Source organism: Chromobacterium sp. HL1 (genome assembly GCF_057418835.1).
The window spans coordinates 1,226,766-1,342,108 of the sequence record NZ_CP162399.1; the positions used below are offsets into that span (position 1 = coordinate 1,226,766).

Annotated in this window: 91 protein-coding genes (2 of these 91 cut by a window edge); 54 read left to right on the top strand and 37 right to left on the bottom strand. The window is 65.4% G+C overall.

All coding sequences use genetic code 11. The annotated features are described in order from the left end of the window. The 7 genes from AB1Z25_RS05840 to AB1Z25_RS05870 form a co-directional block, all read right to left on the bottom strand. On the bottom strand, positions 1-605 hold the 5' portion of the coding sequence (locus AB1Z25_RS05840; protein ID WP_486636790.1) for a hypothetical protein. The gene continues 70 nt to the left of window position 1, outside the view; the window shows 605 of its 675 coding nt (coding positions 1-605); it begins with the start codon at positions 603-605; its stop codon lies beyond the left edge, outside the window. A gap of 133 nt (positions 606-738) precedes the next feature. Then, complete coding sequence (locus tag AB1Z25_RS05845) at positions 739-2,334, bottom strand: 5-guanidino-2-oxopentanoate decarboxylase (protein ID WP_486636791.1); 1,596 nt, start codon at positions 2,332-2,334, stop codon at positions 739-741. Next, positions 2,331-3,533, bottom strand: coding sequence for a pyridoxal phosphate-dependent aminotransferase (locus tag AB1Z25_RS05850; protein WP_486636792.1), 1,203 nt, complete (start codon positions 3,531-3,533; stop codon positions 2,331-2,333). The genes AB1Z25_RS05845 and AB1Z25_RS05850 overlap by 4 nt, the downstream gene beginning before the upstream one ends. A gap of 175 nt (positions 3,534-3,708) precedes the next feature. Next, the gene (locus AB1Z25_RS05855) at positions 3,709-4,404 is read right to left on the bottom strand and encodes an ABC transporter permease (protein ID WP_486636793.1); all 696 of its coding nucleotides are present in this window, start codon (positions 4,402-4,404) and stop codon (positions 3,709-3,711) included. 13 nt (positions 4,405-4,417) lie between these two features. Next, positions 4,418-5,131 (bottom strand): ABC transporter permease, encoded by a 714-nt coding sequence (locus AB1Z25_RS05860; RefSeq protein WP_205465673.1) that lies wholly within the window; start codon positions 5,129-5,131, stop codon positions 4,418-4,420. Between the two features lie 40 nt (positions 5,132-5,171). Beyond that, complete coding sequence (locus AB1Z25_RS05865; protein WP_486636794.1) at positions 5,172-5,942, bottom strand: transporter substrate-binding domain-containing protein; 771 nt, start codon at positions 5,940-5,942, stop codon at positions 5,172-5,174. A gap of 18 nt (positions 5,943-5,960) precedes the next feature. After that, positions 5,961-6,752 carry an ABC transporter ATP-binding protein gene (locus tag AB1Z25_RS05870; protein ID WP_486636795.1) on the bottom strand — a complete coding sequence of 264 codons (792 nt, stop codon included), beginning with the start codon at positions 6,750-6,752 and terminating at the stop codon, positions 5,961-5,963. A gap of 490 nt (positions 6,753-7,242) precedes the next feature. Here AB1Z25_RS05870 and AB1Z25_RS05875 point away from each other — a divergent pair, with 490 nt between their 5' ends. The 3 genes from AB1Z25_RS05875 to AB1Z25_RS05885 all read left to right on the top strand — a co-directional run bounded on the left by AB1Z25_RS05875 (position 7,243) and on the right by AB1Z25_RS05885 (position 9,547). Then, on the top strand, positions 7,243-8,661 hold the full coding sequence (locus AB1Z25_RS05875) for a sigma-54 interaction domain-containing protein (RefSeq protein ID WP_253315337.1): 1,419 nt from the start codon (positions 7,243-7,245) through the stop codon (positions 8,659-8,661). Positions 8,662-8,944: 283 nt separating this feature from the next. Then, on the top strand, positions 8,945-9,127 hold the full coding sequence (locus AB1Z25_RS05880; protein WP_107799898.1) for a type II toxin-antitoxin system HicA family toxin: 183 nt from the start codon (positions 8,945-8,947) through the stop codon (positions 9,125-9,127). A gap of 9 nt (positions 9,128-9,136) precedes the next feature. Further along, entirely contained in the window at positions 9,137-9,547 is a 411-nt protein-coding gene (locus AB1Z25_RS05885) for a type II toxin-antitoxin system HicB family antitoxin (protein WP_107799897.1), read from the top strand. 171 nt (positions 9,548-9,718) lie between these two features. Here AB1Z25_RS05885 and AB1Z25_RS05890 read toward each other — a convergent pair whose 3' ends face one another. Continuing rightward, positions 9,719-10,657, bottom strand: coding sequence for a PDR/VanB family oxidoreductase (locus AB1Z25_RS05890; RefSeq protein WP_486636796.1), 939 nt, complete (start codon positions 10,655-10,657; stop codon positions 9,719-9,721). Between the two features lie 15 nt (positions 10,658-10,672). Continuing rightward, complete coding sequence (locus tag AB1Z25_RS05895) at positions 10,673-11,818, bottom strand: aromatic ring-hydroxylating oxygenase subunit alpha (protein ID WP_486636797.1); 1,146 nt, start codon at positions 11,816-11,818, stop codon at positions 10,673-10,675. Positions 11,819-12,139: 321 nt separating this feature from the next. Here AB1Z25_RS05895 and AB1Z25_RS05900 point away from each other — a divergent pair, with 321 nt between their 5' ends. The 6 genes from AB1Z25_RS05900 (at position 12,140) to AB1Z25_RS05925 (ending at position 20,736) form a co-directional block, all read left to right on the top strand. Next, positions 12,140-13,081, top strand: coding sequence for a GlxA family transcriptional regulator (locus tag AB1Z25_RS05900; RefSeq protein ID WP_486636798.1), 942 nt, complete (start codon positions 12,140-12,142; stop codon positions 13,079-13,081). A 195-nt stretch (positions 13,082-13,276) separates the two neighbouring features. Beyond that, positions 13,277-14,803 carry a fumarate hydratase gene (locus AB1Z25_RS05905; RefSeq protein ID WP_486636799.1) on the top strand — a complete coding sequence of 509 codons (1,527 nt, stop codon included), beginning with the start codon at positions 13,277-13,279 and terminating at the stop codon, positions 14,801-14,803. A 283-nt stretch (positions 14,804-15,086) separates the two neighbouring features. Next, positions 15,087-16,805, top strand: a complete 1,719-nt coding sequence (locus tag AB1Z25_RS05910) for a LytS/YhcK type 5TM receptor domain-containing protein (RefSeq protein WP_486636800.1) — start codon at positions 15,087-15,089, stop codon at positions 16,803-16,805. Continuing rightward, positions 16,802-17,536, top strand: a complete 735-nt coding sequence (gene btsR / locus AB1Z25_RS05915; protein WP_227107435.1) for a two-component system response regulator BtsR — start codon at positions 16,802-16,804, stop codon at positions 17,534-17,536. The genes AB1Z25_RS05910 and btsR overlap by 4 nt, the downstream gene beginning before the upstream one ends. A 71-nt stretch (positions 17,537-17,607) precedes the next feature. Next, on the top strand, positions 17,608-18,384 hold the full coding sequence (locus AB1Z25_RS05920; RefSeq protein ID WP_146176666.1) for a type 2 periplasmic-binding domain-containing protein: 777 nt from the start codon (positions 17,608-17,610) through the stop codon (positions 18,382-18,384). A 543-nt stretch (positions 18,385-18,927) separates the two neighbouring features. Further along, the gene (locus tag AB1Z25_RS05925) at positions 18,928-20,736 is read left to right on the top strand and encodes a carbon starvation CstA family protein (protein ID WP_486636801.1); all 1,809 of its coding nucleotides are present in this window, start codon (positions 18,928-18,930) and stop codon (positions 20,734-20,736) included. Positions 20,737-20,978: 242 nt separating this feature from the next. On the opposite strand, the gene AB1Z25_RS05930 is transcribed toward AB1Z25_RS05925, so the two are convergent. The 5 genes from AB1Z25_RS05930 to zigA form a co-directional block, all read right to left on the bottom strand. After that, positions 20,979-22,967, bottom strand: a complete 1,989-nt coding sequence (locus AB1Z25_RS05930) for an exotoxin A binding domain-containing protein (protein ID WP_486636802.1) — start codon at positions 22,965-22,967, stop codon at positions 20,979-20,981. Positions 22,968-24,544: 1,577 nt separating this feature from the next. Beyond that, entirely contained in the window at positions 24,545-25,882 is a 1,338-nt protein-coding gene (locus tag AB1Z25_RS05935; RefSeq protein WP_486636803.1) for a dihydroorotase, read from the bottom strand. Then, a complete protein-coding gene (locus AB1Z25_RS05940) occupies positions 25,883-26,443 on the bottom strand; it encodes an LbetaH domain-containing protein (RefSeq protein WP_486636804.1) in 561 nt (186 codons plus the stop codon). It abuts the gene before it with no gap. Between the two features lie 151 nt (positions 26,444-26,594). After that, on the bottom strand, positions 26,595-27,479 hold the full coding sequence (folE2, locus tag AB1Z25_RS05945; protein WP_486636805.1) for a GTP cyclohydrolase FolE2: 885 nt from the start codon (positions 27,477-27,479) through the stop codon (positions 26,595-26,597). Continuing rightward, positions 27,476-28,717: a zinc metallochaperone GTPase ZigA gene (gene zigA, locus AB1Z25_RS05950; protein WP_486636806.1), complete on the bottom strand. Its 1,242-nt coding sequence runs from the start codon at positions 28,715-28,717 to the stop codon at positions 27,476-27,478. The genes folE2 and zigA overlap by 4 nt, the downstream gene beginning before the upstream one ends. Before the next feature lie 310 nt (positions 28,718-29,027). Between zigA and AB1Z25_RS05955 the strand changes: the two genes are divergently transcribed. The 9 genes from AB1Z25_RS05955 to AB1Z25_RS05995 all read left to right on the top strand — a co-directional run bounded on the left by AB1Z25_RS05955 (position 29,028) and on the right by AB1Z25_RS05995 (position 42,187). Further along, positions 29,028-32,729 (top strand): nitrate reductase subunit alpha, encoded by a 3,702-nt coding sequence (locus AB1Z25_RS05955; RefSeq protein ID WP_486636807.1) that lies wholly within the window; start codon positions 29,028-29,030, stop codon positions 32,727-32,729. Continuing rightward, entirely contained in the window at positions 32,726-34,276 is a 1,551-nt protein-coding gene (narH, locus tag AB1Z25_RS05960; protein ID WP_107798999.1) for a nitrate reductase subunit beta, read from the top strand. Before AB1Z25_RS05955 ends, narH begins: the two co-directional genes overlap by 4 nt. Before the next feature lie 11 nt (positions 34,277-34,287). Beyond that, the gene (gene narJ, locus AB1Z25_RS05965) at positions 34,288-34,929 is read left to right on the top strand and encodes a nitrate reductase molybdenum cofactor assembly chaperone (RefSeq protein ID WP_235089547.1); all 642 of its coding nucleotides are present in this window, start codon (positions 34,288-34,290) and stop codon (positions 34,927-34,929) included. 22 nt (positions 34,930-34,951) lie between these two features. Then, the gene (narI, locus tag AB1Z25_RS05970) at positions 34,952-35,638 is read left to right on the top strand and encodes a respiratory nitrate reductase subunit gamma (RefSeq protein WP_107799001.1); all 687 of its coding nucleotides are present in this window, start codon (positions 34,952-34,954) and stop codon (positions 35,636-35,638) included. A gap of 204 nt (positions 35,639-35,842) precedes the next feature. Next, positions 35,843-36,169: a glycine zipper domain-containing protein gene (locus AB1Z25_RS05975; RefSeq protein ID WP_107799002.1), complete on the top strand. Its 327-nt coding sequence runs from the start codon at positions 35,843-35,845 to the stop codon at positions 36,167-36,169. Between the two features lie 143 nt (positions 36,170-36,312). Beyond that, complete coding sequence (locus tag AB1Z25_RS05980; RefSeq protein ID WP_235089545.1) at positions 36,313-38,292, top strand: methyl-accepting chemotaxis protein; 1,980 nt, start codon at positions 36,313-36,315, stop codon at positions 38,290-38,292. A gap of 237 nt (positions 38,293-38,529) precedes the next feature. After that, positions 38,530-39,504, top strand: coding sequence for a GTP 3',8-cyclase MoaA (gene moaA, locus AB1Z25_RS05985; RefSeq protein ID WP_235089544.1), 975 nt, complete (start codon positions 38,530-38,532; stop codon positions 39,502-39,504). 10 nt (positions 39,505-39,514) lie between these two features. Beyond that, on the top strand, positions 39,515-41,449 hold the full coding sequence (locus AB1Z25_RS05990; RefSeq protein WP_107799005.1) for a type IV pili methyl-accepting chemotaxis transducer N-terminal domain-containing protein: 1,935 nt from the start codon (positions 39,515-39,517) through the stop codon (positions 41,447-41,449). 69 nt (positions 41,450-41,518) lie between these two features. Beyond that, complete coding sequence (locus tag AB1Z25_RS05995) at positions 41,519-42,187, top strand: response regulator (protein WP_107801745.1); 669 nt, start codon at positions 41,519-41,521, stop codon at positions 42,185-42,187. A gap of 52 nt (positions 42,188-42,239) precedes the next feature. On the opposite strand, the gene kdpE is transcribed toward AB1Z25_RS05995, so the two are convergent. The 7 genes from kdpE to AB1Z25_RS06030 all read right to left on the bottom strand — a co-directional run bounded on the left by kdpE (position 42,240) and on the right by AB1Z25_RS06030 (position 50,996). Further along, positions 42,240-42,941: a two-component system response regulator KdpE gene (kdpE, locus tag AB1Z25_RS06000; protein WP_319792925.1), complete on the bottom strand. Its 702-nt coding sequence runs from the start codon at positions 42,939-42,941 to the stop codon at positions 42,240-42,242. 14 nt (positions 42,942-42,955) lie between these two features. After that, positions 42,956-45,646, bottom strand: coding sequence for a DUF4118 domain-containing protein (locus AB1Z25_RS06005; RefSeq protein WP_486636808.1), 2,691 nt, complete (start codon positions 45,644-45,646; stop codon positions 42,956-42,958). A 54-nt stretch (positions 45,647-45,700) separates the two neighbouring features. Beyond that, entirely contained in the window at positions 45,701-46,273 is a 573-nt protein-coding gene (kdpC, locus tag AB1Z25_RS06010) for a potassium-transporting ATPase subunit KdpC (RefSeq protein WP_253315319.1), read from the bottom strand. A 20-nt stretch (positions 46,274-46,293) separates the two neighbouring features. Beyond that, positions 46,294-48,414 carry a potassium-transporting ATPase subunit KdpB gene (gene kdpB / locus AB1Z25_RS06015; protein WP_486636809.1) on the bottom strand — a complete coding sequence of 707 codons (2,121 nt, stop codon included), beginning with the start codon at positions 48,412-48,414 and terminating at the stop codon, positions 46,294-46,296. Positions 48,415-48,436: 22 nt separating this feature from the next. Next, on the bottom strand, positions 48,437-50,260 hold the full coding sequence (gene kdpA / locus AB1Z25_RS06020) for a potassium-transporting ATPase subunit KdpA (protein WP_253315318.1): 1,824 nt from the start codon (positions 50,258-50,260) through the stop codon (positions 48,437-48,439). A 2-nt stretch (positions 50,261-50,262) separates the two neighbouring features. Further along, complete coding sequence (gene kdpF / locus AB1Z25_RS06025; protein WP_019103745.1) at positions 50,263-50,352, bottom strand: K(+)-transporting ATPase subunit F; 90 nt, start codon at positions 50,350-50,352, stop codon at positions 50,263-50,265. A 452-nt stretch (positions 50,353-50,804) separates the two neighbouring features. After that, on the bottom strand, positions 50,805-50,996 hold the full coding sequence (locus tag AB1Z25_RS06030) for a hypothetical protein (protein ID WP_146176613.1): 192 nt from the start codon (positions 50,994-50,996) through the stop codon (positions 50,805-50,807). 307 nt (positions 50,997-51,303) lie between these two features. Here AB1Z25_RS06030 and AB1Z25_RS06035 point away from each other — a divergent pair, with 307 nt between their 5' ends. Beyond that, complete coding sequence (locus tag AB1Z25_RS06035) at positions 51,304-52,074, top strand: sulfite exporter TauE/SafE family protein (protein WP_227107460.1); 771 nt, start codon at positions 51,304-51,306, stop codon at positions 52,072-52,074. Between the two features lie 408 nt (positions 52,075-52,482). On the opposite strand, the gene alaS is transcribed toward AB1Z25_RS06035, so the two are convergent. The 4 genes from alaS to recA all read right to left on the bottom strand — a co-directional run bounded on the left by alaS (position 52,483) and on the right by recA (position 57,170). Beyond that, positions 52,483-55,116, bottom strand: a complete 2,634-nt coding sequence (gene alaS / locus AB1Z25_RS06040) for an alanine--tRNA ligase (protein WP_107799010.1) — start codon at positions 55,114-55,116, stop codon at positions 52,483-52,485. Positions 55,117-55,192: 76 nt separating this feature from the next. Further along, positions 55,193-55,651: an SRPBCC domain-containing protein gene (locus AB1Z25_RS06045; protein WP_107799011.1), complete on the bottom strand. Its 459-nt coding sequence runs from the start codon at positions 55,649-55,651 to the stop codon at positions 55,193-55,195. A gap of 2 nt (positions 55,652-55,653) precedes the next feature. Next, the gene (gene recX / locus AB1Z25_RS06050) at positions 55,654-56,109 is read right to left on the bottom strand and encodes a recombination regulator RecX (RefSeq protein ID WP_486636810.1); all 456 of its coding nucleotides are present in this window, start codon (positions 56,107-56,109) and stop codon (positions 55,654-55,656) included. An 8-nt stretch (positions 56,110-56,117) separates the two neighbouring features. Next, the gene (gene recA / locus AB1Z25_RS06055) at positions 56,118-57,170 is read right to left on the bottom strand and encodes a recombinase RecA (protein WP_043591738.1); all 1,053 of its coding nucleotides are present in this window, start codon (positions 57,168-57,170) and stop codon (positions 56,118-56,120) included. A gap of 310 nt (positions 57,171-57,480) precedes the next feature. Between recA and hrcA the strand changes: the two genes are divergently transcribed. From hrcA to recR, 6 genes are all read left to right on the top strand, one after another. Continuing rightward, positions 57,481-58,503 carry a heat-inducible transcriptional repressor HrcA gene (gene hrcA / locus AB1Z25_RS06060; RefSeq protein WP_107799013.1) on the top strand — a complete coding sequence of 341 codons (1,023 nt, stop codon included), beginning with the start codon at positions 57,481-57,483 and terminating at the stop codon, positions 58,501-58,503. A 130-nt stretch (positions 58,504-58,633) separates the two neighbouring features. Next, positions 58,634-59,644, top strand: coding sequence for a lytic murein transglycosylase B (gene mltB, locus AB1Z25_RS06065; RefSeq protein WP_486636811.1), 1,011 nt, complete (start codon positions 58,634-58,636; stop codon positions 59,642-59,644). Between the two features lie 73 nt (positions 59,645-59,717). Next, on the top strand, positions 59,718-61,607 hold the full coding sequence (dnaX, locus tag AB1Z25_RS06070; protein ID WP_486636812.1) for a DNA polymerase III subunit gamma/tau: 1,890 nt from the start codon (positions 59,718-59,720) through the stop codon (positions 61,605-61,607). A 7-nt stretch (positions 61,608-61,614) separates the two neighbouring features. After that, the gene (locus tag AB1Z25_RS06075) at positions 61,615-61,953 is read left to right on the top strand and encodes a YbaB/EbfC family nucleoid-associated protein (RefSeq protein WP_081547734.1); all 339 of its coding nucleotides are present in this window, start codon (positions 61,615-61,617) and stop codon (positions 61,951-61,953) included. A 70-nt stretch (positions 61,954-62,023) separates the two neighbouring features. After that, positions 62,024-62,479: a hypothetical protein gene (locus tag AB1Z25_RS06080; protein ID WP_146176614.1), complete on the top strand. Its 456-nt coding sequence runs from the start codon at positions 62,024-62,026 to the stop codon at positions 62,477-62,479. A gap of 5 nt (positions 62,480-62,484) precedes the next feature. Further along, positions 62,485-63,087 (top strand): recombination mediator RecR, encoded by a 603-nt coding sequence (recR, locus tag AB1Z25_RS06085; protein ID WP_048412399.1) that lies wholly within the window; start codon positions 62,485-62,487, stop codon positions 63,085-63,087. Positions 63,088-63,344: 257 nt separating this feature from the next. On the opposite strand, the gene hcnC is transcribed toward recR, so the two are convergent. From hcnC to AB1Z25_RS06105, 4 genes are all read right to left on the bottom strand, one after another. Then, the gene (gene hcnC / locus AB1Z25_RS06090; RefSeq protein WP_107799018.1) at positions 63,345-64,616 is read right to left on the bottom strand and encodes a cyanide-forming glycine dehydrogenase subunit HcnC; all 1,272 of its coding nucleotides are present in this window, start codon (positions 64,614-64,616) and stop codon (positions 63,345-63,347) included. A 2-nt stretch (positions 64,617-64,618) separates the two neighbouring features. Continuing rightward, positions 64,619-66,016 carry an FAD/NAD(P)-dependent oxidoreductase gene (locus tag AB1Z25_RS06095; protein WP_107799019.1) on the bottom strand — a complete coding sequence of 466 codons (1,398 nt, stop codon included), beginning with the start codon at positions 66,014-66,016 and terminating at the stop codon, positions 64,619-64,621. After that, on the bottom strand, positions 66,013-66,291 hold the full coding sequence (locus AB1Z25_RS06100) for a (2Fe-2S)-binding protein (RefSeq protein WP_304529379.1): 279 nt from the start codon (positions 66,289-66,291) through the stop codon (positions 66,013-66,015). The genes AB1Z25_RS06095 and AB1Z25_RS06100 overlap by 4 nt, the downstream gene beginning before the upstream one ends. Positions 66,292-66,840: 549 nt before the next feature. Beyond that, positions 66,841-67,536 (bottom strand): GntR family transcriptional regulator, encoded by a 696-nt coding sequence (locus AB1Z25_RS06105; RefSeq protein ID WP_107799021.1) that lies wholly within the window; start codon positions 67,534-67,536, stop codon positions 66,841-66,843. A gap of 353 nt (positions 67,537-67,889) precedes the next feature. Between AB1Z25_RS06105 and AB1Z25_RS06110 the strand changes: the two genes are divergently transcribed. The 8 genes from AB1Z25_RS06110 to uhpC all read left to right on the top strand — a co-directional run bounded on the left by AB1Z25_RS06110 (position 67,890) and on the right by uhpC (position 77,621). Continuing rightward, the gene (locus tag AB1Z25_RS06110) at positions 67,890-68,891 is read left to right on the top strand and encodes a 4-hydroxyproline epimerase (RefSeq protein WP_486636813.1); all 1,002 of its coding nucleotides are present in this window, start codon (positions 67,890-67,892) and stop codon (positions 68,889-68,891) included. A 1-nt stretch (position 68,892) separates the two neighbouring features. Continuing rightward, positions 68,893-70,137 (top strand): NAD(P)/FAD-dependent oxidoreductase, encoded by a 1,245-nt coding sequence (locus AB1Z25_RS06115; protein WP_235089533.1) that lies wholly within the window; start codon positions 68,893-68,895, stop codon positions 70,135-70,137. Between the two features lie 211 nt (positions 70,138-70,348). Beyond that, the gene (gene nhaC / locus AB1Z25_RS06120; protein WP_107799024.1) at positions 70,349-71,758 is read left to right on the top strand and encodes a Na+/H+ antiporter NhaC; all 1,410 of its coding nucleotides are present in this window, start codon (positions 70,349-70,351) and stop codon (positions 71,756-71,758) included. Positions 71,759-71,801: 43 nt separating this feature from the next. Continuing rightward, positions 71,802-72,677, top strand: coding sequence for a 4-hydroxy-tetrahydrodipicolinate synthase (gene dapA, locus AB1Z25_RS06125; protein WP_107799025.1), 876 nt, complete (start codon positions 71,802-71,804; stop codon positions 72,675-72,677). 12 nt (positions 72,678-72,689) lie between these two features. After that, positions 72,690-74,171: an aldehyde dehydrogenase gene (locus AB1Z25_RS06130; RefSeq protein WP_235089532.1), complete on the top strand. Its 1,482-nt coding sequence runs from the start codon at positions 72,690-72,692 to the stop codon at positions 74,169-74,171. Between the two features lie 73 nt (positions 74,172-74,244). Continuing rightward, positions 74,245-75,378, top strand: coding sequence for a branched-chain amino acid ABC transporter substrate-binding protein (locus AB1Z25_RS06135; RefSeq protein WP_486636814.1), 1,134 nt, complete (start codon positions 74,245-74,247; stop codon positions 75,376-75,378). Between the two features lie 20 nt (positions 75,379-75,398). Next, the gene (locus AB1Z25_RS06140; RefSeq protein ID WP_486636815.1) at positions 75,399-76,199 is read left to right on the top strand and encodes an inositol monophosphatase family protein; all 801 of its coding nucleotides are present in this window, start codon (positions 75,399-75,401) and stop codon (positions 76,197-76,199) included. Between the two features lie 72 nt (positions 76,200-76,271). Then, positions 76,272-77,621, top strand: coding sequence for an MFS transporter family glucose-6-phosphate receptor UhpC (gene uhpC, locus AB1Z25_RS06145; protein ID WP_107799029.1), 1,350 nt, complete (start codon positions 76,272-76,274; stop codon positions 77,619-77,621). A gap of 3 nt (positions 77,622-77,624) precedes the next feature. Here uhpC and AB1Z25_RS06150 read toward each other — a convergent pair whose 3' ends face one another. From AB1Z25_RS06150 to AB1Z25_RS06180, 7 genes are all read right to left on the bottom strand, one after another. Continuing rightward, a complete protein-coding gene (locus AB1Z25_RS06150; RefSeq protein WP_158274263.1) occupies positions 77,625-79,019 on the bottom strand; it encodes an aminotransferase-like domain-containing protein in 1,395 nt (464 codons plus the stop codon). 113 nt (positions 79,020-79,132) lie between these two features. Next, entirely contained in the window at positions 79,133-80,494 is a 1,362-nt protein-coding gene (ccoG, locus tag AB1Z25_RS06155; RefSeq protein ID WP_107799031.1) for a cytochrome c oxidase accessory protein CcoG, read from the bottom strand. 288 nt (positions 80,495-80,782) lie between these two features. Then, a complete protein-coding gene (locus AB1Z25_RS06160; protein ID WP_019103674.1) occupies positions 80,783-81,412 on the bottom strand; it encodes a MarC family protein in 630 nt (209 codons plus the stop codon). A 143-nt stretch (positions 81,413-81,555) separates the two neighbouring features. Continuing rightward, positions 81,556-82,689, bottom strand: coding sequence for a succinyl-diaminopimelate desuccinylase (gene dapE, locus AB1Z25_RS06165; protein ID WP_107799032.1), 1,134 nt, complete (start codon positions 82,687-82,689; stop codon positions 81,556-81,558). Beyond that, positions 82,686-83,036 carry an arsenate reductase gene (locus AB1Z25_RS06170; RefSeq protein WP_107799033.1) on the bottom strand — a complete coding sequence of 117 codons (351 nt, stop codon included), beginning with the start codon at positions 83,034-83,036 and terminating at the stop codon, positions 82,686-82,688. The genes dapE and AB1Z25_RS06170 overlap by 4 nt, the downstream gene beginning before the upstream one ends. Positions 83,037-83,044: 8 nt before the next feature. Beyond that, positions 83,045-84,172, bottom strand: a complete 1,128-nt coding sequence (locus AB1Z25_RS06175) for a PilT/PilU family type 4a pilus ATPase (protein ID WP_486636816.1) — start codon at positions 84,170-84,172, stop codon at positions 83,045-83,047. Positions 84,173-84,303: 131 nt separating this feature from the next. Then, entirely contained in the window at positions 84,304-85,986 is a 1,683-nt protein-coding gene (locus AB1Z25_RS06180; protein ID WP_486636817.1) for a long-chain-fatty-acid--CoA ligase, read from the bottom strand. A gap of 313 nt (positions 85,987-86,299) precedes the next feature. Here AB1Z25_RS06180 and rimP point away from each other — a divergent pair, with 313 nt between their 5' ends. The 8 genes from rimP to AB1Z25_RS06220 all read left to right on the top strand — a co-directional run bounded on the left by rimP (position 86,300) and on the right by AB1Z25_RS06220 (position 96,132). Continuing rightward, a complete protein-coding gene (rimP, locus tag AB1Z25_RS06185) occupies positions 86,300-86,725 on the top strand; it encodes a ribosome maturation factor RimP (protein WP_048409119.1) in 426 nt (141 codons plus the stop codon). Between the two features lie 51 nt (positions 86,726-86,776). Next, a complete protein-coding gene (gene nusA / locus AB1Z25_RS06190) occupies positions 86,777-88,255 on the top strand; it encodes a transcription termination factor NusA (RefSeq protein ID WP_107799036.1) in 1,479 nt (492 codons plus the stop codon). 39 nt (positions 88,256-88,294) lie between these two features. Beyond that, on the top strand, positions 88,295-91,228 hold the full coding sequence (gene infB / locus AB1Z25_RS06195; RefSeq protein ID WP_486636818.1) for a translation initiation factor IF-2: 2,934 nt from the start codon (positions 88,295-88,297) through the stop codon (positions 91,226-91,228). 210 nt (positions 91,229-91,438) lie between these two features. Then, positions 91,439-91,858 (top strand): 30S ribosome-binding factor RbfA, encoded by a 420-nt coding sequence (gene rbfA / locus AB1Z25_RS06200; protein WP_107800119.1) that lies wholly within the window; start codon positions 91,439-91,441, stop codon positions 91,856-91,858. Next, positions 91,855-92,778, top strand: a complete 924-nt coding sequence (gene truB / locus AB1Z25_RS06205; RefSeq protein ID WP_235089520.1) for a tRNA pseudouridine(55) synthase TruB — start codon at positions 91,855-91,857, stop codon at positions 92,776-92,778. The genes rbfA and truB overlap by 4 nt, the downstream gene beginning before the upstream one ends. A gap of 121 nt (positions 92,779-92,899) precedes the next feature. After that, positions 92,900-93,169, top strand: coding sequence for a 30S ribosomal protein S15 (gene rpsO / locus AB1Z25_RS06210; RefSeq protein ID WP_019104449.1), 270 nt, complete (start codon positions 92,900-92,902; stop codon positions 93,167-93,169). A 193-nt stretch (positions 93,170-93,362) separates the two neighbouring features. Next, complete coding sequence (gene pnp, locus AB1Z25_RS06215; RefSeq protein ID WP_107800117.1) at positions 93,363-95,507, top strand: polyribonucleotide nucleotidyltransferase; 2,145 nt, start codon at positions 93,363-93,365, stop codon at positions 95,505-95,507. An 85-nt stretch (positions 95,508-95,592) separates the two neighbouring features. Further along, positions 95,593-96,132, top strand: a complete 540-nt coding sequence (locus AB1Z25_RS06220; protein ID WP_227107494.1) for an STM3941 family protein — start codon at positions 95,593-95,595, stop codon at positions 96,130-96,132. 187 nt (positions 96,133-96,319) lie between these two features. Here AB1Z25_RS06220 and AB1Z25_RS06225 read toward each other — a convergent pair whose 3' ends face one another. Then, complete coding sequence (locus tag AB1Z25_RS06225; RefSeq protein WP_486636819.1) at positions 96,320-96,997, bottom strand: DUF3313 domain-containing protein; 678 nt, start codon at positions 96,995-96,997, stop codon at positions 96,320-96,322. 282 nt (positions 96,998-97,279) lie between these two features. Between AB1Z25_RS06225 and AB1Z25_RS06230 the strand changes: the two genes are divergently transcribed. The 13 genes from AB1Z25_RS06230 to AB1Z25_RS06290 all read left to right on the top strand — a co-directional run. Beyond that, complete coding sequence (locus tag AB1Z25_RS06230; protein ID WP_486636820.1) at positions 97,280-99,901, top strand: family 20 glycosylhydrolase; 2,622 nt, start codon at positions 97,280-97,282, stop codon at positions 99,899-99,901. A 382-nt stretch (positions 99,902-100,283) separates the two neighbouring features. Continuing rightward, positions 100,284-101,498 carry an aspartate aminotransferase family protein gene (locus AB1Z25_RS06235; protein ID WP_227107499.1) on the top strand — a complete coding sequence of 405 codons (1,215 nt, stop codon included), beginning with the start codon at positions 100,284-100,286 and terminating at the stop codon, positions 101,496-101,498. A 159-nt stretch (positions 101,499-101,657) separates the two neighbouring features. Beyond that, a complete protein-coding gene (gene aruF / locus AB1Z25_RS06240) occupies positions 101,658-102,689 on the top strand; it encodes an arginine/ornithine succinyltransferase subunit alpha (RefSeq protein ID WP_486636821.1) in 1,032 nt (343 codons plus the stop codon). After that, a complete protein-coding gene (astA, locus tag AB1Z25_RS06245; protein ID WP_486636822.1) occupies positions 102,686-103,720 on the top strand; it encodes an arginine N-succinyltransferase in 1,035 nt (344 codons plus the stop codon). The genes aruF and astA overlap by 4 nt, the downstream gene beginning before the upstream one ends. Next, positions 103,720-105,180 carry a succinylglutamate-semialdehyde dehydrogenase gene (astD, locus tag AB1Z25_RS06250; RefSeq protein WP_253315267.1) on the top strand — a complete coding sequence of 487 codons (1,461 nt, stop codon included), beginning with the start codon at positions 103,720-103,722 and terminating at the stop codon, positions 105,178-105,180. Before astA ends, astD begins: the two co-directional genes overlap by 1 nt. A gap of 215 nt (positions 105,181-105,395) precedes the next feature. Beyond that, positions 105,396-106,742 carry an N-succinylarginine dihydrolase gene (astB, locus tag AB1Z25_RS06255; protein ID WP_486636823.1) on the top strand — a complete coding sequence of 449 codons (1,347 nt, stop codon included), beginning with the start codon at positions 105,396-105,398 and terminating at the stop codon, positions 106,740-106,742. Positions 106,743-107,342: 600 nt separating this feature from the next. Next, a complete protein-coding gene (locus AB1Z25_RS06260; protein WP_486636824.1) occupies positions 107,343-108,653 on the top strand; it encodes a lysine N(6)-hydroxylase/L-ornithine N(5)-oxygenase family protein in 1,311 nt (436 codons plus the stop codon). Then, positions 108,650-109,702: an NAD(P)/FAD-dependent oxidoreductase gene (locus AB1Z25_RS06265; protein WP_486636825.1), complete on the top strand. Its 1,053-nt coding sequence runs from the start codon at positions 108,650-108,652 to the stop codon at positions 109,700-109,702. The genes AB1Z25_RS06260 and AB1Z25_RS06265 overlap by 4 nt, the downstream gene beginning before the upstream one ends. A 6-nt stretch (positions 109,703-109,708) precedes the next feature. Further along, a complete protein-coding gene (locus AB1Z25_RS06270) occupies positions 109,709-111,727 on the top strand; it encodes a class I tRNA ligase family protein (RefSeq protein ID WP_486636826.1) in 2,019 nt (672 codons plus the stop codon). Next, a complete protein-coding gene (locus tag AB1Z25_RS06275; RefSeq protein ID WP_486636827.1) occupies positions 111,724-113,346 on the top strand; it encodes an AMP-binding protein in 1,623 nt (540 codons plus the stop codon). The genes AB1Z25_RS06270 and AB1Z25_RS06275 overlap by 4 nt, the downstream gene beginning before the upstream one ends. Positions 113,347-113,382: 36 nt before the next feature. Continuing rightward, complete coding sequence (locus AB1Z25_RS06280) at positions 113,383-113,988, top strand: GNAT family N-acetyltransferase (protein ID WP_486636828.1); 606 nt, start codon at positions 113,383-113,385, stop codon at positions 113,986-113,988. Between the two features lie 35 nt (positions 113,989-114,023). Next, complete coding sequence (locus AB1Z25_RS06285) at positions 114,024-114,752, top strand: alpha/beta hydrolase (protein WP_486636829.1); 729 nt, start codon at positions 114,024-114,026, stop codon at positions 114,750-114,752. A 132-nt stretch (positions 114,753-114,884) separates the two neighbouring features. Continuing rightward, positions 114,885-115,343, top strand: the start of a protein-coding gene (locus AB1Z25_RS06290; protein ID WP_107800102.1) for a cupin-like domain-containing protein. Its footprint extends 513 nt past the window's final position; 459 of the gene's 972 nt are visible here — the first part of the coding sequence; it begins with the start codon at positions 114,885-114,887; its stop codon lies beyond the right edge, outside the window.

A 115,343-nucleotide genomic window follows, 5' to 3' on the forward strand; every position in this document is an offset into this window, starting at 1 on the left:
AGGCGGGCGAGGATGGCGCCGCGGCTGCGGCCCAGTTGCTTGGCGATGGCTTGGCTGTCCGGTTGGGCCGGGCTGTGCCATAGGGTTTTCAGTTGCTGGTCGTCGGCCACAGTCCAGACTGCGCCTTGCTTGTCTGCGGTGGGCGGCGCTGCGGGTTTGGCCGGTGGCGTTTCCATGGCGGCGGGCACGTCCCAGAGCGGCGGCAGGTCCAGCGCTTGCATGCGAGTGTTGTCGGCCTGCATCGCCGCTTGTTGGTGCTCGTACAACCCTAGGTGGACCAAGCGGGAGACGATGGCCAGCGGGCTGCGGCCCAGTTTTTCCGATAGTTGGCGCACTGGCGCGGGGGAGGCTTCCCACAGCAGGGCTAAGCGGTTGTCTTCGGCGATGGTCCAGCGCTGGCCCTGGCGCGCGCCGCCGGGGGCTGGCGGAGGCTCGGGCGCGGTGGGCGGGTCCGCGGCGTGTTGTTTGGCGACGCGCTTGAGTTGCTCGTAATACTGCGCGCGCGCCTTGTCCAGCGCCGGGTCCTTGGGGGTGCCCAACGGGTCGCGCCGGCCGGCCGGGTCTAGGCCCAGGACCAGTTGTTCGACAATTTCGAGTTCTCTCATAGGGATGCCCGGAGCCGGTCTCGCATTGCTTGCGGGGCGGGTGCCGCCGTGGATAAGCCATGTTATCGCCGCGGCCGGGATCTATGCAAATTGAGTTTTCGGCGCGCGGCCCGGGGCCGGGCCGGCGAGCGCTTTAAGCTTCAATTTCTATCAGGGTGGGGTTGGCGGCGGCGGCGGCCTGTTCCAGCGCCTGGCGCAGCAGCGGTTCCGGGGTGCCCAGCGCCAGGGTTTCGGCGCGCCAGCCGTAGGCGCGGGCCAGCGCCGGGAAGTCCGGGGTGTAGAGGTCCACGCCCAGCGGTTCCATATCGGCGGCGCGCATCGCGCTTTTGATTTCGCCGTAGCCGCGGTTGTTGAGCAGCAGCACGATCAGGCGGGCGCGGGTTTCCATTGCAGTGCCCATTTCCGCCAGGGTGAACTGGAAGCCGCCGTCGCCGGCCAGGCACAGCACCGGCCGGTCCGGTTCGGCCAGCGCGGCGCCGATGGCGGCGGGCAGGCCGTAACCCAGCGCGCCGAAGCCCACGGAGGCGTTGAACCAGCTGTTGCCGCGCGGCGCGCAAAAGCCCAGGTTGCCGGCGTAGACCAGGCGGGTGGAGTCTCCTACCCAGCGCGCTTGCGGCAGGATGTCGCGCACGCGGTGCAGCCAGGCCAGGTCGGCGGCGTTTTCCGGTTCCATTTCGGCGGCGGCCAGGCGGCGGGCGGCGTCGGCGCGCTCTTCGCCCTGGCGGGCGGCGTCGGTCAGTTGCAGCGTCAGCAGTTGCAGGGTTTCTTTGGCGTCGCCCAATAGCGGCAGGTCGGCCCCGCGGCCGCGGCAGAGTTGTTCCGGGTCGATGTCGACGCGGATCAGCGCGCCGGGCAGGCGGAAGCCGCCGTCCACATACATGTCGAAATCGGTGGGCCCCAGTTCGCAGCCCACGGCCAGCACCACGTCGCTGGCGGCGATCAGGCGGCGCGCGGCCGGCAGCGAGGGGCTGCAGGACAGGGCCAGCGGGTGGCCGTCCGGCAGCGCGCCGCGCGCGTTGATGGTCATCAGGGCCGGCGCGTCCAGCATTTCCGCCAGCCGGGTCAGTTGCGGCGCGGCCTGGCGCGCGCCGCCGCCTATCAGCAGCAGCGGCCGTTCCGCGTTGGACAGCAGGCGGGCGGCGCGGTCGATGGCGGCGGGGGCGGCCGGCCCGCGCAGCAGCCGCATCGCCGGCGCTTGCGGCGGCGGCAGGCCGTCGGCGGGCGCGGCCATCAGGTCCAGCGGGATTTCAATGTGCACCGGGCGCGGGCGGCCGCCGTCGAACACGGCGAAGGCGCGCGCCAGCACTTGCGGTAGTTCCGCCGCCGCGGTCAGGGTGTGGCTGAAGGCGGCGATCTGGCTGGCCAACGCGTGCTGGTCCGGCAGTTCGTGCAGGTGGCCGTCGCCGGAGCCCAGCTTGCCGCGCGCGTTGACGCCGGAGATCACCAGCAGCGGGATGGAGTCGGCGTAGGCCTGGCCCATGGCGGTGGCGATATTGGTGAGGCCGGGGCCGGTGATGACGAAGCAGACGCCGGGTTTGCCGCTGACGCGGGCGTAGCCGTCGGCCATGAAGCCCAGGCTTTGTTCGTGGCGGGCGGCGATGTGGCGGATGCCGCTGCCGGCCAGGCCGCGGTAGAGCTCGATGGTGTGGACGCCGGGAATGCCGAACACGGTGTCGACGCCGTAAGCCGCCAGCCAGGCGGTGAGGTAGCTGCCCAGGGTGGCGCTCATGCGGATTCCTTTTGTCTTGGCGCGGCGGCGCGCAGTTGGCCGGCGAAGCGGGCGATGCGGCGGCAGGCTTCGGCCAGGCGTTCGTCGTCCACCACCAGGCCCAGGCGGATGAAGCCGGCGGCGGTGGGGCCGAAGGCGGCGGCGTCCAGCACGGAGACGCCGGTGGCTTCAAACAGTTTCCAGGCGAAATCTCCGGCTTCCAGGCCGCAGCCGCGCACGTCCAGCAGCAGGAACATGCCGGCTTCCGGCAGCGGGCAGTGCAGGCCGTCCACGCCGCTGAGCAGGCTGTGGGCCAGGTCGCGCCGCCGCTGGTACAGCGCGCGGACGGGTTCGACGAAGGTGTCGTAGTCTTGCAGCGCCAGCAGCGCGGCTTGCTGGATGAAGCCGGGGATGCCGTAGAGCATGCACAGGGCCAGCGTGCCCATGTGCTGGATCAGCGGGCGCGGGCCGGCGGCCCAGCCCAGCCGCCAGCCGGCCATGGCGTGGGATTTGGACAGGCTGCCCAGGGTCAGCGTGCGCTCGGCCATGCCGGGCAGGGCGGCGATGCTGTGGTGCGGGGCCTCGAAACTGAGGCCGGCGTAGACTTCGTCGGCCACCACCCATAGGTCGTGGCGGCGGGCCAGCGCGGCCACCGCGGCCAGTTCGTCCGGGCGCAGCGCCGCGCCGGTGGGGTTGCAGGGGGTGGCGAGGAAGATCGCGCGGCTGCGCGGGCTGACGGCGGCTTCCAGCGCGGCCAGGTCCAGATGGAAGCCGTCCGCGGGTTTGACCGGCACCGGCACCAGCGCGGCGCCGCTGGCGCGGATGCTGGCTTCGTAGGTCAGGTACATCGGTTCCGGCACCAGCACTTCGTCGCCGGCCTGGCATAGGCAGAGCGCGGCGGAGAACAGGCCGTTTTGCGCGCCGGCCACCACGATGACGTTGTCGGCGTCCATGTCCAGGCCGGTGGCGGCGGCGTGGCGGCGGGCGATGGCGGCGCGCAGGTCGGCGCGGCCGTCCACCGGGCTGTAGTGGGTGTCGCCGTCGCGCAGCGCGGCCACCGCGCGCTCGATGATGGGGGCCGGGGTGGCGAACTCCGGATCGCCCACGCTGAGGATGATCACGTCCTCGCCGCGGGCGGCGGCTTGCTGCGCCGCCAGGTGGATGTTCCAGGCATCGACGCGTTCGCCGGCGATGCGTTCGACCAGGGGGGAAAAGCGCATGGGGGTCTCCGTAATAATGGTGTAGGGCGGTGTCAGAACCTATTTACGATCTGCTGCGCTTCAGCGATACGGCGTTGAAAACCACTTCGAAATGCTCATGTACCATCCGTACATTCCGCTTTCTCAGCGGTTTTCGCCTTGTCTCGCTCTTGCTCGCTAGATCGTAAACACGTTCTCAGAAGGCGGTGCGGACCGGCAGTCTCTTTTCCAGCCTTAGGAAAACGCGTTCTATCAGCCAGGCCAGCGTGAAATAGATCAGCGCCACGGTCAGCAGCGGTTCGTAGGTGCGCAGGGTTTGCGCGCGCACCAGGTTGGCCGCGCCCAGCACGTCCATCACCGCCACGGTGGAGGCCAGCGCGGTGGATTTGAGCAGCAGCACGGTTTCGCCGGCCAAGGACGGCAGCAGGATCAGCAGCGCGCGCGGCAGCCAGATGCGTCGCGCCGCGGTCAGCCGCGACATGCCCAGCGCGCGGGCGGCTTCCAGTTCGCCCTTGGGCACGGCGGCCAGGCCGCCGCGCACCACTTCGCCCACATAGCCGGCCACGCTTAGCGCCAGCGCCAGTGCCACGTACCAGAAGCCTTCGCGCAGATAAGGCCACAGCAGGCTGTCGCGCAGCGCCGGAAAGCCGGCGAACAAGCTGCCCAGGCCGTAATAGAGCACGTAGATCTGCACCAGCAGCGGGGTGCCGCGGATCAGGTTGGTGAAGGACAGGCTGAGCCAGGCGAGGAAGGGCTGGCGGGACAGCCGGGCAAAGCCCACCGCCACCGCCAGCGCGAAGCCCAGGCCGCCGGAGAGCAGCAGCAATTGCACGGTGACGGCGACGCCGCGCCAGAGCATGGGGCCGTAGTCTTGCAGCCATTGGAAGTTCATGCGGGTCTCCCGTTCACAGCGCCGGCTGCCAGCGGCGGAAGCGGCGTTCAATCAGGCTGAAGCCGGCGTTGGACAGCAGGGTCATCAATAGGTAGATGGCGGCCACGGTCAGATAGAACAGCAGGTACTGGCGGGTGGAGCCGGCGGCCTGCTTGGTGGTGAACAGCAGTTCGCTGTAGCCCACCACGCTGATCAGCGCGCTGTCCTTGATCAGCACCAGCCACAGATTGGCCAGGCCGGCCAGCGCGTAGGGCATCATCTCCGGCAGGATCACGCGGCGGGCGGTCAGCCAGCGGCCGCAGCCGAAGGCGCGCGCGGCCTCGATGTGGCCGTGCGGTATCGCCTGCACCGCGCCGCGCATGATTTCCGCCGCGTAAGCCCCTTGCACGATGCCCAGCACCACGATGGCGGCGGCGAAGCCGTTCACCTCCACCTGCGGCTGGCCCAGCAGCGCCGCCAGCGCGTTGATGGCGTCGCCGCCGGCGTAGTAGAGCAGCAGGATGAGCAGCAGCTCCGGCAGCGAGCGGCACACGCTGGTGTAGGCGTTGGCCAGCCGCTTGAGCAGCGGGTGGCCGCCCAGTTTGACGAGAGCGGTGGCCAGGCCGATGAGCAGGCCCAGCGCGAAAGCGCCCAGCGAGATTTCCAGCGTGACCACGGCGCCTTGCAGCAGGGCGGGGCCCCAGTCGCGGACTACGGCGTCGTAGGCTTGTTGCAGTGCATCCAGCATATAGGCTCTCCCTGGGGCGGCTCAGGCGGGCGGGTCGCTGTCACTTGGCGTCCGGCGAGATGTTGACCTTGAAGTATTTCTTCTGGATGGCGTCGAAGCTGCCGTCGGCGCGCAGTTGCAGGATGGCCTGGTCGAACTGCTGCTTGAGCGCGACGTCGGCCTTGCGCAGGCCGGCGCCGATGCCGGGGCCGAACAGCGGGTCCTTGGGCGCCAGGCCTTTGGATTCCAGCCCGGAACCGTCCTTGCCGCCAAGGAAATCGCTGGCGGCCAGCGCGTCCAGCAGCATCAGGTCCACGCGGCCGGCGACGAGGTCGGCGTTCAGTTCGTCCTGGGTGTTGTAGTAACGGATGACGGAGCCGGCGCCGTAGTATTTCTTCAGGAAGTTGGCGTTGGTGGTGGCGGATTGCACGCCCAGGGTCTTGCCCTTGAGGCCGGCCGGGCTGAGGACGGCTTTCTGGCCCTTGGGGCCGACGAACTCGGAGGCGGTGTAGTAATAAGGCAGGCTGAAGGCGATGACTTTTTCCCGTTCCGGGGTGATGGACATGGAGTTGAAGATCACGTCTATCTTCTTGCTGTTGAGCGCGGGGATGATGCCGTCCCAGGACACTTCGGCGATCTGACAGTTTTGCTTGAGGCGCTGGCACAGCTTGCGCACCAGCTCCACTTCAAAGCCGCTCCATTGGCCGTTGCTCTGCTTGATGGTGAACGGCGGGTAGGGTTCGGCGGCGATGCCGATGCGCAGCGGGTTGGCGGCCGCGGCGGTACAGAACAGGACGGCGAAGGCGGCGATGAGGGCGCGGAATCGGTTCATGGGGTTTCTCCCTGGGTGTCAGGCGTTGACAAACTGGCGGCAGCGTTCGCTGCGCGGCGCGGCGAAAACCTGTTCCGGCGGGCCGGCTTCCTCGATGCGGCCCTGATGCAGGAACAGCACTTTGCTGGACACTTCGCGGGCGAAGGCCATTTCATGGGTGACCAGCAGCATGGTGCAGCCTTCATCGGCCAGCTGGCGTATCACCCGCAGCACTTCGCCCACCCGTTCCGGGTCCAGCGCGGAGGTGGGTTCGTCGAACAGCATCACCTCCGGCCGGGTGGCCAGCGCGCGGGCAATAGCCACCCGCTGTTGCTGGCCGCCGGACAAAAAGGCCGGATAGGCCTGGCGCTTGTCCGCCATGCCCACTTTTTCCAGCAGCGCCTCGGCCAGCGCCACCGCTTCGGCGCGCGGCTGGCGCAGGACGCGCACCGGCACCTCGATCAGGTTTTCCAGCACCGTCATGTGCGGCCATAGATTGAAGTTCTGGAACACCATGCCCAGCCGCGAGCGCAGCCGGTCCACCTGGCGCGGGTCGGCCGGCGCGCGCCGGCCGCGTTTGTCGGTGCGCAGGGCGATTTCCTCGCCGGCGATCAGCACTCGGCCGTCGTCCGGGACTTCCAGCAGGTTGAGACAGCGCAGCAAGGTGCTCTTGCCGGAGCCGCTGGCGCCGATCAGCGACACCACCTCGCCGGCGGAGGCGGCGAAGGAGACGCCGTCCAGCACGACTTGGCCGTCGAAGCGCTTGCGCAGGTTTTCCACCGCGACGATGGGCGCGGGGGGAGGGTGGATGGCGGGGGTGGGGTGATGCATGGGGCTCTCCTCCTTGCGGCTGTGGCAGCCTGCTGTAGTTGTGTGCCGCGCCGGAGAGTGGCTAACAAATTCCTGATGCTGCGTTGCGCCGACTTGCCGTACTCAAGTACTGCCTGCGTCGGCGCGCCTTGCCTCAGACGTGAAACTGATTTTGTTAGCCGCTCTTAGCGCGACAGTGTAGGCGTGGCAACATCCATGCCAGCGGGTCTGTTTTTTAATTGCATGAATTTAAAAGGGTTTTGCGCTTGCTCGCGGCGACAAAAACCGTCAATACTGCAACTATTCATAAAAGCGCCGAATTCTTGGCGCCCGTGCTTGAAGCAGCTAAGAACCTGTTTACGATCTCGCGAGCTAAGGGGAGACAAGGCGTTGCGGCTGAGAAAGCGGAATGTACAGGTGGTACATGAGCATTCTGAAGCCGTACTCATCGTGTAACGCGTCCACAACGCGCAGCAGATCGAAAACAGGTTCTTAAGGGGAAGGGGGAGACATGGATGCAGACCTGAACCAGGGCATTGCGCTGTTTGGCGATTTCTTCGACGCGATCGGCCTGTCGGTGGCCATCATCGACCAGGACGGGCGCTACGCCTATTACAACCAGGAGTGCTCGCAGCTGGACGAATACACCGCGGAGCAGGCGCTGGGGGCCTATCTGCTGGAGCTGTACCCGGAACTGGACGAGAACAGCAGCACGCTGTTGCAGGCGCTGCGGCAGGGCCGAAGCTACCGCAATCATTACCAGCGCTACCGCAATCCCAGGGGCAAGGCGGTGCATCAGGTGCACACCACGCTGCCGCTGAAGCGCGCTGACGGCCGCATCGTCGGCGCGGTGGAGCTGTCCCGCGATCTGACCGTGGTCAGCCCGCTGCATCAGGCGCTGGTGGATTTGCAGCAGAACGTGGAGGAGGGGGCCGACGGCGGGCTGATGGGCATCATCACCGACGACGCGGCGATGAAGCAGCTGATCCACCAGGCCCGGCGGCTGGCGCGCGCCGATGTGCAGGTGTTGATCCACGGTGAAACCGGCACCGGCAAGGAGTTGTTCGCCCGGCTGCTGCATCAGGAGGGGCCGCGCGCCGAGCGCCCCTTCGTGGTGCTCAATTGCGCGGCATTGCCGGAGCCGCTGTTTGAAAGCACCTTGTTCGGCACCGTGCGCGGCGCCTTCACCGGGGCCGAGGACCGGCGCGGGGTGCTGGAGTCCGCCCATGGCGGCACCCTGTTTCTGGACGAGATCAACTCGCTGCCGTTGTCCATCCAGGGCAAGCTGCTGCGCGCCTTGCAGGAGGGCACGTTCAGCCGGGTGGGCTCCGGCGCGGAGGTGCGCGTGGACGTGCGGGTGGTGGCGGCCAGCAACGAGTCGCCGCAGCGGATGCTGGACGAGCGCAAGATCCGGCCGGACTTGCTGTACCGGCTGAACGTGGGCTGTCTGGCGGTGCCGCCGCTGCGCGAGCGGCTGCGGGATATTCCGCTGCTGGCGCAGGCTTTCTTGCGCAAGCACGGCAAGGTCACCGGCCACCGCGTGCAGCGCATCAGCCATGCGGTGATGGAGCGCATGCTGCGCTATTACTGGCCGGGCAATGTGCGCATGCTGGAGAACGTGCTGCTGCGCAGCCTGATCCTGTGCGAGGGCGGGGACGAACTGGACTTCCTGTTGTTGGAGGAAGAGGGCGAGACGGCGCAGCGGCGCGCGGAGGAACGCCGGCCGTCGGCCCCGGCCGCGCCGCCGCCGGACGGCGAGGGCACGCTGGAGCAGCGGATGGCGCGCTATGAGCGCCGGCTATTGGTGGATTGCCTGGAGGGCTGCGCCAATCTGACCGAGGCGGCGCGCCGGCTGGGCCTGCCGCGCGCCACCTTGCAGTACAAGTTGAAGAAGCACGGGATACAGCTGGCGCGCACGGTGCTGGGGTGAGCGGGGCGGGGCATGGCGTCCCTCGTAGCTGAGTCGCTGATTGGGAGCCAGAGCGCTGGGCTGTCTGCTCAATAACCCCAGGGTTATTGACTGGCCTGTTGTAGAAGCTACAATAAGCTCTGTCCGATAGTCTGCTCAAATGTCGTGCGCGCAAGGGCGCGACAAGGTGAAAACAAAAGCAGAATGTAGAAATGCCATATGAGCATTCTGAACCTGTTCTCACCGTACCGTGTTCACGAAGCGCAGCAGATCGTAAACAGACTCTAAGCGCAGGGGCGACACCGTGACCAGCAAAGAAGTCATCAGCATGATAGAGGCCGACGGCTGGTATCTGGTTGCCGCCAAGGGCAGCCATCAACAGTTCAAACACCCGATCAAGACCGGCCGGGTGACGGTGCCTCACCCCAAGAAGGACATACCGATAGGCACGCTGAACAGCATCAAGAAACAAGCGGGTCTCCAGTAAGGAACCATTATGTACTACCCGATTGCAGTTGAACCCGGTGACGACCAACATGCCTACGGCGTCATCGTGCCGGATCTGCCCGGCTGCTTCTCCGCCGGGGACACTCTGGATGAGGCCATCCGGAACGCCCGAGAAGCCATTGAGCTACATCTGGAAGGGCTGGTGGACGACCTAGACGTTATCCCTCTGGCCAGCAGCGCGCAGGCTCATGTCGGTAAACCCGAGTTTGCCGGCCATCTCTGGGCGCTGGTGGATGTGGACATCACCCGCTATCTGGGTAAAGCGACCAAGATCAATGTCACGTTGCCGGCCAACCTTCTGCACCGTATCGATGAATATGTCGCTTCCCACCCGGAATACGATAGCCGCAGCGGTTTCCTGGCCAAGACCGCGCTAGAAAAGCTGTTGTGTCGGCCGTAAAAGCGGTTAATTTTACTGTTTGAGCATGGATGTGCCGCGGAGCGCACTCAGCCTAGGCCCGCTAACAAAACCGCGCAGCGTACCTGAGTCAAGGCGCGCCGACGCAGGCAGTACAAGTCGTACGACCAGGAGGCGCAACGCAGGATCAGGGGTTTTGTTAGCGGGCCTTAGTTACAAATCCAGCACCAGCGGCCCGCTCCCCGCCGCCCGCGACACGCAGATCATGATGCGCTCCCGACGCTCCGCCTCGTTCAGGTATTGGTCGCGGTGTTCGGCGTCGCCGGCCAGCAGCCTGGTTTCGCAGCTGCCGCAATAGCCTTCCCGGCATAGACAGTCCGGCCGCAGCGAGCTCTGCCGTTCTATCGCCGCCAGGATGGATTCGTCGGCGTCCACCCGCAGCCGCAGGCCGGAGCGGGCCAGTTCCACCTCGAAGCCGGCGCTCTCGGCCGCCGTGTCGGCGCTGAAGCGCTCATAGTGCAGCCGGCCGGCCGGCAAGCGCCGCGCGCAGGCGTCCGCCGTCGCCGCGATCAGCCGTTCCGGCCCGCAGACATACACCTGGCTGTCCGCCGGCGCGGCGGCGATCAGCGCGTCCAGATCCAGCCTGCGGCCGGCCCGGCTCTCGTACAGGCGGATTCTGGCGTCGCCGCGCTCGCTGCGCTCGGCCAGCTGGGCGGCGAAGGCGGCGCCGGCGGCGTCGCGGAAGGCGTAATGCAGCTGGTAGTTCGCGTCAGCGCCCAGCGCCGCCATATGGGCGATGAAGGGGGTGATGCCGATGCCGCCGGCGATGAACAGCCGCGGGCCGGGCACGGCGGCCAGCGGGAAACGGTTGGCCGGCGCTTGCACCCGCAGGCGGCTGCCCGGCGCCAGCGCGTGCAGATAACGCGAGCCGCCGCGCGAATCCGGCTCGTGTTTGACCGCGATGCGGTAGACCCCGCCGCCGGGGTCCAGCAAGGAGTAGGCCGCCGGCCGGCCCGGCGGCGGCATGTCCACCACGATGTGGCTGCCGGACGGGCAGGGGGGGGCCGGGCCGTCCAGCGGCCGCAGGGTGAAGGCCTTGACGCCGGCGGCCACTTCTTCGATGGCGCAGACTTCGGTGACGATGGCGGACATGCGCGGCGCTCCGGTTCAGCCGCGGTAGGCGGCGGCCACCATCTGGTGGAAATGGGCAATGCCGTGCTCGCTGATGCCGCTGCGCTGGCTGTCCGCCATGATGCGGCCCTGGCCGCGGTAGCCGCGCGATTGCAGCCCGCGTTGCACGCTTTCCACCAGCCGCAGGTCTTCGGGGCGGAATTCGTCGCGCGCCCAGCTGACGAAGCGGCGCTGTTCCTCGCTCAAATCCTGGTTGAGGAAGAGGATTTCGTAATGCTGGACGGTGACGCCGGCGGATTCCGGAAATTCGTAAATCACCGTCATCGCCGCGTCGCCGGGGACCACATTGAACATCACGCCGGGCCACAGCCAGTAGCCGTTGAAAGCCTGGTTGGCGGCCTCGCCATCAAAAGCGTAGCTGCTGTCGCTGGATTGGGCGGCGCCGCGCTGCAAGGTCCAGCGGCCGTGAAGGCTGTGGGTGTAGCCGTCGGTGGTCACCGATTGCGAAAAGCTGGGGTGGGCCGGCGCGCAGTGGTAGCACTCCATGTAGTTGTCGACGATGACTTTCCAGTTGGCCGGCGTGGTGGTGACCACGCGCTCGGCCACCTTCAAGTCCGCCACTCGCGGACACACTTGCATGAAGTGCTCGCGCAGGCCGGCGTATTCGACGTCGATGTCCGGCGCGTCCGGGTCCATGTTGACGAAGACGAAGCCGCAGTATTCGGCCACTCGCAACGGGCTCAGATGGCTGCCGGCCTGGTCGAAGTCCGCCACCTGCTCGCAGTTGCGCGCGTGCGCCAGTTGGCCGTCCAGCTTGAAGGCCCAGGCGTGGTAGGGACAGGTGATCACATTCCTGGCTTGGCCGCTGCCGCTGAGCAGCTCATGGCCGCGGTGCGGGCAGACGTTGTAGAAGGCGCGCAGCTCGCCGTCGCGGTCGCGCAGCAGCAGGATGTTCTCGCCTATCACCCGGCGGGTGACGTAATCGTTGGGCCGCGCCAGCTCGCTGCCGTGGCACAGGCAGAGCCAGGATTTGGCGAAGATCTGTTCTTTTTCGTACTGGAACACCTCGTCGGCGGTGTAGCAGCGCGCCGGCAGGGTGTGGGCGCGCTCGATGTCGCTGCAGAAGTCGGCGGGCAGGCGCGGCGCGGCGGGCGGGGGCTGGATGACGGCGTGCTGTTGCATGGCGGGGCTCCTTTAAAAGCCTTGAGTGGGGGGACGGCTGTTGATGATTTAACGGTGTGCCGGCGGCGGCGGAGCGGATGGCCGCGACGCTTACTTTTCATTGCGCGACAATTTGCATTGGCGCGAACCGGGCGCTCGCGCTTATGCTGGGCCTTGGAACGTGTTTACGATCTCGCGAGCTAAGGCGAGACAAGGCGTTGCGGCTGAGAAAGCGGAATGTGCAAGTGGTGCATGAGCATTTCGAAGACGCCCTCACCGTGCCACGTCTCACAACGCGCAGCAGATCGTAAACAGGTTCTTAGACTGGGAGGGGAGAGCGCGGTGGACGAATACCATTTCCTGTTGTTGCCGGAGTTTTCCTTCATCGGCTTCGCCGCGCTGATGGAGCCCTTCCGCATCGCCAACCGTTTTCAGCCCGGCGCCAGCCGCTGGCGGCTCTTGTCCATGGACGGCGAGGCGGTGGCAGCCAGCAACGGCATCGCGCTGATGGTGGACGGCGCGCTGGCGGAGGCCGGGCCGTGCACCTGTCTGTTCGTGGTCAGCAGTTTCCATCCGCTGCGGCATTACACGCCGGAGCTGGGCGCGGCGCTGCGGCGGCTGGAGCGCGGGGGCATGACCCTGGGGGCGATAGACACCGGCTGTTTCATCCTGGCCGAGGCCGGCCTGCTGCGCGGCGAGACGGTGACGCTGCATTGGGAGGCGATTCCGGCCTTCCGGGAACGCTATCCGCAGGTGACCGCCAGCCAGGAGCTGTTCCTGACCGAGCGGCGGCCCACCTCCGCCGGCGCGGCGGCCGGGCTGGATCTGGCGCTGGCCTTGCTGGCGTGCCGTCACGGCCGCGAGCTGGCGCTGGCGGTGTCCGAGCAATTGGTGCAGGGGCAGATGCGCAGCCCGTCCGAGCACCAGCGCCTGCAGGTGGCCAGCCGCTACCAGGTGCACAACAAGAAGCTGGCGCAGGCGATACGGCTGATGGAGGCGCAACTGGAGGAGCCGTGGCCGCCGGAGGAGCTGGCCGCGCGTTGCGGCACCACCCGCCGCCAGCTGGAACGCTTGTTCCGCGCGCATCTCAAGGCCTCGCCGGCGGAGTTCTACCGCGCGCTGAGGCTGGATCGCGCCCGCTGGCTGCTGCGCCAGACCGAACTGAGCGTGGTGGAAATCAGCGTGGTTTGCGGCTTTGAGTCGCCGTCTTATTTTTCCCGCGCCTATCGCAAGCGTTTCGACCGCAGTCCGAGGGAGGATCGCGAGGACCGTAGCGGCGCTTGAGAAGCTGCTCTCAGCGGTTTTCGCCTTGTCCCGCGCTTGCTCGCGGGGCTTTGGACCGGTCCGGAGCGGGGGGCATTGGCTGGCCGCGGACGGTTTTATCGGGTACTGTTGAGGGTTTGGATTGGCGCGGGCGGCGCGCCTCCATAAAATAACAGGGCAAACCCCAAAATCGCCCTACGCTGGAGAAACCCGAAAATGGCCATCATCCGTCAGGAAGACTTCGTGCAAAGCATTGCCGACGCCTTCCAGTTCATCAGCTATTACCATCCCAAAGACTATATCGACGCGCTGCACCAGGCGTATCTGAAGGAAGAGAGCCCGGCGGCCAAGGACGCCATGGCCCAGATCCTGATCAACAGCCGCATGTGCGCGGAAGGCAAGCGCCCGATCTGTCAGGATACCGGCATCGCCGTGGTGTTCCTGAAAGTGGGCATGAAGGTGCAGTGGGACGCCGAATTGTCGGTGCAGGAGATGGTGAACGAAGGCGTGCGTCGCGCGTACCTGAACCCGGACAACAAGCTGCGCGCCTCGGTGCTGCTGGATCCGGCCGGCAAGCGCCAGAACAGCAAGGACAATACCCCGGCGGTGGTGCATTTCGAGATCGTCGAAGGCGACGGCGTGGAAGTGACCTGTGCGGCCAAGGGCGGCGGCTCGGAGAACAAATCCAAGTTCTACGCGCTGAATCCGTCCGACTCCATCGTGGACTGGGTGCTGAAGACCCTGCCCACCATGGGCGCCGGCTGGTGTCCGCCGGGCATTCTCGGCATCGGCATCGGCGGCACGCCGGAAAAGGCGATGCTGCTGGCCAAGGAAAGCCTGATGAGCCATGTGGACATCCAGGATTTGAAAGCTAAGGCCGACAGCGGCGCGGAACTGAGCCGCGTGGAGCAACTGCGCCTGGAACTGTTTGAAAAGGTCAACGCGCTGGGCATCGGCGCCCAGGGCCTGGGCGGCCTGACCACGGTCTTGGACGTGAAGATTCTGGATTACCCCACCCACGCGGCCAGCCTGCCGGTGGCGATGATCCCCAACTGCGCGGCCACCCGCCACGTGCACTTCCACCTGGACGGCAGCGGCCCGGCTTCGCTGGAAGCGCCGCGCCTGGAAGACTGGCCGGACATCACCTACGACAACTCCAACGGCAAGCGCGTCAACCTGGACGCCATCACCCCGGAAGAGGTGCAAAGCTGGCAGCCGGGCGACGTGCTGCTGCTCAACGGCAAGATCCTCACCGGCCGCGACGCCGCGCACAAGCGCATGGTGGACATGCTGAACAAGGGCGAGAAGCTGCCGGTGGACTTCACCAACCGCTTCATCTACTACGTGGGCCCGGTGGATCCGGTGCGCGACGAAGTGGTGGGCCCGGCCGGCCCCACCACCGCCACCCGCATGGACAAGTTCACCCGCCAGATGCTGGAGCAGACCGGCCTCTTGGGCATGATCGGCAAGGCCGAGCGCGGTCCCACCGCGATCGAGGCGATCAAGGACAACAAGGCGGTCTATCTGATGGCCGTAGGCGGTTCCGCCTATCTGGTGTCCAAGGCGATCAAGGCGTCCAAAGTGGTGGCCTTCGAAGACCTGGGCATGGAAGCCATTTACGAGTTCGAGGTCAAGGACATGCCGGTGACGGTGGCGGTGGATTCCTGTGGATCCAGCGTGCACAACACCGGCCCGGCCGAGTGGCGCGTGAAGATTGGCAAGATTCCGGTCATCCCCGTCTGAGAACCTGCCTACGATCTGCTGCGCATCGTGGAGCGTTACACGGTGAGTACGACTTCGAAATGCTTTGTACCGTGTGTACACTCCGCTTTCTCAGCCGCAACGCCTTGTCTCGCCTTAGCTCGCGAGATCGTAAACACGTTCTGAGTCCGCATGAAAGAAACGGTCGCCTTCGGCGGCCGTTTTTGTTTGCGTCGGCGGCGCCTGAAAACGGTTTGATCCAGACCAAGGTCGGGCGGCGAACCGTCGCCTATGCTCGGCGGCACACCCTTATTGTGCTGCCCGCATGTTGACCGAGTTCTCATTGATCCTGACCTTGTTGCAGCAGATGTGCGTTTACCTGGTGATCGCCTATCTCTTGTCCAAGACGCCGTTGTTCATTCCGCTGACCCAGGTCACCATCCGCCTGCCGCACAAGCTGGTGTGCTATCTGGTGTTCTCGGTGTTCTGCGTGATGGGCACTTATTTCGGCTTGCACATCGACGATTCCATCGCCAATACCCGCGCCACCGGCGCGGTGCTGGGCGGCATGTTGGGCGGGCCGTGGGTGGGGCTGGCGGTGGGTTTCACCGGCGGCCTGCATCGATATTCGCTGGGCGGCGTCACCGCCGGCGCCTGCATGGCGTCCACCATGGCCGAAGGCCTGCTGGGCGGGCTGGTGCACCGTTATTTCGTGCGGCGCGGCCAACTGGGGCGGGTATTCGACCCGCTGGCGGTGGCCGCGGTGGCCTTGCTGGCGGAGTGCATGCAGATGCTGATCCTGCTGGCGGCGGTCAAGCCCTTCGCCGCCGCCTGGCATCTGGTGCGCAGCATCGCCTTGCCGATGATGATCGCCAACACCCTGGGCGCGGCCATGTTCATGCGCATCCTGCTGGACCGGCGTGCGCTGGCGGAGAAGTATTCCTCCGCCTTCTCCTCCAAGGCGCTGCAGATTGCCGCCCGCGCCGAAGGCGTGCTGCGCCACGGCTTTGACCGCGACAACTGCATGACCATGGCGCGCATTTTGTATGAGGAGTTGGGCGTGGGCGCGGTGGCGCTGACCGACCGCGAGCGGCTGCTGGCCTTCATCGGCGCTGGCGCCGACCACCATCTGGCGGGCACGCCCATCACCTCGCCGCTGACCCAGCGCGCCATCGCCGCCAACCAGGTGGTGTACGCCGACGGCAACGAGACGCCTTACCGTTGCTCCATCAGCCCGGCTTGCAAGCTGGGCTCCTCGCTGGTGATCCCCTTGCGCGGCGAGGACGAACGGGTGATCGGCACCATCAAGCTGTACGAGACGCGCAACAAGCTGTTTTCCGGCATCAACCTGACCCTGGGCGAGGGCATTGCCCGGCTGCTGTCCAACCAGATCCTGCAAGGCAAGTACGAGCAGCAGAAACAGCTGCTGGCCCAGACCGAGATCAAGCTGCTGCACGCCCAGGTCAACCCGCATTTCCTGTTCAACGCGCTCAATACCCTGTCCGCGGTGATACGCCGCAACCCGGAGCATGCGCGCCAGCTGGTGCAATACCTGTCCACCTTTTTCCGCAAGAACCTGAAGCGCTCCAGCGAGATGGCCACGCTGGGCGACGAGATCGACCACGTCAGCGCCTATCTGCGCATCGAGGAGGCCCGCTTCGCCGGCCGGCTGCAGGTGGAGATAGCCGCGCCGGAGGCGGCGCGCCGGGCCGAGCTGCCGGCGTTTTCCCTGCAGCCGCTGGTGGAAAACGCGATCAAGCACGGCACCTCCCAACTGCTGGAGCCGGGGCGCATCCGCATCTCCGCCCGTTGCGACGCGCAAGGCCTGCGGGTGACGGTGGAGGACAACGCCGGGCTCTACCACAAGCCGGAACAGAGCGACGGCCTGGGCATGTCGCTGGTGGACCGCCGCATCCGCGCCCGTTACGGCGAGGCCTACGGGGTGGCGGTGGATTGCGCGCCTGAGCTTTACACCCGGGTCAGCCTGCTGCTGCCCTGTCGTTGCCCGCAGGCGGACGCGCGCCGCGCCGGAGCGGCGGCGTGAGCGCGGCCGGCCTGCCCAGCGCGCTGCTGGTGGACGACGAGCCGCTGGCGCGCGACGAATTGCGCCAGCTGCTGCAGGCCGCCGGCGGACTGGACATCGTCGGCGAGTGCGGCAACGCGGTGGAGGCCATCGCCTTCATCCATCGCCGCAAGCCGGACGTGGTGTTCCTGGACATCCAGATGCCGCGCATCAGCGGCCTGGAAATGCTGGCGATGCTGGACCCGGAGGCCATGCCGCAAGTGGTGTTCGTCACCGCCTACGACGCCTACGCGCTGCAGGCCTTTGAAGAACACGCCTGCGACTACCTGCTGAAGCCGGTGGACCCGGCGCGCTTGGCCAAGACCCTGGCGCGGCTGCGCCAGCGCGCCGCGTCGCCGCCGGCGGCGGTATGCGCCTTGGCGCCGCTCAGCCTGATTCCCTGCCAGGGCGTCAACCGCATCGTGCTGTGCCGCTTGGAGGAGGTGGCCTATGTCTGCTCCCGGCTCAGCGGCGTTTACGTGGTGGACGCCGCCGGCGTGGAGCGCTTCACCGAGCTGACGCTGCGCACGCTGGAAGAGCGCAGCGATCTGTTCCGCTGCCATCGGCAATACCTGGTGCGCTTGTCGGCGATCCGGGAAATCCTGTTCGGCGACAACGGCGTCGCCACCATCCATACGCTGGACGGCCACAGCCTGCCGGTCAGCCGCCGCTATCTGAAGCCCTTGAAGGACGCGCTGGGCATCGCGAGCTAGCGGCCGCCCGTCCAAATGCGCCGCGCATCCCCCTCCGCTGTGCTAAACCTCAGTCCAGGGGGAGACATTCGATGACAAAACAAATGCTGCTGTGCGCGGCCTGGGCGCTGGGCTGCGCGCCCGGCCTGCTTCATGCCTGCAACGGCACGGCAACCCAGGACAGCTCGCCGGACATCAATCGGCCGGATCTGCACGGCATCGCCGTGTTTCTGCCGCAATTGCTGGAGAACAACCAGAACAGCCCGTTCGCCGAACTGCTGCAAGTGGTGGCCAGACATTACAAGGAAGGCAAGATCAGTTTCAGCATAGAGCCGGTCAAGCGCGTCTATCTGGACGCCAGCGACAAGAACGCGGACTTCCGCTTTCCCATCATGAAGGTGAGGGAGGGCGCGGACGACGCCACGCCCTATCAGTTCACCAAGGAGATGCTGGGCAAGGTGACCTTCGTGCTCTACACCCACAAGACCAAGCCGCTGGACAAAGAGGACGTGCTGCGCATGGCCAATCTGGCCAAATACAATATCGAGGCGCCGCCGGTGAACTGGGGCTTTCCCAGCAAGAGCGTGGTCAATCTGGAGCTATCGCTGAAAAAGCTGAATCTGGGCCGGGTGGACGGGGTGCTGTGGGCGCAGGAGGAGGCGGATTATCTGGTGCGCAAGTTCAAGCTGAACAATATCCGCCGCGCCCGTTTCGACGACTACCCGGACGTGCTCTTCCTCAATTGCAACCGCCGCGGCGATTTCGTCCATCAGGCGCTGAACCGGGCCATCCGCGCCGCGCGCGCCAGCGGCGAACTGCAAAAAGCCTACGCCAAGGTGCATAAGCCCTATCAGGATTGGCAGCCCTGATAAGCTGTTCAAAGTCTGCTGCGCGTCGGCGATACGGCGTTAAAACCGCCTTCGAAATGCTCATGTACCATCTGTACATTCCGCTTCCTCAGCCGGTTTCGCCTTGTCTCGCCCTAGCTCGCGAGACTTTGAACAGGCCCTGAGGGCCGTTTACGATCTGCTGCGCGTCGGCGATACGGCGTTAAAACCGCCTTCGAAATGCTCATGTACCATCCGTACATTCCGCTTCCTCAGCCGGTTGCGCCTTGTCTCGCCCTAGCTCGCGAGACTTTGAACAGGCCCTGAGGGCCTGTTTACGATCTGCTGCGCGTCGGCGATACGGCGTTAAAACCGGCTTCGAAATGCTCATGTACCACGCGTACATTCCGTTTACTCAGCCGGTTTCGCCTTGTTCCGCTCAAGATCGTCAGCACATTCCGGGAACCGCTCGCCCCGCTCTGGCCGCCGCTGGCGACGCCATGCGGCCGCTGAGCTGCTTTCCGCCCCACGGAGACCGCGCCCGCGCGTAAGTTCCGGGTGAGACTATCACCGGAGCTGATAAAAATGGATCACGCATTGACCTTCGTGATCGCCACCCTTTGCATACTTGCCATCTGCTACCGCCTGTACGGGGTGTTCTTCACGCGCAAGGTATTGGGTGTCGATGATAGCGCCGTGACCCCGGCGCATGAGTTAAAGGACGGCAAGGATTATGTGCCCACCAGCAAGTGGGTGGCGTTTGGCGGCCACTTCGCCGCCATCGCGGCGGCCGGTCCGCTGGTGGGACCGGTGCTGGCCGCCCAGTACGGCTATCTGCCCAGCATGCTGTGGCTGTTGATAGGCTGTGTGATCGGCGGCGCGGTGCACGACACCGTGGTGTTGTTCGCCTCGATGAAGCATCACGGCAAATCGCTGTCGGAAGTGGCTAAGACCGAGCTGGGCCCCTGGGCCGGCTGGTGCACCGGCCTGGCCATGCTGTTCATCATCACCATCACCATGGCCGGCCTGTCCATGGTGGTGGTGCACGCGCTGGAGCGCAATCCCTGGGGCGCGTTCGCGGTGAGCATGACCATTCCCATCGCCATCGCCGTCGGCCTGTGGGAGCGCGTCACCGGCAATATGAAGAACGCCAGCTATGTCGGCGTCGCCGCCATCATGGCCTGTGTGTTCGCCGGCCCCTACATCCAGGGCACCGCGCTGGGCGAGCTGCTGACGCTGAAGGCGTCCACCGTGTCCCTGCTGCTGCCCGTCTACGCCTTCTTCGCCACCGCGTTGCCGGTGTGGATGCTGCTGACCCCGCGCGCTTGTCTGTCCAGCTTCATGAAGATAGGCGTGTTCGGTCTGTTGGTGGTGGGCGTGGTGTTCATCAACCCGCAAATCCAGTTCCCGGCCGTTACCCAGTTCATCCACGGCGGCGGCCCGGTGCTGGCCGGCCCGGTATGGCCGTTCATCTCCATCACCATCGCCTGCGGCGCCATTTCCGGCTTCCACGCCTTCATCGGCTCCGGCACCACGCCCAAGCAGATAGACCGCTGGAGCGACATCCTGCCGGTGGGTTTCGGCGCGATGCTGGCCGAATGCGTGGTGGGGGTGATGGCCTTGATCGCCGCCACCGCCTTGCACCCGGCGGATTACTTCGCCATCAACTCCGCGCCGGACACCTTCGCCAAGCTGGGCATGCAGGTGGTGAACCTGCCGCAGCTGTCCCAGGAGATCGGCCTGGACCTGTACGGCCGCACCGGCGGCGCGGTGACGCTGGCGGTGGGCATGGCGGACATCTTCACCCGCATTCCCTGGTTCCATAATCTGGCGTCCTATTTCTTCCAGTTCATGGTGATGTTCGAAGCGGTGTTCATCCTCACCGCCATTGATTCCGGCACCCGCGTCGCCCGTTATCTGATCCAGGATTTCGTCGGCGACGCCTGGGCGCCGCTCAAGCGCACTGACTGGATGCCCGGCGCTATCGGCGCTTCGGTGGTGGCCTGCCTGCTGTGGGGCTATCTGCTGAACTCCGGCGACATCAACTCCGTGTGGGCCTTGTTTGGCGTGTCCAATCAGCTGATGGCGTCCATCGGCCTGATCATCGGCGCCACCATCATCCTGCGGCTGTCGCACAATCGCGCCTACATGATGACCTGCCTGCTGCCGCTGGCTTATCTCTACGTCACCGTCAATTACGCCGGTTACTGGATGATCAAGCACGTTTACCTGAACCCGGCGGCCAAGGGCTACAACCTGTTCAACGCCGCCATCTCTATCGCCATGCTGGCGCTGGGCCTGGTGATCCTGCTCTCCGCCTGCCGCAAGTGGATGGAGCTGCTGGCGCGGCCAGCGCCGGATGCGCGGCGCGAACTGGCCGCCACGGAGGCTTGAGCCGCTTGATTAAAATTGGGGTAAGACTTGGCCCGCTGGAAACAGCGGGCTTTTTTTGCGTCAGGGCCGTGAGAGTCTGTTTAGGTTCTTGCGAGCAAGAGCGAGACAAGGTGTTGCGGCTGAAGAAGCGGAATGTACATAGGGTACAGGAGCATTCTGAAGCGGTACTCACCGTGTAACGCTCCACGACGCACAGCAGATCGTAAACAGGCCCTGAGAGCTTTCCCAGGGCCTGATGGTGGTCAGCGCTTGGTGACGTAGTCAGGCAGGCCGCTGATCTTCTTCTCGTAGTCCGGCACATTGATGGGCCGCACGCTGTTGTTGCCCTGAATCATCGACGGAATCGCTACCGCGTGTTCCGCCAGATCCCAGCCCAGAATGGTTTCATCCGCTTCGCCGGGGTCTTGCGGCCCGGTGATCGACTCATAGCCCAAGAGGCTGTTCAAGGTGACGTTGCGGCCGAGCAAGCGGCTGATCTCTCTGAGCGCCGCGGCCTCGTCGCTGAGCGGCTGGCTGGTGCGGAACAGGCGGGAGAGGGCGGTTCTGGGCACGTAGACGCGCATCATGATGCCGGTGGCGCCGGAGTCGTTGTCCAGCGCGTAGCCGTAGGCGACGTTCGGATCGCCGGCGATATAGAGGCCGCGCCAGATCGGCTGCAGATCCTGGGAACGGCGGGTGATGCCGGCGGTGACGATGCTTGTGGCGGCGGCGCGGGAGCCGCCGTGATAGCCGGCGAAGACATAGCCCTGGTCCAGCAGCTGCTGATGGGTGGCCAGCAGGCGCTCCTGGCTCCAGTTGCTGGTGGTGCCGTTGGCGAGGAATTCCACCGGCTCGCCCGGCGCGAAGAAGCTTGAGCCGGGGTGGTACTCGCGGTTGACGTGGGCGCCGTCGGCGTTGGCGGCGGCGCAAGGCTCGCTGTCGGCCGGGCAAGTCAGGGACAGCACGTCCGCTCTTTGCGCGTCGTCGGCGCTGGCGCCGGCGTGGTTGGCGCGATAGGCGTTCAAGCGCGCTTCCGCCTCGGCCAGGCCTTCGCGGGCCAGTTCCGGCGTTTCGCGCACCGCGGTGCCCAATTGCTCCAGCGCCTCCGGATCTTGCGCGCCGCTGACCGGGCGGGAATGGATCAAGTCATCGACCACCTGGCGGAAACGGTCGAAGGACAGCCGGGTGGCGATGTACAGCCCGACGATGTTTTCCACCCGGAAGCCGCAAGCGGACAGCTCTTCCCATCCTCTGGGCTGGCGGCTGCGGGCCAGGGATTCCAGCGGGATGCCGCAGACGCGGTGGGCGGACAGCGCGCCCAAGGCGTTTTCCTTGCTGAAGTGCACCCGGTGCTGGATGGGCGCTTTGGCCAGCGGTTTGAATTCATTGATCTGCGGCTTGCCGGCCACCACCTGGTACAGCTTGCCTTCCCAGGTCTTGTTCAACTGGCAGCGGTTTTGGGTGACGTAGTTGTAGATGGCGTCCAGCGGGTCCAGCCAGCACAGCAGGACGCCGCTATGCCATTCGCTCCAGCGCTTTTGCCGGTTGTGCTGCGTGGGCGCGGCGGTGTAGCCCACGCCCGGCCAAGACAGGATGATGTCGTTTCTTGGATTGGCGGAGCTGAACGCCAGCTTGGCCTTGTCCGGCCAGCGCGGCAGCGCGGCGTTGTCCAGGTCCACGCTGTACAGCGGCGAGTGATCGACGATCTTCTTATTGCTGTCCATGTCCATGATGAACAGCTTGATGCTGGTGGGCGCGTCTTTGCCGATGGGCACCACCCAATTCAGCGTGAACCATTCGGTGCGGCGCTTATGGGTGAATGTCTTGACCTTGCCGTCCGGGGCTGCCAGTTCAATGGTCAAAGTGCCCGGCGCGTGGCCGGTGCTTTGGCCGTCGTTGATCCGGACCTTGGCGAAGTTGTCGATCTTGATGGTGGCGCTATTATTGGCCGCGGCGATGAGACGGTCTTGCACGAACATCGAGTAATACAGCACGCCTTCGTCCGGCGACGGGGTGATTTGCAGCGGCAATGAGGTGCTGATGAATTTACCCGGTTCCGCCGGCGAGAGAATGCAGTTGTCCGCGCATTGCTTGAAGATTTCGAAATCGGTCTTGATGACGGAACTGGCGGCCTGCTTGAAACTGGCGGTCTGTACCGATCCGGTGGAAAAGGGGCTGGCTTCGTCGGTCTCGCACGCGGACAATAAGGGAATCAGGCCCGCGGCAAGGGCAAGGCTTTTATACAATCGCATATGGCGCTCCTAAGTGATGGAATGAAGCGAGCGAGCCATTGTTGTGATCATTTTTGTAAATGATTGAATTTTATATTTACAGTATTCCGGTGTTTGTTTTTTAAGGTCAATGGTAAATAATTACAGACCTATGTCATTGATTTTAATTGTTAAATTGCTTTATAGGAAAGTATTAAATAAAGATGGTTTTGTAAGGACTTTATTGTTGTTTCTATTTATATGATGTATAGATATTTAAATGTGGGTGGCATTTTATTGGCCGCGGGTTTTTATTGAGGGGAGGAGGCGGAATGGCGATGCGGTTTCAATTAGACCGCCTTGGCTTGACGTATTTGGCCGTTTAGCCAACCCTTTTCGCCATGCTATCGCGCGGCATGGTCGGTATCGGCATAAGTGTTAATGGCGGGCGCTGGCGGGGAGCCCTCACGGGCTGCCGGTTCCGATATGCCGGTCTGTCAACCCTGTCAGGCGTCTGCCGCCTCCATTCTGCGTTGTCTTGAGGTATCCGGCTGGCTTGCCAACCGATTCTGTCAGCCGTCGTGTGGCATCGTTCATGTCGGAGCACGAGTCAATGGCGGGCGCTGGCGGGGAGCCCTCGCGGGCTGCCGGTTCCAAGATGCCGGTCTGCTAACCCTGCCAGACGCCTGCCGCCCTTGTTTGAGGGGCCAAGATGGTGCCGGTGCGACAAATGCCCGAGACGGTCAGGCCGTGGGCCGCGCCGCCTTGACTTATCCTCCCCGCTCGCCAACAATCCCCGCGTGCCGTCGCAATCTCGGCACAAGTGGGTTTAGCAGCTCCTAAAAGCATATCGGCAGACAATGCCGCCTCCGCGCGGCATTGTCTGTGTCGGCGCACGCGTACATGGCAGGCGCTGGCGGGGAGCCCCCCGTGGGCTGCCGGTTCCGATATGCCGGTCTGCTAACCCTGTCAGGTGCCTGCCGCTTCCGTTTAGCAGCGGGAAGCAGGTGTAACCCATATCGGAGACGTCATCATGATTGATTCGAATCGCGTTCCGCGAACCTTGTTTTCCCCCGACCCTGACCAGATGAGCGTTGCTTATCGTCGCGCTTAAGACCCGCTAACAAAACCCCTGATCCTGCGTTGCGCCTCCTTGTCGTACGACTTGTACTGCCTGCGTCGGCGCGCCTTGGCTCAGGTTCTCTGCGAGGTTTTGTGAGCGGCGCTAAGCGCGGAGTCTCTTGCTGCGCCCCTCCGGCCTGTATGTCGCCGCGCCGCATGGCAAGACGGTGGCGGCGCCTTGGCCGGAGTATGCGGGCGTCTCAATAGCGCGCTGGCAGGGCATGGCAAGGCTAAGCGGCGGGTGATCCCCGCCGGGGAAAGCTTGAGCCGTCGTTTGGCGACAAACGGCGGCTTTTTGCGTTTTTGGCGTCGGTTGATGTCCTGCTCGTACATAGGATAGGGTTGTCGGCTTTTTCCGCGTGGGTATCGCTGCGCTCCACCCACCCTACCCAGGGGACGCAGCGTGAGGCGTCAGTCCGTAGGGTGGGTGGAGCCACCGGCGATACCCACCGGCAGCGGCTTCGGGAACCCGCGGACAGCAGGTCTTGAACCGGCCCTCAACGCACAAACCGCAGCGGCAGGCCCTGGCAGTCCGGCTGGATGCGGCCCTGGAACCAAGCCAATTGACCGGAAACGATGGTGGCGCTGACCGCGTGGCGGAAGGCCAGATGCGGGAAGGGGGTCCAGCCGCAATGAGCCAGCAGGGCATCGCGGCAGACCGGACGCGGCGCGGGCAGGCGCTGCACCAGCGTCAGATCGGCCCAATAGCCTTCGCGCAGATAGCCGCGTTCGGCGATGGCGAAGCGGGTGGCCACCGCGTGGCTAGTCTTGTCCACCAGTTGCGGCAGCGTCAGTTCGCCGTCGGCCACCAGTTCCAGCAGCGCCGGCAGCGCGTGCTGGACCAGCGGCAGGCCGGCCGGCGCCTGGGTGTAGGGCTGCTGTTTTTCCTCCCAGGCGTGCGGCGCGTGATCGGTGCCGATCAGGTCGATGCGGCCGTCGCGCAGCGCCTGGCGCAGCGCGTCGCGGTCGGCGCGGCTTTTGATCGCCGGATTGCATTTGATCAGGTGGCCCAGGCGGGCGTAGTCGCCGTCGTCCAGCAGCAAGTGGTGGACGCAGGCTTCGGCGGTGATGTGCTTGCCAGCGACGGGGCCGGGAGGGAACAGCTCCAGTTCGCGTGCGCTGCTGAGGTGCAGCACGTGCAGCTGGCTGCCGTGGCGTTGCGCCAGCTCCACCGCCAGCCGGGTGGATTGGTAGCAGGCTTCGGCGTCGCGGATCAGCGGGTGCTGGTTCGGCGGGATGTCGTCGCCGAAGCGCAGCCGCCAGGCGGCTTCGCGCTCGCGGATGCGCGGCGTGTGTTCGCAGTGGGTGAGGATGGGCAGCGGGCAAGCGGCGAACAGCCGTTCCAGCGCGGCTGGGTCGTCCAGCAGCAGGTCGCCGGTGCTGGCGCCCATGAACACTTTGACGCCGGCGGCGCGGTTGGGCGGCAGCGCGGCGATCAGCGCCAGATTGTGGCGGGTGGCGCCCAGGTGGAAGCTGTAATTGGCCACGGAGTGGGCGGCGGCGCGGCTTTCCTTGTCCGCCAGCGCGTCCAGGCAGGTGGTGGCCGGCCGGGTATTGGGCATGTCCATGAAGCTGGTGACGCCGCCGGCCACCGCGGCGCGGGATTCGCTGGCGATGCTGCCCTTGTGCGGCGCGCCGGGTTCGCGGAAGTGGACTTGGTCGTCGATCATGCCGGGCAGCAGCCATTGGCCGGCGGCGTCGATGTCGATGTCGCCGGGGCGGCCGGGCAGGCTGGCATCGATGCGGCGGATGCGGCCGTTGCCGACGCGCAGGTCGGCTTCCCACTCGCGGCCGTCGCTGACCAGGCGGGCGTTGCGGATCAGGATGTCGCTCATTCAGAACTCGTTTTGCAGCGCTTTGTAGCCGCGCACCAGTTCGCTGTTGGCGCGCAGCACGTCTTCGGAGAATTCGGCGGCGGACACGCTGGCCTTGGGCAGGCGCGCGGTGTCGCTGGCCGCGCCTATGCGTTCGGTGGAGGCCACGTAGCAGCCGGCCGGCAGTTCGCAGCCGTCCACCACCGCGTTGTGGCGCACCACGCAGCCGTCGCCGACGCGGCAGTTGAACAGCACGCTGTTGAAGCCGACGAAGACGCGTTCGCCCACGGCGCAGGGGCCGTGGATGATGGAGCGGTGGGCGATGGAGGTGTGCGCGCCGATGGCGACGGCGGCGCCGGCCTTGGAGTGGATGACCACGCCGTCCTGGATATTGGAGTGGGGGCCGATGACGATGGCTTCCATCTCGCCGTTGGCGTCCACTTCGTCGGCGCGGATCACCGCGTAGGGGCCGATGAAGACATGGTCGTGGATGATGACCTTGCCGCAGAGGATGGCGGTCTTGTCGACGTAGGCGGATTCGGCGATCACCGGCAGGTGGCCGGAGGGGTTCTTGCGTATCAAGCGCTGCTCCCTGAGAGTGTGTTCACGATCTGCTGCGCTGCGGCGATACGGCGTTGAGAACATCTTCGAAATGCTCATGTACCGTATGTACATTTCGCTTTCTCCGCTGTTCTCGCCTTGTCTCGCTCTTGCTCGCGAGATCGTGGATTGCTTATGAGAGTTGGCTGGTCGCCACCGCGTCGTGCGGGTGCAGGCTTTCCTGGTGGCGCACGTCGACCCGGCTCAGGCCGTGGCCGGCCAGCGCCGCTTGCAGCCGGCGCGCGGCGTCTTCCACATACATCAGATTGGCGCCGTTGAGGGCGGCGAAAGCTTGTTCGTCGGCGCGCTTGACCGCGGTTTGCACCGGGGTGGCCAGCGCTTGTTCGGCCAGGTCTATGCGCATCGCCAGCTCCCAGCCGGCGGCGTCGGCGGGGATGTCGAAGCGCAGCCGCGCCTGGCTGCGCTGGCTGTGCGGGGTGGCCAGGGTGGCGTGTTCCAGCAGCCAGTCGTAGACCGCGTCCGGCGTGGCCGCGCGCTCCTGTTGGCGGAAGGCGTCGGCGATCAGCCTGCGCGCCAGCGCGGCGGAGCAGGGGCAGGTGGAGGAGTAGGCGATTTCCACCTCGGCCCACAGCCGGCAGCCGTCGCCGTCGAGTTCGGCGCCCAGCGCGGCGGGGTAGGCCTTCCAGCCGGACAGGCCCGGCGTGGCCAGCGCCGGGCGCTGGCACAGCAGTTCGAAGCGGAATTCCGCGCGGGCGGCGTCGCTGCCGCAGTCGGCGTGGCTGTCCGCCATCGCCCGCAGCAGCCGGCTTAGGGCGTCCGGGCTGAGCGGCGCGGCGTCGGCGTGGGCTTGCAGCAGCCGGTAGAGCCGGGACATGTGGATGCCCTTGATCGCCGGCCGGGGCAGGTTGACTTGCACGCTGGCGCGGGCGGCGACGCAGCCGTGGGCGGCGTCCGCCAGCCGCAGCGGCAGCGCGATGCCGTCCATGCCCACCCAGTTCAAGGGCAGCAGCGCGGCGGCGGCGCCGCTGCGCGCGATATCGGGCAGCGGGGCGTTCATGCGGCGTCCTCGGCAAGGGTGTCCAGCGGCGGGAAGGGGTCCGGCAGCAGCGCCCAGGCGGCCGGGCCGGCGGCCATTTCGGCCTCGTCCAGCAGGCAGTCGTCCAATTGCCGGCGCAGTTCGGCTTCGTTCATGGCGATGCCGATCAGCACCAGTTCCTGACGCGCGTCGCCGATGCCGTCCCGCCAGTGGCTTTCGATCTGGCGCAGGCTGTCTTCGTCCTGCGGCCAGTATTCGCGAGGGGTGGCGGCCCACCACTGGCCGGCCAGCTCGTGGCGGCACACCGCGCCGGCCTGCGACCACAGCTGGGCGTGGGCCGGGCGGCTGGCCAGCCAGAAATAGCCCTTGGAGCGCAGCACGCCCGGCCATTCCCGCTGCGCCAGTTCAAAGAAGCGCTGCGGATGGAAGGGGCGGCGCGCGCGGTAGACGAAGCTGGCGATGCCGTATTCCTCGGTTTCCGGCGTGTGCTCGCCGCGCAGCTCGCTGAGCCAGCCGGGGGCGTCGGCGGCGGCGTCGAAGTCGAACAGGCCGGTGTCGAGCACCGCGTCCAGCGGCACCTGGCCGAAGCGGGCTTCGACGATGCGGGCGCGCGGGTTGAGCTGGCGCAGGATGCCGGCCAGCCGTTCCTTGTCCGCGGCGTCGATCAGATCGGTCTTGTTGAGCACGATCACGTCGCAGAACTCCACTTGTTCGATCAACAGGTCCGCCACCGTGCGTTCGTCGGCCTCGCCCAGGGATTCGCCGCGTTGCCGCAGCTGATCGCGCGAGGCGTAGTCGCGCAGGAAGTGACAGGCGTCCACCACGGTGACCATGGTGTCCAGCCGCGCGGAGTCGGCCAGGCTGCGGCCTTGCTCATCGGCGAAGGTGAAGGTTTCCGCCACCGGCAGCGGTTCGGCGATGCCGGTGGATTCGATCACCAGCTGGTCGAAGCGGCCTTCGTCCGCCAGCCGCGACACTTCCAGCAGCAGGTCTTCGCGCAGGGTGCAGCAGATGCAGCCATTGCTCATCTCCACCAGTTTTTCCTCGGTGCGCGACAGCGCGGCGCCGCCTTCACGCACCAGGGCGGCGTCGATATTGACCTCGCTCATATCGTTGACGATCACCGCCACGCGGCGGCCTTCGCGGTTGTTGAGGATGTGGTTGAGCAAGGTGGTCTTGCCGGCGCCGAGGAAGCCGGACAGCACGGTGACCGGCAGTCTGGCGTCTAGCGCGGCGGAGGAGGGGGGCGTGGGCGTCATGGCATGGGGTCCGATTAGGTGAGGGCGATGCGGGTGGCGAAGGCCTTTGGCTGTTCGCGTTTTTTGTTATGTTATAACATTTTATTTTTCGGCGGCAAGGGTCGAATATCGCCACTAGTTCTTTCTGGCTAGTTCGTCTCGCCAAAGTACTAACCGTGACTAGTGCCAATGCGCCGTCCGGCGTCGACCTTCGGCGAATGTCGGCGCTTGCCGCCGCGTTCTAAGCTTGCAATCAAGTGAAAAGGTCCGTTTCCCCCGGTGGCTGGAGCCGCCGGCCCGTGCGGCGCGGACCCCGATATTTGGAGGCAAGATGAGTCACTTTCTCGACCGTTTGAATTTCCTGGGCAAGACCCGCTCCACCTTTGCCAATGGTCACGGCGCCGTCGTCAACGAGGATCGCGGTTGGGAAAACGCCTACCGCCAGCGCTGGCAGCACGACAAGGTGGTGCGTTCCACCCATGGCGTGAACTGCACCGGCTCCTGTAGCTGGAAGGTGTATGTGAAGAACGGCCTGATCACCTGGGAAACCCAGCAGACCGATTACCCGCGCACCCGGCCGGACCTGCCCAATCACGAACCGCGCGGCTGTCCGCGCGGCGCGTCCTATAGCTGGTACGTCTACTCCGCCCAGCGCGTCAAATATCCGATGATCCGCGGCCGGCTGGCCAAATTGTGGCGCGAGGCGCGCCAGACCCTGAGCCCGGTGGAGGCCTGGGAAAAGATCAGCCAGACGCCGGAACTGGCCAAGCAGTACAAGTCCAAGCGCGGCCAGGGCGGTTTCGTGCGCGCCAGCTGGGACGAGGCCAACGAGATCGTGGCCGCCGCCAACGCCTTCACCATCAAGCGATACGGTCCGGACCGCGTGGTGGGCTTCTCGCCGATTCCGGCGATGTCCATGGTGTCCTACGCCGCCGGCAGCCGTTACCTCAGCCTGATCGGCGGGGTGCCGCTGTCCTTCTACGACTGGTATTGCGATTTGCCGCCGGCCAGCCCGCAGACCTGGGGCGAGCAGACCGACGTGGCCGAATCCGCGGACTGGTACAACTCCACCTATCTGATGGTGTGGGGCTCCAATGTGCCGATGACCCGCACCCCGGACGCCCACTTCTACACCGAGGTGCGCTACAAGGGCACCAAGACGGTGGCGGTGTCCAGCGACTTTGGCGAAATGGCCAAGTTCGGCGACATCTGGATGGCCCCCAAGCAGGGCACCGACGCCGCGATGGCAATGGCGATGGGCCATGTGATCTTCAAGGAATTCCACCTCGATAATCCGTCCGGCTACTTCAGCGACTACATCCGCCGCTATACCGACATGCCGATGCTGGTGGCGCTGAAGCAAGACGGCGAGCGCTACATTCCGGACTACTTCCTGCGCGCCTCCCATCTGGAAGGCAGCCTGGGCGAAGACAACAACCCGGACTGGAAAACCCTGCTGATCGACGAAGCCAGCGGCGACATCGTCGCGCCCAACGGCTCCATCGGCTTCCGTTGGGGCCAGGCCGAGGGCAAGGCCGGCAAGTGGAACCTGGAGCAGAAGGACGGCGGCAACGGCCGCGAGGTGTCCGCCAAGCTGTCGCTGATCAAAGAAAGCGACGCGGTGGTGGGCGTGGGCTTCCCTTACTTCGGCGCCGAGCACGATGAACTGCTGACCCGCAATGTGCCGGCCAAGCGCATCCGTCTGGCCGACGGCAGCGAAACCCTGGTGGCCACGGTGTTCGACCTGATGGCGGCCAACTACGGCATAGACCGCGGCCTGGGCGGCGGCAACGTCGCCGTCGACTACATGGACGACGTGCCCTACACCCCGGCCTGGCAGCAGAAGCACACCGGCGTGAAGCCGGAACTGGTGATCCAGGTGGCGCGCGAGTTCGCGCAGAACGCCGATCAGACCCAGGGCAAATCCATGGTCATCGTCGGCGCGGCGCTGAACCACTGGTATCACATGGACATGACCTACCGCGGCATCATCAATATGTTGATGCTCTGCGGCTGCATCGGCCAGTCCGGCGGCGGCTGGTGCCACTATGTGGGCCAGGAAAAACTGCGCCCGCAAACCGGCTGGGCGCCGCTGGCCTTCGCCGGCGACTGGAACCGCCCGGCGCGGCAGATGAACGGCACCAGCTTCTTCTACGCCCACACCAGCCAGTGGCGGCATGAAAAACTGGGCGTAGGCGAAATCCTGGCGCCCACCGCCGACGGCCGCATGGCCGGCATGGCGCTGATCGACTACAACGCCAAGGCCGAGCGCATGGGCTGGCTGCCGTCCGCGCCGCAGTTGTCCGCCAATCCGCTGGAGGTGACCCGCGCCGCGGCCGCCGCCGGCCAGGACGCCGCCGCCTACGTGGTGGACGGCCTCAAGTCCGGCAAGCTGGACCTGGCCTGCAACGACCCGGACAACCCGCAGAACTTCCCGCGTAATATGTTCGTGTGGCGTTCCAACATCCTGGGCAGCTCCGGCAAGGGCCACGAGTACTTCCTCAAATACCTGCTGGGCACCCAGAACGCGGTGCTGAATTCGGAAGACGACTGCATCAAGCCCACCGAAATCACCGTGCGGCCGGCGGCGGAAGGCAAGCTGGACCTGCTGGTGGTGCTGGACTTCCGCATGTCCACCACCTGCTTGTACGGCGATATCGTGCTGCCCACCGCCACCTGGTACGAGAAGGACGACCTCAACACCTCGGACATGCACCCCTTCATCCACCCGCTGTCCGAAGCGGTGCAACCCTTGTGGCAGTCGCGCACCGACTGGGAGATCTACAAGGGCTTCGCCAAGAAGCTGTCCGAGATCGGCAAGGACTATCTGGGCGTGCAGAAGGACCTGGTGCTGACCCCGCTGATGCACGACACCCCGGAAGAACTGGGCCAGCCCTTCGATCCCAAGGACTGGAAAAAAGGCGAGTGCGAGCCGGTGCCGGGCAAGACCATGCCCAAGATGACGGTGGTGGAGCGCGACTACGGCGCGATCTACGACAAATTCACCACCATCGGTCCCTTGCTGGAAAAAGCCGGCAACGGCGGCAAGGGCATCAACTGGAAAACCGGCCATGAGGTGGACATCCTGCGCGGCCTGAACCAGGTGGCGAGCCAGGGCGCCGGCAAGGGCCAGCCCAAGCTGGAAACCGCGATCGACGCCGCCGAGATGATTCTGACCCTGGCGCCGGAAACCAACGGCCACGTGGCGGTGAAGGCCTGGGACGCGCTGTCCAAGATCACCGGCCGCGACCACACCCATCTGGCCAAGCCGCGCGAGCACGACAGCATCCGCTTCCGCGACGTGCAGGCGCAGCCGCGCAAGATCATTTCCTCGCCCACCTGGTCCGGCCTGGAAAGCGAAGAAGTCAGCTACAACGCCGGCTACACCAATGTGCACGAGCTGATTCCCTGGCGCACCATCACCGGCCGCCAGCAGTTCTACCAGGATCACCAGTGGATGCGCGCCTTCGGCGAAGGCCTGTGCGTGTACAAGCCGGCGGTGGATCTGAAAACCACCCAGGCGGTGCTGGGCAAGCACGGCAACGGCAATCACGAATTGGTGCTGAACTTCCTGACCCCGCACCAGAAATGGGGCATCCACAGCACGTACTCCGACAATCTGCGCATGCTGACGCTGAGCCGCGGCGGCCCGAACGTGTGGCTGTCCGAGGACGACGCCAAGAAGGCCGGCATCGTGGACAACGACTGGATCGAGGTGTTCAACGCCAACGGCACGCTGACCGCCCGCGCCGTGGTGTCGCAGCGGGTGCCGCAGGGCATGACGATGATGTACCACGCTCAGGAGAAGATCGTGAACGTGCCGGGCGCGGAAGTGTCCGGCAAGCGCGGCGGCATCCACAACTCGGTGACCCGCACGGTGACCAAGCCCACCCACATGATAGGCGGCTACGCGCAGCTGTCCTGGGGCTTCAACTACTACGGCACCGTGGGCGCCAACCGCGACGAATTCGTGGTGGTGCGCAAGATGAACTCAGTGGACTGGATGGATAGTCCGGCAGGAGAGCAACAATGAAAATCCGCGCTCAAATCGGCATGGTGTTGAATCTGGACAAGTGCATCGGCTGCCACACTTGTTCGGTCACCTGCAAAAACGTCTGGACCAGCCGCGACGGCGTCGAATACGCCTGGTTCAACAATGTGGAAACCAAGCCCGGCATCGGTTATCCCAAGGAATGGGAAAACCAGGAGAAGTGGAAGGGCGGCTGGGTGCGCAAGCCCAATGGCAAGCTGGAGCCGCGCCAGGGCGGCCGGCTGAAAATCCTGGGCAATATCTTCGCCAACCCCAATATGCCGGCGATAGACGATTACTACGAGCCGTTCACCTACGACTACGAACATCTGCAGAACGCGCCGGAGATGAAGACGCCGCCCACCGCGCGGCCGGTGTCGGTGCTGACCGGCAAGAAGATGAACAAGATCGAATGGGGCCCGAACTGGGAGGACGATTTGGGCGGCGAATTCTCCAAGCGCAGCAAGGACGCCCTGTTTGAGGGCATCCAGAAGGAAATGTACTCGGCTTTCGAGAACACCTTCATGATGTATCTGCCGCGCCTGTGCGAACACTGCCTGAACCCGGCCTGCGTCGCCTCCTGTCCGTCCGGCTCCATCTATAAGCGCGAAGACGACGGCATCGTGCTGATCGATCAGGACAAATGCCGCGGCTGGCGCATGTGCGTGTCCGGCTGCCCGTACAAGAAGATTTATTACAACTGGACCTCCGGCAAGGCCGAGAAGTGCACCTTCTGCTACCCGCGCATCGAGGGCGGCCAGCCGACGGTGTGCTCGGAAACCTGCGTCGGCCGCATCCGCTACCTGGGCGTGCTCTTGTACGACGCCGACAAGATAGACGAAGCCGCCGCGGTGGAAGACCCGAAGAGCCTGTACGAGGCGCAGCTGGGCGTGTTCCTGGACCCGAACGCGCCGGAAGTGATCGCCGAGGCGCAAAAGCAGGGCATTCCGCAAAGCTGGATCGACGCCGCGCAGCGCTCCCCGGTCTACAAGATGGCGATGGAGTGGAAAGTGGCTTTCCCGCTGCACCCGGAATACCGGACCCTGCCCATGGTGTGGTACATCCCGCCGCTGTCTCCCATCCAGTCCGCGATGGAAAACGGCCTGATCGGCGAGAACGGCATCATCCCGGACGTCAAGGATCTGCGCATCCCCATCCAGTACCTGGCCAATCTGCTGACCGCCGGCAAGGAAGAGCCGGTGGTGAAGGCGCTGGAAACCATGGTGGCGATGCGGCGCTATATGCGCAAGAAGAGCGTGGAGAAGGTGTCGGACCCCGCCACCCTCAAGGGCACGCATCTGAACCCGGCCCAGGTGGAGGAGATGTATCAGGTGATGGCCATCGCCAATTACGAAGACCGCTTCGTGATTCCGTCCAGCCACAAGGAGCTGGTGGAAAACACCTTCGAGGACAAGGCGTCCTGCGGCTTCACCTTCGGCAACGGCTGCTCCGGCGGCGAGTCCGAGGCCAGCTTGTTCGGCAAGAAGAAGGCCACCCCCATCGTGTTCCACGACATGCGGCGCGACCGCAAGTCCAATTCCGGTCAGTGAAGGAGAACGCCATGCGCATCTATCAGGCCTTATCGGCGCTGCTGTGCTACCCGGAGCCGGATCTGATCGCGGCGGCGGACGACATCCGCGCCGAGGTGGCGGCCGAGCCGCGCATCGCCCGGCTACTGGAGCCCTTGCTGCTGTCCTTGGAGGGCGAGGATCTGATCACGCTGCAAGAACGCTATGTGCAGACCTTCGATCGCAACCCCAGCCATTCGCTGCATCTGTTCGAGCATATCCACGGCGAGGACCGCGCCCGCGGCCAGGCCATGGTGGATCTGCTGGCCGAATACCAGGCCCAGGGCCTGGAGCCGGCGGCGAACGAGCTGCCGGACTATCTGCCGCTGTTCCTGGAGTTCCTGGCGCAGTGCCAGCCGGAGGAGGCCGCCCGGCTGCTCTCCGACGCGGTGCATGTGATCGCCCACGTGGCCGGCAAGCTGGCCGACAGCCATTCCCACTACGCCGGCGTGCTGCAGGGGCTGGTGCTGCTGTCGCCGGTGGAGCCGGAAGCGCTGACCGTGCCGCCGGTACGCGACATGGACGAGATGCTGGAGACCTTCGGCCCCGGCGCGGACGGCGTGGAGCCGCTGCTGAAGCCGGCGCGGCCGGCCATCGCTCCGGTGAACTTTTACCCGCAGCGGCCGCAGGGCTGAATCCCGCTGCCAGGAGAGCAACATGAACTATCTGCACCAATTCGTATTCGGCATCTACCCCTACATCGCGCTGGCGGTGTTCCTGCTGGGCAGCCTGATCCGCTTCGACCGCGAGCAATACAGCTGGAAGAGCGAATCCTCGCAACTGCTGTACCGCGGCCAGCTGCGGCTGGGCAACATCCTGTTCCACCTCGGCATCATCGGCCTGTTCTTCGGCCATCTGGTGGGCCTGTTGACGCCGGTGGCGGTATGGGACGCGCTGGGCGTCAGCCACAGCTTCAAGCAAGTGTTCGCGATGACGGCCGGCGGCATCATGGGCGGCCTGTGCCTGATCGGCATCCTGATCTTGCTGCACCGCCGCTTCACTTGCGACCGGCTGGCGGCCAACACCACCTGGCGCGACAAGTTAGTGTTGCTGTGGATTCTGGCCACCTTGCTGCTGGGCCTCAGCACCATCGCGGTGTCGGCGCAGCATCTGGACGGCCACGAGATGGTGTTGCTGATGAGCTGGGCCCAGCACATCGTCACCCTGCGCGGCGATGCGGCCATCTTCATCGTCGGCGCCTCGCCGGTGTTCAAGGCGCACTTGTTCATGGGCATGAGCTTGTTCGTGATCTTCCCGTTCACCCGTCTGGTGCACGTGTGGAGCGGCTTCGGCGCGGTGACCTATCTGGGCCGGGCCTGGCAGCTGGTGCGGCCGCGGGGTTGATCCGGCGGGTTTGCCAAGATTCAGCATGAGGTCGCGGCGGGGCATCTTTGGATGCTCCGCCGTTTTTCATGCCGTCCGGCTACATATAAATTCGATAAGTTGTGAAGCGATAACAAGAGAGAACAATTCCTAACAATTCGAAACAGCCGGCTGTCAACCAAACGGTTAAGCTGCCTCATCCGTTTAAATTCAGGAGTTAGCCGCATGAAACGCGCACTTGTCATCTTATCGCTGAGCCTGGCCGGTTTGGCCTCCACCGCCCTGGCGGACACCTCCACCATCGTTGGCGGCGCGCTGGGCGGCGCGGCCGGCGCGGCAGTGGGCGAGGCGGTGGGCGGCCGCAACGGCGCCATCATCGGCGGCGCGGTGGGCGGCGCTTCCGGCGCGGCCATCGGCCACGACTACGGCAAGCCGGCGGCGTCGGAACGCCGCGACGACGACGGCCGCCGCTATCGCAAGCACCGCCATCGCCATCATCGCGACAAAGGCTATTTCTGCCCGCCGGGCCAGGCCAAGAAAGGCCGTTGCTGAGCCGCCGCGGCTGTCCAGCCGGCCATTGGCATTAAACCCATTGCAGTATTCAGCATGAGCCGGGCTTGATCTATATTGATGGATGTTGGTTTCCATTGTCATGGAAAATCAAGAGAAACAGTCGATAGAGATCGGAGCCCGCCATGCTGTCCAGGCTATCCCTCGCCAGCAAGCTGCTATTGCTGCTGCTGCCATTTTCCGCCGCCCTGATCGGCCTCGCCTCGGTGCTGGCCGTCGATCGCTTCCAGACCCTGTCGGAACTGCAACGCTCGGATCGCCTGATCCAGGTGGCGGCGCGTTCCAGCCAGTTGATCCACGATTTGCAGACCGAACGCGGCCTGAGCAACGGCTTCCTCAGCGGCCAGGCCGCCGGCTTGCCGCCGCCCTTGCAGCAGGCGCGCGCGGTCAGCGACAAGGACCTGGCCGCCTTCCGCGACGAGGCGGCCAATCACGCCGCCAGCAGCCTGGCCGGCGATCTGTCCGCCCTGAGCAGTCAGCTGGACGGTCTGCCCCAGCTGCGCGACAGCGTGGAAAAACGCGCGACGCCGGCGGCCGAGGCCTTCGCCGCCTATTCCGGCCGCATCGACGCCCTGATCGGCCTGATCGCCAAGCTGGCGCAGGCCAATAGCGACGGCGATCTGCTACGCAGCACCGCGGCCTTGCTCAGCCTGCAATGCGAGAAGGAGTTCGCCGGCCGCGAGCGCGGCTACGTCAACGGCGTGCTCAACGGCGGCGTGTTCGATCAAAAAGGCTTTGCCCAGGCGGTGGGCCTCAAGGCCAAGCAGGACGCCTGCGCCGGACAGCTGCGGCTGATGGCGGACGATACGCTGCGCGCCCAGATGGACGCGGTGGAAGGCGGCGACGAGGCCAAGGCCTTGCAGGCGCTGCGCGACAAACTCTTGGGCCAGGCCCTGGGCCAGCCGGCAGGCGTGGCGCCGGCGGCGTGGTTTCAGGCGGCGACCCAGCGCATCGGCGCGCTGAAAACGCTGCAGGACAAGCTGCTGTCCGATCTGGCCGGCCTGGTGGCGGCCAAGGTGTCCCAGGCCCGCGTCGACCTGTGGGTGACGCTGGGCGGCTCCGCCCTGGTGATTCTGGCCCTGGGCGGCCTGGGTTTCGCCATCTATCGCGGCATCCATGTGCCGGTGCAGCGGCTGGAACTGCTGATGACCTCGATGAGCCGGGATTTTGACCTGAGGCCGCGCGCCGACATCCGCGGTCACGATGAAATCGCGCGCATGGGCAAGGCTTTCGACCACTTGGTGGAGGCCTTCGCCCGCACCCTGAACCAAGTCAATCACAACGCCCACAGCCTGGTGGAGGCGGCGCACGCGATGCTGGCGATTTCCCATCGCGCCGCCAAGGCTTCTGAAACCCAGAGCCAGTCGGCGGCCGGCATCGCCGCGGCGGTGGAGGAGATGAGCGCGGGCATCGAGTCGGTCAGCGCCAACACCCGGCTGTCGCTGAACGTGGCGCAGCAGATGCAGAGCAGCGTCAGCGACGGCCGCGAACGCATGCGGAGCACCACGCAGGCGATGAATCAGACCTCGACGGTGCTGGACGACGCCGGCGGCCGGATAGAATCCTTGCAGCAGAAGTCCGAAGACATCCGCTCCATCATCACCGCCATCCGCGAGATCGCCGACCAGACCAATCTCTTGGCCTTGAACGCGGCGATCGAGGCGGCGCGCGCCGGCGAGATGGGCCGCGGCTTCGCCGTGGTGGCGGACGAGGTGCGCAAACTGGCCGAGCGCACCGGCAAGGAGACGCTGGACATCACATCGCTGATCGAGGATATCCGCGGCGAGACTCAGACCGCCGCCCACCACATGCAGGAGGCGCGCCAGCGCATGGAGTCCGGCCTGGAGCTGGTGGGGCAGACCGTGCACGACCTGGATGAAATCCACCAGGAAGCCAGCGAAGCCGCGGCCAAGAGCCAGGGCACCGCGGTGGCGATGGCGCAGCAGACCGCGGCTAGCGGCGAGGTGGCCAACAATATCAGTGTGATCGCCTCGCTGGCGGAGGAGAATTCCGGCTTGGTGCAGGAGGTGGCGGATTTGTCCGACCGCCTCAATGCCTCGGCCAGCGAGCTGGTGGATCTGGTGGACAAGTTCAAACACGCCTGAGCGCCGATTTACCACGGGGTCGCTCCTGATCGCCGGACGCGCCTGTTCCCTTCATCCTGCGCTCGCATTTCGCCGGCCGGCCCCTAGTCACAAGTGACTAGGGGCCGGCGTGCTTTGGTTGGACTGCGAATTGTTGGGCTAGCTAGTAAAATGGAATCAGGAAATATCAGATTGGCGGCGACAGCCGGGCCACTTGGTTGCGACTAAGCGGTATCATTGGCTGCCATGGAGGAACTCATGCTTACCGACCGCTTCGGGCGCTCCATCGAATACCTGCGTCTGTCCGTGACCGACCGTTGCGACCTGCGTTGCAATTACTGCCTGCCCAAAGGCTTCAAAGGCTTCGAAGAGCCGGCCAACTGGCTGACCTTCGACGAGATAGAACGCGTGGTGGCGGCTTTCGCGCGCCTGGGCACGCGGCGGCTGCGGCTGACCGGCGGCGAACCGCTGCTGCGCCGCAATCTGCCGGAGCTGGCGGCGCGCCTGTCCGCGCTGCCCGGCCTCAACGACCTGTCGCTGACCAGCAACGCCACTCAGCTGGCGCGCCACGCCCAGGCGCTGCGCGCCGCCGGAGTCAGCCGCGTCAACGTCAGCCTGGACTCGCTGCGCCGCGATTGCGTGCACGACATCACCGGCAGCGACAGCCTGCCGCGGGTGATGGAAGGGCTGATGGCGGCCAAGGAGGCCGGCTTTTCCCCGATCAAGATCAATATGGTGGCGATGAAGGACGTCAACGACGCCGACATCGGCGCCATGGTCGCCTTCTGTATCCAGCATGGCTTCGTGCTGCGGCTGATCGAAGCCATGCCCATGGGCGACACCGGCCGCGCCGCCAGTTACCTGGACTTGCAGCCGGTGCTGCGTCAGCTGCAAACCGAATTCGACCTGGTCGAACAGGCCGCCACCCTGGGGGGCGGCCCGGCCCGCTACTGGAAAACCCGGGACGGCGGTTTCTCGCTGGGCCTGATCACGCCCATTTCCCAACATTTCTGCGCCACCTGTAACCGGGTACGGCTGTCCGTGGACGGCACGCTCTACATGTGCCTGGGCCAGGAAGAAAGCTTTGAGCTGCGCCCTCTGCTGCGCGCCGGCGTCAGCGACGCCGAACTGGAAGCGGCGATCCGCGCGGCGATAGAACTGAAACCGGAGCGACATGAATTCAGCGAGAAGCCGAAAAAGCTGGTGCGCTTCATGTCGATGACCGGTGGCTAGGGCGACGGCGATGCGGCTGAACGTGTCCCCGGTGCTGGGCGGCCCGCTGGGCCAGCGGCTCAGCGCCAAGATCGTCGGCGTGCTGGCGATTTTTCTCTTGGTGGCGCTGGGTTCCATCGGCGCCACGCTGTGGCTGTCCTGGCAGCAGGAGGGCGGCGCGGCGGCGATCAACGACGCCGGCAGCCTGCGCATGCGCGTTACCCGGCTGGCGCTGGATTTGCAGCTTAGCGGCCAGGACGGCGCGCGCGCCGACGCGCTGCGCCGCGACATGGTCAATTACGAAGCCATCTTGCAGCGGCTGCGCCGCGGCGACCCGGCGCGCCCGCTGCTGGTGCCGCGTCAGGCGGACATCCAGCAGGCGCTGACCCAGGTGGAAACGCAGTGGCGCGAGCAACTGAAACCGGTGTTGCAGGATGCGCTGACGCGGCCCGGCGACAACGCGGCGGAGGCCGCCCGTTTCGCCGAGCGCGTGGCGCTCTACGTGGCGGACATCAACACCTTCGTCAGCGGCATGGAGGCCTACAACGCCCGCAACACCGATTATCTGCGCCTGCTGCAGCTCTTGCTCGCCAGCATGGCGGTGGTGGGCACCGTCGCGCTGATTTATCTGATGCTGTTGATCGTGCTGCGGCCGCTGGACAAGCTGCACCAGGGCATACGCCGGCTGGCGGCCGGCGATTACAGCGTGCGGGTGCCGGTGGAGACCGACGACGAATTCGGCCAGGTCAGCACCGGCTTCAATCTGATGGCGGCCTGTCTGTCCGAATCCCACGCCACGCTGGAAGAGCGGGTGCGCGGCAAGACCGCCAGCCTGCAGCAGAAAAACCAGGAATTGGCGCTGTTGTACGAAATCACCTCCTTCTGCAATCAATCCCAGCCGCTGGAAGCGCTGTGCAAGGGCTTCCTCGCCCGGGTGATGCGCGCCTTCGACGCCGACGGCGGCGCGGTGCGCTTGACCGATCACGGCCAGGGCATGGTGTTCGTGGTGGCCGACGACGGCTTGCCGGAAGGGCTGCTGCGCGAAGAGCATTGCCTGAAAGTGGGCGACTGCCTGTGCGGAGAAGCCGCCGCCAAGGCAGAGAGCCGGGTGGAGAATATGCGCGGCCTGCCGGACAAGCAGTGCAGCCGCGAAGGCTTCCGCGTGGTCAGCGCCTTCCCGGTGGCGACGCAAAACCGCACCTTGGGCATTTTCAATCTGCATTTCCGACAGGCGCGCATCCTGCCGCCGCAGCAGGTGAGGCAACTGGAGATGCTGGGCCAGCACCTGGCGGTGGCGATAGAAAACCTGAGGCTGGCGGCCAAGGAGCGCGAACTGGCGGTGCTGGAGGAGCGCAATCTGGTGGCCCAGGGCCTGCACGACAGCATCGCCCAGGGCCTGTCCTTCCTGAATCTGCAAACCCAGATCATGCGCCAGGCGCTGGACAGCGGCGACCCGGGCCTGGTGGACGACACGCTGGCCTTGTTCGAGGCCGGGGTCAAGGAAAGCTACGACGATGTGCGCGAGCTGCTCAACAACTTCCGTTCCAAATTGTCGGAAAGCCTGAGCCAGGCGGTGAGCAGCCTGCTGGACAAATTCCGTAAGCAGACCGGGATGCGGGTGGAGCTGCGCTCCACCGGAGCCGGCGCGCCGCTGATGCCGGAACAGCAATTGCAGATCCTGTTCATCCTGCAGGAGGCGCTGTCCAATGTGCGCAAGCACGCCGAGGCCAGCCAGGTCACGGTCAGCCTCAGCGACGACGGCGAGGTCTTCGTGCTCAGCGTGTTGGACAACGGCGTCGGTTTCGATCTGGATACCGTGCGCAACAAGGGCGACGGCCATTTCGGCCTGTCCATCATGCAGGAGCGCGCACAGCGCGCCGGCCTGCAACTGGACATCGAATCCACTCCGGAGGCGGGCACCCTGGTCAGCCTGCTGCTGCCGCGCGCGCGGCGCATGGCCGCTTGAGCCACTGGCGCGGCGGCTAGACAGCTCTCATACTGTCTATATCTGAATTTGAAAGACCCGGACTCGATGATGTCTGAACAGACCATACGCATTTTGCTGGTGGACGATCACACCTTGTTCCGCAGCGGAATCAAGGCCTTGCTGGCGCGCCAGGCGGCTTTCGACGTTGTCGGCGAGGCGGCCGACGGCGCCGAGGGCGTCAAGCTCGCCAAGCAGCTGGACCCGGACGTGGTGTTGCTGGACCTGAACATGCCGGGCATTTCCGGCGTGGAGGCGCTGACCCTGATGCTGCAGGACCAGCCCAAACGGGCGGTGGTGATGCTGACGGTGTCCGAGGAGGCCGACGATCTGACCGCGGCCTTGAAGGCCGGCGCGCGCGGCTATCTATTGAAAAACATCGACGCCGACTTTCTGACCCAGGCGGTGGCGCGCGCCGCCGCCGGCGAATCGGTGATGAGCGATTCGATGACCGCCAAGCTGATGGCCCAGTTCCGCCACGGCGCGGCCGCGCCGGTGGAGCCGGCGGAGCAGGAGCTGGACCGGCTGACCCCGCGCGAACGCGAAATCCTCGGCTTTCTGGCCCAGGGCAAGAGCAATAAGGAAATCGCGCGCAGCCTGGATCTGGCCGAGAGCACGGTCAAGATCCATGTGCAGAACATCCTGAAGAAGCTCAGCCTCAGCAGCCGGGTGCAGGCGGCGGTGTTCGCGGTGGAGAACGGGGTGGGGCGCAGCGCGTAAGCGGCTGCGCGCGGTCCTGGCCCCCATGAACAGCTTCTAAGCGGCGGTCCGCTCAGCCCTCCACCAGCCGATAGCCGACTCCGGTCTCGGTGAGGATGTGGCGCGGCATCGCCGGATTGTCTTCCAGCTTCTGCCGCAGATGGCCCATATAGACGCGCAGATACTGGTTGTGCTCCGAGAACGACGGCCCCCATACCGCCAGCAGCAGTTCGCGATGGGTGATCACCTTGCCGGCGCTGCGTATCAAGGTGGACAGCAGCCGGTACTCTATCGGCGTCAGATGCACCGCCGTTTCCGCCTTGGCCACCTGCCGGTTGACCAGGTCCACCTTGATGTCGCCGAACTGGAACACCTGTTGCGCGGCGGCGCTGCCGTGGGTGCGGCGGCGCAGCAGCACGCGGACGCGCGCCAGGCATTCGGCCACGCCGAAGGGCTTGGTCAGATAGTCGTCGGCGCCGGCGTCCAGCGCGGCCACCTTCTCGGTTTCCTGGGTGCGCGCGGACAAGACCAGGATGGGCAGATCGGTCCATTCGCGCAGCTGTTTGATGGTGTCCTGGCCGTTCATGTCCGGCAGGCCCAGGTCCAGGATCACCAGGTCCGGCTTGCGGGTGGCCACTTCGATCAGGCCTTGCTTGCCGGTTTCCGCCTCGTGGACGGTCAGGCCTTCTTCTTCCAGCGCCGCGCTCAGAAAGCGGCGTATCGGTTTCTCGTCTTCAATGACGACGATGCTGATCGGTGCGTCTTGCATGGTCATGGTTTTCTTTTGAGTTAGGGCGTCTCATCCGGCGGCAGCGCCGGCGCTTGACCGGCCGGCAGGCTGAAGCGGAATTCCGCGCCGTGCGGCGAGCGGTTGCGCGCGCTGATGCGGCCGCCGTGGATTTCCACGATGGAGCGGCAGATCGCCAGGCCCAGCCCCACGCCGGGGGTGCTGGACTCCGCCGCGCCGCGCGAGAATTTGTCGAAGGCGCGCTGTTCCATATTGGGCGGCAGGCCGGGGCCGTCGTCGCTGACCGACACCAGCACCTCCGCGCCTTCGCGCCGCGCCGCCAGCGTGATGCGGCTGCCTGGCGGCGTGTATTTGCCGGCGTTTTCCAGCAGGTTGACCAGCACCCGCTCCAGCAGCACGGCGTCGTATTCCAGCACCGGCAGGTCCGGGTCCAGCTCCAGCCTCAGTTCCCGGCCGCGCAGGCCGCGTTCGGCGGCGCGCAGCGCGCTGCCCACCACCTCGTCCAGCATCTGCCATTCCTTGTTCAGCTTGACGCCGGATTGCAGCCGCGCCATGTCCAGCAGATTGGTCACCAGCTTGTTCATGCGCAGCGCCTCGTCCTGGATGGCGGCGGCGATCTCGGCGCGCTGATCGTCGTCCACATTGGGCGAGCACAGCCGCTCGGACAGGCCGGCCATGGTGGTCAGCGGGGTGCGCAGATCGTGGGACACCACGGACAGCACGCTGTTGCGCAGCCGCTCGGATTCCATCGCCACGATGGCGTCCTGCGCCACTTCCACGTAATGCACGCGCTCCAGCGCCAGCGCGATCTGGGCGGCGCAGGTTTCCAGCAGTCTTTGCTGTTCCGGCAGAAAGGCCTGATCGGTGACTTCCGGCAGCAGCGCGATCACGCCGCGGTTGCGCATCGGCGCGCGCAGCGGCACGTAGAGCGCGGCGTTGGCGGGCAGGGTGTTGGTGCCGAGGCCGGCCGGCTGCTGATGATCGTAAACCCATTGCGCGACGCCGATGTCGGCATGGCCGCGGTCTTCGCCGGCCAGGCGCAGTTCGTCGCCGCTATTGGGCAGGAACAGGTTGACCTTGGCGGCGAACAGCGGCTCCAGCCGGCCGACGGCGGTGTCCACGATCTGGGCGGCGGTCAGCGCGCCGGCCAGTTCGCGGCCCAGATCGTACAGCGCGCGGGTGCGGCGTTCGCGATAGGTGGAGATATTGGCGGCGAAGCGCAGCCGGGCGGTGAGCTGGCTGATGATGGCGGCCACCAGCAACATCACCACGAAGGTCATCAGGTACTGGGTGTCGGTGACGGCGAAGGACATCTGCGGCGGCACGAAGAAAAAGTCGAAGGCCGCCACCGACAGCAGCGAGGCCAGCATGCCGGGGCCGCGGCCGTAGCGCACCGACACCAGCACCACCACCAACAGGTAGATCATGATGTCGTTGGCCAGCGCCACATGGGGAATCAGCAGGCCGGCCAGCAGCGTGGTCAGCAGGCAGGCGACGGCGGCGGCGATGTAGCCGGCGCGGGAGCGCGGGCTGTCCTGCTCTTCGAACAACAGGCTGGCGCCGGTCTTGGCGGCGCCGGCGTCCTCCGCTTCCAAGTCGTGGGCCACCACGTAGAGATCGATGTCGCCGGAGCGGCGGCTCAGCTCGTTGACCAGGGTAGGGCGCCACAGCCGCGACCAGCGGCCGCGGACGGATTTGCCCACCACCAGCTTGGAGACGTTGCGGCTGCGGGCGTAGGCCAGCAGCGTGGGCGCCAGTTCGTTGCCGCCCAGCACCGTGGTTTCCGCGCCCAATTCCTGCGCCAGCCTCAGGCCCTTGAGCACGCGGGCGCGCTGCTCCTCGGACAGTTTTTGCTGGCGCGGCGTTTCCACGTAGACGGCGATCCAGTCCGCGTCCAGATTGGCGGCCAGGCGCTTGGCGCTGCGGATCAGCTTGTCGATACCGGCGCTGGCGCCGACGCAGACCAGCAGCCGCTCGCGCGCATGCCACACCGGGTTGATGGCCTGATCGGCGCGGTAGGCGCGCATCTGCGCGTCCACGCGGTCGGCGGTGCGGCGCAGCGCCAGTTCGCGCAAGGCCAGCAGATTGCCCTTGCGGAAGAAGTTCTTCACCGCGCGCTCGGCCTGCTGCGGCAGGTAGACCTTGCCGGCGGCCAGCCGGCCCAGCAGCTCGTCCGGCGGCAGGTCCACCAGCGCCACTTCGTCGGCGCGGTCGAACACGTGGTCGGGCAGGGTTTCGCGCACCACGATGCCGGTGATCTGTCCGACCACGTCGTTCAGGCTTTCCAGATGCTGGACATTGAGGGTGGTGTAGACGTCGATGCCGGCGGCCAGCAGCTCCTCCACGTCCTGCCAGCGCTTGGGGTGGCGCGAGCCGGGCGCGTTGGAGTGGGCGAATTCGTCCATCAGGATCAGCTGCGGCCGGCGCGCCAGCGCCGCGTCCAGATCGAACTCGGACAGTTCGTGACCCTTGTAGGCGATCCGCCGCGGCGGCAGCAATTCCAGGTCCGCCAGTTGCGCCTGGGTTTCCTTGCGGCCGTGGGTTTCCACCACGCCCACCAGCACTTGCACGCCTTCCTGGCGCCGGGCGCGGGCCGCCGCCAGCATGGCGTAGGTCTTGCCGACCCCGGCGCAGGCGCCGAAGAATATCTTCAGCCGGCCGCGTTGGGCGTCCAGTTCTTCGCGTTTCAGTTCATCCAGCAGCGCGTCCGGATCGGGACGGATGTCGGGCATGGCTTGTCCTGTTTTTTTAGCCGCGGAAGCCGGGGATTCCGCGGCTCGTTCTTATCAGCCGCGCCGCTGGTCCAGCGCCAGGTTCAATTCCAGCACATTGACGCGCGGCTCGCCAAGCAGGCCGAAGGTTTCGCCTATCACCCGGCTCTCCACCAGCTTGCGCAGCGCGGCCGGCTCCATCTTGCGGGCGGCGGCGACGCGCTCCAACTGGTAGAAAGCCGCGGCGGCGGAAATTTCAGGGTCCAGGCCGCTGGCCGAGGCGGTGACCAGGTCCACCGGCACCGGGCCGGTCTGTCCCGGATGGGCGGCGCGGATGCGTTCCACATTGGCCTTCACCGCGTCCAGCTGCGCCGGGTTGGTGGGGCCCAGGTTGGAGCCGCCGGACCCGCCGGCATTGTACGGCATTGGGCTGGTGGCGGACGGGCGGCCCCAGAAATATTGCGGGCCGGTGAAGTTCTGGCCTATCAGCCGCGAGCCGACGATCTTGCCGTCGCGTTCGATCAGGCTGCCGTTGGCCTGGAAAGGGAACAGCGCCTGGGCGGCCCCGGTGGTGAGCAAGGGGTAGGCGAGGCCGGTGATCAGGGTCAGGCCGCCGAACACCACCAGCAGCGGGCGTAACAGTTTCATTTGCTTTGTCCTTTCAGTGCTTATGCCAGGCTCAGCGTGCCCAGCAGCATGTCGATCAGCTTGATGCCAGCGAAGGGCACCAGCAGGCCGCCCAGGCCGTAGATCAGCAGGTTGCCGCGCAGCAGCTCCGCCGCGCTCTTGGCTTGATACTTGACCCCCTTCAGCGCCAGCGGGATCAGGAACACGATGATGACGGCGTTGAAGATCACCGCCGACATGATGGCCGAGGCCGGGCTGTTCAGGCCCATCACGTTCAGCGCGTTCAATTGCGGATAGGTGCTGGCGAAGGCGGCCGGAATGATGGCGAAGTATTTGGCCACGTCGTTGGCGATGGAGAAGGTGGTCAAGGAGCCGCGCGTCATCAGCATCTGCTTGCCGATTTCCACGATCTCGATCAGCTTGGTGGGGTTGGAATCCAAGTCCACCATATTGCCGGCTTCCTTGGCCGCCTGGGTGCCGGTATTCATCGCCACCGCCACGTCGGCCTGGGCCAGCGCCGGCGCGTCGTTGGTGCCGTCGCCGGTCATTGCCACCAGCTTGCCCTCGGCCTGATGGCTGCGGATCAGCTTGAGCTTGGCTTCCGGCGTGGCTTCGGCCAGGTAGTCGTCCACGCCGGCCTCGGCGGCGATGGCGGCGGCGGTCAGCGGGTTGTCGCCGGTGATCATCACCGTCTTGATGCCCATCTGGCGCAGCTCGGCGAAGCGCTCCTTGATGCCGCCCTTGACGATGTCCTTCAGTTCGATCACGCCCAAGGCGCGATTGCCTTCCGCCACCAAGAGCGGGGTGGAGCCGCGGCGGGCCACTTCATCGGCGCTTTTCGCCAGCGCGTCCGGGAACTGGCCGCCCAGTTCGGCGATGTGGCGGCGGATGGCGTCGATAGCGCCCTTGCGGATCCGGCGGCCATCGTAGTCTATGCCGCTCATCCGGGTTTGCGCGGTGAAGGGGATGAACGCGGCTTCATGGCTGGCCAGCTCGCGCTGGCGCAGATTGAACTGCTTCTTGGCCAGCACCACGATGCTGCGGCCTTCCGGGGTTTCGTCGGCCAGCGAGGCCAGCTGGGCGGCGTCGGCCAAAGCCTGTTCGCTGACGCCGGGCGCCGGAATGAAGGCCGAGGCCTGGCGATTGCCCAGGGTGATGGTGCCGGTCTTGTCCAAGAGCAGCACGTCCACGTCGCCGGCGGCTTCCACCGCGCGGCCGGAGGTGGCGATCACGTTGGCGCCCATCATCCGGCTCATGCCGGCCACGCCGATGGCGGACAAGAGGCCGCCGATGGTGGTGGGGATCAGGCATACCAGCAAGGCCACCAGGGTGGTGATGCCGATGGGCGAGCCGGCCTTGGCCGCTTCCACGCTGAACAGCGAGAAGGGCAGCAGGGTGACGGTGACCACCAGGAAGACGATGGTCAGCGCCACCAGCAGGATGGTCAGCGCGATCTCGTTCGGCGTTTTCTGGCGCTTGGCGCCTTCCACCATGGCGATCATGCGGTCGAGGAAGGTTTCGCCCGGGTTGACGGAAATCCGCACCACGATCCAGTCGGACAGCACGCGGGTGCCGCCGGTGACCGAGGAGAAATCGCCGCCGGCCTCGCGGATCACCGGCGCGGATTCACCGGTGATCGCGGACTCGTCCACCGAGGCCACGCCTTCGATCACCTCGCCGTCCACCGGGATCACGTCGCCGGCTTCCACCAGCACATAGTCTCCCTTGCGCAGGCTGCTGCCGTCGATCACGGTCTTGCCGGCGTCGTGGCTGGGGCCGGACAGCTTCTTGGCCACCACGTTTTTCTTGGCCGAGCGCAAGCTGGCCGCCTGGGCCTTGCTGCGGCCCTCGGCCAGCGCTTCGGCGAAGTTGGCGAACAAGACGGTGAACCACAGCCACAGCGCCACCGCCAGGATGAAGCCGGACGGCGCCTCGCCCTGGCCGGCCAGGGACTGAACCCACAGCGCGCTGGTCAGGATGCTGCCGATGTAGACGACGAACATCACCGGGTTGCGCCACTGGGCGCGCGGCGACAGCTTCTTGAAGGAGTCGACGATGGCCGGTTTCACCAGGCTGGGGTCCAGCATGGATTTGGCCGCGCTCCTGTGGCCCGCTTGAACGGGCTGGGCGGCCGGCAGTTTGGAATGATTGATATCGTTCATTTTATGAGTCCTCCCGCAAGGTTCAGCGACCGCTGATCATCTGCAATTGCTCGACGACCGGGCCCAGCGCCAGCGCGGGAACATAGTTGAGCGCGCCCACCAGCAAGACGGTGCCTATCAGCAGCACCACGAACAGCGGGCCATGGGTGGGCAGGGTGCCGCCGGTGACGGCCAGCCGCTTCTTGGCGGCCAAGGAACCGGCGATGGCCAGGATGGGCACGATCATGAAGAAGCGGCCGAAGAACATGGCCACCGCGGTGGCGACGTTGTAGAAGGGCGTGTTGGCGGACAGGCCGGCGAAGGCGCTGCCGTTGTTGTTGGCGGCCGAGGTGAAGGCGTACAACACCTCGCTGAAGCCGTGGGCGCCGGGGTTGAGGACGCCGGCCTTGCCGGAGGCGGCCAGCACCGCGATGGCGGTCAGCGTCAGCACCAGAACCGGGGTGACCAGAATGGTGATCGCCGTCATCTTCATCTCATGGATTTCTATCTTCTTGCCCAGGTATTCCGGGGTGCGGCCCACCATCAGGCCGGAGATGAACACCGCCAGGATGGCGAAGATCAGCATGCCGTACAGGCCGGAGCCGACGCCGCCGAACACCACCTCGCCCAATTGCATCAGGAAGGTGGGCACCAGGCCGCCGATCGGGGTCAGCGAATCGTGCATGGCGTTGACCGCGCCGCAGGAGGCGGAGGTGGTCACCGCGATGAACAGCGAGGTGTCGATGACGCCGAAGCGGGTTTCCTTGCCTTCCATATTGCCGCCGGCCTGCAAATGGCTGGCCTGCTGATCCACGCCCATTGCGCTCAGCTGCGGCACGCCGGCCTGTTCCGCGCCGGTGGCCGTTACGACCGCGCAGACGAACATCACCGTCATCGCGGCGATGATGGCCCAGCCTTGGCGCTGGTCGCCCACCATGCGGCCGAACACGAAGCACAGCGCCGCCGGGATCAGGAAGATGGCCAGGCTTTGCAGGAAGTTGCTCAGCGGGGTGGGGTTTTCAAACGGGTGCGCCGAGTTGGCGTTGAAGAAGCCGCCGCCGTTGGTGCCCAGCAGCTTGATCGCTTCTTGCGAGGCCACCGGCCCCATGGGCAGCGTTTGCTGCTGGGTGCTGGCGTCCGCCATCACCGGCTTGCCGTCGGCGCCCAGGACCGCGTTGCCCTGAGCATCGGTCTTGGCCTGCTGATAATGGGTGGTTTCCACCGTCTGCGCGTTTTTATAGGCGGACAGGTTCTGGATCATGCCCTGCTGGCTGAAGGCCAGCGCGAACACGAAGGACAGCGGCAGCAACACGTAGAGAGTGAAGCGGGTGACGTCCACCCAGAAGTTGCCGATCTTGGCCGAGCCGTGACGGACAAAGCCGCGCACCAGGGCCAGCACCACCGCCGCGCCGGTGGCGGCGGACAGGAAGTTCTGCACCGTCAGGCCCAGCATCTGCACCAGATAGCCCATGGTGGATTCGCCGCCATAGCCCTGCCAGTTGGTGTTGGTGACAAAGGAGATCGCGGTGTTGAACGCGGAATCTGGCGCCACCGCGCCCATGCCTTGCGGGTTGAACGGCAGCCAGCCCTGCAAGCGTTGCAGCAGATACAAGGCCAGCGCGCCCAGCACATTGAACAACAGCAAGGCGACGGCGTAGCCGCGCCAGCCCATGTCTTCGTCCGGCTTGACGCCGGCCAGCCGGTAAAAGCCGCGCTCCAGCGGCGCGAACAGGCGCAGGGGGCCGACATTGTCGCCCTGCATCACGCGGGCGATATAGGCGCCCAGCGGCCAGGCCAGCGCCAGCAGCACCAGCAGGAACAAGCCCAGCTGCAAGGGTGCGGCCGAGCCGATGAAATTGGCGAACATGATTAAAAATTCTCCGGCTTAAGCAGTGCGTAGATCAGATAGCCAAGCAGGCCCAGCGCGATCAGCGCGCTGAGCAGATACCAGACGCTCATTCCTTTTCTCCCAGTTTCCGGCAGCCGGCGACGAAGCCGCAGGCCAGCGCGCCGAACAACAGGACGAGTCCCAGATAGACGACATCCATCATGAAAATCTCCATTTGAATCAGTAATGGAAAGGTACTGAAGCCGGCGTCAAAAACCCGATAAAAGCCGTTGGATAGAGATAAAAATCGCGTAAAAATCGATGGGAAATCGCCGTTTGGCGCAAATTCGGACGGATTTCGGCGGGAAAAGGAATTTTCTTTATGCGCGCGGAGGCGGAGACGCAGGGGACAACGGGCGGACGACCGGCGTCGCTGGACGCGGGCGCGGCGGCGGGAAACGAAACGGGCGGCTCGGCACAGGCGGCAAGCGCGCTGTCCGCTTCAAGGCAGGGAGGTTGCGGCGTGGCGTATGGCTGGGCCGCTAACCGTCAACAGGCGGCAAGCCGCCAGTGGGCAAGGTGTTCAGAACAGGTCGTCGCAGCGGTCGGCCAGGAATCGGGCATCGTCCCGATCGTGCGCGCGCTGGCGCACTTTCTGCTGGCGCGACCTCTCAGCATCACTCAACTGAGGCTTGGCGACCGCATAGAGAAAACTCTCGTGCTGGTCTCTAGCCTGCTTTCTGCGAACACTCAGAGGAATACGGGAAGTCATCATCCTTGCACCTCTCGGTCACGTACTTGTGTGAGGCCAGGGCAAACCCTGACCCTTTGACATTGACGCTATTTTCGCGATTTGTAAAGCCCTGTTTGCTTGTGATTAGGAGCAAATCGGACTTGGGCATTCCAGCGGACTCCGCCCACGCTACCGGCGCGATGTTACCGCAGCATGATGGAGCGGGCGTCCGGGGCAAGTCTTTGAGGTAAATCACTTTTCGAATAATGTTGTTTCGAAACGGTATAAATCGTTATATGAAACTGGCGTAGCATGCCGCTATCGAATGGCGCGGCCAAGGAGCGGTTTTATGGAGTGGGGGTATGCGATCGCGGGTTTGGCGGTGGGCTTCATCGTAGGTCTGACCGGCGTGGGCGGCGGTTCGCTGATGACGCCCATCTTGCTGTGGTTCGGCATCTCTCCGGCCACCGCGGTGGGCACGGATCTCTTATACGCGGCCTTGACCAAGATGGGCGGAGTGACGGTGCATCATCGCCAAGGTCATGTCGATTGGCGCATCGCCGGCTGGCTGACCGCCGGCAGCGTGCCGGCTGCCCTGCTGGTGCTAGCCGGCCTGTCCTATCTGCATCTGCCGGAAAAAATGCTGGACACCCTGTTCAAGCTGGTGCTGGGCGTCGCCTTGCTGCTGACCGCCGCGGCCATCCTGGGCAAACCCTTGCTCTTGCGCTGGCTGGGCCGCGCCGGCGCGGCCAGCCCGTCGTTCGAGCCGCGGATAGGCTTGACCGTGGCCACCGGCGTGGTGTTGGGCGTTTTGGTGACGCTCAGTTCCATCGGCGCCGGGGCCCTGGGCACCCTGGCCTTGTTCCTGCTGTATCCGGCCTTGCCGACTTCGCGGCTGGTGGGCACCGAAATCGCCCACGCGGTGCCCTTGACCCTGGTGGCCGGTCTGGGACACGCCGGGCTCGGCAATGTGGATTTTACGCTCTTGCTCAATCTGCTGGCGGGCTCCCTGCCCGGCATCTGGCTGGGCAGCAAGCTGACGCGGCGGCTGGCGGAGGGCTGGTTGCGGCCGGCGCTGGCGGTGATGCTGGCGGTGATAGGCGGCAAGCTGGTGTTGTGAGCCGCGGCGCGGCATGACGGGACAGGGCGGCTCTGGCCGCCTTTTTTCATGGCAGCGCGCAAAAAAAACGCCCTGATCGGAGAGGCGAGCAGGGCTGAAATGCAAACAACAAAAGGAGAAGCCATCATTAAGCCTCTCAATATTAGTATTTCGTAATCCTGATGCCATTGACCTGGAGCAAGAAAGCGGCGGCAGCCAAGGTCGACGGCGTGGAAGACAAAAAAAGACCGCGCAGCGCGCGGTCTGTTGACGAGAGTTGGGAGGCTTAGAACCTGTTTACGATCTGCTGCGCGTCGGCGATACGGCGTTAAAAACGGTTTCGAAATGCTCATGTACCACGCGTACATTCCGCTTTCTCAGCCGTTTTCGCCTTGTCTTGCCTTAGCTCGCGAGATCGCAAACACGTTCTTACAGCTTAGCCGCCACCCAGGCCTGCACGCCGGCCAAGGCCGCCGCCAGGTTTTCCGGCTGAGTGCCGCCGGCCTGGGCCATGTCCGGACGGCCGCCGCCCTTGCCGCCCACTTGCTGGGCGACGAAGTTGACCAGCTCGCCCGCCTTGAGCTTGGAGGTGAGGTCGGCGGTGACGCCGGCCACCAGCGCCACTTTGCCGTCGCCCTTAGCGGCCAGCACGATGGCGGCGGAGCCCAGCTTGTCCTTCAGCTTGTCCAGGGTTTCGCGCAGCGCGTTGTTGTCCGCGCCCGGCAGTTCCACCGCCAGCACCTTGACGCCGTTGACGTCGGCCGCGCCGTCGGCCAGGCTGTCGCCGGCGGAGGCGGCCAGTTGGCCCTTGAGTTTGGCCAGCTCTTTTTCCAGGGTCTTGACGTTGTCCTGCAGGCTGCCGATCTTGGCGGCCACCTCGTCCAGCGTCTGCGCTTTCAGCGCGCCGGCCGCCTCTTTGAGCAGGGCGTCCTGAGCCTGGATGTGGGCGATGGCGCCTTCGCCGGTGACGGCTTCGACGCGGCGCACGCCGGCGGCGACGCCGCTTTCCGCCACGATCTTGAACAGGCCGATGTCGCCGGTGCGCTGCACATGGGTGCCGCCGCACAGTTCGGCGGAGAAGTCGCCCATGGTCAGCACGCGCACTTCATCGCCGTATTTTTCGCCGAACAGCATCATCGCGCCGGATTTCTGCGCGGCTTCCATGCTCATCACTTCAGCCTTGACCGGCAGATTGTGGCTGATCACGCGGTTGACCACGCGCTCCAGCTCGGCGATCTGTTCTGCGCTGACCGGTTCGCCGTGGGCGAAGTCGAAGCGGGTGCGCTCCGGATTCACTAGCGAGCCCTTCTGAGCGACATGGTCGCCCAGCACGTGGCGCAGCGCCGCGTGCAAGAGGTGGGTGGCGGAGTGGTTGCGGGCGCTGGCGGCGCGCGCGTGCAGATCGATGGTGGCGGTCACGCTGTCGCCGACGGCCAGACGGCCGCGGGCCAGCTTGCCCTTGTGACCGAACACCGCGGCCTGGATCTTCTGGGTGTCGTTGACGTCGAACAGCGCGCCGATGCCGCCTTGCAGCGAAATCTCGCCCACGTCGCCGACCTGGCCGCCGCCTTCTGCGTAGAAGGGGGTGTCGTCCAGCACCACGATGCCTTCTTCGCCGGCTTCCAGCGCGGCGACAGCCTCGGTGCCCTTGAACAGCGCCAAGACCTTGGCGTCGGTGCTGGCGGAATCATAGCCGTGGAAGCAGGTGTCGGCGCCGCTGTAGCTGACCTTGCCGGTCATCTTGAAGCTGGAGCCGGCGCGGCCGCGCTCCCGCTGCGCTTCCATCGCGCGCTCGAAGCCTTCCAGATCGGCGTGGATGTCGCGTTCGCGGCAGATGTCGGCGGTCAGGTCCACCGGGAAGCCGAAGGTGTCGTAGAGCTTGAAGATGGTGTCGCCGTCAAGCTTGGTCTTGCCGCCTTCCAGCGCGGAGTCCACCAGGCCCATGCCGATTTCCAGCGTCTCGGCGAACTTGATCTCCTCGGCGCGCAGCGCGTCTTCGATATGCGCCTGCTTTTCCCGCAGTTCCGGATAGGCGTCGCCCATCTCGGCCACCAGGTCGGCGACGATCTTGTGGAAGAACAGGCCTTTCTGGCCCAGCTTGTAGCCGTGGCGGATGGCGCGGCGGGCGATGCGGCGCAGCACGTAGCCGCGGCCTTCGTTGGACGGCAAGATGCCGTCGGCGACCATGAAGCAACAGGCGCGGATGTGGTCGGCGATCACTTTGAGCGACGGCACGTCCTGGCTGTAGGCCATGCCGGTTTCGCGCGCGGCGGCGCGCACCAGGCAGGCCAGCGCGTCGGTCTCGTAGTTGGACTTGACGTGTTGCAGCACGGTGGACAGGCGTTCCAGACCCATGCCGGTGTCGACCGACGGCTTGGGCAGCGGATGCAGGGTGCCGGACTCGTCGCGGTTGAACTGCATGAACACGTTGTTCCAGATTTCCATGAAGCGGTCGCCGTCTTCGTCCGGGCTGCCCGGAGGGCCGCCGGCCACGCTCGGGCCGTGGTCGTAGAAGATCTCGGTGCAGGGGCCGCAGGGGCCGGTGTCGCCCATGGTCCAGAAGTTGTCGGAGGCGTACGGCGCGCCCTTGTTGTCGCCGATGCGGATGATCTTGTCGGCCGGCAGGCCCACGCTCTTGTGCCAGATGTCGTAGGCTTCGTCGTCGGAGGCGTAGACGGTGACCAGCAGCTTGTCCTTGGGCAGGTTCAGCCATTGCTCGCCGGTCAGGAATTCCCAGGCGAAGGTGATGGCGTCCTGCTTGAAGTAATCGCCGAAGCTGAAGTTGCCCAGCATTTCGAAGAAGGTGTGGTGGCGCGCGGTGTAGCCGACGTTTTCCAGGTCGTTGTGCTTGCCGCCGGCGCGCAGACATTTCTGGCTGGTGGTGGCGCGGGTGTAATCGCGTTTTTCAAAGCCCAGGAACACGTCCTTGAACTGCACCATGCCGGCGACGGTGAACATCAGCGTGGGGTCGTTGCCGGGGATCAGGCTGCTGGAGGGCACTACCTGATGGTTTTTGCCGGCAAAGAAATCCAGGAATTTCTGGCGAATTTCAGAGGTTTTCATGTTTGATTTCGTAAGATTGCGAATTCTGGGCCGCTTTGGGGGCTTGAACCCAGAGCGGCGCGGACAGCTGATTGTGTCAAGCCGCGCCGGCGCTGGCAAGGGTTTCGGCGCGGCGCTTGAGCGCCTGGTTCATCAATTCGAAACCCTTGCGCGTGTCGGCCAGCAGCGTCTGGCCGAACAGCGGCAGCAAGAGGCCGCTGAAAGTTTCGCCGTGATGCAGGCGGGTGCCGCCGTTTTCCAGCGCTTCCAGGCGAAAACTGTGGCGGCCGTCCAGCAGGCCGGGCAGCAGCGCGCGCCCCAGCCACACCAGCTCCTCCGCCGTTTGCAAGACTTCCAGCCGCGGGCGGAAGGTCAGCCGCGGCCGGCCGGGCGGATGGATGCTGACCACCAGGCGAGACCCTATCTGCTGGCGGCCGTGCAGGCCGACGATGAAGGGGTTCCATTCCGGGTAGGCTGCCCAGTCGCACAGCACGCGCCAGACCGCGGACGGCGCGGCGTCTATGTCGATATGGGTGGCGATGCCGCGCGTTTGCATGCTCAGTCCTCGTCGGCGGGAAAGTCGTCGTCGTCGGCGCCGCTGAGCACCTTGCCGATCACGGACATCGGGAAGCCGCGTCCGGCCAGAAAGCGGATCTGGCGCGCGCGCTCCTGCGGCGTGTCCGGCAGCTGGCCGAACTTCTTCCGCCATTGCGCCTGGGCGGCGGCAAGGTCGTCGCGGCCTTGCAAGGCGTCGCGGATCAGTTCGGCGTCCACGCCGCGTTGACGCATTTCCTGTTGCAGGCGGCGGCTGCCGTAGCGCTGGCCCTTGCTGTCGGCGAACTGCTGGGCGAAACGCTGATCGGACTGCCAGCTGTGTTCGGCCAGATCGTCCAGCAAGGCCGTCAATTGTTCCGGGCTCTCCGCAAACGGAGCGAGCCGCCGCTCCAGTTCCCGCCGCGTGTATTCGCGGCGGGACAGGAGATCGACGGCTCGCGCCCTCAGGCTTTTTTCCATTCAGGGAATCAGGCGTCGAGCGCGTCGTCGGCGAACTCTTCGTCCGGCTGGCCTTCGGTGATTTCCACTTTGATGCCCACCGCGTCGCGGATCTTGCGTTCCACTTCAGCGGCGATTTCCGGGTTGGACTTCAGCCATTCGCGGGTGTTGTCCTTGCCCTGGCCGATCTTCTGGCCGTTGTAGGCGTACCAGGCGCCGGATTTGTCGATGAAGCCGTGCTTGACGCCCAGTTCGATGATCTCGCCCTGACGGGAGATGCCCTCGCCGTACAGGATTTCGAAATCGGCCTGGCGGAACGGCGGCGACACCTTGTTCTTCACCACTTTGACGCGGGTGTCGTTGCCGATCACTTCCTCGCCCTTCTTGATGCCGCCGGTGCGGCGGATGTCCAGGCGCACGGAGGCGTAGAACTTCAGCGCGTTGCCGCCGGTGGTGGTTTCCGGGTTGCCGAACATCACGCCGATCTTCATGCGGATCTGGTTGATGAAGATCACCAGAGTGTTGGTGCGCTTGATGTTGCCGGTCAGCTTGCGCAGCGCCTGGCTCATCAGGCGGGCTTGCAGGCCCACGTGGCTATCGCCCATCTCGCCTTCGATTTCAGCCTTGGGCACCAAGGCGGCGACGGAGTCGATCACGATCAGATCGACGCCGCTGGAGCGCACCAGCATGTCGCAGATTTCCAGCGCCTGCTCGCCGGTGTCCGGCTGCGAGATCAGCAGGTCGTCGACCTTGACGCCCAGCTTTTGCGCATATTGCGGGTCCAGCGCGTTTTCCGCGTCGATGTAGGCGCAGGTGCCGCCCAATTTTTGCATCTCGGCCACCGCTTGCAGACACAGGGTGGTTTTACCGGACGACTCCGGGCCGTAGATTTCCACCACGCGGCCGCGCGGCAGGCCGCCGACGCCCAGCGCCAGGTCCAGACTCAGCGAGCCGGTGGAGACCACTTGCAGGTTTTCGTTGATCTGGTTGTCGCTCATGCGCATGATCGAACCCTTGCCAAACTGTTTTTCAATTTGGGCAAGGGCCGCGGCCAACGCTTTGCTCTTGTCTTCGGATGCCATGCTGTCTCCAGTGTGGGGGGCGCTAAACAAAATGAATGCTCGGCCAGCGGCGGGCCGCGTCCATGGCGGCGGGGAAAACCCGATGCCGGACAGGGGTTTGCGCGGCGCCGGCGGGCTTGCCCCGTCGCGCTCGCGCTTGCCGCGCCGATAGCCGAAAAGATGCCGTCGATTATCTCATAAAGCCTTGGCCAACGGCAGAGCCGCTTGCCGGCGATACCGTCCTTCGGGACGGGAAACCGCGATCTCGCTTGAAAAAGTTGTGATTGCGACCACTTTTACAAGTGTCCACCCTGTGTACAATGAAGCCATCATGATGAACGAACGCGCGCAACACCTGCTCAAGGTCCTGATCGAACGCTACATCGTCGACGGCCAGCCGGTGGGGTCCAAAACCCTGTCCATGCTGCCCGGCGTCGAGCTGTCGTCCGCGTCCATCCGCAATGTGCTGGCGGAGCTGGAGGCGATGGGGCTGATCGCGGCGCCGCACACCTCGGCCGGCCGGGTGCCCACCGCGCGCGGCTACCGCATGTTCGTCGATCGTCTGCTCACCATCCGGCCTTTGGAAGAGGCGGCGCTGCACGAGCTGGAACTGAATCTGCAGCCGGACAGCCCGCAGCGCATTGCCCAGTCCGCGTCCTCCTTGCTGTCCGAGCTGACGCATTTCGCCGGCGTGATCGTCACGCCGCAGCGCTCCGACATCGCTTTTCGCCAGATCGAATTCCTGCGCCTGTCCGAGCGGCGGGTGCTGATGATCTTGGTGACGTTGGACGGGGACGTGCAGAACCATCTGCTGACCACCGAACGCGATTACACGCCGTCGGAATTGATAGAGGCCGGCAATTTCATCAACCAGCATTACGCCGGCCAGGGGCTGGATCGCATCGCCAGCCGGGTGGCGGACGAGTTGCGCCAGCTGCAGGGCGACATCGCCGAACTGATGTCGGCGGCGATCCGCCTGGGGCAGAGCTCGATGGCGGCCAGCAGCGCCGCGGTGGTGGTGGCCGGCGGCAGCCGGCTGCTGGAGGTGAGCGACCTGTCCGAGGACTTGTCGCGGCTGCGTCAGTTGTTCAGCGTGTTCGAACGCAAGACCGAGCTGCTAAAGCTGCTGAACCAGGGGCGGGAAGCGCAGGGCGTGAACATTTTCATCGGCGAGGAGTCTGGCGTGATGACGCTGGACGAATGTTCGGTGGTGACCGCGCCTTACCGGATCAACGGCCAGGTGGTCGGCGCGCTGGGCGTGGTCGGTCCCACCCGGATGGCTTACGAGCGGGTGATCCCTATCGTCGACATTACCGCGCGCCTGGTGTCCAGCGCCTTGTCGTTCCGGGCCTAGCGCCCGTGCGCCGGCCGTGCGCCGGTTTTGGCCGCCGCAAGGCTTGACGCGAGGTCTGCGGCTATAGTTTTCGCGCCGCGTTCTTCGAGGAGCGCGGCTAAGTCAAAAACGCTTATTCAGAAACCAGCCCATGAAATCTTTGCTTAAACTGGCCCCGTTGGCGGCTCTGTTCTCCTTCCCGCTGGCGCAGGCCGACGCGGCCTTTCTGGCGCGTCCGGACGTGCAGCGCTACATCGACGAGCAAGTGGCCGGCGGCCAGTTCAACCGCCCGGAGCTGGAGGCGGTGTTCGCCAATGTCGAACTCAAGCCCAACATCATCAAGATTCTGGACAAGCCGTCCACCTCCCGCCCCTGGTATCAGTTCCGCAATTCCACGGTGGGGGAAAAGACCATTGCCGACGGCGTGGCGTTCTGGCGCGCCAACGCGGCCGCGCTGACGCGGGCCGAGCAGCAATACGGCGTGGCGCCCGAGCTCATCGTCGCCATCCTGGGCGTGGAGTCCCATTACGGCCGCAACACCGGATCGTTCCGTCTGGTGGACGCCTTGTCCACCATAGGCTTCGATTATCCGCGCCGCGCGGAATTCTTCCGCAAGGAGCTGACCGAGTTCCTGCTGCTGGCCAAGGAGGAGGGCAAGGATCCGCTGACGCTGAAGGGCTCCTACGCCGGCGCGATGGGCTGGCCGCAGTTCATGCCGTCCAGCTTCCGCAAATGGGCGGTGGATTTCGACGGCAGCGGCCACCGCGACATCTGGAGCGATCCGGACGACGCGATCGGCAGCGTGGCCAATTACTTCCAGCGCCACGGCTGGCGCCACGGCGACGACGTGATCCTGCCGGCCAGCGTGCAGCCGGGGCCGCAGATCGATCAGCTGATCGCCGACAAATTCAATCTGCACTACACCGTGGGCGAGCTGAAGAAAATGGGCGTGACGCCGCAGTCGCCGGTGGCCGACGACGTGCCGGCGGTGCTGGTGCCGCTGGAAACGGCGCCGGGCGTCACCGAATACTGGCTGGGCCTCAACAACTTCTTCGTGATCACCCGCTACAACCGCAGCACGCTGTACGCCAAGGCGGTGCAGGAAATCGCGGATCAGCTGCGCCAGCGCTATCTGGCGGGCCAGGCCGCGGCCCAGCCGTGACGCCGCGCGCCGCCCGCCGCGGCGGCGCGAAACCTGTCGCCACGCGCGGCAATTGCCATTAAAATCCGCCCCCATGAGCTATCAAGTCCTTGCCCGTAAGTGGCGTCCCAAGCGCTTTGCCGATCTGGTCGGCCAGGAGCACGTGGTGCGCGCCTTGACCAACGCCCTCAAAGAACAGCGTCTGCATCACGCTTATCTGCTGACGGGGACGCGCGGGGTGGGCAAGACCACCATCGCCCGGATTCTGGCCAAGAGCCTGAACTGCGAAACCGGCACCACCGCCGAACCCTGCGGCGAATGTTCGGCTTGTCGTCAGATCGACACCGGCCGCTTCGTCGATCTGCTGGAGATCGACGCCGCGTCCAACACCGGCATCGACAATATCCGCGAAGTGCTGGAAAACGCCCAGTACGCGCCGACGTCCGGCCGCTTCAAGGTCTACATCATCGACGAAGTGCACATGCTGTCCAAGAGCGCCTTCAACGCGATGCTGAAGACGCTGGAGGAGCCGCCGGCCCACGTCAAATTCATTCTGGCCACCACCGATCCGCAGAAAGTGCCGGTCACGGTGTTGAGCCGCTGTCTGCAGTTCTCCTTGCGCAATATGACGCCGCAGCAAGTGGCCGGCCATCTGGCCCACATGCTGGACGTGGAAGGCATCGCCTACGAGACGCCGGCGCTGGCCTTGCTGGGCCGCGCCGCCTCCGGTTCGATGCGCGACGCGCAATCGCTGCTGGACCAGGCCATCGCCTACGGTCTGGGCGAGGTGAAGGAAGACGGCGTGCGCGCGATGCTGGGCGCGGTGGACCGCCGCTATCTGTTCGCCTTGCTGCAGGCCTTGGCCGCCGGCGACGGCCCGCAGCTGATGGCCGAGGCCGACGGCCTGGCCGAGCGCGGGGTCAGCTTCGAAGGCGCTTTGAGCGAACTGGCGGTCTTGTTGCAGCAGCTGGCGCTGATGCAGACCGTGCCGCAGGCGGTTGCCCAGGACGAGCCGGAGCGCGACGCGCTGCAGGCGCTGGCGGACGCCATTGCGCCGCAGGACGTGCAGCTGTATTACCAGATCGCCATCCACGGCCGCAAAGACCTGGCGCTGGCGCCGGACGAGCACGCCGGTTTCAATATGACCCTGCTGCGCATGCTGGCCTTCCATCCGGCCAACGCCCGGGCTGAAGCCGCGCCTCCGCGCCCGGCCGCCGGCGCGCCGGCTCGCCCGCAGCCGCCGCAAGCGCAGCCGGTCCCGGCCGCGCCGGGAGGCATTTCGCCGGCCGCGCGGGCCTTGCAGGCCGCCGGCCTGAGTTCGCCGGCGCCGCGGCAATCCGCGCCGCAGCCGGTTCAGGACAGCGCGCCGGCGGTGGAACCCGAACCCGAGCCTGCCGCGCCAGAAGCCAGGCCGCCTGCGCCGGCCGTGCCGGTCCGTCAAGCCGCGCCGCCGCCCGAGCCGGAGCCCGAGGAGGAAGACGCGTCGGACGACGGCGACGTCAGTCCCGACGAGGTGCCCTGGGATCAGGGCGCGGCGGCGGACGAGGAGATGCCGTCCTATTTGCAGGCGCCGCCGGAGGAGCCGGCTGACTATCGCTTCGACGGCGACTGGCAGGCGCTGGTGACCGAACTGGGCGTCAAGCTGGGCGCGGCGCGCATGCTGGCCCATAATGCGGTATTGAAGGACTGGGACCAGGAACGCCTGGCGCTGGCGGTGCCGGAGAGCTTCCGCCACATGACCAGCCGCGATTACCAGGACAAGCTCAAGCTCGCCTTGAGCGAGCGCTTCGGCCGGCCGGTGGAGTTGGCGGTGACGGTGGAAGAGCTGGGCCTGGAGACGCCGGCGATGAAAGACGCCCGCCATCGGCAGGAGCAGTTGGACATCGCGCGCGAGAATATGAAAAACGATCCGGTGGTGCAGCAAATGGTGCGCGAATTCGACGCGACGCTGCTCATCGAAACCATTCAACCCGTGAAGGAGTGAAACGATTATGTTTGGCAAAGGTGGTATCGCCGGCCTGATGAAGCAGGCCCAGCAAATGCAAGACAATATGAAAAAGGCGCAGGAAGAACTGGCCACGGTGGAAGTGGAAGGCCAATCCGGCGCCGGCATGGTCAAGGTGGTGATGACCTGCTCTCACGACGTCAAGCGCGTCAGCCTGGACGACAGCCTGCTGGACGACGCCAAGGAAGACAAGGAAATGCTGGAAGACCTGATCGCCGCCGCGTTCAACGACGCGGTGCGCAAGGTGGAAGCCACCACTCAGGAAAAGATGTCCGGTTTCTCCGCCGGCCTGAACCTGCCGGCCGGCATGAAGCTGCCGTTCTGATCGCATCGGTTTCGGCATCCGGATGGCTCGGCGCGCGCCGGGCCATTTTTACGTTGTTTCCGAGGTAGCCATGCGCGGATTCGCCCATTTCACCGTGCGCAGCCGGCTGCGCGCCGACGCCGACAGGGTGTGGGCGCACGCCGCCAGCGCCGCCGGCATCAACGACGAGCTCGGGCCCTGGCTCCGCATGCGCTTGCCGGGCGGCGAGCTGCCCGACGGCTTGAGGCCGCCGGTGCGCATCGGACCGTGCCGGATTCTGCTGTTCGGCCTGTTGCCGGTGGAATGCGACGACTTGGAGCTGACGCGGCTGGAGCCGGGCGCCTTCGACGAGCGCTCCACCATGCTGACCCAGCGGCGCTGGCTGCACCGGCGGCGGGTGCGCGCCTTGCCCGGCGGCTGCGAAGTGGTGGACCGCATCGGCTTCGCGCCGCGCGCGCCCTGCTTGTTGACACTGCATTACGGCATTTTCCGCCTGGTTTTCGCCTGGCGGCACGCGCGTCTGCGCCGCCGTTTTTCCCGATTGTGAAAGCGATGAAGAATCCTCCCGCTCTAGACCATCTGATTTCCGCCCTGAAAGTGTTGCCGGGGGTCGGACCCAAGACCGCGCAACGGATGGCCTTCCACCTGTTGCAGCGCGACAAGAAGGGCGCGGACAAGCTGGCGCGCGCGCTGGACCGCGCGCTGACCCAGTTGACCCACTGCGAACGCTGCAACACCTTCAGCGAAACGCCGCTGTGTCCGATCTGCGCCGACGAGGAGCGCCGGCAGGATTTGCTGTGCGTGGTGGAGATGCCGGCGGATCTGCTGACGCTGGAGCAGGCCAAATGCTTCGACGGCCTGTATTTCGTGCTGATGGGCCGCATCTCGCCGCTGGACAATGTCGGCCCGCGCGACATCAATCTGGATAAGCTGCTGGTGAGGGCGGCGGACGGCGCGGTGGAGGAGGTGATCATCGCCACCAATTTCACCGCCGAGGGCGAGGTCACCGCGCATATGATCGCCGAGCTGTTGAAGGAGCGCGGCCTCAAAGTGACGCGCATCGCGCGCGGCATGCCGGTGGGCGGCGAGCTGGAGTACGTCGACCTGGGTACCTTGGCGCAGGCGGTGTACGAGCGCCGCGGCGTAGGCCAGTAAGAAGCTGTTTACGATCTGCTACGCGTTGTGAAATGTGACACGGTGAGTACCGCTTCGAAATGCTCATGTACCCTCTGTACATTCCGCTTTCTCAGCTGTTTTCGCCTTGTCTCGCTCTAGCTCGCGAGATCGTAAACAGGTTCTAAGAGGGTGGGCGCGGCGGGGCAAAAAAAGCAGGCCGGACTAGCCGGCCTGTAACAGAGGAACATCTGAATCAGTGGGACGGCCCGCCGCGGGAGCGACGGGCCGTCGCTGGTTTAGGAGAGCGCCAGTTCGACGGCTTCCTGCACCGTCGGCTTGGCGGCCGGGGCGTTGAAGCGGTCGGCCAGAAAGGGCGTCACGTCCAGCGGCGGCGTTTCGCCGCGCACCAGCGCGTCCAGCATCACGCCGGTGATGGCCGAGGTCAGAATGCCGGTGCGGAAGTGACCGCAGGCGTTCAGATAGCCGTCCACGCCCTGCATCGGCCCGAGGATGGGCAGCTCGTCCGGGGAGCCGGGGCGCAAGCCGGCCCAGCAACGCTTGATGTTGATGTTCTTCATCTCCGGCAGGCAGCGGATCGCGCCTTTGACCAGGCCGGCGATTTCCGGATAGGTGTTGCTGACGTCGAAGCCCTTGTCCTCCGTGGTGCTGCCGATCAGGATTTCGCCGTTGTCCTTCTGCGCGATATAGCAATCGCTGGTGGTGATGCAGCCGCGCAACAGCTTGGGCATCTTTTCCGACAGCACGATCTGGCCCTTGACCGGTTTGACCGGAATATCGACGCCGGTCGCCCATTGGCTCAACTCGGCGGCCCAGGAGCCGGCGGCGTTGATCAGGGTGTGGCAGTGGAATTCGCCGGCTTCCAGCGTCCGCACGCCGGTGACGCGCGAGCCTTGCTTGAGCACGCCGGTGACATTGGTGTTGAAGAATACGTCGACGCCGTTCTGGCGCGCGGCCTCGGTATAGGCGTCGGTCAGGCGGAAGGGGCTGACCTGGTGGTCGCACAGGAATTCCAGCGCGCCGGTGGCCTCGTGGCTGATGTAGGGCTCGTTTTCACGCAGTTGGGCCTGGTCCACCCAGCGCACCTGATCGGACAGGTGGGGAATCTGCGCGGCGATGTGTTCGGCGTAGAGCTGGTCTTCCTCGTCGTAAATCACGAATTTCAGCCCGGTTTCCTCGAACTTGAAATCCATGCCGTGGTTTTCGATCAACTCCTGATGCAGGGCCGGATACAGCGCGTTGGAGGCCAGCGCGAAATTGAAGAAGGACTCCGGCAGGATGTGGGGGGTGCTGGCGTCCACGGCGATGGCGGCGCCGGCCGCCTCGCGCTTGTTCTTGGCCGAGGTCATGCGGAAGAAGATCACGCCGCAGCCCAGGCCCACCGATTCGCCGATCGCCCACAGGCCGCCGGCCGAGGCGCGCGAGGCGTTGCCGGGGCGCTTGGCGTCGATCAGCGCGATTTTCAGGTCTTTGCGTTTGGACAGCTGGTAGGCGCAAGAGGCGCCGATCACGCCGCCGCCGGCGATCACGATGTCGTATTGTCTGCTCATGGTCAGGCCTCTTCGGTTTCGGTTTGGAAGGCGGAGAACGGCAAGGGGTCCAGCGGGAAGCGCGGGCGGATCCAGCCCACGTCCGCCTTGCCGGTGTGCTCGCGCAGGCGGTCGCTGCAATAGCCGACGCACATCTTGCCCTGGCAATCGCCCATGCTGACGCGGGTGCGCATCTTCAGGCTGATCAAGTCCTGCACGCCTTGTTCCAGCGCGGCGTCGATATCCTTGCGCAGCGCGTTCTCGCAGCGGCAGATCACCGTGTCTTCCTGCGGCAGCGTCAGCTGTCCGCTGCCGCGCTGGGTGAAGCTGTCTATGCCCACGCGGAAGCGCAACACTGTTTTCAGTTCCGTCAGGTAGCGCTGGCGGTTTTTCTCGGCCAGTTCGGCGCTGATTGCACCGCGTTGCTTGAGGATGGACTGGGCGGCGATGCGGCCGCTCAGCATGGCGGCTTCGCCGCCGCGCAGGCCGCCGATGTCGCCGGCCAGGTGGATGTGGGCTTCGCTGCTTTGCTGCCAGCCGTTGATTTCCGGCTTGAGGAAGCCGTCGGCGTCGTAAGCGTGGCGCAGGCCCATTTGCTGGGTCAGCTGGGTGCGCGGAATGAAGCCGTAGCCCACCGCCAGGGTTTCCGTGGCCAGGCTGACCGCGCGGTTCAGGTCCGGCGTCCAGTTGTCGTCGTAAGGCGCGACGGTGACTTCCTGCACTTCTTGTTGGCCGCTCGCCTCCACCACGCCCCAGCCGTAGTGCAGCGGCACGCCGTGGCGTTTCAGGTAGGCCAGCATGCTCAGGCCGTCCAGGAACAGCTGCGGCTTGTTCAGCATGGCCAGGGTTTCCTTGGCGATGCGGCCGAAGGAACTGGCTTCGTAGACGCCCTGAACGTCGGCGCCGGCGCGATGCAATTGACAGGCCACCAGCGGCAGCAGGGGACCGGTGCCGACGATGGTGGTGCGGCCCAGCGGCTTGACCACGCCGCTCTTGATCTGCAATTGCAGGCCGCCCAGCATGATCACACCGGGCAGGGTCCAGCCGGGGAAGGGCACGCTGCGTTCGTGGCAGCCGGCGGACAGCAGCAATTGTTCAAAGTCGATCTTTTCGACTTTTTCCTGTTCATTCAGCGCGTACAGCCACTGGCCGGCTTCGCCGCCGACGACGCGGGTGTTCAGTTTGATCTCCACCGCGTGGCTGACTTCGGCGAACTGCGCGTGCAGCGCCTGCATGGCGTCGCGGTAGCGCTCGCCCAAATAGTCCAGGGTCACGCCCTGGCGCAGCGGGCCGCGGTAAACCACGCCGCCCAGGCGCGAGGCTTCGTCTATCAGCGTGCAGGGCAGGCCGTGCTTGACCAGCTCGATGGCCGCGGCCATGCCGGCGGGGCCGCCGCCGACGATGATGGGGCGCGCGCTCATTGCAGGCCCTCCAGTTCGATGCGATTGGCCGCGGTTTCCACGGTCATGCCGGGCTGCACCACGGTCTGGCAGGCGCGGCGCTTGTAGCGGCCGTCGATGCGCACCAGGCAGCAATGGCAGACGCCCATGCCGCAATAGGAACCCATGCTTTGCTGGCTGTCGTTGCGGCTGACGCGGCGCAAGCCGACGGCGTTGAGCACGCTGAGCACGGTCTCGCCCTGCGCGGCGGCGACGGTGTTGCCATTGATGTTGATGGCGATTTGATCTTCATTCAATTTCTGAATGTCATATTTTCTGTCTAAATTTGGCATCGAAATAGCTCGTTTTGGTTCTACTGACACGATAAGGGAGCGCCGGATGGAGCGCGGAGTGGACAGTCGCTTCCGGCGGCGAGCGATTTGGTCACGCCTGACTATGGTCAGACAATCAGGCTATTTGGCGATTGCCGTAGCCTAATTATGATGAATCGCTTTTTAATTGTCGCAAGCATTGTTATCGCATTGTATGGGTACAGGCAATGTACAGATTGCTGTGATCAGATGTATACAGATTGGCGGGCGCAGCAGGAGATCGGCGGGTGTTTGTCTTGTATTTGTTTTTGAAAAACAATGACTTGCTTGGATTTTGCGCGTGACTAGACCGTTGGAATAATGTATTTTTCTGTTATTTTAATGCGCATAGCATTTTCAAAACTGTGCATTATTTGATTATGATCAAATGGCTAGAAAGCTGATGTCATCATCATTATTTTAGCCATTGGATATAGTGTGTCTAAAGACTTTTCTGTTTGAAACCAAGTGCTTGCCGCGATTGGTGGGCGGTATTCAGGCCGGCTTGCGCGCGCCGCGGCCGTTTTCGCCTTGATGCTCCTGGTGCCAGGCCTCCAGGGCTTCTTCCGCGTTCAGGATGTGTTGTCTCAGGAAGGCGGCGGCGCTGACCGCGTCCTTGCGGCGGCACAGTTCGAGCATTTCGCTGTGCTCGCGATGGGCGCGGTCGCTGAAATTGGTCAGCAGAATCTGCATCCGGGTGTAGCGATCGGTGCGATTGTGCAACTGCTCGATCAGCGCCAGGGTTTGCGGCCGGTCGGCCGCCTGGTACAGCGCCAGGTGGAAGCGCGAATTCAGAATGCCCCAGGCGCCGACATCCCGTCGGCGCAGCGCCTCCTCGAACTGCGCCAGCAGCGCGCCGGCCGCGTCCAGATCCGCCTGGGTCTGCCGCGGCACCGCCTCCAGCAACATATCGCATTCCAGCAGCACTCTCACCCGCAGCAATTCCAGCACTTCCGGCAGCGACAGCTGGGCGATCACCGCGCCGCGCCGTTCGGTGATGGCCACCAATCCTTCCGCCTCCAGTTGACGCAGCGCCTCTCGCAGCGGTACCCGGCTGACGCCCAGTTCCTTGGACAGCGCCTCCTGGCGCAGTTGGGTGCCGGCCGGCCACTCTCCCAGCAGGATGCGCTGGCGCAGCGTGTCGGTGGTGGTGGCGGTGAGGGTTTGGCGCGGAGCGGTGGTTTGGGGCATGGCGAAATCGGCGGTTGGAGTTTTCAAATTATCACAGGCGCGGGGAGGGCGGGCAATGGCCGCGTCCAGTCTTTGTTTTGGCATGGATTATGGGCGTGCTTGCTGTAATTTTGTATTCAATTATTCGCGGTTTCATCCCTTTTTTAAGGTGTTTTTGAGTTGGTAGCGATGCTGCAATGCAAGGTGATTAAAAAACAACACGCAATAACGTGTTGATTTTATTGTGAAATTAATTATTTCACATGTGAGATAACGCAATATTCTCGCAAGCGCTTGTCTGCTGCGCGCCTCAAAAATTGTATTCAAAAAAGAGCGCGGTTAGAGTGGCCCCATCACAAGCGAGGAGCAAGAACATGGCGGTGCGCGAATTCGAATGTCTCGATGGCCATACCTGCGGCAATCCGGTGCGGCTGGTGGTGAACGGCGGTCCGCGGCTGGAAGGGGAAACCCAGGCGGAGCGGCGGCTGGATTTCATCCGCCGCTACGACTGGATACGCACCGGGCTGATGTTCGAGCCGCGCGGCCATGCGCAGATGTCCGGCGCCTTTCTGTATCCGTCGACGCGGGAGGATTGCGACATCGCGGTGCTTTACATCGAGACCAGCGGCTGCCTGCCGATGTGCGGCCACGGCACCATAGGCGTGGTCACCATGGCGCTGGAGCACGGTCTGGTGACGCCGGCCGCGCCCGGGGTGCTGAATCTGGACACGCCGGCGGGCAAGGTGGCGGCAGAGTACCGGATGGAGGGCGACAAGGTCGCCGCGGTGACCTTGACCAATGTGCCGTCCTTCCTCTACCTGCGCGATGTGGAGGCCGAGGTGTCCGCGTTGGGGAGCTTGCGGGTGGACATCGCCTACGGCGGCAATTTCTATCCCATCGTCGAGGCGCAGCCGGGCTATCGCGATATGGCGGATTACTCACCGGCGCAGCTGGTGGCGATGGGGCGCGAACTGCGCGAATACCTGAACCGGCATTACGACATCGTCCACCCGCTGGACCCCAATATCCGCGGCGTCCGTCATTGCCAGTGGACCGGCGCGGCCAAGAACGCCGGCTCCAGCGCGGCCAACGCGGTGTTGTACGGCGAGTCCGCGCTGGACCGCTCGCCTTGCGGCACCGGCACTTCGGCGCGGCTGGCTCAGCGTCACGCGCGCGGCCTGCTCGCCGTCGGCGAGGATTTCATCCACGAGAGCCTGATCGGCAGCCAGTTCGTCGGCCGCGTGCTGGCGGAAACGCGGGTGGGCGATTACCCGGCCATCGTGCCCTCGGTGCGGGGCTGGGCGCGCTTCACCGGCTACAACCGCATCCTGCTGGACGACGCCGATCCCTATGTCCACGGCTTCGAGGTGGCCTGAGATGAGCGCGCGCGTCATTGTCGTCGGCGCCGGCGTGGTGGGCATCGCCGCGGCGCTGCAACTGCGGCAAGCCGGGCTGGAGGTGTTGCTGCTGGACCGCGGCGAACCGGCGCGGGAAACCAGCTACGGCAACGCCGGCGCGCTGGCGGTCAGCGATGTGATTCCCTTGGCCGAGCCCGGCGTCTGGCGCCGCCTGCCCGGCTGGCTGCTGGACCCGCTGGGGCCGCTGGCGGTGCGCTGGCGCTATCTGCCGACGCTGGCGCCGTGGCTGGCGCGTTTCGCGCTGGCCAGCCGGCCGGCGCGGGTGGCTGCCCTGACCCGCGCGCTGGCGGCTTTGCTGAACCGGGCCGCCGCCGATTACGCGCCGCTGGTGGAGCTGGCCGGGCTGGAGGGCATGTGGCGGCGGCACGGCGCGCTGACCTTGTACCGCGACGCGGCCGAGCTGGAGCGGGCCTTGCCGGCCTGGCGGCGGAAGTCCGAGCACGGCGTGGGCTGGCAGGCGCTGGATCAGGCGGCGGCCCAGGCTTGCGAGCCGGCGCTGCTGGATGGCTGGGCGCGCGCGGTCAAGGTGGCGTCCTGGTCCCATGTCGATGATCCCTATCTGTTCTGCCGGGGCCTGTTCGACGCCTTCGTCGCCGCTGGCGGCGGCTTCGAGCAAGCGGAGGCGGCGGCCCTGAGCGAAGGCGAGGGCAAGGTCGACGGCGTGGTCTGCGCCGATGGCCGCACGCTGGCCGCCGCCCAGGTGGTGGTGACCGCTGGCATCTGGAGCGATCGCTTCACCCGGCAGTGCCGCTACCGGGTGCCGCTGGAAAGCGAGCGCGGCTATCACGTCAACCTGCCCAAGGCCGGGGTGGCTTTGCGCCATTTCATTCAGTGCGCCAGCGAAAGCTTCGTGATCCTGCCGCTGGCCGACGGCGGCCTGCGGTTGGCCGGCACTGTGGAACTGGCCCACCGCGACGCGGCGCCGGACTGGCGGCGCGCCGAGATCCTGCTGGACAAGGCGCGGCGCATCGTCGGCGATTTTTCCACCGAAGGCATGACGCTGTGGATGGGCAACCGGCCGTCGCTGCCGGACACCGTGCCGGTGATCGGCCCGGCCCCGGATCGCCAGGGCCTGTATTTCGCTTTCGGTCACGGCCATTTGGGTCTGACGCTGGCCGCCACCACCGGCGCGCTGCTGCGCGACATGGTGTTGCGGCGTCCGCCGGATCTGGATTTGCATCCTTACCGCCTGGCGCGCTTTTAGAACGTGTTTTCGATCTCGCGAGTTAGAGCGAGACAAGGCGAAAACGGCCGAGGAAGCGGAATGTACCCGTGGTGCATGAGCATGTCGAAGTCGTTTTCAATGCGGTATCGCAGCAGCGCAGCAGACCGTAAACAGGTTCTTAGCGCCGCGGCCCCTCCGCGCCGGCAGCCTCGACGCCGCCGGCCGCCCACCCGAGCAGAGGAGAAACGCCATGCAACAAAGATCGCCGCGCTTGCCGAGCGCAACCCAGGTTGTCGCGGTGATGGCCGGCTTCATCGCCATCATGTTTCTATTCCTTAACGTGCTGGACCTGCCCATCCAGCTGGCGCTGTTCAGCAGCTGGTTCCTGGTGATAGGGCTGGGCAACTGGCTGGGCCGCAGTTACGACGATATGCAGCAAGGCCTGATCCAGGGCATCCACAACGGCATGGTGGCGGTGCTGGTGCTGATCACCGTGGGCGCGCTGATCGGCACCTGGATCGCCGGCGGCGTGGTGCCGGCCATCATCTACTACGGCCTGGCCATCATGAGCCCGCAGATCTTTCTGTGCGCGGCCTTCATCATCTGCATGCTGACCTCGCTGGCCACCGGCACCTCCTTCGGCACCGCCGGCACGGCGGGCATCGCGATGATGGGCATAGGCTATAGCTTTGGCATGCCTTTGCCGCTGGTGGCCGGCGCGGTGATTTCCGGCGCCTATGTCGGCGACAAGATGTCGCCGCTGTCGGACACCACGGTGATGACCGCCTCGCTGTGCAAGGTGGATCTGATCGACCACATCCGCTCGATGATGTGGGTCAGCGTGCCGGCCACCTTGCTGACCGCGCTGTTGTTCCTCGGCGTCGGTTTCTTCTATGTCGACGCCGGCCTGGACACCGGCCGCGCCGATCTGGCGATGCAGGCCTTGGGCTCGCACTTCACCGTCAACGGCTGGCTGCTGCTGCCGGCGGCGGCGGTGATCACGATGTTGACGATGCGGCTGCCGTCCATCCCGGTGATCTGCTCGGGGGCGGTGATGGGCATCGTCTGCGCCTGGTGGGCACAGGACATGCCCGTGCTGGACGCGGTGCGCACCGCGTACTTCGGCAACCGCACCGCGTCCGACGTGGAGTTTCTCAATACCTTGCTCAACCGCGGCGGCATCGAATCCATGCTCAGCGTGATCGCGCTGATCCTGTTCGCCCTGGGTCTGGGCGGCCTGATGGAGCGCGCCGGCATCCTGGAGGTGATCAGCGCCAACTTCCTGCGCTGGGCCAATAATCCGGGCCGTTTGACCGTTTCGACGATTCTGGGTGGCTTCTTCGGCAACTTCTTCGGCGGCGCCGCCTATGTGTCGCTGATCACCGCCAGCACCATCACCGAGCGCAATTACGATCTGCAGGGCATAGAGCGCCGGGTGCTGTCGCGCAATGTCGAAGCCGGCGGCACTGTGACCGCGCCCATGGTGCCCTGGAGTGACGGCGGCGTGTTCATGGCGGCGACGTTGGGCGTGTCCACGCTGCAGTATCTGCCCTTTCTCTGGTACCACCTGCTGGTGATCGCCATCAGCGTGTTCTACGGCTACGCCGACATCGCGATCTGGCGCGTCCGTTCCGCGCCCGCCGCCGCCGCGCCGGCTTGAGCCGCGCGACCTTCTTCCACCCGTAAGTACAAAGGAAACTCCCATGCAAGAACAAGGCATTCTGGTTCCCATCGTCACGCCGTTCGACCGCGACGGCCGCCTGGACCTGGCGGCGCTGCGGCAGCTGATCGAGCGTTTCATCGAGCAAGGCGTCGCCGGCGTCGTCGCCTGCGGCACCACCGGCGAATACTACGCGCTGGACGAGGGCGAGCGCCGCCAAGTGCTGGAGTGCGTGGCCCAGGCGGGCAAGGGCCGGCTGCGGCTGATCGCCGGCGCCAACGATCTGTCCACCCGCGGCGCGATCGCGCGCGCGCGCCAGGCGGCGGAGCTGGGCTACGAGGCGCTGATGCTGGCGCCGCCGGCCTACAGCCTGCCGGACCAGGCCGGCATCGTCGCCCATTTCAAGGCGGTGGCCGCCGCCAGCGCGCTGCCCATCATCCTCTACAACTTCCCGGCGCGCGCCGGGGTCGGCATCGACATCGACAGCGTGGCGGAGCTGAGCCGCGAGCCCAATATCGTCGGCATCAAGGAAAGCAGCGGCGATTTCAGCCGCGCGCTGGCGCTGATCCAGGCGAACTTGCCGGATTTCGAGGTGATCTGCGGCTGCGACGACCAGGCGGCGGATTTTCTGTTCTGGGGCGTGCGCAGCTGGATCAGCGGCGCGGCCAACGTCTTTCCCGGCGAACAGGTGGCGATGCTGAACGCCGCCAAGGTCGAGGACTGGGCGCGGGTGCGCGCGCTGATGGCGGCGATGTATCCGGCGATCCAGGCGATGGAGTCCGGCGGCTACAACCAGAAGGCCAAGCTGGGCGTGCGTCGCCACGGCGTCGAGGCCGGCGATGTGCGCCTGCCGCTGCTGCCCTTGCCGGGCGCGGAAGCCAAGGCCTTCCTCGACGCGCTGGCCGCGTTCGATCGTTAACAGGAGACTGAGATGCCATTAAGCAAGGAAACGGTATTCGAGCAGGCCCGCGCCGGGCAATTATGGGCCGGCCTGCTGATCCCCGGCCATGAGGGCAAGGGCGCGCGGCTGGACAATCGGACGCCGATGGACAACAGCCTGATCGGCCATGTCGCCGCCGGCGACGCCGCCGACGTCGACGCCGCGGTGGCGGCGGCGCGCGCCGGCTTCGAGTCCGGCGAATGGTCGCGCCGGCCGCCGGCCGAGCGCAAGCAGGCGATGCAGCGCTGGGTGGCGCTATTGCAAGAACACGTCGAGGAGTTGGCGGCGCTGGACTGCATCGACGCCGGCAAACCCATCACCGAATGCCTGAACACCGATCTGCCGGCCACGCTGGACACCTTCGGCTGGTACGCGGAGGCGATAGACAAGTGCTACGGCAAGGTGGCGCCCACCGGGCCGGAGGCGCTGGGCTTCATCGTCAAGGAGCCGATAGGCGTGGTGGGCGCGGTGCTGCCGTGGAACTTCCCGGCGCAGATGTACGCGTGGAAAGTGGCGCCGGCGCTGGCCGCCGGCAACTCGGTGGTGGTGAAGCCGGCCAAGCAGACCTCGCTCAGCGCCTATCGCATCACCCAGCTGGCGCATCAGGCCGGCATTCCCGCCGCGGCGCTGACCCTGGTCACCGGCTCCGGCCAGTCGGTGGGCGAGGCGTTGGGCCGGCATCCGGACGTGGACATGGTGTCCTTCACCGGCTCCACCGAAGTGGGGCGTTTGTTCCTGCAGTATTCCGCCGAGAGCAATCTGAAGGAAGTGGTGCTGGAGCTGGGCGGCAAGAGTCCGCAGCTGGTGTTCGAGGACGCCGAGCTGGACGAGATCGTCGACGACGTGCTGGCCGCGGCCTTCTGGAATATGAGCGAGAACTGCAGCTGCGGCTCGCGCTTGATCGTCGCCGCCGGCGTCAAGGACGCCTTGCTGGAGAAGCTCAAGCGACGGCTGGCCGGCTGGAAGCTGGGCCTGCCCACCGATCCGACGGTGCAGGTGGGGCCGCTGGTGGAGCAAGCCCATTTCGAGCGGGTGAAAGCCTATCTGGACGCGGCCAAGGCCGAGGGCGCGCGGCTGGTGCACGGCGGCCGCATCCACGCCGAGCTGGGCAGCGGCTGGTATATCGAACCCACCATTTTCGACCAGGTCGACGCCAAGATGCGCGTCTTCCAGGAGGAAATCTTCGGCCCGATCCTGGCGGTGAGCACCTTCGACAGCGAGGAAGAAGCGGTGCGCCTGGCCAACGACAGCGTCTACGGCCTGGCCGCCTCGCTGTACACCCGCGACGTCAGGCGCGCGCAGCGCGTGGCCGCCGCCTTGCGCGCCGGCACGGTGTCGGTCAACGGCTTCTCCGAGGGCGACATCACCACGCCCTTCGGCGGCTTCAAACAATCCGGCTTCGGCGGGCGCGACAAAGGCCTTGAGGCGCTGGAGCAATACCAGCAGACCAAGACCATCTGGTACGTGAACTAGCTTGAGGCCCGGCGCCGCCGGCGCGGCGCCGGGCGTTTTGCGCAGCACCCATCCAAAACAAAGGAGAGACGAGATGAAAACCATTTTCCCCCTGCGGGCGGCGCTCGCCGGCGCCGCGCTGCTGATCGGCGCCTGGCCGGCGGCCGCCGAAACCCTGGTCAAGATAGGCTTCGCCTCGCCCTTGTCCGGCCCGCAAGCCCATTACGGCAAGGACAATGAAAACGCCGCGCGGCTGGCGGTGGACGAATTGAACGCGCGCAAGCCGCAGATAGGCGGCCAGCTGGTGCGCTTCCAGTTGCTGGCGGAGGACGACCAGGCCGATCCGCGCATCGGCACTCAGGTGGCGCAACGCTTCGTCGACTCCGGCGTCAAGGCGGTGCTCGGCCATTTCAATTCCGGAGTGTCGATTCCGGCTGCGCGTCTTTACGCCGCCGCCGGCATTCCGCAGCTATCGGTGTCCACCAACCCGGCCTATACCCGGCAGGGCTACCGCACCGCCTTCCGGCTGGTGGGTAGCGACAGCCAGGTGGGCGCCGCGTTGGGCCGCTTCGCGGTGCAGACGCTGAAGGCGAGCAGCATCGTGGTGATAGACGACCGCACCGCCTACGGCCAAGGCATCGCCGACGAGTTCGCCAAGGCGGTGCAGGCCAGCGGCGGCAAGATCGCCCGCCGCGAGTACACCAACGACAAGGCCAGCGATTTTTCCGCCATCCTGACCGCGGTCAAGCCGCTGCGGCCGCAGGTGATCTTCTACGGCGGCGCCGACGCCCAGGCCGCGCCCATGGCCAAGCAGATGAAGCGGCTGGGTCTGGACGCGCGCCTGCTGGGCGGTGACATGCTGCAAACGCCCACCTTCCTCAGCCTGGCCGGCGACAGCGCCGGCGGCCACTTCGCCGGCATTCCCGGCGGCCAGTTGAACGACAGGCCGGCGGGCAAGGCTTTCCGCCAGCGCTATCAGGCGCGTTTCAAGCAGGATGTGGTGAGGCTGGGGCCGCAGTTCTACGACGGCATGATGATGGTGGCGGCCGCCATGCAGCAGGCGGGTTCGGTGGAACCGGCGCGATTCATGCCGGTATTGGCCAAGCTCAGTTACGCCGGAGTCAGCACCGATTTTTCCTTTGACGCCAAGGGCGATCTCAACAAGGCGGCGGTGACGATTTCCGAAGTCAAGAACGGCCAGTGGACGACACGGGCAGTGATGCAGTGAGGCAGTGAAAGGAGGGTGGGATGAGGCGGTATGCCCAAGGACAATTGGATGAATGGCTGACATTCGCGCGGGAGCTGGTGGCGGACAGCCGCGGCTTGCTGGCTTCCCGTACCGACTGGAGTTCGCAGTTCAAGCCGGACCGCACTCTGGTGACTCAACTGGATCTGGAGATTGAGCAAAAGCTGCGCGAGCGCATCCTGCGGCGTTATCCGGACCACGGCGTGCTGGGCGAGGAGTTCGGCGCCAGGGAGCGGGACGCGGAATGGCTGTGGGTGCTGGACCCCATCGACGGCACCGCCTCCTTCATGGCCGGCATGCCGGTCTACGGCAGCCTGATCGCGCTCTTGCATCAGGGCGTGCCGGTGCTGGGCGTGATCGATCAGCCGGCCACCGACGACTGCTGGATAGGCCGTCGCGGCCTGCCCACCTTGTTGTTCAAGCGCGACGGCGGCTGCGAATGCCGGACCCGAGCCTGCGCCAGCCTGGAGCGGGCCTTCGTCTCGGTCAGCAGCCCGGATTTTTTCCTGCCGGAGGAAAGGCCGGTATGGCAGGGCTTTTGCGAGCGCACGGGCTGGCGGGTCTACGGCGGCGCTTGCCGCAGCTACGGCCTGCTGGCTTCCGGGCGCACCGACCTGGCGCTGGACGCCGGCCTCAAGCTCTACGACTACGCGGCGATGCGGCCGGTGATCGAGGGCGCCGGCGGCGTGATCAGCGATTGGGAGGGCCGGGCGATCACGCTGGACAGCGGCAGCCGGGTAGTGGCGGCCGGCGATCCGGCCCGCCACCGCGAGGCGCTGGAGCTGATTCAGCGGCTGGCTTGAGGCAAGGCGCGCAAAGACGCGCCGGTCACAACGGCGCCGCCGTCGCGGCGGCGCGGACAGAGGAGAACGCACATGTCGCTGAGAACATGGCTGAGCTGGCTGCGCGCGCAGCCGGAGGCGCCGGTGGACAAGAACCAGGAGGAAATCAACGCCAGCTACCGCCATTGGCGCCTCCACATCATGTTGGGCTTGTACGCCGGCTACGCCGTCTACTATTTCACCCGCCGCAGTTTCAATTCCATCCTGCCGGCGATGCTGGACGATCTGGGTTGGGAGCGGGCCGCCGGCGGCGCCATCCTGTCGATGTTCTACATCGTCTACGGCGTGTCGCGCTTCGTGTCCGGCATGATGAGCGACTTCGCCAATCCGCGTTACTTCATGGGCCTGGGCCTGATCGCCACCGGCGTCATCAACATCCTGTTCGGCTTCAGCAGCAGCTTGCTGGCCTTTACCGCGCTGTGGACGCTGAACGCCTTCTTCCAGGGCTGGGGCTGGCCGCCGTGCGCCAAGCTGATGACGGCCTGGTACTCGCGCAACGAGCGCGGTTTCTGGTGGGCGATCTGCAATACCTCGCACAATGTCGGCGGCGCGCTGATTCCCTTGCTGGCGGGCGCCTTGGCGATGGCCTACGGCTGGCGCTACGGCATGATCGTGCCGGGGGTGATCGGCATCGCCGTCGGCCTGTTGCTGTGCGTCCGCCTGCGCGATCGGCCGGCGTCCATGGGCCTGCCGACGGTGGGGGCCTGGCGGCGGGACGAACTGGAGCTGGAGCAGGAGAGGAATAGCGCCAAGCTGCCGATGTGGCAGGTATTGCGGCGTTATGTGTTCGGCAACCGCTTCATCTGGCTGCTGGCCGCGTCTTATCTATTCGTCTACGTGGTGCGCATCGGCATCAACGATTGGGGCAACAAGTTTCTGCAGGAGCAGCACGGTTACGCGTTGCTGAAGGCCAACTCGGCGATTTTCTGGCTGGAGGTGGGCGGCTTCATCGGCACCATCGTCGCCGGCTGGGGCTCGGACCGTTTTTTCCGCGGCAACCGGGTGCCGATGAATATCATCTTCACCCTGGGCATCCTGCTGTCGGTGCTGCTGCTGTGGACCTTGCGGGTGGATCACTACCTGTTGATCGCCGGCAGTTTCTTCTTCATCGGTTTCTTTATTTTCGGCCCGCAGATGCTGATAGGCATGGCGGCGGCCGAGGCCGCGCACAAGGAGTCGGCGGGCGCGGCCACCGGTTTCGTCGGCGTGTTCGGCTATCTGGGGGCGGCGCTGTCCGGCTACCCGCTGGCCAAGGTGACCGACGCCTGGGGCTGGGACGGGTTTTTCCTGGCCTTGTCCGTGACCACCATGCTGTCCGCCGTCTTGCTGCTGCCCCTGCTGGGGCAGCGCAAGCGGGTCAAGCTGGCGGATGAGCGGATCTGAGGCTCAGCGGACGTTGGCCGGGCTGAGCAGCTCGGCCAGCAGGGGGACGCCGGAGCGGTGTTGCAGCGGATCGAAGAAGCTGAAGTTCAAGCGCATCGCGTTGCCCGTGTCCTGTCCCGGGGTGTGGAACATCTGGGACGGCGCGAAGTGCAGCCCCTGTTGCATCGCCATCGGCAGCAGGCGGCGGCAGTCGACGCCGGGCGGCAGCTCCACCCACAGGAAGTAGCCGCCCTGCGGCCGGGCCATCCGGCAGTCGGCCGGGAAATGGGCGGAGATCTGCTGTTGCAGCGCGGCCAGATTGTTTTGCAGACGCTGGCGCAACAGGCTGAGCATGTCCTCGTGATGGCCGCCGGCCAGCAAGCGCGCCAGCGCCATCTGGCTGGGCAGCGGGGTGGCCAGCGAGCTGCACAGCTTGAGGCCCAGAATGCTGTCGCGGAAGCGTCCGGCGGCGATCCAGCCCACGCGATAGCCGGGGGCCAGCGATTTGCTGAAGGAGGAACAGTGCAGCACGCTGCCGCGCTGATCGAAAGCCTTGAGCGGCAAGGGCGCGCCTTCGCCGAAGTACAGCTCGCGATAGGTGTCGTCCTCGATGATGGGCACGCGGTGGCGTTCCGCCAGCGCCAGCAGCGCGGCTTTTTGCGAATCGCTCATCACCTGGCCGGTGGGGTGCTGGAAATTGGGCATGGCGATGATGCCGGCCGGCTGGTGCTGGATCAGCAGCGCTTCCAGCCGCTCCAGGTCCAGCGGCTGCCCCGGCGGACAGTTGAAGCCGACGGCGCGTAGTTCCAGGTGTTCCAGTTGTTCGAAGATGGGCGGGAAAGCCGGGGTGATCACCAGCATGCAGTCGCTGCCGCTGAGGCGGGCCACCGAGCGGATCGCCAGGTTCAGCGCCTCCATGCCGCCGCAGGTGATCAGCATTTCCTCGCCGTCCAGCTCCACGCCCTGGGCGAGATAGCGCAGCGCCAGTTCTCGGCGCAGCCCCTCGTAGCCCTCGCTGTCGGTGCTGGACAAGGCGTAGCGGTAATCGCTGAGCGCGCGAGTCAGCGCGCGGGTCAGCGGCGTGGTGTTGATCAACACCGGGTTCATGAACGGGCAGCCCCAGGGCATGGGCAGTGCCATGGTCAGGTGCTCGGCGCGGAACTCGCCCGGGTGGTCCGGCAGCGGCGGCGATTGGCGCAGCGACAGCGAGGACAGGCCCAGCACCCGGAAACCGGATCGGGGCAGGGACTCGATCAGGCCTTGTTTCTCCAGCTCGGCGTAGGCGCGTTGGGCGGTGGTGATGCTGACCTTGTGGTCCAGGCATAGCTTGCGCAGCGAAGGCATGCGATCGCCGGGGCGCAGATGGCCTTGCTCGATGGCATGGCGAAAGCGCTGGCTCAGTTGACTGGTCTTGCTCATTGTATTCCTGGCGGTTGAGCCGCGGCGGCGTTGCGCCGCGGCATGACTCCTGATGGACTGCCTAGGGCCGCCGACGTTTGCTTGGCGCTGAAAAACATCGGCGGGTCCTAGATTCATTCGCCGATGAAGCTGGATTTTTCCCTGATCATACTACCGTCATGGCTCAGCGAGCTGACCACGAAGTAGATGTCGTGCGCGCCGCGGGTGGCGTGCTCGGGCTCGGCCTGCACTCGCACGGTGACGGTCTCGGTGCGGGTGGGCGCGACTTCGACCACCTGGCCCGGCTTGTCCAGCCTCAGGCTGGGCAGGCCTTCCACCTGGATCTTGAAGCGCTGCGCCTGTTCGCTGGTGTTGATCAGCTTCAGGTTATAGCTGTTTTCCAGCAGGCCGTCGTCGGTGGCGCGCACCAGGACCGCGCGGTCGCGCAGCACGTCCACCTTGAACGGTTTTTTCAGGATCAGCGCGGTGGTGGACAGGGCGATGATGCCGGCCAGCAAGCTGGAGTAGACGATGACCCGCGGGCGATGGCTGCTGCTGGGGCGTTCCGGCTTGCCGGCGGCTTCCAGCGCGGCGGCGCTGGTGTAGCTGATCAGCCCGCGCGGCGCATGGATCTTGTCCATTACCTGATCGCAGGCGTCGATACAGGCGGCGCAGCCTATGCACTCGTATTGCAGGCCGTTGCGGATGTCGATGCCGGTGGGGCAGACCTGGACGCAGATGCCGCAATCGATGCAGCTGCCGCGCGCCTTGTCGGCCGCCTGCTTGCTCTTGCCGCGTGGTTCGCCGCGGCGGTTGTCGTAGGAGATGATCAGGGTGTCGTTGTCGAACATCGCGCCCTGGAAGCGCGCGTACGGGCACATGTGCAGACAGACCTTCTCGCGCAGCACGCCGGCCAGCAGCCAGGTGAAACCGCCGTAGAACAGGATCCAGAAGCTTTCCCACGGGCCGTAGGCCAGGCTGGGCGCGGCGGCGGCCAGCTCGCGCACCGGGGTGAAGTAGCCGACCAGGGTGAAGCCGGTGATCAGCGAGAACAAGCCCATCAGCCCGTGCGACAGCGTCTTGCGCGTGAACTTGTTCACGCTCATCGGCGCCGCGTCCAGTTTGCGGCGGGCGTTGTGATCGCCCAGGGTCAGCCGTTCTATCCACAACATGATCTGGGTGTAGACTGTCTGCGGACAGCTGTAACCGCACCAGAGCCGGCCGGCCAGCGCGGTCCACAGGAACAGGCCCAGCGCGCAGATCACCAGCAAGGCGGCGAAGAAGATGAAGTCCTGCGGCCAGAAGGTGAGGCCGAAGATCAGGAAGCGATGTTGTTCCAGATCCAGATGCACAGCCTGCCTGCCGTTCCACTGCAACCAGGGCAGGCCGAAGAACGCCAGTTGGGTAGCGAGAACCATGAACACCCGAACGTTGTTGAAGCGGCCGGTGGTCAGGCGCGGATAGATTTTGATGGGGACGGCTTGCTGGCTAGACATGGCAAAATGACCATTGGATGAAAACCCCTTATTAGTACTGCTTGGGATCGGTACAAACAATGAACAGTTGTCTTTGAAAATGTGTATACAGCGCCGTCTGTCTATATACAGATGCGGGCTTGGGCTTGAGCGTGGACATGGAAAACCCCAAGTAAAAACAAGGGGTTTTCCATGCGGCGAACGGGCGGAGCCCGGGTCTTGCCCCGCTTTGTCTGGTATTGAACGCCAGGCGCTGTGCTGATCGCCTCAGCACAATAATCCTGCCGAGTTTGTGGGTTTTTTGGGATTTTATCGTGCAAGCTGCGGAAAAAGCCGGTAAATCCCATCCACGATGATTTCCACCGACACCGCCGCCAGCAGCATGCCCATCACCCGGTTGACGATGTTGATGCCGGTCTGCCCCAGCAGGCGGGACAAGGGCGAGGCCAGCACCAGCGCGCCGTAGCAGGTGATGGCCACCAGCAAACTGCTTACCAAAAGGTAAACCACCTGTACCCACGACGAGGCCGTCGTCGCATAGATGATCACGGTGGAGATGGTGCCCGGCCCGGTCATCAGCGGGATGGCCAGCGGCACCACGGCGATATTGGTCTTGGTTTCCGCTTCCTCGCGCTCCACCTTGGTGGTCTTGGTCGGTCCCGGTTTGGCGTTCATCAGCGCGATGGCGATCAGCATCACCAATAGGCCGCCGCCCACCTGGAAAGAGCCGACGCTGATGCCGAGAAAGCGCAGCAGGGTCTCGCCGACGACGGCGAACAGGCAGAGCACGATGGCCACGGCGATGGCCGTGGTCTTGGCGATTTTCTTGCGCTCCAGCTGGTTGGAGGTGGGCGTCAGGCTGATGAAGATGGGGATGGCGCCCAGCGGATTGACCAGCACCAGCAGCGCGATGAATATTTTTGCGATTTCGACTTCCATGGTTCGGATCATACCTTTCGCTGGAGGCCGCCGCATTCAGGCGGGAGACGAGAAGCGTCGACGCCGCGCCACGGCGGCGCGCCGCAAAGCAAAAAAACCGGCCGCGCCAGGCGCAACCGGTTTCAGCATAGCCGGAATTCGGCTTAGTCAGTGTTCAGCAGCAGTTCCAGCGTGTGGCGATAGATGGCGGACAAGGGTTCGACATCGGCCGCCTCCACGCACTCGTTCAGCTTGTGGATGGTGGCGTTGACCGGGCCGAACTCCACCAGCTCGCGCGCGATGCGCTTGATGAAGCGGCCGTCGGAGGTGCCGCCGGTGGTGGAGAGCTCGGCCCGGCGGCCGGTGGCGTCGGCGATGGCGAGGCCAAGCGCCTCGGTGAGCTTGCCCGGCTGCGTCAGGAAAGGCTGGCCGGACAATTGCCAGTGCAACTCATAGCCCAGGCCGTGGCGGTCCAGAATGGCGCAGACGCGTTCCTTCAGCGATTCCGCGCTGCTCTCCGGCGAGAAGCGGAAGTTGAAGCGGATGTCGCAATGGCCGGGAATGATGTTGCTGGCGCCGGTGCCCGCATGGATGTTGGACACCTGCCAGCTGGTGGGCGGGAAAAAGGCGTTGCCCTCGTCCCAGCGCGTCTCCGCCAGTTCGGCCAGCGCCGGCGCCATCAGGTGAACCGGGTTCTTGGCCAGGTGCGGATAGGCGATGTGGCCCTGGATGCCGTGCACGATCAAATGGCCGGACAGCGAGCCGCGGCGGCCGTTCTTGATGGTGTCGCCCAGCGCCTGGTCCGAGGTGGGTTCGCCGACGATGCAATAATCTATGGTTTCGCCGCGCGCCTCCAGCGCGTCCACCACCTTGACGCTGCCGTCCACCGCCACGCCTTCCTCGTCCGAGGTGATCAGGAGGGCGATGGAGCCGGGGTGCCCGGGATGGCGGGCGACGAAGTCTTCGCAGGCGGTGACGAAGGCGGCCAGCGAAGCTTTCATGTCGGCGGCGCCGCGGCCGTAGAGCAGGCCGTTGCGGATGGTGGGTTCGAAGGGCGGGCTGTCCCATTGCTCCAGCGGGCCGGTGGGCACCACGTCGGTGTGGCCGGCGAAGCAGACCAGCGGAGCTGCGTCGCCGCGGCGGGCCCAGAAGTTGTCGACCTCGCCGAAACGCATGCGCTCCACGCGAAAGCCTATGGCTTCCAAGCGGGCGATCATCAATTCCTGGCAGCCCTGGTCGCGCGGGGTGACCGAATCCAGCCGGATCAGCTGCCGCGCCAATTCTAAGGTTGCGCTCATTTCAGCAGGCGCTCCGCCCAGTCGGCTTCGACGAAGCCGACGCTGATCTTGCCGCCGGCGTCCAGCACCGGGCGCTTGATCACCGAGGGATTGGCCTGCATCAAGGCCAGCGCGGCCGGCAGTTGCTCGGCGCCGGCCTTGACCTCGTCCGGCAGCGCGCGCCAGGTGGTGCCCTGGCGGTTGATCAGCTTGGCGAGGCCGACCGCGGCGGCCCAGCGCTCCAGGCTGGCGGCGTCCGCGCCTTGTTTCTTGAAATCATGGAAGTGGTAGTCGAGGCCGTTGTCGCTCAGCCATTGGCGCGCTTTTTTGACGGTGCTGCAATTGGGTATGCCGTAAAGAGTAATCATGGGTGGGTTTACAGGTCCAGTTTGATGCTGTCGAAGCTTGGCGGCTCGCCGCCGGCTTGCTTATTGTCGCCGCTCGCCGCTTTTTCCTTGCTCTGATTGATCAACCAGTACAAGTTGGTGGGCGAGTCGGCGTTTCTCAGGGCCTCGTCCAGGCTGATGCGCCCCGTGCTGTAGAGCCGGTACAACGCCTGTTCGAAGGTTTGCGAGCCATCGCTCATGCTGCTTTCGATGGCTTCCTTGATTTTGTCTATCTCTCCGTTTCGGATCAACTCCGAAATGCGCGCGGTGTTGATCAGGATTTCGATCGCCGGCACCCGGGCGCCGTCCACCGTGGGGATCAGCCGTTGCGAAACCACCGCCTTCAGCGCGGAGGACAGGTCCATCAGCAAGGCGGCGCGGCTTTCCGCCGGGAAGAAATTGATGACCCGGCTCAGCATGTGATAGCTGTTGTTGCCGTGCAGCGTGGAGATGCACAGATGGCCAGACTGGGCGTAGGTCACCGCCTGGGTCAGGGTTTCCGGGTCGCGGATCTCGCCTATCATCAGCACGTCCGGCGCCTCGCGCATCGCGTTCTTCAGCGCGCGGGCGTAGGAGAGGGTGTCGAAGCCCACTTCGCGCTGGTTGACGATGGACTTGTCGTGGCGGAACAGGAATTCGATCGGGTCCTCCACGGTGAGGATGTGGCCGCTCATGCTCTGATTGCGGGTTTGCAGCATGGCCGCCACGGTGGAGCTTTTGCCGGAACCGGTGGAGCCGACCACCAGGATCAGGCCGCGCTTGAGCTTGATCAGTTCGCTGAGCACCGGCGGCAGCTGCAAATGCTCCAGCGACGGAATATTGGGCAGGATGTAGCGCACCACCATGCCCACCGAGCCGCGTTGCCAGAAGATATTGATGCGGAAACTGCCGAGGCCGGGCACCGGGTGGCCCAGGTTCATTTCGCGTTCCTGTTCGAAGACGCCGATTTCCTCTTCGCTCATCAGGCTGTAGGCCAGCTGTTTGACCATGTCCGCGGTCAGCGGTTTTTCGTTCATCGGCAGCAGCTCGCCGTTCTGCTTGATCATCGGCGGGGAGAAGCTGGTGAAGAACAGATCGCTGGCGCGGCGTTCGGCCATCAATTTGAAAAACGGCAGCATCAACATAATCGTGCACCCGAAGCGGCAAGGTTTATCAATGGAACGGTTCTTTTAAAGTGTAGCCGGCCCGCGCCCAAAAAAAACGCCGCCCGACAGCGCGGGCGGCGGCGATTTCATGGCGTCCGCATGGATCAGGCGGGTTTGGCGCCGCTGTTCTCGTCGCGCAGCGCGCGGCGCAGAATCTTGCCGACATTGGTCTTGGGCAGCTCGTCGCGGAACTCCACCAGCTTGGGCACCTTGTAGCCGGTCAGATTGTCGCGGCAGTGCTGGATGATGTCTTTTTCCGTCAGCGCGCGGTCTTTGCGCACAACGAAGACCTTGACCACCTCGCCGGACTTGTCGTCCGGCACGCCGATGCAGGCCACTTCCAGCACGCCGGCGTGGCCGGCCACCACGTCTTCGATCTCGTTGGGGTAAACGTTGAAGCCGGACACCAGGATCATGTCCTTCTTGCGGTCCACCAGTTTGACGAAGCCGTCCGGCGTCAGCATGGCCATGTCGCCGGTGGCGAGGAAGCCGTCCGGGCTCAGCACCTTGGCGGTTTCGTCCGGGCGGTTCCAATAGCCTTTCATCACCTGAGGGCCGCGGATGCACAGCTCGCCCTGCTCGCCGGGGGCCACTTCCTCGCCCTCGGGGCCGCGCAGCTGCATCTCGGTGGAGGGCACCGGCACGCCGATGGTGCCGTTGTAGGCGGCGAGATCCAGCGGGTTCATGCACACGGCCGGGCTGGCCTCGGTCAGGCCGTAGGCTTCCACCAGAGTGACGCCGGTCACTTGCTTCCACTTGTCCGCCACCGCTTTTTGCACCGCCATGCCGCCGCCCAGCGCCAGGCGCCAGGTGGAGAAGTCGAGCTTGGCGAATTCCGGATTGTTCAGCAGCGCGTTGAACAGGGTGTTGACCCCGGTCATGCAGGTGATCGGGTACTTGCCCATTTCCTTGATGAAGCCGGGGATGTCGCGCGGATTGGTGATCAGGATGTTGAGCGCCCCCACTTCGGTGAACACCATCAGATTCGCGGTCAAGGAGAAGATGTGATAGAGCGGCAGCGCGGTGACGATGATTTCCTGTCCCGGGCGGATCACCGGCTTCACCCACTCGCCGGCTTGCAGCATATTGGCGACGATATTGCGGTGAACCAGCATCGCGCCCTTGGAGACGCCGGTGGTGCCGCCGGTGTATTGCAGGAAGGCGATGTCGTCGTGGCCCAGCTCCACCGGCCGGTAGGGCGCGCGCGCGCCGCGGGACAGGGCGTCGCCGAAGCGGACATGGCCGGGCAGGCGCCACGGCGGCACCATCTTCTTGACCTTGCGCACCACGAAGTTGACCAGCATGCCCTTGGCGAAGCCCAGCATCTCGCCGATGGAGGCCACGATCACGTGCTTGACCTGGGTGCGCGGCAGCACCTGCTCCAGCACGCTGGCGAAGTTCTCCAGGATCACGATGGTTTCCGCGCCGGAGTCCTTCAGCTGATGCTCCAGCTCGCGCGGGGTGTACAGCGGATTGACGTTGACCACGGTGCCGCCGGCGCGCAAGGTGCCGAACACCGCGACCGGATATTGCAGCAGATTGGGCATCATCACCGCCACGCGGTCGCCCTTCTGGAGCTTCAGCTCATGCTGCAGATAGGAGGCGAACTGGCCGGAGAGCTGGTCCATCTCGCGGTAGCTGAGTTCTTTGCCCATGCAGGCCAGGGCGGGGCGGTCATGGAATTTCTTGACGCTGCGGTCGAAGACTTCGACCACGGATTGAAACTGGTTGATGTCGATTTCGTGAGCTACGCCCGGCTGGTAGTTTTTGAGCCACACCTTTTCCATAAATCCCGGTTTCTCCATCGTGCTGGTTAACGAGAGTCGCGCCAGCGTATCGCGCGCCGGCGGGCGTCGTACCTATTTGGTGACTATATATTTGTTATGTCGCGGCGGCTTGGCCGCTCATGACGTCAAACTGCTGTTTGAGTGCCCGGTAATGTACCGTAACTGGAACCGCTCGCAAAGAAGTCCGGCGCAAACAGCCGTCCGGTCCCGTTGGAGGCGGGCGGTTCGCCGGTTTTCTTTTTCAATGGAATAGGTTACAATCGCGTCGGTTAGGGATGGGCGTTTCGCCCATTTTTTATTTGTGGAAAAAGCAATGGATGTTCGTTTGCTGCTGGAAAACACCCTGCCGGGTCTGGGCTACGAGTTGGTCGATTTCGAAATGACCCCAGGGGGCGGTTTTCGCGTTTTTATCGACAAGCCGGGTGGCATCACCGTGGAAGATTGCGTCCAGGTGAGCAATCACTTCACCCGCCTTTTCATGGTCGAGAACATCGACTACGAGCGACTCGAAGTGTCTTCGCCGGGCTTGGACCGTCCGCTGAAGAAAGAGGCTGATTTCGTCCGCTTCGCCGGTAAGCTTGCCAAGATCAAGACGCGCATGCCGATCGAGCAGCAGAAGAAATTTACCGGTCGTCTTGCCGGGGTCGAGGAAGACTCTGTGAAGCTGGATGTGGATGGCCGCATCGTGGCGATTCCGTTTGCCAATATCGACAAGGCCAGGCTGGAGCCTGAGTTTTGATGTCTGGACGGCCATAAGCCACGCAAAAGGACAAAAATCGGAGAGGAATGAATGAGTCGCGAGATTTTGTTGCTGGTGGATGCCCTGGCGAGCGAAAAGAATGTCAGCAAGGATGTGGTGTTCTCCGCCCTTGAGATGGCGCTTGCCTCGGCAACCAAGAAAAAGTTTACCGATGACGAGATGGACGTGCGCGTCGAAATCGACCGCCACAGCGGTCAATATCAGACCTTCCGCCGCTGGTTGGTGGTGGAAGACGAACTGCTGGAATCGGAAAGCAAGGAAATCGGCGTAATCGACGCGCGCGAGCGCGATCCGCGCATTGAAGTGGGCGCGTTCATCGAGGAGCCGATGGAGGCGGTGGAGTTTGGCCGCATCGGCGCGCAAACCGCCAAGCAAGTGATCCTGCAACGCATTCGCGACGCTGAGCGCGAGCAGCTGCTGAACGAGTTCCTGCAGCGCCGCGAGCACCTGGTGACCGGCACCATCAAACGCATCGAGCGCGGCAACGCCATCGTGGAATGCGGCAAGCTGGAAGCGGTGCTGCCGCGCGATCAGATGATCCCCAAGGAAAACCTGCGCGTGGGCGACCGCGTCAAGGCTTTCCTGTTGCGCATCGATCGTCTGGGTCGCGGCCCGCAGCTGGTGCTGTCGCGCACCTCTCCGGATTTCCTGACCAAGCTGTTCGAGCTGGAAGTGCCGGAAATCGACGAAGGCCTGCTGGAGATCAAGGCCGCCGTGCGCGACGCCGGCATGCGCGCCAAGATCGCCGTCAAGGCCAACGACGCGCGCATCGATCCGCAGGGCACCTGCATCGGCATGCGCGGTTCCCGCGTTCAGTCGGTCAGCCAGGAGCTGGGCGGCGAGCGCATCGACATTGTGCTGTGGGCGCCGGAACCGGCTCAGTTCGTGATCAACGCGCTGTCGCCGGCTGAAGTCAGCCGCATCATGGTGGACGAAGACAACCACAGCATGGACGTGGTGGTGGAGGAGGAGCAACTGGCGCTGGCCATCGGCCGCAGCGGCCAGAACGTCAAGCTGGCCGCCGAGTTGACCGGCTGGTACCTCAACATCATGACCGTTGCCGAGGCTGAAGAAAAGCATCAGGCGGAAGACGCCGCCGTGCGTGATCTGTTCGTGAGCGCCCTGGGCGTGAGCGAAGACGTCGCCGCCGTACTGGTGCAAGAAGGCTTTGCCGCTTTGGAAGAAGTGGCGTATGTGCCGATTGCGGAGATGCTGGAGATTGAAGGGTTTGATGAGGAGCTGGTCAACGATCTGCGCATCCGCGCGCGTGACGCTCTTTTGACACAGGCTATTGCGTCCGAAGAAAAGGTGGAAAGCGTTTCCGATGGCCTGCGCGATATCGAGGGCCTGGACGCCGAGCTGGTTCGCAAGCTGGCCGAAGGCGGCGTGATCACCCGCGACGATCTGGCCGATTTGGCCGTGGACGATCTGGTGGACATGACCGGCATGGAGGCCGAGACCGCCCGCGCCGTCATCATGAAGGCGCGCGAGCACTGGTTCGACCAGTAAGGCCTGTCCGGAAAGAATTTACAGAATTTGGGAAGACGCATGGTTTTGACAAACGTAAAACAATTTGCCAGTGAGCTGAACCTCACACCGGAACGCCTGCTGGAACAGCTGGGCGCGGCCGGCGTGAGCAAACGCTCGCCGGATGACGCGCTATCCGCGCAAGACAAGTCCCAGCTTCTTGACTATCTGAAGCGCTCCCACGGCGCGCGCGACGAAGAGTCGCGCATCGCCCTGACGCGCAAGTCCACCAGCGAGATCAAGACCGCCGACGGCAGCACCGTCAAGGTGGAGACCCGCAAGAAGCGCTTCGTGGTGCGTCCGGAAGAGGCGTCCGCGGCTCAGCCCGCCGCGGCCGAGTCCAGCCCGGTGGAGCCGGTGAAGGCGCCGGAACCGGCGCCGGCTCCGGCGGTGGAAGCCAAGCCCGAACCGAAACCGGAAATCAAGCCCGAGCCCAAGCCGGAACCGGCTCCGCAAGCCGCGGAAGCCAAGCCCGAGCCCAAGCCGGCTGAAGCGCCGCGCCAGGAAGCCGCCAAACCGGCCGCTCCCAAGCCGGCCGCTCCGGCGCAGCGTCCGACCGTGGCCTCCATCCTGAGCCCGGAAGAAATCGCCGCTCGCGAAGCCGAGGAAAAGCGCCAGGCCGCTTTCCGCGCCCGTCAGGAAGCGCTGATGCGCGAAAAGATCGAGCGCGAAGAGCGCCGCCAGGCCGCGCGCCAGGCCGCCTTGCAACCGCCGCCGGCTCCCGAGCCGGTGCGCGCCGCTGAGCCGCCGGCTCGCCGCGAAGAACCGCGCCGCGACGACCGTCGTCCGGCCGGCGCCGGCGACAACCGCGGCCCGCGCCCGGCTGGCGACAACCGTGGCCCGCGTCCGGCTGGCGACAACCGCGGCCCGCGCCCGGCTGGCGACAACCGTGGTCCGCGCCCGGCTGGCGACAACCGCGGCCCGCGTCCGGCTGGCGATAACCGCGGTCCGCGCCCGGCTGCTGCCGGCGCGCCCGGCGCCCCGGCGGTTCCGGCCACCGTGGCCGGCCGTCCCGACGCCAAGAAAGGCGGCGGCGGCAAGAAGGGCGGCGATCGCTGGGACGAAGGCAAGAAGGGCGGCCGCGGTCTGAGGACCAAGGGCGGCGATGCCGGCAACGACTGGAAATCCCGCGGCGGCAAGAACCGTCACAAGCAGAACAATCAGCACGCCTTCCAGGCGCCGACCGAACCCATCGTGCATGAAGTGCTGGTGCCGGAAACCATTTCCGTCGCCGATCTGGCGCACAAGATGGCCGTCAAGGCCGTCGAGGTGATCAAGGCGCTGATGAAGATGGGCATGATGGTGACCATCAACCAGGTGCTGGACCAGGAAACCGCGATGATCGTGGTGGAAGAAATGGGTCACGTGCCGAAGGCGGCTCAGGCCGACGATCCGGAAGCCTATCTGGAACTGGGCGGCGCCGAGTCCGCGGTGGAAGTCGTGGAACTGCCGCGCTCCCCGGTGGTGACCGTGATGGGTCACGTCGACCACGGCAAGACCTCGCTGCTGGACTACATCCGCCGCGCCAAGGTCGCCGCGGGCGAAGCCGGCGGCATTACTCAGCACATCGGCGCTTACCACGTGGAAACCCCGCGCGGCATGATCACCTTCCTGGACACCCCGGGTCACGAAGCGTTTACCGCGATGCGTGCCCGCGGCGCCAAGGCCACCGACATCGTGGTGCTGGTGGTGGCGGCCGACGACGGCGTGATGCCGCAAACCATCGAAGCCATCCACCACGCCAAAGCGGCCAAGGTGCCGATGGTGGTGGCGGTGAACAAGATCGACAAGCAGGGCGCCAACGTCGAGCGCATCCGTCAGGAACTGGTATCGCATGAAGTGGTGCCGGAAGACTGGGGCGGCGACACTCAGTTCGTCGAAGTGTCGGCCAAAATGGGCCAGAACATCGACGCGCTGCTGGAAGCCATCCTGCTGCAAGCCGAAGTGCTGGAGCTGAAGGCTCCGGTGGAAGCGCCGGCCAAGGGCATCATCGTCGAGGCTCGCCTCGACAAGGGCCGCGGCCCGGTGGCCACCTTGCTGGTTCAATCCGGCACCCTGAAGAAGGGCGACGTGGTACTGGCCGGCACCGCCTTCGGCCGCGTCCGCGCGATGATGGACGAAAACGGCAAGGCCATCGAATCCGCCGGTCCGGCGATTCCGGTGGAGATCCTGGGTCTGTCCGACGTGCCGCAAGCCGGCGAAGACGCGATGGTGCTGACCGACGAGAAGAAGGCGCGTGAAATCGCCCTGTTCCGCGCCGGCAAGTTCCGCGACGTGCGTCTGGCCAAGCAGCAGGCGGCCAAGCTGGAGAATATGTTCGCGCAGATGGCGGAGGGCGAGGTGCAAACCCTGTCCATCATCATCAAGGCCGACATGCAAGGTTCCTACGAAGCGCTGGCCGGCAGCTTGCAAAAGCTGTCCACCGACGAAGTGCGCGTGGGCATCCTGCACTCCGGCGTGGGCGGCATCTCGGAATCCGACGTCAACCTGGCGATCGCCTCCAAGGCCATCGTGATCGGCTTCAACACCCGTGCCGATGCCGCCGCCCGCAAGCTGGCGGAGAGCGAAGGCGTGGACATCCGCTACTACAACATCATCTATGATGCGGTGGACGAAGTGAAAGCGGCGCTGTCCGGCATGCTGGCTCCGGAGAAGAAAGAACAGATCCTGGGCACGGTGGAAATCCGTCAGGTGATCCCGGTGTCCAAGGTGGGCAATATCGCGGGTTGCATGGTGACCGACGGCATGATCAAGCGCACCGCTTCGATCCGTCTGATCCGCAATCACGTGGTGGTGCACACCGGCGAACTGGATTCCCTGAAGCGCTTCAAGGACGACGTGAAGGAAGTGAAGCAGGGCTACGAATGCGGCCTGATGCTGAAAAACTTCAACGACATCCAAGAAGGCGACCAGCTGGAAGCGTTCGAAATCGTGGAAGTGGCGCGCTCTCTGTAAGCGAGACGCCAAGGGCGGGCGCCGGTCTGACCGTGAGGTCGGCGGGCGCTCGCCTTTTTTCTTGTTTGAATTAGCCACGGAAGTACACGGAATGAATGGCGCTGAATGAGGGAGCCTGATTCGGTGGACAAGGGGGCGCGCCGCCGATGCGCGCTTTCCGTGCCGTTCCGTGTGCTTCCGTGGCTAATTAATCAATTTATTGGAAATGCTATGGCCAAAGCCAAAAAAGGTTTCTCCCGTTCCGACCGCATCGCCGAGCAGATTCAGCGCGAACTGGCGGAACTGACCCGCAAGGGCCTGAAAGATCCGCGCGCCGGTTGGATCACCATCACCCTGGTGCAAGTGACCCGCGACTATTCGCACGCCAAGGTGTTCTACACCGTGATGGACGAGAAGACGCGCGAAGCCACCCAGGAGGCGCTGGAAAGCTCGGCCGGCTATCTGCGCTCCGAGCTGGGCCGCAGCATCAAGATCTTCACCACGCCGCAGCTGCACTTCGTCTACGACGAATCGGTGGAGCGCGGCATGCATATGACCAGCCTGATCAATCAGGTGGCGCGCGAGGACGCCGAGAAGTTCGGCGGCCAGGAAGCCGCGGCCGGCGAGGACGGCGCCGAGGGCAAGGAATGAGCAAGCCGCGCAGCAATCGCCGCCTGATAGACGGCGTGCTGCTGATCGACAAGCCTTACGACATCTCCAGCAACGGCGCGCTGCAAAAGGCGCGCTGGCTGCTGAACGCCGCCAAGGCCGGCCATACCGGCGTGCTGGACCCGCTGGCCACCGGCCTGCTGCCGGTCTGCCTGGGCGAGGCCACCAAGTTTTCCTCCTATCTGCTGGACGCGGACAAGGGCTACCGCGCCACGGTGAAGTTCGGCGTGGTGACCACCACCGGCGACGTGGAGGGCGAGGTGGTGTCCGAACGTCCGGCGGCTTTCGACCGCGACGGCCTGCTGGCGGCGATGGCGGCCTTCCGCGGCGAAATTTCCCAGGTGCCGCCGATGTATTCGGCGCTCAAGCACCAGGGCAAGCCCTTGTACGAGTATGCGCGCGCCGGCATCGAAATCGAACGCGAGGCGCGGCGGGTGCATATCCGCAAGCTGGAGTTGATCAGCCTGGACGGCGACACCGCGGTGATCGAGGTGCTGTGCAGCAAGGGCACCTATATCCGCACTCTGGCCTGCGACATCGGCGAAGCCCTGGGCTGCGGCGCGCATCTGACCGGCCTGCGCCGCACCGCCACCGGCGGTTTTTCGCTGGACGAGGCCTTGCAACTGGCGGATATCGAAGCGCTGGAAATGCCGCAGCGCGAGGCCTTGCTGTTGCCGGCGGACATCCTGGTGCGCCATCTGCCCGAGGCGGAACTGGCGGCCGAGGAGGCCGGTAAATTCATGCACGGACAGCCCGTGCGTTTTACCGAAAAATGTGCGAAAATGCAGCGTTTCCGGATTTACCGCGAGGGAAGCCGGGAATTCTTGGGGCTGGGCGAGGCGCGCGACGATGGTCGCCTGCATCCGATCCGGCTCCTGGCGAGCAAGACGGCGACGTCTTGAACGCCGACGGCCGCAAGGCCGCTTTACCGGAGTGTTGATGGGTTGCGAGGGTTTCGGCCTTGGCTGCTCGCTGCACTTGTCGGGTTGAAAGACCCCTACTGATAATTTGGAGTTACCCCAAATGGCAATGACCGCCGCTCAAAAAGCAGACATCGTTAAAGACTTCCAGCGCAGCGAAGGCGACACCGGTTCGTCCGAAGTGCAAGTGGCTCTGTTGACCGCTCGCATCAACGACCTGACCCCGCACTTCAAAGCCAACACCAAGGACCACCACAGCCGTCGTGGCCTGTTGAAGCTGGTAAGCCGTCGCCGTCGTCTGCTGGATTACCTGAAGCGCACCGATGCCGATAGCTATCGCGCATTGATCGCTCGCCTGGGCCTGCGCAAGTAAGGTTGGGTTTTGGAAAAGTCGCAGCGTGCTGCGACTTTTTCATGCCGCATGCAAGATCGCGAGCATTATTGCTGTAACAACGGGGGGAGCCTCTAAAAATTCGGATCGGCGCTGTTGGTCGGAATTTTTAGGGGTTCCCGTTGTTTTTTCGGCTTGCGATTATTTGTCACACACAAAGAAATAGGGAAACCCTGTGTTCAATAAAATCACCAAGTCTTTCCAGTACGGCCGTCACACCGTCACCCTGGAAACCGGCGAAGTCGCCCGTCAGGCGTCTGGTTCCGTCATCGTCTCCGTTGAAGACACCGTCGTGCTGGTCTCCGTGGTGGGCGGCAAGAACGTCAAACCGGGCCAGGACTTCTTCCCGCTGACCGTGGACTACCTGGAGCGCACCTACGCCGCCGGCAAGATCCCGGGCGGCTTCTTCAAGCGCGAAGGCAAGCAGTCCGAGAAGGAAGTGCTGACCAGCCGCCTGATCGACCGTCCGATCCGCCCGCTGTTCCCGGAAGGCTTCTTCCACGACGTGCAGATCGTCGCCACCGTGATGTCGCTGAATCCTGAAGTGGATTCCGACGTTCCGGCGATGATCGGCGCTTCCGCCGCTCTGGCCATTTCCGGCCTGCCGTTCGCCGGCCCGATCGGCGCCGCCCGCGTGGGCTACGCCAATGGCGAATACATCCTGAACCCGACTCGCACCGAGCTGGCCGCGTCCGAAATGGACCTGGTGGTCGCCGGCACCGAGCGCGCGGTGCTGATGGTGGAATCCGAAGCCAAGGAACTGCCGGAAGCCGTGATGCTGGGTGCCGTGGTGTTCGGTCACGAGCAGATGCAAGCCGCGATCAAGGCCATCAACGAACTGGCCGACGAAGTGAACCCGGTGATGTTCGACTGGGCCGCTCCGGTGGCCGATGAAGCGCTGATCGCCCAAGTGCGCGCCATCGCCGGCGAGCAACTGGCCAACGCCTTCCGCCTGCGTCAGAAGCAAGCCCGCACCGTGGCCATCAACGAAGCCTGGAGCGCGGTCAAAGCCGGTCTGATCGACGAAAACACCGACACCCTGAAGGCCAATGAGATCAAGGGCATCTTCAAGGGCCTGGAAGCTGAAATCGTTCGCGGCCAGATCCTGGCCGGCGATGCGCGCATCGACGGTCGCGACACCCGCACCGTGCGCCCGATCAGCATCCGCAACAACGTGCTGCCGCGCACCCACGGTTCCGCGCTGTTCACCCGCGGCGAAACCCAAGCCATGGTGGTGACCACGCTGGGCACCAAGCAGGACGAGCAGATCATCGACGCGCTGGCCGGCGAATACACCGAGCGCTTCATGCTGCATTACAACTTCCCGCCGTACTCCACCGGCGAAGCCGGCCGTATGGGCCCGCCGAAGCGCCGTGAAATCGGCCACGGCCGCCTGGCCAAGCGCGCGCTGGTTGCCGTGCTGCCGCCGGAATCGGAATTCGGCTACTCGATGCGCGTGGTGTCGGAAATCACCGAATCCAACGGCTCCTCGTCGATGGCTTCCGTGTGCGGCGGCTGCCTGTCGCTGCTGTCCGCCGGCGTGCCGCTGAAGGCGCACGTGGCCGGCATCGCCATGGGTCTGATCCTGGAAGGCAACCGCTTCGCGGTGCTGACCGACATCCTGGGCGATGAAGATCACCTGGGCGACATGGACTTCAAAGTGGCCGGTACCGCCGCAGGCGTGACCGCGCTGCAGATGGACATCAAGATCCAGGGCATCACCAAGGAAATCATGCAGGTGGCGCTGGATCAGGCCAAAGAAGGCCGCATGCACATCCTGGGTCTGATGAAGGAAGCCGTGGACGGCCCGCAAGAGTTGTCCGCTCACGCTCCGCGTCTGTACGTGATGAAGATCAACCCGGACAAGATCCGCGAAGTGATCGGCAAGGGCGGCGAAACCATCCGCTCCATCACCAAGGACACCGGCTGCGAGATCAATATCGAGGAAGACGGCACCATCACCATCGCTTCGGTCAGCAACGAAGGCGCGGAAGCCGCCAAGAAGCGCATCGAAGAGATCACCGTTGAAGTGGAAGTGGGCAAGGTGTACGAAGGCACCGTGGTCAAGATCCTCGACAACAACGTCGGCGCCATCGTGTCCATCCTGCCGGGCAAAGATGGTCTGGTCCACATTTCCCAGATCGCCAACGAGCGAATCAAGAACGTGGCCGACTATCTGAAAGAAGGCCAGGTCGTGAAGGTCAAGGCCATCGAAATGGACGACCGCGGCCGCATCCGCCTGTCCATCAAGGCCCTGCTGGAAGAAGAAGCCAAGACCGCGCAGGCGACTGCCGATTCCTTCGGTCTGAAAACCCAGTAAGCCAGCCTGAGCGCCGCTCCGATGCGGAGCGGCCGCCGGCTAGCATCACCCCCTGCCATGGCAGGGGGTTTTTTACGACTGCGAGATGAGCGCGATGGATGAGACGCGTATTGAGTTCGGCGGCGGCAAGGTGCTGTTGCTGATCGTCGCCGGCCTGGCTTTTGTCGCCGTCGGCTATGCGATGTGGACTGCGCCAGACACGGATATCAGCCTGGTCCGGCGTTATGGCGCCGGAGGCGCGGCGATGGTCTTCTTCGGCGCTTGCTGCCTGCTAGGCCTGCGTCAATGCCTGCAGCGCAAGCCGGCCCTGGTGTTCAACGCGCAGGGGCTGTCGGACCATTCCAGCCAGATCGCCGTCGGCTTGATCGCATGGACGGATATCGTGGGCTGGGAAGTCTCGGCGGGGCGCGGTCAGCAGTTTTTGATCATCAAGGTGAGAGCGCCGGGCAAGTACCTGAGCCGGCTGGGGCCGGTGGCGAGGCTATTCAGCCATTTCAATTTCATATGCTATGGCAGTCCGATCGCCATTTCCTCCACCGCCTTGCAGGCGAGTTTCGATGATTTGCTCGCGTTGCTTGGGCGCTATCATCAACGCTATGGCTCGGCGCCCGCCGGGTGGGCTTAGTCATTGCCGCGCACGCCGAGCGCTTTGCGCCTCGGCGTGTTTTGGCTTGGTTCTCAGGGGCTGTTTACGATCTCGCGAGCTAAGGCAAGACAAGGCGTAAGCGGAGTGTGCAAGTGGTGTATGAGCATTCTGAAGCCGTACACACCGTGTAAGGCTCCACGACGCGCAGCAGATCGTAAGCCGGCTCTCAGGGCTGGGCCGGCTTGATGGCCATCCCGCGCGCCAATAGCCGGGCGCTGTCGCGGCACCAGTCGTCGATCAGGCTTTCCAGGCTTTCCAGCTTGACCGCCTCGCCGCGCTGGCGGCTCTTGTCGCTTTTGCGCAGATTGACGCTGCCGGCCAGCAGCTTGCCGTTATTGGCGTCTTCCAGTTGTCCCATGCTGGCCACCTTGGTCAGATAGGGTTCCTTGCCGGCGGCCAGCCGGCCCAGATTGAACACCGCCTTGATCGGCAGGATGTCCAGCGGCTCCACGCCCGGCCGTTCCTGAGCTATGCCGGTGACGGCCACGCGCAGGCGGGCGCTGTCCGGCAGCGCCTCGCGGCTGACCGGAATGCCTACCTTGTGCAATTCCTCGGTCATCCGCCGCTGAAAATAGGCGGCGATCCGGTTTTCCTCGCCGCTCTGCAGCAATTGCCAATCGCCGTCAGCCTGGTGGCGCATGAAGTACAGCGGTTCCACTACGATGGATTTGTAAGCGCTCAGCTGCGTGTCCGGCGCCCGGTACAGCTTTTGCGAGGCGTCGCGGTCCGCGGCCTTGAAGGCGGTCAGCGGCAGGCTGAACACGGTCTGCGGGGCCGCGGCGTCTTGGGCCAGGGCGGGCAGGGCGGCCAGCAACAGCAGGCCGAGGGTGAGGGTCTTGCGCATGAGGCGTTCCTGTTTCATGGGGTATGAGGCTTGCGGCGATGCTTGCGGCAACCGCGGCTAGACCGGCGGCGCGGCGCGGGCGTTCCCCGGCTTCACACATCTTTGCATTCCGCCATCATCATGCTAGCAGCCGGCCAGGGCGATGCGCGATTTTGATCTTGAGCATTGAATACCACATTAATACCAGTTAGCCTGTGCCCACGGTGGCATGCGGATGACGATTGGGAGTCGCGGCGATAGCGTTTCGCCGCGCGGCGCGCCACGCAAATCGCAGAGGTGAGCATGAGGACGAAACAACTATTGGCGGCGGGCCTGTTGTCGGCCAGCGCGCTGGCTTGGGCGCAGCCGGATGTCGCGGCGATGGCGCGGGACCTGTCGCTGGCGGTGGCGGTGGACAGCAATAAGGGCGCGGCCGCCGGCGCGCGCTGCGTGGAACTGGGCGCGGACTGGGGCAGTTGCCTGAAAGGGCGGCTGATCCTGCAAAACCATGGCCGATCCGCGGTGCCGGCCAAGGACTGGACCTTGTACCTGCACAGCATCCGGCGGCTGTTGAAGCTGGACAGCCCTGACTTCGAACTGAGCCATCTGACCGGCGATCTGTACCGGCTGACGCCCAAGCCGGGCTTCGCCGGTATCGCCGCCGGCGCCAAGCTGGAACTGCCCTTGGTGGCCGAGTATTGGATGTTGCACAACAGCGACGTGTTGCCGCGGCCCTATCTGGTAACCGACGGCCAGGCGCCGGCAGTGCTGGCGCGCAATGACGACGACGACGCCAGCTATCTGCTGCCGCTGCCGGGCGATGAATGGAAGTCGCCGGCGGGCGAAGCGCGGCCCCTGATGGACGCCGCCGAGCGTTATCGCGAATTCGCGCGCCGCGGCCCGCAACTGGCCGCCGCCGATGTGGCCGCGCGGGTGATTCCCGCCGCGCTGCGCGTCAAGCCGGACGGCGGCAAGACGGCGGCCGCGGGGCTGAGCTGGCGGCTGCCGGCGCTGGCTCCGGACGCGCGCGCGGCGCTGGCGCAACGCAGCCGCCAGCTGGGCCTGGCCGGACAGGGCCTGCCGGTCAGCGGCGCGGTGGTCAAGGGCTTGCCGGCCGATATCGCCGTCGCCGGCGGTTACCGCTTGCGGGTGGGACGCGGCGGCGCGCGCATAGACGCGCATGACGCGGCCGGCCTGTTCTACGGCGCGCAGACCCTGCTGGGCCTGATGCCGCAAGGCGGCGGCGAGATCCCGACGCTGACGGTGGAGGACGCGCCGCGCTACGCGCATCGCGGCTTCATGGTGGACGTGGCGCGCAATTTCCGTCAGCCGGCCACGCTCAAGCGCCTGATCGAACAGATGGCCGCCTACAAGCTCAACAAGCTGCATCTGCATCTGTCCGACGATGAAGGCTGGCGCTTGCAGATCAACGGCCTGCCGGAATTGACCGAGGTCGGCGCGCGCCGCTGTCACGATCTGAACGAGGACCGCTGCCTGCTGCCGCAACTGGGGTCCGGTCCGGACAACCGTTCCGGCGGCGGCTATTTGAGCCGCGAGCAGTATGTGGAATTGCTGCGTTACGCCAAGGCGCGCTTCATCGAGGTGATTCCGGAAATCGACATGCCGGCGCACGCGCGCGCGGCGGTGATGGCGATGGAGCGGCGTTATCGCCACCTCAGCCAGTTGGAGCAGCCGGAAGCCGCCTCCGCCTACCGGCTGATCGATCCGCAAGACCGTTCCAACACCTTGTCGGTGCAATTCTACGACCGTCACACCTATGTCAATCCCTGCGTGCCCGGCGTGCCGCGCTTCGTCGACAAAGTGGTGTCGGAAGTGGCCGCCATGCACCGCGAGGCCGGCGCGCCGCTGGCGGTCTGGCATTTTGGCGGCGACGAGGCCAAGAACATCTTGCTGGGCGGCGGTTTCCAGGACCTGTCCGGCCAGGACCCGGCCAAGGGCAAGATCAAGCTGGCGGAGCAGGACAAGCCCTGGGCGCGCTCGCCGGCCTGCCGCGCGCTGTTGGCGGAGCGGCCGGGGAAAACCGTCGCCGATCTGCCCTTGCAGTTCGCCGAGGACGTCAGCCGCATCCTGGCGCGGCACGGCATCGCCACGATGGGCGCCTGGCAGGACGGTTTGAAGGGCGCGAAATCGCCCAAGGACTTCGCCACCGCCAAGGTGATGGTGACCGAGTGGGACGCCTTGTTCTGGGGCGCGGCCAAGGAAGCGCACGAGTTCGCCAACAAGGGTTTTGAGGCCGTGCTGGCGATGCCGGATTATTTGTACTTCGACTTCCCCTATGAGTTGAACCCCAAGGAACGCGGCTATTACTGGGCCTCGCGCGCCACCGACAGCTATAAGGTGTTCAGCTTCGCGCCGGACAATCTGCCGCAGAACGCCGAGGTGATGACGGACCGTCAGGGCAAGGCTTTCGAAGTGCCCAGCGAGGCCGCGCCGGCGCGCTTCGCCGGCATCCAGGGGCAGGCCTGGAGCGAGGTGATGCGCAGCGACGCCCAGTTTGAATACATGGCCTATCCGCGGCTGTTGGCATTGGCCGAGCGCGCCTGGCACCGCGCGGGCTGGGAACGGCCTTATCGTCAGGGCGAGCGTTATCAGCTGGGCGTCAGCCATCTGGTGGACCGCGCGGCCTTGAACCGGGATTGGCAGCAGTTCGCCGCAGTGCTGGGTTGGCGCGAGGCGGCCAAACTGGAGCGCGCCGGCATCGGTCTGCGCATCGCGCCGCCGGGCCTGGCGAGCGGGGCGGCGGCGGTGCTGACGGAGTTCCCCGGCCAGGCGCTGCAGTTCTCGCCGGACGGGCGCAACTGGACGCCGTACCGGCCGGGCCTGGGCGCGGAAGCGCCTTATTGGCGCGGCGTCAGCGGCGACGGCGCGCGCTTTAGCCGGCAGGAGGCGCGCGGCGGCGACTGAGCGCCGATGCGGGCAAGGTAAGGACGCTCGGGCCGCCGGCCCGGGCGTTTTTCATGGATGAGCGGTTTCCCGGCGTTGATAAGACAATAGAGTTGATCTATCTTGATGATCCCGCAGCGCGCCGGAGGGCGGCGTTTACAGCCGGATTGAGCACAGTTGCCCTCTGTAATGGATGTTGTCGGACAAAATTTATTGCGCTGTATCAAAGAATGTATACGCCGGTGTCGCAAACCGGATATGGATTTGCGACGGGCTTACCTTAGAATCATTGAAACTTCATGAAATCATCGATAAAGCCGGCATCACGACCGGTCCGGCCAGCCGCTTGGGATTTCATGATACGGATAAGAAACGACGATAGAGCAGGAAGGGAACCATCAAGATGAGCAATACTGTAACGCGCGCCGATTTCGACCAGGTCATGGTCCCCAATTACGGTCCGGCCGGTTTCATCCCGGTCAAGGGCCTGGGTTCCCGCGTATGGGACCAGAGCGGCCGCGAATTCATCGATTTCGCCGGCGGCATCGCCGTCAACTCGCTGGGCCATTGCCACCCGCAGCTGGTGGCGGCCTTGACCGAGCAGGCTTCCAAGCTGTGGCATGTGTCCAATGTGTTCACCAACGAGCCGGCCTTGAAGCTGGGCAAGCTGCTGACCGAGTCCACCTTCGCCGAGCGCGTGTTCTTCTGCAACTCCGGCGCGGAAGCCAATGAAGCCGCCTTCAAGCTGGCGCGCAAATACGGTTCCGATCACTTCGGCCCGGAAAAGAACCAGATCCTGGCCTGCAAGAACTCCTTCCACGGCCGCACCCTGTTCACCGTCAGCGTCGGCGGCCAGCCCAAGTACACCGAAGGCTTCGGCCCGGTGCCGGGCGGCATCGCCCACTTCGAATACAACGACATCGAATCGCTGAAAGCGGCCATCTCCGACCAGACCTGTGCGGTGGTGATCGAACCCATCCAGGGCGAGGGCGGCGTGATGCCGGCCGACAAGGCCTTCCTGGAAGCCGCGCGCCAGCTGTGCGACCAGCACAACGCGCTCTTGGTGTTCGATGAAGTGCAAAGCGGCGTCGGCCGCACCGGTTCGCTGTTCGCCTATCAGGAATACGGCGTGACCCCGGACATTCTCAGCTCCGCCAAGGGCATAGGCGGCGGCTTCCCGATCGGCGCGATGCTGACCACCGAGAAAGTGGCCAAGAGCTTCGGCATCGGCACCCATGGCTCCACCTACGGCGGCAACCCGCTGGCCTGCGCGGTGGCGCACAAGGTGCTGGAGCTGGTCAAGGAGCCGGCGGTGCTGGACGGCGTGCGCGCCAAGCACCAGCGCTTCGTCGACGGCCTGAACGCGATCAACGCCAAATACCAGGTGTTCAAGACCGTGCGCGGCATGGGCCTGCTGCTGGGCTGCGTGCTGACCGACGCTTACGCCGGCCGCGCCAAGGAGTTCCTGAAAGCCGCTGAAAAGCAGGGCCTGATGTTGCTGGTGGCCGGTCTGAGCGTGGTGCGCCTGGCGCCGTCGCTGGTGATCGAGGATCAGGACATCGACGAAGGCCTGGCGCGTTTCGACGCGGCCATTGCCGAACTGGTCGCCGGTCGATAAGCGCCCGCGGCACTGATTCCGGGCGGCCGCCGGCCGCCCTTGCTCCAAGACACAATACTGTTATCCGCCCACGCTCCCGCCCCTGGCAGGCGCGCGGGTGATGCTGCGCCGCGGTCCCGCCGCGGCCCGGCCGGATTTCAGCGATAGGGGAGATGTCCCATGCTTACCGTGCGTCCCGTCCGCACCTCCGATCTGCCCGCCATCGAACGCATGGCGGTGGCCAGCGGCATCGGCGTCACCAGCTTGCCCAATAACCGGGAAAAGCTGTTCGAGCGCATCCAGCAGTCCGTGTCCGCCTTCGAGCACGAGGCCACCGGCGACTCCGGCTGCGAATACTATATGTTCGTGCTGGAGGAGGGCGGCCAGGTGCTGGGCACCGCGTCCATCAACGCTTCCGCCGGCTTCGACGAGCCCTTCTACAGCTACCGCAGCGAAATCTTCGTGCACGCCTCGCGCGCGCTGAAGGTCAACAACCGCGTGCACGTGCTGAATATGTGCCACGACCTGACCGGCATGGTACAGCTGTGCGGCTTCTACGTGGACAGCCACCTGGAGCCCTTGGCCGCCGAGCTGCTGTCGCGCGCCCGGCTGCTCTTCATCGCCAGCAAGCGCGAGCGCTTCGGCCGCCGCGTGATCGCGGAGATGCAGGGCATTCACGACGACGCCGGCCAGTCGCCGTTCTGGAACGCCATCGGCCGCCGCTTCTTCAATATGGATTTCCTGCAGGTGGAACAGGCCTTCGTCAGCCACAGCAAGACCTTCATCGCCGAGCTGATGCCCAGCTATCCGATCTACGTGCCCTTGCTGCCGGACGAGGCGCAGCACGCCATCGGCCAGATCCACGCCAGCTTCGAACGCTCCTGCCAGCTGCTGTGCAATGAGGGTTTCGAAGCCGACAACTATATCGACATCTTCGACGGCGGCGCGGTGCTGACCGCCGAGGTGGACCGGCTGAAAACGCTGGAAAACAGCCGCTGCTACCCGGTGGAAGTGCTGGCCAGCCTGCCGGAGCAGGCGCAGCCGCAGTTGTTGAGCAATCTGGAGTCCAGCGAGTTCGCCGCCGCGGTGTGCCGCGTGGCGGTGGTGGACGGCGTGGCCTTCATCAATCCCGACGCCGCCCGCGCGCTGGGTCTCGCCAGCGGCGGCCAGGTTCAAGTGGCCGGTTTGCAGCAGAAGGAGTCCGCAGCATGATGTTCATCCGCCCCGTAGCCCACAAGGACCTGGACGGCCTGATGAATCTGGCGCGCAGCGCCGGCGTCGGCCTGACCTCGCTGCCGGTCAACGAAGAGCGGCTGTCGCGCCGCATCGCCCGCTCGGTGCTGTCTTTCGCCGGCGAGCTGGACAAGGCCGACCAAGGCTATGTCTTCGTGATGGAAGACGGCGCCACCGGCGCCATCGCCGGCATCTGCGCGCTGGAAGCCGCGGTGGGCCTGAAGGAGCCGTGGTACAACTACCGCGTCGGCACCATCGTCCACGCCTCGGAGGAGTTGGGCGTCTATTCGCGCCACGACACCTTGTTCCTGTCCAACGACCACACCGGCTATTCCGAGCTGTGCACGCTGTTCCTGCACCCGGACTATCGCGCCAACCGCAACGGCGGCCTGTTGTCCAAGAGCCGCTTCCTGTTCCTGGCGCAGTTCCCGCAGCTGTTCGGCAAGCTGGTGGTGGCCGAGATGCGCGGCGTGTCCGACGAGGCCGGCCGTTCGCCGTTCTGGGAGGGCCTGGGCCGCCACTTCTTCTCCATAGACTTCGCCCACGCCGATTACCTGACCGGCGTCGGCCAGAAGGCCTTCGTCGCCGAGCTGATGCCCAAGCACCCGGTCTACATCGACTTCCTGCCGCCGGAGGCGCAGGCGGTGATCGGCCAGACCCATGAAAACACCCGCCCGGCGGTGGCGATGCTGGAATCCGAAGGCTTCCGCTACGAGGGCTATGTCGACATCTTCGACGCCGGCCCGACGGTGCAGACCTATACCAGCGAAATCCGCGCGGTGAAGGAAAGCGCGACGGTCGCGGCGCGGCTGGCGGACCCGCTGCCGGAAGGCGACAAGAACTTTTACCTGGTGTCCAACGACTCGCTGGCCGGCTTCCGCGCCGTCCTGGCCGAGACGCTGGCGCCCACCCATGAAATCCTGCTGACGCCGGAACAGGCGCAGACGCTGAACGTGGAAGAGGGCGGCCATCTGCGCTGCGTCGCGCTCTACCCCAAGGAGAATGCATAGTGAGCAGCTTATTCATCAACGGTCAGTGGCAGGAAGGCGCCGGCGCGGCGCTGAGCAAAACCAATCCGGCCGACAATAGCCCGCTATGGCAGGGCCGCGCGGCCGACGCCGCCCAGGTGGACGCCGCCGTGGCCGCCGGCCGCGCCGCGTTCAAGCACTGGGCGCGCACGCCGCTGGACGCGCGGGTTGCGGTGGCCAAGCGCTTCGGCGAACTCCTGAGCGCCAATAAGGACGCGCTGGCCCGCGTGATCGCCCAGGAAACCGGCAAGCCGCTGTGGGAGGCGCAGACCGAAGTGACCACCATGGTCAACAAGGTGGACATCTCGCTGAAGTCCTACCACGAGCGCACCGGCGAACGCGCCGCCGCCATGGGCGACGCCCAGGCGGTGCTGCGCCACAAGCCGCACGGCGTGGTGGCGGTGTTCGGCCCCTACAACTTCCCCGGCCACCTGCCCAACGGCCACATCGTGCCGGCGCTTTTGGCCGGCAACGCGGTGATCTTCAAACCGTCCGAACTGACGCCGTGGACGGCGCAGGAAACCGTGCGCTTGTGGGCCGAAGCCGGCCTGCCGGCCGGCGTGATCGCGCTGCTGCAAGGCGCGCGCGACACCGGCGCGGCCCTGGCCGGCCACGCAGGCATCGACGGCCTGTTCTTCACCGGAAGTTCCGCCACCGGCGCGCTGCTGCACAAGAACTTCGCCGGCCATCCGGACAAGATCCTGGCGCTGGAAATGGGCGGCAACAATCCGCTGATCGTGGAAGGGGTTCAGGATATCGACGCCGCCGTCCACCACATCGTCCAGTCCGCCTTCGTCTCCGCCGGCCAGCGCTGCACTTGCGCGCGCCGGCTGCTGCTGCCGCAAGGCGCCTGGGGCGACGCGCTGCTGGCGCGGCTGGTGGAGGTGGCGGCCAAGCTGCGCGTCGGCAAATACGACGCCGAACCGGCGCCCTTCATGGGCGCGGTGATCTCCAGCGCCGCCGCCGAGGCGTTGCTGCAAGCCCAGGCCGCGATGCTGGCGGCCGGCGGCAAGGCGCTGCTGGAAATGCGCCGCTTGACGCCGGACGCGGCGCTGCTGAGCCCGGGCATCATCGACACCACCGCCGCCGCGCGTCCGGACGAGGAATACTTCGGCCCGCTGCTGCAAGTGATACGCTACGCCGATTTCGATCAAGCCATCGCCATCGCCAACGACACCCGCTTCGGCCTGGCCGGCGGTGTGCTGTCCGACGAGCGCGCGCTGTACGAACGCTATCTGCTGGAAAGCCGCGCCGGCGTGGTGAACTGGAACAAGCCCTTGACCGGCGCGTCCAGCGCCGCGCCCTTCGGCGGCGTCGGCGCCTCCGGCAACCATCGCGCCAGCGCCTATTACGCCGCCGACTACTGCGCTTATCCGGTGGCCTCGCTGGAATGCGACAGCCTGGCCGTGCCGGCGCAGCTGTCTCCCGGCATGGTGTTTTAAGAGCGCCCCCTCTCCCCAACCCCTCTCCCGCAAGGGGAGAGGGACTGAAGGCTGAGTGCGACGCCCGTTCATTCGTGCAGTCAGCGCGGGCGGTGCGGTTTTCTCCCCTCGGGGGAGAGGGGGCGTGTAGTCAACGCAAAAGAGTTAGGTGGCGAGAAGGGGCCAGATGGCCGTCCCGCCATTCAGATGGATTGAGGCAAGGGAGCATTCTCCAAATGAACGCCTATGAAGTGAATTTCGACGGCCTGGTGGGCCCGACCCACAATTACAGCGGCCTGTCCTTCGGCAATGTGGCGTCCACCAGCAACGTCAGCGCCGCGTCCAATCCCAAGCTGGCCGCCAAGCAGGGCCTGGCCAAGATGAAGGCCTTGCACGACCTGGGCTTCAAGCAGGGCGTGCTGGCCCCGCACGAGCGTCCGGACGTGGCCAGCCTGCGTCTGCTGGGCTTTGGCGGCAGCGACGCCGAGGTGGTGGCGCGCGCCGCCAGGGAAGCGCCGGCCATCCTGGCCGCGGCCTGCTCGGCCTCCTGCATGTGGACCGCCAACGCCGCCACCGTCAGCCCGTCCGGCGACACCGCCGACGGCCGCGTGCATTTCACCCCGGCCAATCTGAACAATAAATTCCACCGTTCGATTGAGCATCCGACCACGGGCCGGCTGCTGCGGGCGATGTTCGCCGACGAGTCCCGCTTCGCCGTGCATCCGGCGCTGCCGGCGCAGATGCACTTCGGCGACGAGGGCGCGGCCAACCACACCCGTTTCTGCGCCGAGTACGACGGCGCGGGGGTGGAGTTCTTCGTGTTCGGCGCGGCGGCTTTCGACGCCCGCTATCCCAAGCCGGCCAAGTTCCCGGCGCGCCAGACCCTGGAAGCCTGCCAGGCGGTGGCGCGCCTGCACGGCCTGAGCGCGGAGCGCGTGGTCTACGCGCAGCAGGACCCGGACACCATAGACGCCGGCGTGTTCCACAACGACGTGATCTCGGTGGGCAATCGCCAGGTGCTGTTCCACCACGAGAAATCCTTTGTCGACCAGCACAAGGTGCTGGCCGAGCTGAGCGCCAAGCTGGCGGCGGTCGGCGGCCGCTTCGTGTCGGTGGAGGTGCCGGCGGCGGAGGTCAGCGTCGAGGAGGCGGTGAAGAGCTATCTGTTCAACAGCCAGCTGCTGTCCAAGCCGGACGGCAAGATGATCATCGTGGTGCCAGAAGAGTGCCGCAATCAGCCGCGCGTCTGGGCCTACCTGGGCAAGCTGGTCGCCAGCGGCGGTCCTATCGACGAGGTCAAGGTGTTCGATCTCAAGCAAAGCATGCAGAACGGCGGCGGCCCCGCCTGCCTGCGGCTGCGCGTGGCGCTGTCGGCGGCAGAAATCGCCGCGCTCAATCCCAAGGTGCTGATGAGCGACGCGCTGTTCGCCACGCTCAACGGCTGGGTGGATCGCCATTATCGCGACCGCCTGAGCAGCGAAGACCTGGCCGATCCGCAGCTGCTGATCGAAAGCCGCACCGCGCTGGACGAGTTGAGCGGCATCCTGGGCCTGGGCTCGGTGTACCCCTTCCAGCTGGTTTGAGCCAGCGATACCCACGCCTGATTTCGAGTCAGGCGCTCTAGCTAAACAGGCCGGGATTCCCGGCCTGTTTTGCGTTTGAAGCGGCGGCGTCCGCCCGGATGCGCCGCTCTTGTCGTCGGGATGATGACAGCCTTTCTTTCACCGAAAACTGTCCTGATTAATGGTATCTATTTGACGAATATCATCTATTTTTGGTTTTTAATGTTGTTTGACATGACAAAAGTCATGTGATAGCTTGAATGACATTGGAATATATTGATCGATACGGCTTGGGGATTTAGGCCTCCTAGCCACGGAGGACGCGGGTTTGCGGCACGGCCGTCCGCTGCGGCGCAGCGGTTGGGCGTTTGGCGAGGGCGGAGACGAAACGAGGCCTGAGGCGTTTCTACAACGGGATACGGCCTGGCCTTTGGTACTGGTCTGGACGAAATGGCGGAGGTTCATGCCGGAGCGGGCGGCGTTTCGCCCCCGGCGATGTTTTGGCGGTTTTGCGGTTGTTGTTGATTGCGAATGAGAGTGCCGGTTGGATTTTCCGCCGCTGCGATACGCAGTTCATCGCGGCTCCTTTTGTCTTGCATACACTTCAAGTGCCAATACACCATGAAATATCACTGCATCGGCATCGGCAGCGGGCCGTCCAATCTGAGCGTGGCTTCGCTCTTGCATGGCCAGCACGACATCAAGAGCATCTTCTTCGAACAGAAAGCGGCGTTCACCTGGCACGACGGCATGATGATTCCCGGCGCGGGGCTGCAAGTCTCCCTGTTCAAGGATCTGGTCACGCTGGCGGACCCGACCAACCGCTTTTCCTTTGTGTCCTATCTGCACCAGCACGGCAGATTGCTGCAGTTTCTCAATGCGCGCTTCGATCAGGTGTCGCGGCTGGAATTTCGCGATTATCTGAAATGGGCGGCGGAGAGCAACGGCAATATCTGCTTTGGCGAGCGGGTGCTGGAGGTCGATTTCGACGGCGGCGCCTTCGTGGTGCAGACCACGAAGCGGAGGGTGCTGGGCGACAACGTGGTCGTCGGCGTCGGCATTGTGCCGGAGGTGCCGGACTTCGCGCGCTCCTGTCTCGACGACAGCACGCATTTCCACGTCAATGAGTTCGCCGCCAAGGCCGGCGTCGCGGCGGGCAAGCGCGTGCTGGTGATAGGCGGCGGCCAGTCCGGCGCCGAGGTGGTGCTGGATTTGCTGCGCCGCGGCGGCGGCCAGGCGCCGGCGGCGCTGAGCTGGGTGTCGCGGCGGGAGAATTACTTCCCGCTCGACGATTCCCCGTTTACCAACGATCTGTATACGCCCACCCATTCCAATTATTTTTACGAGCAGGACGAAATCTTCCGCAGCGCCTTCATCAAGCGCAATCTGCTCAGCAGCGACGGCATTTCCGAATGTACCTTGCGCAGCCTCTACCAACAGATCTATTCGCTGCGCTTCATCGAACGCTCGCCTATCGACATCCGCCTGCTGCCCTTCCGCGAGGTGCGCGCCATCGGCCGGAACGGCGAGCGCTGGTCCATCGCCGCCCGCCATCTGGGCGCCAACGCGCCGGAAACGCTGGAAGCGGACGTGGTGATCTGGGCCAGCGGCTTCAAGCCGGCGCCCACGCCCTTCTTGCAGCCGCTGCAGGAGCGCCTGGAGCGCGAGGGCGAGGAAATCGCCGTCGACCGCGATTACGCGGCGCTGGGCAAGCTGCCGCGCAATCGCAGCCTGTTCATCCTGAACGCCATCCGCCAGCAGCGCGGCCTGGCCGATCCCAATCTCAGCCTGACCGCCTGGCGCAGTCAGATCGTCATCAACCGCATGCTGGACGCGCCGCGCGCCGGCGATGTCGACGCCGCCTTCGTGTCCTGGGCGCCGCTGGCCTCGGCGCGCGCGGACGAGCGCAAGAACAAGAGGGAATGGGCATGACGGCGCCCCGCATCGTCGTCGTCGGCGGCGGCATCCTCGGCTGCACGATAGCCGCGCGCCTGCTGGAGCGCGAGCCGCGGGTCCGGCTCACCTTGGTGGACCGCGGCCTGGTCGGCGCGGGAGCGTCGATGTATTCCGCCGGCGTCCATTTCCCGGTGGGACGCTCCGAGCGCGTGCGCCAACTGAGCGCGGCCAGCGCGGATTACTACCAGACCTTGCGCGCCCGCCATCCGCAGCTGCCCATGCACGGTTTCGACTTTTTCGTCGCGGCCGGCGCGGCCGACGCCGATGAGGTCCGCGCCCGCTGCGCCGGCTTGCTGCCCTTGTCGGCGGAGGAACAGGCGCGCGTCGCGCCGGATCTGCCGGCCGGCCGCGAGCTGTGGCGGATGCCGGATTGCCATGTGACGGATGTGCAGGGGCTGGCCTTATGGCACGCGCAGCGTCTGCGCGGCCGCGCCGAGGTGTTGGAGGGCGTCGGGGCCGAGGCGCTGGACGAGAGTGCCGACGGCGTCCGCCTGAGCTTGTCCAGCGGCCGGGAGCTGGCCGCCGACGCCGTGGTGCTGGCCCCCGGGCCATGGGTCAACGAAGGCTGCTGGAGCGGGCTGACCGCCGGGCTGGGGGTGCGCGTCAAGAAGGTGGTGGCCCTGCATCTTCAGCGGCCGGCGGAGGAGGGCGCCGCGCTGTTCTTCCCCGCCGAGGACGCTTTTCTGGCGCCGCTGCCGCACCGCGGGCACTGGCTGTTCAGTTACACCTGCCAGCAATGGGACGTGTCGCCGGAGCAGTGTCGGCAGGCCGGGGTGGAGGCCCGCGAGATCGCCGAGGCGCGCGAGGCGCTGCGGGGCGTCGCGCCGGCGCTGGCGCCGCTGCTGAGCTCGGGCCGGGTGTTCTGCGACGCCTACAGCCCAAGCCGCGAGCCGCTGGCGCAATACCTCGGTCGTCATCGACGCGTTCTGTTCGTCGGAGCGTGCAACGGTTCCGGTTACCGGCTGGCGCCCGGCGTCGCCGCGGAAGCCGTCGCCCTGCTCAATCACACTCTCACCAAGGGATAGCCGATCATGCACATCATAGAATTGAACGAAGCGCAGCGGTCGCCGGCTTTCGGCATCGAGATGGCGTCCATCGCCGGCCTGGGCGAGCAGGAGCAGGTGCGGCTGGCCTACGGCGTCGTCGAGCCCGGCGGGGAAAGCCAGCCGCACAAGCACGACGAGCTGGAAGCCTTTCTGATTCTGAGCGGCGAGGGCGTCATCGACGCCGACGGCCGCTCCCAGCCGGTGCGCGCCGGCAGCCTGGTGCTGTTCAAACCGTTTGAAAAACACGTGTTGCGCAATACCGGCGGGCAGCCGCTGCGCTTCTGCGACTTCTACTGGCGGGACGCGGCCAAACGCGAGGCCGCCGCGCAGGACAACGGCGCCGCGCGCCTGAAAGGGCGGCCGGTATTCGTGTTTTCCACGCCGCCCACGCCCAACGGCGACCTGCACCTTGGCCATCTGTCCGGTCCCTATCTGGGCGCCGACGTCTATGTGCGCTTCTTGCGCGCCAGCGGACACGAGGCCTACCACCTGACCGGCAGCGACGATTACCAGAGCTATGTGGTGGGCCGCGCCCGCCAGGAAAACAGCAGTCCCCAGCAGGTGGCCAGCCATTACTCGGCGGCGATCCAGTCCACGCTGGATCTGATGGACATCCATCTCGATCAATACACCGTCACCACCCGGGACCCGGCTTACGCGGCCGGCCTGCGCGATTTCTTCTCGCGCCTGGTGCGGGGCGGCGCGCAGCTGCGTTCCGACGCGGCGCTGTTCGACGCCGAAACCGGCGATTATCTGTACGAGGTGGACGTTTCCGCCAAGTGTCCAAGCTGCGGCTCGCCCTGCGGCGGCAATATCTGCGAGGAGTGCGGCGAGCCCAACAACTGCGTGGACTTGGACGCGCCGCGTTCGCGGCTGTCGGACGCGACGCCGGTCACCGGCGCCATCCGCCGCTACATGATCAATCTGTCCGCCTTCAAGGACGCGGTGGAGCAGCATCAGCGCCTGGGCAAGGTGTCGCCGCGCCTGCAGCAATTGGCGGAGCGGGTGCTGGCGCGCAAGGACTATTGGGTGCCCATCACCCATCCGGCGCAATGGGGCGTGCCGCCGGCGGAGGAGGTCGAGGGCGAGCAGGTGATCTGGGTGTGGCCGGAAATGGCTTACGGCTTCCTGTACGGCATCGCCGAACTGGGCGGCCGGCTGGGCAAGCCCTGGCAAGCCGACCGGCCGCAGCCGGACTGGAAGATCGTCCACTTCTTCGGCTACGACAACAGCTATTACCACTCCATCCTGTACCCGGCCTTGTACCGGATGGCCTTCCCGGATTGGCAGTGCGACATCGACTACAACGAGAACGAGTTCTACCTGCTCGACGGCCTGAAGTTCTCCACCAGCCGCCGGCACGCGGTATGGGGCAAGGACATCTTGAGCCCTGACAGCGTGGACGCGGTGCGCTATTACCTGGCGCGCACGCGCGGCGAGCAGGAGCGGACCAATTTCACGCTGGAGGATTTCCATGCGTGCGTGGAGCGGACGCTCTTGGGCCAGTGGCAGGCCTGGCTGAGCGGCCTGGGCGAGCGCCTGAGGCAGGATTTCCAGCAGCGCGCGCCCGACGCCGGCAACTGGACCGCCGCTCACACCGCCTATTTCGACGCGCTGAGCAATCGGCTGACCAGTCTGAGCACCCATTACGGCGCCGACGGCTTTACGCTCAACCGCGTGACGGAAGAGCTAGACGGGCTGGTGGCCGGCGCGCTGCGCTTCGCCAAATCGAACGAGCGCATCCGTCGGAATCCGGCGCTGCGCGACGAATACCGGACCGCGGTCGCGCTGGAGCTGGCCACGGCCCGCCTGCTGGCTCAGGCCGCCGGCCCGCTGATGCCGCGCTTCGCCCAGCGCCTGGGCCGCGCCCTGGGCATGGAAGGCGTCGACGTCTGGCCGGAAAGCGTGGAGCTGTCGCCGCCGGGCGCCGCTCTGGACTTGGCGGAGCAGCATTTCTTCACGCCGCTGCGCCGGGCGGGCGCGGCGGAGGAAGGACGGTCATGAGCGGACTGGGGTCTCAAGCGCCGCGCGGCCCGGACGTCGATCTGGTCAACGCCGTCGCGCTGCGCGGATGCGATGACGAGCGACATGTGATCCGCTTCCGGCAAGACGGCGTCGTGCGCGCCTGGACGCTGGCCGAGCTGGACCGCAAGGCGGCGCGCGTGGCCCGGCGCTTGCATGCGCTGGGCCTGCGTCCGCGCGACCGGGTGGGCATTTTATCGCGCAATCGGATCGAATTCGTGCTGCTGGATCTGGCCGTCCTGAAACTGGGGGCGGTGACCGCCGGCTTCGAGGCCGGGCGTTTCGAGCCGGCGCGCATCGTGGACCTTTACGGCTTGAAAGCCTTGTTCGCCGAGGGCGTGGACTGCTCGGGCGCGGTGTTCGACATCGCCGAAGTCCAGGCCTGGGCCGAGCGCGCCGAGGCGGACGCGGCGGAGCGGCCCCTGCACGCCGGCTACGACCCGGCCGACGTGCTGGCGATCAAGTTCACCTCGGGCAGCACCGGCGCGCCCAAGGGCCTGGAAGCCACCGTCGCCAGCGTCAACAGTTCCATCAATGAAGTGCAGGCGATGTTCGGGCATGGGGACGGCGACAATCTGCTGGTGTTCCTGCGGCTGGCTTTGCTGCAGCAACGCTATTGGATTTATTCGGCGCTGGCGTTTGGACACGACCTCACGCTTTCCGATCTGGATCAGGCGCTGGACATGGCCAAGGCCTGCCAGCCCACCGTCGTCATGGGCGTGCCGGGCTTTTACGAAGCCTTGCGCGCCAGCCTGTCGCAGCGGCACGGGGACGCCGATCCCGCCGCCCGCGGCGCGCAGATACAGGCCGCCCTCGGCGGGCGCGTCCGTTATCTGTGGACCGGCTCCGCTCCGGCCAGCCGGACGGTGTTGGAGTTCTTCAACCATGCCGGCGTGCCCTTGTACGAGGGATACGGCAGCAACGAGGCCTGCATCGTCGCCAAGAACCATCCCGGCGCCTTCCGCCTGGGCAGCGTGGGCAAGGTGCTGCCGAACAAGTCCATCCGTTTCGACCAGGACGGCGTCTTGATCGTGGCCAGCCGCCATCCGGTCAACTGCCGCTATACCTGGTGCGATCCCGGCGTCAGCGAAAAAAGCTTCCTGCCCAGCGCCGAGGTCAAGACCTGGGATCTGGGCCATGTGGACGAGGACGGTTTCCTGTACATCCACGGCCGCGTGGACGACGTCTTGACCATGGCCAGCGGCCGCAACGTGCTGGCGAGGCCGCTGGAAGAGGGCTTGCGCCGGCATCCGGACGTGCACGAATGCGTGTTGTACGGCACCGGCAAGCCCTTCATCACGGCCATCCTGTCCCCGGCCTTGGCCGGGGCGGACGCCGAGGCTTTGCGCCGGCATATCCGGGCGCTGAACGAGGATGTTTTCCAGGAGGCGCGCATCCTGGCGGCGCTCATCGTCGACGAGCCGTTTTCCATCGAAAACGGCCTGCTGACTTCTCAATTCAAGCCCAAGCGCAAAATGATTCATCAGCGCTATATGGCGCAGCTGGACGACATCTATGCGCGCCACGCGCGGACGCCGGAAGCGTTTTCGGCGGACGCGGCGTATGTGCGGGATGGCCGGGCGCCGCAGCCTTCTTTCTGATACGCGGCCCGCTTAAACCTATGCAAGGAGCGATACATGACTTGGCGTAATTTGAAGGACCTCACCCTGGAAAACGAACGCGTGCGCTTGCGCCGGATTCAGATCGGCGATTACGCGGCGTTCGAGCGCATCGTGTTCGAGCCCGCCATCTGGGAGTACTTCGTCGCCCGCATCCAGACGCCGGACGATCTGGGCCGCTTCGTCGAGCAGGCGATACAGGACACGCTCAACGGCAGCCGTATCGTGTTCGCCATCATCGACCGCCAAACGGAGCGCATCGTCGGCAGCACCGCTTACGGCAATCTCGCCGAGGGCGAGCGCCGCCTGGAGATAGGCTGGTCCTGGCTGTGCCGGGACGCGCGGCGCACCGGCATCAACCGCGCGGTCAAGTTCGAACTGCTCAAGCACGCGTTCGAAGCGCTGGAATGCGAGCGCGTGGAGTTCAAGACCGATGTGCTGAACGCCGGCGCGCGCGCGGGCCTGGCCGGCATCGGCGCAACGGAGGAAGGCGTGCTGCGCAGCTTCAACTTCATGCCCGGCGGCCGTCGCCGCGATGTGATCTATTACAGCGTGCTGCGCCAGGAATGGGAGCGGGTCCGCGCCGAACGCTTCCCGGCGCTGGCCGCCGCGGCAAGCCGTTGAGCGGCCGGGCCGGCATCAAGATGGACGCCCCCGACATGTCCGCGAGCCCGCAGATGAAAACCGAAGACTTCGTCTTTAGCGCCGGCGAGCACTGGCTGGCCGCCACCCGCGTGCAGCCGGACGCCGGCGCGGCAAGCAGCGTCCTCACCCTGCACGGGCTGGGCCAGACCGCGAACCGGCACACCATACGCTATGTGCTGGACCACCTGGCCGGGCACGGCCTGGGCTCGGTGTGCTTCGAATTCTCCGGCAACGGCGACAGCAGCGGGGCGCTGGAAGAGGCCTGCCTGCGGCGTCGTTACGAGGAAACGCTGGCCGCCGCGGAACACCTGGACAAGCGCGAGCCGCTGACCCTGATCGGCACCAGCATGGGCGGCCATCTCGCCGCCTGGGTCGCGCCGGTGTTGAAGCCCGCCTGCCTGGTGCTGTTCTGCCCTGCAAGCTATCCGGCCGACGCCGCCGAATCCCGTTTCGACGGCGGCCTGGCCCGTCCCGGCCCCTATCCGGACTCCCCGGCCTATGCCGGCCTGCGCGAATTCAGCGGCGACTTGCTGATCATCGGCGCCGGCAAGGACGCGGTGGTGCCGGCCGAGACGCTGGACGGTTATCTGGCCGCGGCCATGAACGCCCGCAGCAAGAAGGTGGTCTGGCTGGACGACTGCGAGCATTTCATCCATCGCTGGCTGCCGCATCAGGACGCTTTGCGGCCGCAAGTGCTGACGACGATAAGGGACACCATTCTGCGGGCGCGCGCCCGCCAATAAGACCCACTAACAAAACCCCTGATCCCGCGTTGCGCCTCCTTGTCGTACGACTTGTACTGTCCGCGTCGGCGCGCCTTGGCTCAGGTTCTCTGCGAGGTTTTGTTAGCGGCTCTAAGTCTATTGGAGGAATCCATGCAACACGCTCCCGTTCTGATCGAAGCGAATATCCTGAAGCGGCGCGATGTCGCCAGCCTGGAGATCGTTGAAAACGCGTTCTCCAGCGGCCCCGTCGCCGAGGCCCTGCGCCGGGCGCCGGGCATCGAGCGCCGCCGGGGCTTGAGCAAGGAGGCGTTCGACCGCGAATACCGCCACCAGCAGCGGCCGGTGATTCTGGAAGGCTACGCCGCCGACTGGCCGGCGGTGCGCCATTGGAGTTTCGAGCATCTGGCCAAGCGCTGCGGCGCGACGCCGGTGGTGGTCAACAGCTATAGCAGCCAGCGTTCCGCCCAGGCCAGCTTCGCCGAGTTCGTCGACATGCTGATGCGCAACGAGGGGCCGGAGGCGACGCCCATCTATCTGCAGGAATGGTATTACCAGGCCTCCTGCCCCGAGCTGGCCGCGGACATGCCGGAACTGGACATCGCCCAATAC

What these genes read in the sequence shown, in the direction of transcription:
- AB1Z25_RS05975 (WP_107799002.1), top strand. Translation starts at nt 35,843, where the DNA reads ATGAAACGCGCACTTGTCATCTTATCGCTGAGCCTGGCCGGTTTGGCC.
- astB (WP_486636823.1), top strand. Translation starts at nt 105,396, where the DNA reads ATGAACGCCTATGAAGTGAATTTCGACGGCCTGGTGGGCCCGACCCAC.
- AB1Z25_RS05895 (WP_486636797.1), bottom strand. Translation starts at nt 11,818, where the DNA reads ATGCAACAGCACGCCGTCATCCAGCCCCCGCCCGCCGCGCCGCGCCTG.
- nhaC (WP_107799024.1), top strand. Translation starts at nt 70,349, where the DNA reads ATGCAACAAAGATCGCCGCGCTTGCCGAGCGCAACCCAGGTTGTCGCG.
- kdpF (WP_019103745.1), bottom strand. Translation starts at nt 50,352, where the DNA reads ATGAGCGTCTGGTATCTGCTCAGCGCGCTGATCGCGCTGGGCCTGCTT.
- AB1Z25_RS06180 (WP_486636817.1), bottom strand. Translation starts at nt 85,986, where the DNA reads ATGGAAAAGGTGTGGCTCAAAAACTACCAGCCGGGCGTAGCTCACGAA.
- AB1Z25_RS06175 (WP_486636816.1), bottom strand. Translation starts at nt 84,172, where the DNA reads ATGCTGCCGTTTTTCAAATTGATGGCCGAACGCCGCGCCAGCGATCTG.
- hrcA (WP_107799013.1), top strand. Translation starts at nt 57,481, where the DNA reads ATGATGAACGAACGCGCGCAACACCTGCTCAAGGTCCTGATCGAACGC.
- zigA (WP_486636806.1), bottom strand. Translation starts at nt 28,717, where the DNA reads ATGACGCCCACGCCCCCCTCCTCCGCCGCGCTAGACGCCAGACTGCCG.
- dapA (WP_107799025.1), top strand. Translation starts at nt 71,802, where the DNA reads ATGCAAGAACAAGGCATTCTGGTTCCCATCGTCACGCCGTTCGACCGC.
- astA (WP_486636822.1), top strand. Translation starts at nt 102,686, where the DNA reads ATGATGTTCATCCGCCCCGTAGCCCACAAGGACCTGGACGGCCTGATG.
- AB1Z25_RS05905 (WP_486636799.1), top strand. Translation starts at nt 13,277, where the DNA reads ATGGCCATCATCCGTCAGGAAGACTTCGTGCAAAGCATTGCCGACGCC.
- AB1Z25_RS06150 (WP_158274263.1), bottom strand. Translation starts at nt 79,019, where the DNA reads ATGAGCAAGACCAGTCAACTGAGCCAGCGCTTTCGCCATGCCATCGAG.
- recA (WP_043591738.1), bottom strand. Translation starts at nt 57,170, where the DNA reads ATGGCATCCGAAGACAAGAGCAAAGCGTTGGCCGCGGCCCTTGCCCAA.
- AB1Z25_RS06225 (WP_486636819.1), bottom strand. Translation starts at nt 96,997, where the DNA reads ATGCGCAAGACCCTCACCCTCGGCCTGCTGTTGCTGGCCGCCCTGCCC.
- AB1Z25_RS06230 (WP_486636820.1), top strand. Translation starts at nt 97,280, where the DNA reads ATGAGGACGAAACAACTATTGGCGGCGGGCCTGTTGTCGGCCAGCGCG.
- AB1Z25_RS05995 (WP_107801745.1), top strand. Translation starts at nt 41,519, where the DNA reads ATGTCTGAACAGACCATACGCATTTTGCTGGTGGACGATCACACCTTG.
- AB1Z25_RS06170 (WP_107799033.1), bottom strand. Translation starts at nt 83,036, where the DNA reads ATGATTACTCTTTACGGCATACCCAATTGCAGCACCGTCAAAAAAGCG.
- narH (WP_107798999.1), top strand. Translation starts at nt 32,726, where the DNA reads ATGAAAATCCGCGCTCAAATCGGCATGGTGTTGAATCTGGACAAGTGC.
- AB1Z25_RS05845 (WP_486636791.1), bottom strand. Translation starts at nt 2,334, where the DNA reads ATGAGCGCCACCCTGGGCAGCTACCTCACCGCCTGGCTGGCGGCTTAC.
- recR (WP_048412399.1), top strand. Translation starts at nt 62,485, where the DNA reads ATGAAGAATCCTCCCGCTCTAGACCATCTGATTTCCGCCCTGAAAGTG.
- AB1Z25_RS06285 (WP_486636829.1), top strand. Translation starts at nt 114,024, where the DNA reads ATGTCCGCGAGCCCGCAGATGAAAACCGAAGACTTCGTCTTTAGCGCC.
- AB1Z25_RS05935 (WP_486636803.1), bottom strand. Translation starts at nt 25,882, where the DNA reads ATGAGCGACATCCTGATCCGCAACGCCCGCCTGGTCAGCGACGGCCGC.
- AB1Z25_RS06005 (WP_486636808.1), bottom strand. Translation starts at nt 45,646, where the DNA reads ATGCCCGACATCCGTCCCGATCCGGACGCGCTGCTGGATGAACTGAAA.
- AB1Z25_RS06235 (WP_227107499.1), top strand. Translation starts at nt 100,284, where the DNA reads ATGAGCAATACTGTAACGCGCGCCGATTTCGACCAGGTCATGGTCCCC.
- AB1Z25_RS06265 (WP_486636825.1), top strand. Translation starts at nt 108,650, where the DNA reads ATGACGGCGCCCCGCATCGTCGTCGTCGGCGGCGGCATCCTCGGCTGC.
- AB1Z25_RS06030 (WP_146176613.1), bottom strand. Translation starts at nt 50,996, where the DNA reads ATGATGACTTCCCGTATTCCTCTGAGTGTTCGCAGAAAGCAGGCTAGA.
- ccoG (WP_107799031.1), bottom strand. Translation starts at nt 80,494, where the DNA reads ATGTCTAGCCAGCAAGCCGTCCCCATCAAAATCTATCCGCGCCTGACC.
- kdpC (WP_253315319.1), bottom strand. Translation starts at nt 46,273, where the DNA reads ATGAAACTGTTACGCCCGCTGCTGGTGGTGTTCGGCGGCCTGACCCTG.
- AB1Z25_RS06130 (WP_235089532.1), top strand. Translation starts at nt 72,690, where the DNA reads ATGCCATTAAGCAAGGAAACGGTATTCGAGCAGGCCCGCGCCGGGCAA.
- AB1Z25_RS05850 (WP_486636792.1), bottom strand. Translation starts at nt 3,533, where the DNA reads ATGCGCTTTTCCCCCCTGGTCGAACGCATCGCCGGCGAACGCGTCGAT.
- AB1Z25_RS06045 (WP_107799011.1), bottom strand. Translation starts at nt 55,651, where the DNA reads ATGCAAACGCGCGGCATCGCCACCCATATCGACATAGACGCCGCGCCG.
- AB1Z25_RS05865 (WP_486636794.1), bottom strand. Translation starts at nt 5,942, where the DNA reads ATGAACCGATTCCGCGCCCTCATCGCCGCCTTCGCCGTCCTGTTCTGT.
- AB1Z25_RS06095 (WP_107799019.1), bottom strand. Translation starts at nt 66,016, where the DNA reads ATGAGCGCGCGCCCCATCATCGTCGGCGGCGGCCCCGCCGGCATGGCC.
- AB1Z25_RS06220 (WP_227107494.1), top strand. Translation starts at nt 95,593, where the DNA reads ATGAGCGCGATGGATGAGACGCGTATTGAGTTCGGCGGCGGCAAGGTG.
- AB1Z25_RS06080 (WP_146176614.1), top strand. Translation starts at nt 62,024, where the DNA reads ATGCGCGGATTCGCCCATTTCACCGTGCGCAGCCGGCTGCGCGCCGAC.
- AB1Z25_RS06110 (WP_486636813.1), top strand. Translation starts at nt 67,890, where the DNA reads ATGGCGGTGCGCGAATTCGAATGTCTCGATGGCCATACCTGCGGCAAT.
- rimP (WP_048409119.1), top strand. Translation starts at nt 86,300, where the DNA reads ATGGATGTTCGTTTGCTGCTGGAAAACACCCTGCCGGGTCTGGGCTAC.
- AB1Z25_RS05990 (WP_107799005.1), top strand. Translation starts at nt 39,515, where the DNA reads ATGCGGCTGAACGTGTCCCCGGTGCTGGGCGGCCCGCTGGGCCAGCGG.
- moaA (WP_235089544.1), top strand. Translation starts at nt 38,530, where the DNA reads ATGCTTACCGACCGCTTCGGGCGCTCCATCGAATACCTGCGTCTGTCC.
- AB1Z25_RS06260 (WP_486636824.1), top strand. Translation starts at nt 107,343, where the DNA reads ATGAAATATCACTGCATCGGCATCGGCAGCGGGCCGTCCAATCTGAGC.
- AB1Z25_RS05980 (WP_235089545.1), top strand. Translation starts at nt 36,313, where the DNA reads ATGCTGTCCAGGCTATCCCTCGCCAGCAAGCTGCTATTGCTGCTGCTG.
- rbfA (WP_107800119.1), top strand. Translation starts at nt 91,439, where the DNA reads ATGGCCAAAGCCAAAAAAGGTTTCTCCCGTTCCGACCGCATCGCCGAG.
- AB1Z25_RS05890 (WP_486636796.1), bottom strand. Translation starts at nt 10,657, where the DNA reads ATGTCCGCCATCGTCACCGAAGTCTGCGCCATCGAAGAAGTGGCCGCC.
- hcnC (WP_107799018.1), bottom strand. Translation starts at nt 64,616, where the DNA reads ATGAGCAGACAATACGACATCGTGATCGCCGGCGGCGGCGTGATCGGC.
- AB1Z25_RS06160 (WP_019103674.1), bottom strand. Translation starts at nt 81,412, where the DNA reads ATGGAAGTCGAAATCGCAAAAATATTCATCGCGCTGCTGGTGCTGGTC.
- AB1Z25_RS05860 (WP_205465673.1), bottom strand. Translation starts at nt 5,131, where the DNA reads ATGCTGGATGCACTGCAACAAGCCTACGACGCCGTAGTCCGCGACTGG.
- alaS (WP_107799010.1), bottom strand. Translation starts at nt 55,116, where the DNA reads ATGAAAACCTCTGAAATTCGCCAGAAATTCCTGGATTTCTTTGCCGGC.
- AB1Z25_RS05855 (WP_486636793.1), bottom strand. Translation starts at nt 4,404, where the DNA reads ATGAACTTCCAATGGCTGCAAGACTACGGCCCCATGCTCTGGCGCGGC.
- AB1Z25_RS05910 (WP_486636800.1), top strand. Translation starts at nt 15,087, where the DNA reads ATGTTGACCGAGTTCTCATTGATCCTGACCTTGTTGCAGCAGATGTGC.
- AB1Z25_RS06135 (WP_486636814.1), top strand. Translation starts at nt 74,245, where the DNA reads ATGAAAACCATTTTCCCCCTGCGGGCGGCGCTCGCCGGCGCCGCGCTG.
- rpsO (WP_019104449.1), top strand. Translation starts at nt 92,900, where the DNA reads ATGGCAATGACCGCCGCTCAAAAAGCAGACATCGTTAAAGACTTCCAG.
- AB1Z25_RS06270 (WP_486636826.1), top strand. Translation starts at nt 109,709, where the DNA reads ATGCACATCATAGAATTGAACGAAGCGCAGCGGTCGCCGGCTTTCGGC.
- infB (WP_486636818.1), top strand. Translation starts at nt 88,295, where the DNA reads ATGGTTTTGACAAACGTAAAACAATTTGCCAGTGAGCTGAACCTCACA.
- AB1Z25_RS05925 (WP_486636801.1), top strand. Translation starts at nt 18,928, where the DNA reads ATGGATCACGCATTGACCTTCGTGATCGCCACCCTTTGCATACTTGCC.
- narI (WP_107799001.1), top strand. Translation starts at nt 34,952, where the DNA reads ATGAACTATCTGCACCAATTCGTATTCGGCATCTACCCCTACATCGCG.
- AB1Z25_RS05920 (WP_146176666.1), top strand. Translation starts at nt 17,608, where the DNA reads ATGACAAAACAAATGCTGCTGTGCGCGGCCTGGGCGCTGGGCTGCGCG.
- AB1Z25_RS05930 (WP_486636802.1), bottom strand. Translation starts at nt 22,967, where the DNA reads ATGCGATTGTATAAAAGCCTTGCCCTTGCCGCGGGCCTGATTCCCTTA.
- truB (WP_235089520.1), top strand. Translation starts at nt 91,855, where the DNA reads ATGAGCAAGCCGCGCAGCAATCGCCGCCTGATAGACGGCGTGCTGCTG.
- AB1Z25_RS06115 (WP_235089533.1), top strand. Translation starts at nt 68,893, where the DNA reads ATGAGCGCGCGCGTCATTGTCGTCGGCGCCGGCGTGGTGGGCATCGCC.
- nusA (WP_107799036.1), top strand. Translation starts at nt 86,777, where the DNA reads ATGAGTCGCGAGATTTTGTTGCTGGTGGATGCCCTGGCGAGCGAAAAG.
- recX (WP_486636810.1), bottom strand. Translation starts at nt 56,109, where the DNA reads ATGGAAAAAAGCCTGAGGGCGCGAGCCGTCGATCTCCTGTCCCGCCGC.
- AB1Z25_RS06105 (WP_107799021.1), bottom strand. Translation starts at nt 67,536, where the DNA reads ATGCCCCAAACCACCGCTCCGCGCCAAACCCTCACCGCCACCACCACC.
- kdpA (WP_253315318.1), bottom strand. Translation starts at nt 50,260, where the DNA reads ATGTTCGCCAATTTCATCGGCTCGGCCGCACCCTTGCAGCTGGGCTTG.
- AB1Z25_RS06140 (WP_486636815.1), top strand. Translation starts at nt 75,399, where the DNA reads ATGAGGCGGTATGCCCAAGGACAATTGGATGAATGGCTGACATTCGCG.
- AB1Z25_RS05885 (WP_107799897.1), top strand. Translation starts at nt 9,137, where the DNA reads ATGTACTACCCGATTGCAGTTGAACCCGGTGACGACCAACATGCCTAC.
- mltB (WP_486636811.1), top strand. Translation starts at nt 58,634, where the DNA reads ATGAAATCTTTGCTTAAACTGGCCCCGTTGGCGGCTCTGTTCTCCTTC.
- dnaX (WP_486636812.1), top strand. Translation starts at nt 59,718, where the DNA reads ATGAGCTATCAAGTCCTTGCCCGTAAGTGGCGTCCCAAGCGCTTTGCC.
- AB1Z25_RS05955 (WP_486636807.1), top strand. Translation starts at nt 29,028, where the DNA reads ATGAGTCACTTTCTCGACCGTTTGAATTTCCTGGGCAAGACCCGCTCC.
- aruF (WP_486636821.1), top strand. Translation starts at nt 101,658, where the DNA reads ATGCTTACCGTGCGTCCCGTCCGCACCTCCGATCTGCCCGCCATCGAA.
- kdpE (WP_319792925.1), bottom strand. Translation starts at nt 42,941, where the DNA reads ATGACCATGCAAGACGCACCGATCAGCATCGTCGTCATTGAAGACGAG.
- folE2 (WP_486636805.1), bottom strand. Translation starts at nt 27,479, where the DNA reads ATGAACGCCCCGCTGCCCGATATCGCGCGCAGCGGCGCCGCCGCCGCG.
- kdpB (WP_486636809.1), bottom strand. Translation starts at nt 48,414, where the DNA reads ATGAACGATATCAATCATTCCAAACTGCCGGCCGCCCAGCCCGTTCAA.
- AB1Z25_RS06275 (WP_486636827.1), top strand. Translation starts at nt 111,724, where the DNA reads ATGAGCGGACTGGGGTCTCAAGCGCCGCGCGGCCCGGACGTCGATCTG.
- AB1Z25_RS06075 (WP_081547734.1), top strand. Translation starts at nt 61,615, where the DNA reads ATGTTTGGCAAAGGTGGTATCGCCGGCCTGATGAAGCAGGCCCAGCAA.
- dapE (WP_107799032.1), bottom strand. Translation starts at nt 82,689, where the DNA reads ATGAGCGCAACCTTAGAATTGGCGCGGCAGCTGATCCGGCTGGATTCG.
- uhpC (WP_107799029.1), top strand. Translation starts at nt 76,272, where the DNA reads ATGTCGCTGAGAACATGGCTGAGCTGGCTGCGCGCGCAGCCGGAGGCG.
- AB1Z25_RS05875 (WP_253315337.1), top strand. Translation starts at nt 7,243, where the DNA reads ATGGATGCAGACCTGAACCAGGGCATTGCGCTGTTTGGCGATTTCTTC.
- AB1Z25_RS06035 (WP_227107460.1), top strand. Translation starts at nt 51,304, where the DNA reads ATGGAGTGGGGGTATGCGATCGCGGGTTTGGCGGTGGGCTTCATCGTA.
- AB1Z25_RS05870 (WP_486636795.1), bottom strand. Translation starts at nt 6,752, where the DNA reads ATGCATCACCCCACCCCCGCCATCCACCCTCCCCCCGCGCCCATCGTC.
- AB1Z25_RS06280 (WP_486636828.1), top strand. Translation starts at nt 113,383, where the DNA reads ATGACTTGGCGTAATTTGAAGGACCTCACCCTGGAAAACGAACGCGTG.
- narJ (WP_235089547.1), top strand. Translation starts at nt 34,288, where the DNA reads ATGCGCATCTATCAGGCCTTATCGGCGCTGCTGTGCTACCCGGAGCCG.